The following is a 109,599-nucleotide window of genomic DNA, read 5'->3' as shown; positions in this document are numbered from 1 at the left end:
GACTGCGGCAGGTGGGCCTGGAGCAGCTCGCTGGTGGTGGTCGACTCGTCGTCCAGCTCGGTGATGCGGCCGTCGCGGTCGGGGTAGTAGTTGTTCGTGTCGATGACGACCTTGCCCGCGAGCGGGGCCACGGGCACCTGGCGGTAGTTCTTCAGCGGCACCGTGACGACGACGATGTCACCGGCCTGCGCGGCTTCCTCCGCGGTCGCGGCGCGCGCGTTCGGGCCGAGGTCGGCCACCAGGTCGGCGAGGGTCTCCGGCCCTCGGCTGTTGCTCAGCACCACGTCGTGCCCGGCGGCCAGGGCCAGCCGCGCGACGGTGCTGCCGATGTTGCCGCTTCCGATGAATCCGATGGTCGTCATGCCGGGTGGCAACCAGCCGGTTCGCCGAAGCATTCCTGGGGACCCCGCCCTGGCGGGGTCCCCAGGTGCGGGACTACTTCGTGAGCGGTGCCAGCGTGGGGTCGTTGGCGTACGCCTCGGCCGCGTTCTCCTTGGTCACGATGACCGGGGGGAGCAGGTACGAGGGGACGACCTTCTCGCCGTTGTCGTAGGAGTCGGTGTCGTTGACGGTCGGCTCCTGACCGGCCTGCAGCGACTTGACCATGGTGAGGGTCTCCGCGACCAGCTTGCGGGTGTCCTTGTTGATGGTCGAGTACTGCTCGCCCTTCATGATCGACTTCACCGACTCGACCTCGGAGTCCTGACCGGTCACGACCGGGATCGGCTTGCCGGCGCCCTTGACCGAGGTGATGATCGCGCGGGCCAGCGTGTCGTTCGGCGAGAGCACCCCGTCGACCTTCTTGTCGCCGCTGTACGCCGAGGTCAGCAGCGAGTCCATGCGGGACTGGGCGTTCTCCGCCTTCCAGCCCTGGGTCGCGGTCTGCTTGATGTCGGTCTGCTTCGACCCGACGACGACGTCACCCTTGTCGATCGCCGGCTGCAGCACACTCATCGCGCCGTCGAAGAACACCTTCGAGTTGTTGTCGTCCGGCGAGCCGGAGAAGAGCTCGATCGTCCAGGGCCCGTTGGGCTTCTTCTCCTTCATGCCGTCGAGCAGGGCCTGCCCCTGCAACTCGCCGACCTTGAAGTTGTCGAAGGCGATGTAGTAGTCGACGTCCTTGGTATTGGTGATCAGCCGGTCGTAGGCGACCACCACGGCACCGGACTCCTTGGCCTGCGCCACCTGCGTGGACAGCTGGGCCGCGTCGGTCGCGCCGATCACGATGACCTTCGCGCCCTTGGTGACCATCGCGGTGATCTGGGCCTGCTGGTCGGCCACCGTCGTGGACGCACCGGCGTACTGCACGTCGGCCTGGAAACCCGCGTCCTTCAGGCCCTTCGTGAACAGGTCGCCGGCCAGGACCCAGTTCTCCGACGTCTTGGCCGGCAGCGCCACGCCGATCAGCGAGTTCTGCGCGAAGCCCTTCTCCGGTGCGGCGGAGTCGCTGCCGGTGTCGCCGTCGCGCTCGGAGCCGCAGGCGGTCAGGGCCGTCATGGTCATGAGCGCTGCGGCGCCGACCAGGAGACCCTTGGTGAGTACGGTACGCATGCTGGGATCGCCCTCCATTGGAAATCAGCTTGCTGTAGTTACTTTCTCGTCCTGCTGTGAGCCCTCGGGCAGTGCGGCGGGAGCAGGTCTGAAGGGGCGCGACAATGTTCCTATGATCGAGAATCGCCCCTGGTTCTTGTTGTAGACGTCGAGCGCGACGGCCGCGAGCAGGAACAGGCCCTTGATGATCTGGACCATGTCCGACCCGGTGCCGATGAGCTGAAGACCGTTGCTCAGCACGGCCATCACCAGACCACCGACGATCGAGCCGCTGATGGTGCCGAGGCCACCGGAGACGGCGGCGCCACCGATGAACACCGCGGCGATGGCGTCCAGCTCCCAGCTCAGGCCGTCCTGCGGGCCGGAGGCGGCGGAACGGGCCACGAAGATCATGCCGGCCAGGGCGGCCAGGACCGACATGTTCATCATGACCAGGAAATTGACCCGCTTCAGCTTGACACCGGACAGCTCCGCGGCCCGGGCGTTACCCCCGACGGCGTAGATGTAGCGGCCACCGGCGGTGTTTCGTGTGTAGAACGAGTAGGCGACGGCCAGGACGGCCAGGATGATGCCGGAGACGGGGAAGCTGGTGCCCACCCGGCCGCCGGCGAAGCGCAGGGTGACGAAGAGGACCAGGACCAGCATCACGGCGATGCGCACGATCGAGATCCACAGCGGGGCGGGCTCGGCGCCCTCCATCTGCCGGCGGACCTGGCGGGCCCGCAGCTCGCGCCACACCACGACCAGGCAGATGAACAGGCCCAGGAGCAGGGTCGGGTTGTTGTACCCGGTGTCCGGTCCGATCTCGGGCAGGTAGCCCGCGCCGATGTTGCGGAACCCCTCCGGCACCGGCACCGTGTCGGCGTTGCCGATGTACTGGTTGCCGCCGCGGAACAGCAGCATCCCGGCCAGGGTGACGATGAACGCCGGCACCCCGATGTACGCGACCCAGAAGCCCTGCCAGGCACCGATCAGGGCGCCGACGACCAGGCCGAGCAGAACGCCCAGGGGCCAGGGCACGTCGTGCTCGGTGACCGCCTTGGCCACGACGATCCCGGTGAACGCCGCCACCGAACCGACGGACAGGTCGATGTGGCCGGCGACGATGACCATCAGCATCCCGATGGACAGGATCGAGATGTAGGCGTACTGCTGGGTGAGCGCGATCAGATTGCCCGAGGTCAGGGTCAGGCCGTCGGTGCGGATCTGGAAGAACAGCACGATCGCGGCCAGGGTGAAGATCATCCCGAACTGCCGGGCGTTCGACGTATTTCCGCCGAAGAGGTTGCGCTGCAGTTCCTTCAGATAGCTCATGGGGTGGGCATCCTCCTCGTCGAGGTCATCTTCTTCATCAGGATCTCGGGATCGGCGTCGGCGCGGGCGATCTCACCGGTCACCGTGCCCTCCGACACGGTGTAGATGCGGTCGCACAGGCCGATCAGCTCGGGCAGCTCGGAGGAGATCACGATGACGCCCTTGCCCTGGTCGGCGAGCGCCTGGATGATCCCGTAGATCTCGTACTTGGCGCCGACATCGATGCCGCGGGTGGGCTCGTCGAGGATCAGCAGGTCGGGGTCGGTGAACATCCACTTGGCCAGCACGACCTTCTGCTGGTTGCCGCCGGAGAGCTTGACCACGCCCTCGTCGACGCTGGGGGCCTTGATCCGCAGGCTCTTCCGGTACTCCTCGGCCTCGTGGTACTGGCCGGCGTGGTCGAGCACGCCCCACCGGGTGATCTTGCCCAGCTTGGCCGACACCACCGAGGTCTTGATGTCGTCCAGCAGGTTCAGGCCGATGGCCTTGCGGTCCTCGCTGACGTAGGCCAGGCCGTGCCTGATCGCGTCGGCGACGGACCGCAGCTCGACCGGCTTTCCGTCCTTGATGATCTGGCCGCCGAGGAAGACCCCGTACGAGCGGCCGAACAGGCTCATCGCCAGCTCGGTGCGCCCGGCGCCCATCAGGCCGGCGAAACCCACGATCTCACCGTGCCGCACGGTGAAACTCGATCCTTTGCAGACCAGCCGCTCGGTGGAGACGGGATGACGCACCGTCCAGTCGCGCACCTCGAAGAACACCTCGCCGATGGTCGGGGTGTGTTCGGGGAACCGGCTGTTCAGCTCGCGCCCGACCATGCCGCGCACGATGCGGTCCTCGTTCGCGCCGTCCGAGGCCACGTCGATGGTCTCGATCGTGTGCCCGTCGCGCAGGATCGTGATGGAGTCGGCGATCGCCTCGATCTCGTTCAGCTTGTGCGAGATCATGATCGAGGTGATCCCGCGCTGCTTGAAGCCTTTCAGCAGGTCGAGCAGGTGCCGCGAGTCGTTCTCGTTCAGGGCGGCCGTCGGCTCGTCGAGGATCAGCAGCTTCACGTCCTTGGCGAACGCCTTGGCGATCTCGACGAGCTGCTGCTTGCCCACGCCGATGTCCTTGACCAGGGTGTCGGGGTCGTCCTTCAGCCCGACCATGGACATCAGCTCTAATGCCTTGCGGTTGGCGGCTGTCCAGTCGATCCGGCCCAGGCGCCGGGGTTCGTTGCCGAGAAAGATGTTCTCGGTGATCGACATGCCCGGCACCAGGGCGAGCTCCTGGTGAATGATCACGATGCCCGCGCGTTCACTGCTGCGGATGTCCGAGAACCGGGTCTGTGATCCCTGGTAGATGATCGATCCGGTGTAGGTGCCGTACGGGTAGACCCCGCTGAGAACCTTCATCAGCGTGGACTTCCCGGCGCCGTTCTCGCCGCAGATGGCGTGGATCTCGCCGGGCCGGACCACCAGGTTCACGTCCGCGAGGGCCTTGACCCCCGGGAAGTCCTTGGTGATCGAGCGCATCTCCAGGAGCGGAGCCGCATCCATGTCTCCTCCAAGGCCGCGGCCATGGTGGCCGTTTCGGCTCAGCGGGTGATCGTCCGTGACCATCCGTCGTCGGTGACCGCGGGACGACCGTTCCCCGCCAAGCAATCACCGACTGCTGCCGAACACTAAATTCAATTGATTTACTAAGTCAACGGCGTCCGGACACATGTCGACGAACGTGAGACGAACGGTAACGGGAGACGTGGTCGCGTGCGGCAGACAGGAACCAATCTCTCCAAGGTCGCTCAGTACAACCGGGCCGTGGTGCTGGATCAGATCCGGTTCGCCGACGGCATCAGCCGGGTGGAGATCGCGCAGCTCACGGGCCTGACACCGCAGACGGTGTCGGGGATCGTGCGCCGGTTCATCGCGGAGGGGATCGTCCGGGAGGACGGGTCGGGACGCTCCAGCGGTGGCAAGCCACGAACTCGGCTGCTTGTCAATGCTTCTGCCGGACGGGCGGTCGGTGTGCACTTCGACCCGGCGGAGCTGTCGTGCGTCGTGGTGGACCTCCTGGGCACTCCGCTGGGGAGCCTGCGACGGCCCACCCCGCCGGATGCCGACCCGGCCCTGATCGCCGCGGCCGTGGCCGAATTGGTGGACGAGGTGCTGGCCGGCGCGGGTGTGGCCCGCGAGGAGGTACTCGGGTTGGGCATCGTCACACCGGGGCCGATCGACCACGGCCGGGGCCTGCTGATGGCCCCGCCGCAACTGGCCGGCTGGACCCGGGTACCGTTGGGACGCCTGGTCGCCGAGGCGACCGGCCTGCCGGTGACCCTCGAGAACGACGCCACCGCGGCCGCGATCGGCGAGCGCTGGGCCGGAGCCGGTCGCGGCGTCGCGAATTTCGCCTACGTCTTCCTCGGTACCGGTGTCGGCGGCGGGCTCGTGCTGGAGCATCAGGTGTATCGCGGCGGCTCGATGAACGCCGCCGAGTTCGGGCACACCTCGGTACGTCCCGACGGTCCCCTCTGCTACTGCGGGAACACCGGATGCCTGGAGACGCTGGTCAGCCCGGCGGCGGTGGTGGCAAACGTGCGGCATCGTCTCGCGGCCGGTGAGGGGGCGGGCTCGGTGCTGTCGTCCGGGGATCCGCGGGACCTCACCCACGACGCGGTGTACCGGGCCGCGGCCGGCGGTGACCGGTTCGCCGCCCGAATCGCCGACGAGGCGGCCGAACACGTCGCCACGGTGGTGGTCAACGTGGTGAACATCGTCGACGTCGAACTCGTGGTGCTGGGCGGTCTGGGCATCCGGCACGTCCAGGACCGGTTCCGGAGCACGGTGGAACGGGCCCTGCGCACGCGTCCGCTGGCCCGGCAGATCCGCACGGCCCGGGTCGAGCTGTCGCCGCTGGTGCAGGACGGCGCGGCGATCGGTGGGGCCGCGCTGGTGCTCTACGCCACCTACTCACCACAGGTGTCGGCGCTGCTCTCCCTGTGACCGGCGGCCGATCACCTGCGGCCTTGCGCGAAATGGCCGGAAGTGGGAACGTCCTCGCAGAGACACGGGGTGCCCCTACCTACGGGGGCTGAGATGAGACCCGTCGAACCTGATCTAGTTCGCACTAGCGAAGGGATGTCTTCGGATGACGGATTTTGCCGTACCCGAGAACACCGTTGTGACGGCCACGGCCGAGCTCCTGACCCGGGTCCGGCGGCAGACGCCGCTGGTCCAGTGCATCACCAACGACGTGGTGGTGAACTTCACCGCGAACGTGCTGCTGGCGGTGGGGGCTGCCCCGGCCATGGTCGATATTCCAGAGGAGTCAGGGGGTTTCGCCCAGGCGGCGGGTGGGGTGCTGATCAACCTCGGCACCCCGCACGCCGAGCGGCGGGCGGCGATGGAGGTGGCGGCGGTATCGGCGCAGCAGGCGGGTACCCCCTGGGTACTTGACCCGGTCGCCATCGGTGCACTGCCAGTTCGCACCGAATTGGCGCACCGGCTCTATGATGTGGGTCCCACGATCGTTCGGGGCAACGCCTCCGAGATCCTCGCGCTGGCGGGTGCCGGTGCGGGTGGGCGCGGCGTCGACGCCACGTCCACGGTCGGCGACGCGGTTCGGGCGGCCGGTGAAATTGCCCAGAAGACGGGCGGTGTCGTCGCGGTCTCGGGTCCGGTCGACCTGATCACCGACGGTCGCCGCAGCGTGCGCCTGGCCAATGGGCACGTCTGGCTGACACGGGTCACCGGTGGCGGTTGCGCGCTCGGTGCGGTGATGGCGGCCTTCGCCGCGGTCGAGTCCGACACCTTCGCCGCGACCACGGCCGCGGTGCTCGTCTACACGGTGGCGGCCGAGCAGGCCGCCGCGGTGGCCGGTGGGCCGGGTTCTTTCGCCGTCGCGTTTCTCGATGCCCTGGCCTCGGTCACGGGCGACGACGTCGAGCGCCGGGCGCGCGTGTCATGACCGCGCCGGACCTCAGCCTCTATCTGGTCACCGACGCCGAATGCGCCCGGCGGGCCGGTCTTTCCCTGCCCGATCTGGTCGTGGCGGCCGTCTCCGGTGGCGTCACCACCGTTCAGGTGCGGGAGAAGCACCAGCCCGCGGGAGTTTTCCTGCGTACCGTGCTGGAGATCGGGCAGGTGCTGCCGGAGGGCGTGACCCTGCTGGTCAACGACCGTGTCGATGTGTACCTCGCGGCCCGCGACCTCGGCGCCCCGGTGGCCGGGGTGCACCTGGGGCAGAGGGATCTGCCCGCCGCCAGTGCCCGCGACCTGGTCGGGCCGGACGCCGTGCTCGGTGTGAGTGCCTCCCACCCGGACCAGCTGGCCGCCGCCGCAGCCAGTTCCGCGAGGGTGGACTACGTCGGCATCGGGGTGCTGCGGGCCACGGCGACCAAGCCCGATGCCCCGGCACCGCTGGGGGTCGACGGGATGCGGGAGCGCGCGAGACTCTCGGCCCTGCCGGCGGTCGCGATCGGCGGGATCCAGGTCGCCGACGCCGCCGCCCTGAGGGGCAGTGCCCTGGCGGGGGTGGCCGTGGTCAGCGGGATCTGTGCCGCGACCGACCCGGCCGCCGCGGCCGCGTCCTACCGGGCCGCGTGGGCGGCATGAGCGCCCCCGTGACCGGCCCGGTGCCGACGCTGACGGCGACCCCTCGCGTCCTCTCGATCGCCGGTACCGACCCGACCGGAGGGGCGGGCATCCAGGCCGACCTCAAGAGCATCGCGGCCAACGGCGGTTACGGGATGGCCGTCGTCACCGCGCTCGTCGCCCAGAACACCCGCGGCGTGCGCTCGGTGCACACCCCGCCGACCGGATTCCTGCGGGAGCAGCTGGATGCCGTCAGCGACGACGTCGAGACCGACGCCGTGAAGATCGGCATGCTGGGTGCCCCGGGGATCATCGCCGAGGTCTCCGGATGGCTGCGGCGCGTGCGTCCGCCGATCGTGGTGCTCGACCCGGTGATGGTGGCCACGAGCGGCGACCGGCTGCTGACACCCGAGGCCGAGCAGGCGTTGCGGGATCTGCTGCCGCTGGCCGGGCTGGTGACCCCGAACGTTCCCGAACTGGCCGTGCTGGCCGGGGCCGGGCCGGCGCGGGACTGGGACGAGGTGGTGCGGCAGGCCCTGGAGGTCTCCGGCCGCTGGGGCGTCCGGGTCCTGGCCAAGGGCGGTCATCTGGCCGGGGACGAGGTCAGCGACGCCCTCGTGGACGCGGGCGCGACCGACCCGGTGCGCCGCCTGGATGCTCCGCGCGTCCACACGTCGTCCACCCACGGCACCGGTTGCTCCCTGTCGTCGGCCGTCGCGACCTGGCAGGTGGTGACGGGGGACTGGTTCGCCAGCATCGACCGGTCCAAGCGCTGGCTGACCGAGAGTCTGCGTCACGGTGAGGAACTGAACGTCGGGCAGGGGCACGGCCCGGTCAGTCACTTCGCCGGGCTGTGGGAGCGCGGGGGACGGGACACCAGCACCGGTGACGAGTGGTGGCAGCGCATCGACGGCCTGCGCCGGGCCACCGACGCCGACCCGTTCCTGACCGGCCTGGCCGACGGCACCCTGGCGGGAAAGGCCTTCCGCTACTACCTCGCCCAGGACGCCCACTATCTCGAGGGATACGCCGGGGTGCTGAGTCGTCTCGGGCAGCTGGCGGACGATCCCGTCGAGCGGGCGTTCTGGGTCGCCGCGGCCACGGCCTGCGTGACCACGGAGTCGAACCTGCACCGCACCTGGCTCGGCGCGAGCGAACGGCCCGCCCCCGGGCCGGCGACCCACGAATACCTCGGCCACCTGCGCCAGGCCGTGGAGACGGGCTACGGACAGGGCGTGGCCGCGGTGCTGCCCTGCTACTGGATGTACGCCGACATCGGTCACCGGCTGGCCCCCCGCGCGGCGGGTAATCCTTACGCCGAATGGATCGCGACCTACGCCGATCCGCTGTTCCAGTACGCCACGCAGCAGGCCCGGTCGATCACCGACCGGGTGGCAGGAGCTGCGTCCCCACCGCTGCGCGAGGAGATGTGGCGGGCCTTCGAGAGGTCGGCACAGCTGGAGCGGGAGTTCTTCGCCGCCGCGTTGTGAGCGCCGGCCGCTGAGCGCGTTATCTTCTGGGGCAACCTTTTCAGCGCCACAAAACGTCCAAGGGGGGCAGGCGCCGGCGGGACCTCCAGGAGGAACACGAAGTGCGATCGGGTCATGACCGCGAGATGACCGCAGCCGGCCGGGGACCACGCCGATTCCTGGGCGTGGTCCTCCTCGGCGCAGTGGCTCTGCTGCTGTCGGGATGTATCACCGGGGTCACGATCACCTACGTTCCCGCAGCCCACCGGTCGGTCGCGGCGCTGCCCACGCCCAGCCCCACCCCCTCGGCGGTCGCCCCCTCGACGACCCCGAAGGTCGTTCCCATCACGTACCCCCGCGCCGGGCGGCGGACCTGGACGGTGGCGTCGGGGCACAGCCGGGTCGCGGGCAGCCGCGGTCGGCTGTTCCGCTACCGGGTGGCCGTGGAGGAGAGCATCTCCGGGATCACCGCCGATCAGTTCGCCCGCACCGTGGTGAAGACGCTGGGCGGCGCCCGGGGCTGGACGGCCACGGGCGACGTCCGCCTGCAGCGGGTGGCGGCCGGCGGTCCCGCCGACTTCACCATCTACCTGGCCACGCCCCGGACCCGCGACCAGCTCTGCGGGGACGAGGCGGTCGGCCACGTCGACGAGTACACGTCCTGCCGTAACGGCGCGAACGTGGTGGTCAACGTGGCGCGGTGGGTGCACGGCGTGCCCCGGTACGGCGCATCGCCGGCGGTCTACCGGGAGTACGTGATCAACCACGAGACCGGGCACGCCCTCGGCCACGGTCACGAACTGTGCCCCGGCACCGGGAAGAAGGCCCCGGTGATGCAGCAGCAGACCCTGGGACTGCACGGCTGCACCGCCAACGGATGGCCCATGGTCAAGGGCAAGCTCCTGAGCGGTGCCCCCGGGCAGTACGACGACCCGGTTCCCGCTCCCTGACATTTCGCCGGCGTAAAGATTGCCGGCGGCGCTGGCCACCGGGCTGCGCATGCGCCACTCTGACCCAAGTTGGACGCTTGACCAATTTGAGTGAGGGAACGGTTTGAGCAACGTCGCAGTGGTGACCGGGGCCAGTTCCGGTTTCGGGGAACAGTTCGCCCGCCGTTTCGCCCGGGCCGGCGACGACCTGGTGCTGGTGGCCCGCCGCCGCGACCGGCTGGAGGCCCTGGCCGCCGAGCTGACCTCGGAGCACGGCGTCGCCGTCCTGGTGATCGAGGCCGATCTCTCGCAGGCCGAGGGGGCCCGGCGGGTGATGGACCAGATCGAGGACGCGGGTCTGAAGCCTTCCGCTCTCGTCAACAGTGCCGGATTCGGCACCGCGGAGAGATTCGCGGACGAGGACCCCGCCCGCATCGCCGACGAGATCCGCGTGAACGTGCTGGCCCTGACCCTGCTGAGCCGCCTGCTCATGCCCTCCCTGCTCGCGGCGCCCCGGGGTGTGCTGGTCAACATCTCCAGCACGGCCGCGCACCAGCCAATCCCGACGATGGCGGTGTACGCGGCCACCAAGGCGTACGTGCTGTCGTTGACCGAGGCCCTCTGGCACGAGGCCCAGGGCACGTCGTTGCGGGTGCTGGCCCTGTGCCCCGGCCCGACCGAGACCGGGTTCTTCGAGGCCGCACGTTCCGACCGGTTCCGGGTCGGCACCGTCGCGAACGTCGGGGAAAGCGTCGACCGGGCCTGGAAGACCCTGCAACGCCCCTCGTCGCCACCTAGCCTGACCATCGGACTCCAGCACCGGATCAACGCCCTCGGCGCCCGGCTGGTACCTCGGCGCATCGTCCTGGCGATCGCCGCCCGCACCGCCGCCGGCCCCCAGAACGCCTGAGAGGCAACGATGCTCACTGACGTCGATCCTCGCGTCACCGCGCAGGTCAACCTCGAGGCCGTGCTCGGGGCCCTGCCGCTGCTGGCCTCCCTGGTTCCCGAGGCCGAGAATCTCCTGCTGCCGCTCACGAAACCGGTCACGCTCCGGCTGGTGGTGCGCGGCGGGCCCCGGGGCTCGTACACGTTCGACCGCTCCGGCATCCGGCCCGGCCCCGGCGGATCGACCGCCGGCCTGGTGTTCACCTCCAGCGGCCACTTCAACCGGGTCATCGCCGGTACCGCCCAGCCGGTCCCGTTCGGCGGGCCCACCGGCCTGCGCTTCCTCACCGGCGTCTTCACCCCGCTCAGCCAGATCCTCGGCCGCTACCTCGAACCCACCGCCGACGACCTGCTCGACCCGGGCTTCCGGGCCGACAGCGTGCGCCTGACCCTGCGGGTCGCACTCGCGGCCGTCGCCGTCATCGGTAACGAGGACCGCAGCGGACGCGTCAGTGCCGGTCAGATGCGCGACGGGCGGGTCGATCTCGAGGTCGGCGACGACCTGCGTCATCAGGTGTGGGTGCGCGACCACCGGCTCACCTTCGTCGAGCAGCCTGTCGAACCACCTCAGGCCGCTCTGCGGTTCAGCGACCTGGACCTCGCGGGTGAGGTGTTCTCCGGAACCACGTCCGCGATCGCGGCCGTGAGCGACGGGCGCATGTCCATGCGCGGCGTGATCTCGATGATCGACAATCTCAACCGCATTCTCGACCGCACCGGTCAGTACCTGGGGAAGTGACATGCGCACCTACACGTACGAGGCCAGCCGCAAGGCGTTCGAGCGGGCCCTTCAGGTCATCCCCTCCGGCGTCTACGGGCATCTGGGCCCGGTGAACGGCTGTTTCATCCCGCAGTCGGCCTTCCCGCTGTTCTCCGCCCGCGCCGAGGGCACCCGGTTCTGGGACGTGGACGGCAACGAGTACATCGACTACATGTGCGGTTACGGCCCCAACGTGCTGGGTTACGGCGACCCGGACGTGAAGGCCGCCGCCGACCGGCAGGCGCTTCTCGAAGACGTGGTGAGTCTGCCCTCGTCCGTCATGGTGGACTTCGCCGAACTGCTCGTGGACACGGTGGCCTCGGCCGACTGGGCGTTCTTCGCCAAGAACGGCGGCGACGCGACCACTCTCGCGGTGATGACGGCCCGGGCCGCAACCCTGCGCAAGAAGATCGTCTTCATCAAGGGGTACTACCACGGCAGCGCCGCCTGGACCCAGAAGCTCGACTACCCGGGCGTCCTCGAGGAGGACGTCGTCCACAATCTGTATGTTCCCTTCAACGATCTCGCCGCGCTGGAGAAGGTGCTGGCCGAGAACGAGGGCGCGGTGGCCGGGCTGATCGCCCAGCCCTACATGCACGGCAACTTCGCCGACAACGTTCTGCCCGCCCAGGGTTACTGGCAGGCGGTGCGGGCGCTGTGCGACAAGTACGGCATCGTGCTGATCGTCGACGACGTGCGGGCCGGGTTCCGGCTGGACCTGGCCGGTTCCGACCACTTCTACGGGTTCCGGGCCGACCTCATCTGCTTCTGCAAGGCCCTGGCCAACGGGTACAACGTCTCCGCGCTCTGCGGCCGGGACTCGCTGAAAGACGTGGTCGGCAGCCTGAGTTACACGGGCAGCTACTGGATGAGCGCGGTGCCCTTCGCGGCCGGCATCGCGACGATCACCAAGCTACGCGAGATCGACGCCCCGGCGCTCTTCTCCCGGCTCGGCACCGAACTCACCACCGGTCTGGCGACGGCGGCCTCCGACCATGGGTTCAGCCTGGTGGCCAGCGGCGAACCAGCCCTGTTCTACCTGCGTCTGGCCGACGACGACTCGCTGATGCTGCACCAGGAGTGGGTGGCCGAGTGCGTGCGGCGCGGTGTGTTCATCAGCTCGCACCACAACCACTTCATCAATGCCGCCCTCACCTCCGACGACATCGCCCACACCCTCGAAGTGGCGCACGAGGCGTTCGGTGTGGTGCGCGAGAGACATCCCGAGGCCGGTCTGCGATGAGAACCGCGTGGGTCGCCGGGGGATACGCCGCGCAGGGGCTGGGGTACGCCACCCTGGTCACCGCGCTGCCGATGTTCAAGGAGCGGCAGCACATCGGTGACGGGTACGTGTCGGTGGTGCTGCTGCTGATCTGCGTGGCCGCGGCCGGTGGGTCGATGGTGGCCGACCGGGTCGCCGCCCGCTGGGGGAGCCGATATGCCCTGGCCGGGGGCCTGCTGACGGTGTCGGCCGGGCTCGGGCTGAGCACCGTCTGGACGCCGATGCCGGTGTTCTCCGTCGCGCTCGTCGGGTACGGCGTGGGGCTCGGTGCGGTCGACGCGAGCCTGAGCATGCAGGGCGTGCTGGTGCAGGCCCGGCTCGGGCGCAGCGTGATGAACCGGCTCTTCGCGGCGTACACGGCGGCGGCCGTCCTGGCGGCTCTGCTGATGTCGGGCTTCGTGGCCTCCGGGGCGGGCGCGGCGGTCATGGTGGGTGTGGCCGCGATCTTCGCTCTGGTGGTAGCTGTCGTCGGCAGAACGACTTTCGAGCCCGGTCGCACGCTGCCGGCCGCGCGTCACAGCACCGGCGGCCACCGCAACGTGGTCCTGATCTGCGGCGCCCTGGTCTTCACCGCCTTCCTGGCCGACTCAGCCGTGAGCACGTGGAGCTCGGTCTACCTGCACGACAGCCTCTTGGCCTCCTCCGCGGCCGCTCCGCTGGGCTACGTGGCCTACCAGGCGGCGGTTCTCGTCTCCCGCCTGGCCGGTGACCACCTGGTGCCGCTGGTGGGTCAGGCCCGGTCGGCGGCCGGATGTATCGCGATCTGCGCCCTCGGCTGTGGCCTGGTGGTGGCGGTGCCCTCGGTCGTGATGGCTGTCATCGGGTTCGCCCTCACCGGTATCGGGGTGGGCATTCTCGTCCCCCTCGCCTTCACCGCGGCCGGCGAGGCCAGTCCGGGGCACAGTGACGAGGTCATCGCCCGGGTGAACCTGTTCAACTACGGCGGAGCCCTTCTGGGAGCCGTTGCCCTGGGCGCCCTCTCGGCCCCGATCGGACTGCAACTGGCCTTCCTCGTCCCCACTCTGGCCCTGGTGCTGACCCTGCCGGTGGTACGGAGGCTGCCACAGCTGCGGGCCCCACTCCCTTCGTGACCACTCCGCTACCGGCGGGTCGTCTCCAGGGCGAGGAGCCACGGAGAAGGTCGTGATCGGGGGGATGCGGTGGCAGCGGCAAGTCTTACGTGCCCCGCCGGGTGGGCGCCTGGTCGTCGGACCGGGCGGTGGCTGGAGAGCGTCACGCCCCATCCGGCGCCGCTACCGGGGTCAGCCCACCGGGCGGATCGCGACCGCTACGGCGTCGGCCGGGGACTCGAACAGCTTGGCCGCCAGCTCCGACCCGGCTCGCCGGGCGCCCTCGATGTCGCCGGACAGGGCCAATTGCCGGGCCAGGCCGCGTAGACCGTCGATGTCCGGGGGCCCTGAGGGGTGGGGGCGCACCACGACCTCGTACTCCAGCACGGGGGCGCTGTCCAGGTAGGCACTCACGGCGGCCGGGCACCACAGGTCCAGGGTGCCGGTGCCGTCGTGCACGGTCAGGCGCCGGCCTTCGGAAGTGCCGGCGCTCACGTCGATCTGGGCGTGGATGACGCCGTGGCTCTCGACTCCCCGGGCGGCGGTGGACATCAGCGTGGCGATCGTGGTGTCGGCGCCCCAGGCCCGGCGGTTCTGGTCGGTCAGGCCGCTCGAGCTGAGCCAGTGCGGGGGCCAGTCGCGGATCGGGCGGGGGATACGGCGGCGATGATCGTGCACCGGTAGGGGGAGCGCGCCGGTGAGCCGGATCCGGGCGATCTCCTCCCAGCGGTTCTCCGGGTCGAACTCGTACCAGTCACCGTCCGACAGTTGTTCCCGGCTGAACTCGCCCAGCTCGATCATGGTGGTCAGCTGGTCGAGGTACGACGTCAGATCCGGATGGGTCAGTTCGAAGTCGTCCGGCCGGTGGAAGACCGCACCGCCCGGACGATCGCCGTCGCTCAGCTCGACGAAGGTGTAGCAGTGACTCTGGTAGGCGATGGGGAACAGCAGGGCCGGGGTCATCCGCTGCTCCTTCTCGAACTCGTGCCAGCCGTGCAGGGCGAAACCCGGGCTGGTCAGCCGGGGGAACGGGCACAGCGGTTGCAGGGATCGGGGGTCGACCCGCTGCCAGAACCTGAGCACGTCGTCCGGTAGACGGAGGGGAGAGATCGCGGCGGTGATCTCCTCGAGCACCGGCGCCGTCTCCGGGCGGGCAGGTGCCATCGGCGGCAGCCCGTTCTCGGCCAGCACGGTCTCCAGCCGGTCGAGCACCTGGTCAATGAGCATCCGAACCTCCGCTGAGGCCATCGGAAGGGTTCGGATCGGTCTGAAGGAAGCCATCGGCGGTCGTACTCGCCTGCAGGAGTGGGGCTGGGCGTCCGGAACGGTTCTTCACTGATCGGGAGACAGGGATCTGGAGAACCTCCCGGTAGCCCCGCTCGGTCTCGCTAGGCTCCCCGACCTGGGCGTGGGTGATCGGTCAGCCGGTCTGACGTCCTTCGTATGTCGTTCTGCCGTCGATCTTCTCGGGAGTTCTCGTGCCGACTTCGTCTGTTCGTCCCGCCGATGAACGCCGTGAGGAGATGGTCGCGGTGCTGCGGGAGAAGGGGACTGCGCGCTCGCCCGAGGTCATCGAGGCCCTGCGCGTGGTACCCCGGCATCTGGTCGGGGGTGTCGACGCCGAGCGGATCTACGACCCGTTCCGGGCCGCGGTCACGAAGCGGGACGCCCAGGGCATCAGCTTGAGTTCGGTGTCCGCTCCGCACATGCAGGCCTACCAGCTGGAGCAGGCCCGGGTGCGTCGGGGGCAGCGGGTGCTGGAGATCGGTTCGGGTGGGGTGAACGCGGCCTACCTGGCCGAACTGGCCGGTCCGGAAGGGCTGGTGGTGACGATGGACATCGACGAGGACGTGACCGCCCGCGCCCGTCAGTTCCTGGCCGACACCGGGTACGACCAGGTGAAGGTGATCACCGGCGATGCCGCGTTCGGCGTGGCCCAGTTCGCCCCGTTCGACCGGATCCTGGCGACCGTCGAGACCACGGACATCCCCCCGGCGTGGTGGGACCAGCTGAGCGAGGCCGGCCGCATCGTGGCCCCGATCCGCTGGCGAGGTCAGCGCCGGACCGTCACCCTCGTCCGGCAGGGCCTGGACGTCATGGTGGCGGTCGACATCTCGCAGGCCGGTTTCGTGGCGATGCAGGGGGTCGGTGAGCACCGGGAGCGATCCGCGGTGCTGCACGATGCTCCTGGTCAGCGGGTGGCACTGCGCCTGGACGACGGCATGACGGTCGATGTCGACGCCCTGAGCCGGTCGCTCAAGGGGGAGAAGGTCACGCGGTGGACCGGGGTGACGCACCAGGGGCCGCGGGCGTACGAGCGGCTGGACATGTGGCTGGTCACCGTGCTCGACGTCGCGGTCCTGACCGGCGACACCGGAGCCCACGAGGCCGGGCTGATTCCCCGGCCCGCACCCAACGGCATCGGCTGGCCCACCCTGATCGAGGGCTCGAGCATGGCCTACCGCACGCAGCGTGCGACCGGCACCGAGAACGAGTGGGAGATCGGGATCAACGCCCACGGCCCCGCCGCCGGGAACCTGGCCGAGCGCTATGCCGCCGCGATCACGGCCTGGGACCCGCAGGCGCACCCGCACCTGACCGTCACCCGCCAGGGGCCACCGGCCGCGACGGACCTCGTCCATCGCCGCGTGCACCGGCTCACCAGCACCTTCACGATCTCCTGGGACTGACCCCGTCCAGCCCGGCAGTTCGTACCCGTCCACCCAACGGGCGGATCCCGGGAAACCCGGAGGCGAGGATCTCGTGCACGTGGTGTCCGAGCCGGATCACGCTCTCGCCGCTGATCGGGATCGGCGTCTCGGCTTCGAGCATCTGGTCAGCGAAACTGCCGGCACCGTCAGGTCACGTTCGGCCGGCGACAGTGGCCGCATTCTCCGGGGCACGATCCTCCCCGCACCCGAGTGCACAGGATGTCCGAGAGGCACGGCTGAGCCGGTGAGCAGAAACCGGCCGGGGCTCGGATCCCGTGCGACGTTACGCTGCTTCGTGCGCAGCACCCTCGTCAGGGGGCGCCCACCTCCTGGGTTCTCACAACGCCCACCGGGGTACTGCCACGCTCGCCCGGCCCGGCGGGGGCCCGCTCGACTCCCGCACCACCATCGACGTGGACAACTGCACATGATGGGAGACCGGCGGTTCCCCCTCGCTCATCCGGATCACGGTTGCCAGTGCCACGCGGCCGATTTCGGCGATGGGGGTGTGGACGGTGGTGAGGAGTACCGGGGAGGGCATCGTGGCGTAGGTGTTGTCGTAGCCCACCACGCTGATGTCACCCGGCACCGAGCGTCGGGTGTGGGTCACCTGCCGGAGGACGTCCAGCGCACCCGGGTCGCTCGAGGCGAAGAACGCGGTGGGCGGGTCGGGGAGGTCGAGCATGCGCAGCGCGGCCGGGCCCGCCTCGCTCATGCCCCCTTCCTCGGAGACCAGGGACGGGTCTTCCCGGATGCCGGCGGCTTCCAGCGCCGCGCGGTAACCGCTCAGGCGCTCGCGCAGGCCCGCGTGGGTGGCTGAACCACCGACGAAGGCGATGCGGCGGTGGCCGAGCGACACCAGGTGCTCCGTCGCCTGCAGACCGCCCGACCAGTTGTTCGAGCCGACACTGGCGACGCGGGGGTCGAGGGTGTTGGGCGGGTCGACCGCCACGATCGGGAAGCTGAGGTCGGTGCACACGGCGACCACCTCGTCCGACACCTGCGTGGTCACGACGAGCAGGCCGGTGTGGCCGCGTTCGTGCAGCTCACGGATGCGCTCCGGCCCCAGCGGGCCCAGGGGGGCGGGCGCGAGCGGGAACATCACGTCGGGCACCAGCTCGACGCCCGCCTTCTGCGCCTCGGCGACCAGCCCGTCCATCAAGTTCAGGAAGTACAGGTTGGCCAGGGTGTCGAAGAGGACGACGAACGAGCGCCGTCGTTGCTGCACGACCGGGCGCGTGGTGGGGGCGTAGCCGAGTCGGTCGAACGCCTCGCGTACTCGTCGCCTCGTCGCCTCGGAAACCCCCGGCCGGCCGTTGAGCACCTTCGACACGGTGGCCTTGGAGACACCGGTCGCGGCGGCGATCGACTCCATCGTCGCGCGGTCCTCGGACATGGCCGCAGTCTACGCGTGACGAAACAGTTTCGTAAATACAGATGGGAAAACGCCTCTTGCTCGAGTCCGCAGGCCCCTCTACTGTCGCTTTCAGAACGAAACAATGTGAAACAGTTTCGTAGAGTTGGCTGTGCGAAGGAGCATGACGATGAGCTCGAACCATCCCGCGGCGGATGTCGGTGCCCCCTTCCCGAATCCGCTGATCCCCGGCTTCAACCCGGACCCGAGCGTCGTGAAGGTCGACGGTGTCTACTACCTCGTCACCTCGACGTTCGAATACCTGCCCGGTCTGCCGGTCTACCGCAGCACCGACTTCGTGACCTGGGAGCAGATCGGCAACGTCGCGACCCGGCCCGAGCAGATCGCCGTGGACGAGGTCCCGACCGGACTGGGCGTCTGGGCGCCGACCATCCGGCACCGCGACGGGCTCTTCCACGTGATCGTCACCGTGCCCGCCGGGCGCGGATGTGTCGTCCTCACCGCGACCGACCCCGCCGGACCGTGGAGCGACGGCACCGTGCTCGAGGGTCTCAACGGCATCGACCCGGACCTGACCTGGGACGACACCGGCAACGCCTACGTCACCTACTCCGGGCTGCTGCTCGAGGGCGAGGACATGGGCAAGCACCTCGGCATCCAGCAGGTCCGCGTCGACCTGGCGAGCGGCCGGCTGCTCGAGGAACCGCGCTCGCTGTGGTCCGGCTCCGGGTTCATGTTTCCCGAGGCGCCGCACCTCTACCACCGCGGCGACTTCTGGTACCTGCTCATCGCGGAGGGCGGCACCGAACGCGGTCACGGCGTCTCGATCGCCCGGGGTCCTTCCCCCGAGGGACCCTTTGAGGCCTACGACGCCAATCCCTTCCTCACGGCCCGCAGCACGATCCGGCCGATCCAGAACACCGGCCACGGCGACCTCGTCGAGGGACCGGACGGCGGAACGCTGCTCGTGGTGCTGGGCGTGCGTCCCGGCGGCGGCACCCGGGCCTTCTCGCCCCTGGGCCGCGAAACGTTCGTCACCACCGTGCAATGGGAAAATGACTGGCCCGTGGCCGAACCCGTGGTTCTGGACGTCAGGGCACCGATCACCGACGAGGCCCGCACCCCTGACCACCGCTGGATCTGCGTGCGCCGCACCCCGGCCAGCGTGGCCACGTTCGGCGAGAGCGGCGTGAGCATCGTCGCCGACGGCTCCACCCTCGACGACCCGCGTCCCTCGTTCATCGGCCGTCGTCAGCTCACCATTGCCGTCGAAAGCTCGACGATCGCGGACGTGTCGGCCGGCGTGGGTGGCCTGGCCGTCCGGTACGACGAGGCTCACCACTACGAGATCGAAGCACGGACGTCCGGTTCGGCTGTCGCCGTCGTCGCCCGCGCGTGCGTGCCCGGGTTGCGTCAGGAATGGACGGGAACCCTACCCGCCGGCCCGGTCACGCTGCACCTGGACGCCGTACGCCCTGCGGGAACGGGTTTCGGGCCGGAGATGATGACGAGCGACCACGTCGAACTCTGGGCCGAGGCCGGCGGCGAGCAGGTGCGCCTGGCCCGCGTCGACGGCCGCTACCTGAGCGCCGAGACCGCCGCCTCGTTCACCGGCCGCGTCATCGGGCTCTACGCCACCGAGGGCACCGTGACCTTCGACGGCTACCGGGCCACCGGATCCGACCGCTGATCGGTCCTGCGCACCACCCCGTTCAAAGACGAACAAAGAAGGTTCCCCCATGAGCTCCCAGTCCTCCATCGAGGAAGCCCCCCTCGCGGACGATGTCGCCCCCGACACCCGAGAACCCCTGGCCCCCTTACGCATCGCCAGATTCGGGGCCGGATTCCTGGTCTTCGGCCTGAGCTGGGCCGTCGGCCTGGCCATGGTGGCCACCGTCCTGCTCCCGCAGCGCCTCACCGACATCGGTGTCTCCTCCCCGGACGCCTGGTTCGGCACCATCAACTCGGTCACCGCGATCGTCTCCCTGGTCTCCAACCTGGTGTTCGGAAACCTGTCCGACCGCAGCCGCTCCCGGTTCGGCCGCCGCAGCCCCTGGATCCTTGGCGGCGGCCTCCTCGGCGGCGTCTCGCTCTTCGCCGTCGGCCTGCTCACCGATCCGGTCGCCATCATGGTCACCTACTGCGTCACCATGGTCGGCCTGAACATGATGCTCGCCCCCGCCGTCGCCGTGATCTCCGACCGCGCCCCGCTGAAGGTCCGCGGCACCATGTCCGCCTTCTTCGGCGCCGGCGCCACCATCGGCTACCCGATCGGAGCCCTCGTCGGCGCGGCCTTCATCAGCCAGACCGTTCCGGGCTACGCGCTCGCGGCCGTGCTGATGGCGCTCGCCGGCATTCTCACCCTGATCGTCTGGCCCCGTGAGCGCCCGGTGGAACATCTGGCCCCCGCCACCGGTGGCTTCCGCGAACTGCTGGTGTCGTTCCGCCCGCCGGCTCTGAAGGCCGCGCCGGACTTCTACAAGGCCTTCGGCGGCCGGCTGTTCATGCTGATCAGCTACCAGATGATCGCCGCGTACCAGCTGTACATCGTGCAGAACTACGTCGGGCAGTCGAAGGTGGAGTCGGCGGCGACCATCTCCACGATGTCGATCATCACGCTGGTGGTCGGGCTGATCGCATCACTCGGATCCGGGCCGATCTCGGACCGGATCGGGCGGCGCAAGGTGCCCGCCGTCGCCGCCAGTGCCCTGTTCGCGATCGGCGTGGCCATGCCGTGGATCTTCCCCTCGGCCATGGGCATGTTCCTCTACGCGGCGATCGCCGGGTTCGGTTACGGCGTCTTCGGTTCCGTCGACCAGGCGATCAACGTGGATGTGCTGCCGAGCAAGGAGGAGGCCGGCAAGGACCTCGGCATCCTCAACCTGGCCACGACGCTCGGGCAGACCATCGGCCCGATCATCACCTCGACGGTCGCCGTGTCGACGGGCTCGTACGGCCTGATCTTCCCCATCTCGATCGCGATGGCCGTGGCCGGCGCCTTCATGATCACCCGCATCAAGAGTATTGCCTGAGGTAAGGAACCGTCATGAGCTACACACCGTCCCAGATCCTCTACGGCGCGGCGTATTACCACGAGTACCAGCCGACGCCGCGGCTGCGGCAGGACTTCGGGGAGATGAAGGCCGCCGGTTTCAGCGTCATCCGGATCGGGGAATCGGTCTGGTCGACCTGGGAGCCGGAAGACGGTGTCTTCGACCTGGACTGGATCACCCCGGTGCTGGACGCCGCCGCCGAGCACGGCATCTCGGTGATCCTCGGGACGCCGACCTACGCGATCCCGCCGTGGCTGCAGCGCCGCTACCCGGAGATCAACGCCGAGATCGCCACCGGCCAGAAGTTCGGCTGGGGAATGCGGCAGGAGATCGACGTGACGCATGCCGCCTTCCGCTTCCATGCCGAGCGGGTCGTGCGCCGCATCCTGGAGCGCCACGCGAGCCACGCGTCCATCATCGGGTTCCAGGTCGACAACGAGCCCGGCGCCTGGGTACTGCACAACCACGGCGTGTTCGAGCGGTTCCGCGACCACCTGCGCCAGGATTTCGGCACCGTGGAGGAACTCAACGAGGCCTGGGGCCTGACCTACTGGTCGCACCGGCTCAGCGACTGGAGCGACCTGTGGCGCCCCGACGCGAACTCCCTGCCCCAGTACGACCTGGCCTGGCGGCTCTTCCAGGCCGACCTGCTCACCGAGTTCATGTCGTGGCAGACGGGCATCGTGCGGGAGTACGCCGGGGACCGGTTCGTGATGACCTGCATGTCGTACAGCCGCCCGACGGTGCGGGACGACGCGCTCGGCGAGATCTTCGACGTCACCGCCGGAAACCCGTATTTCAAGGCGCAGGACGCGCTGGCCCTGCCCGACACCGAGGTGAAGAGCCAGACCTGGTGGACGCAGGGTACCTGGGCCCTCTACCACAGCGCCGACTGGATGTTCGGCACCCGGCACGAGCCGTTCCTGGTCACCGAGGTCGGGGCGCAATCCATCGGGTTCTCGTCGATGAACCAGCCCGGCTACCCGGGTCAGCGCCGTCAGGCGGCCTGGGCCCTGATCAGCCGGGGCGCCCAGATGATCGAGTACTGGCACTGGCACACCCTGCACTTCGGCCCGGAAACCTATTGGGGCGGTGTGCTTCCGCACAGCCAGAAGCCGGGCCGCACCTACCGCGAGATCGCCGCGATCGGCCAGGAACTGGCCGGGTTCGGCGACCGGATCACCGGTCTGCAGCCCGACGCCCAGGTAGGTCTGCTCTACGACCACGCCAGCAAGTGGGCGCTGGAGAAGTTCGGCCCGCTCGCCGCACCGGACGGTATGCCGATCCCCGACTCCTACGGCCCTCTCGTGGAGGCCTTCGCCCGCGGCGCCTTCGACGCCGGGCTCCAGACCCGGGTCTTCCACGCGAGCGCCCTGACCGATGTCGACGCCGAGGAAACAGCGCGGACGATCCCGGTGTTCGTCGCCTCCGCCTACTACGCGGCCGACGACCTCGTGATCGAATGGCTTCTGGCCTACGCCGAGGCGGGCGGCCATCTGATCGTCGGTCCCCGTACCGGATACGCCGACACCCAGGTCCGCGCCCGTCTCGAGGTGGCGCCGGGCGCCGGGCTGAGCGCGGCCGCGGGGGCCTGGTACGAGGAGTACACCAACCTGGCGGGGCCGGTGCCCGTCATCGGGGTCGAGGGTATCGAGATCCCCGACGGGGCGGCCGCTCTGGAGTGGTCGGAGTCGTACCAGGTGACCGACGCCACCGTGGTGGCCCGCTACGTGCACCCGTTCCACGGTTCCTACGCCGCCGTGACCACCCGCGCGCACGGTGCGGGCCGGGTGTCCACGGTCGGTTGTCTGCCCAACCCCCAGCTTGCGGACGCGGTGCTCTCCTGGGCAGCGGCCCCCTCGGTGGCGCTGTGGAAGCCGGAAGAGCCGTCCGTGCGGGTGCACTCCGCCGTCAACCAGCGCGGTGAGCGGCTCTGGGTGGTGCAGAACTGGTCGTGGGACGAGGTGTCCGTCGCCGTCCCGATGGCCGCCGAGAACCTGCACACCGGAGCCAGGACCACCGAGGGCGAATTCCTGGCCCTGGGCGCCTGGGACGTGGCGGTGCTGGTGACGCCGGCCTAGGAACGCTGGACGGTGGCTGCTCTTCGGCCTGGCTGGTTGTTGTTGATGACGTCCTTCTCTCTTTTTGCCGTGATCAGGCAAACTTTCCCCGGGGCAGATCTGCCGGATCACGGACGAGGTGGGGGCGTTGCCCTGGTAGATCTCGTTGGCCCAGGGTGAGGACGCCGACGCCGACGCCGCCGCCGATCGTGAGAGCGGTGCCGGTGGCGAGAATGCGCTTGCGGAGCCTGATTCCTTTCCTTCGGAATCTTTGGTGGTGGCGAGTCCCGCTTTCGTCGCAGGCCCGTTTCCCGTCCGGGCCGTTGCCGAGTTGCCGGGGTCGCCTTTGTCCGGTGCGATGTGGGCATGGAACGGGAGGGCACTCTGGGCTGGATCGGTGTCGGCATTCAGGTGTTCGGGCTGCTGTTGCTGATTCCCGGCGGGGTTCTGCTCTACCTCAGGTCGATCGAGGACGCCGAACGCCGCCGGGCGGCCGGCGAGGTCAATTACCAGCCCTACACCGGTCGCGACATCGCCAGGGTTCTGCGCGAGGAGCCGGACGAGGCGGATCTGCCCCGGCTGCGCCGTCTGGCCGAGACCCTGAAGTCGCGACGCCCGGCGGCTCTTCTGCTCGGCGCCGCGACGGTGTCCCAGCTGGGCGGCCTGGTCTTCCAGACAGATCTGCCCCGACTGGTGTTCGCCGTTCTCTGCGTCGCCCTGATCGGAGGGCAGGCGTTGCACATCGAGCGCAACGCCCGCCTCGCCCAGCGTTTCCTCCAGGCCCACCCCAAGAGCTAGTCGAGCTGCTGGGCCTTCGCGCAGGCCTGGGTGCCCTCGCAGTCGATGACCTCGTGCAGCTTCTTGCTCAGGGAGGCCAGGCGTTCCTTCGACTGCTTCCCCGTGATGTTCTTCAGCTGTTCCGGGTCTTTGCGCAGGTCGTAGTACTCGGTCGCGCCGTTCACATACTCGACGTACAGCCAGTCGCGGCTGCGCAGGGCCTCGTAGCTCGGTGGGTTGGCGCTGCGGAAGCCCTCGTAGTCGGGGTCTTTCACATCCACGTCGGGGCCGCGGTGCTCGATCAGCACCAGGTCGCGGTCCGGCCCGGCCGAGTCCTCGGGGGAGGAGCCCCAGAGGCCGGCGAGGCTCTGCCCGTCCGAGATCTTCGGGGTCTTCTGGCCGGCGATGTCGTCGAAGGTGGCCCGCAGATCGATGTTCGAGCCCATCGCGTCGACCGTGCGGCCCGCGGTGACGTCGGGGCCCATGACCACCAGGGGCACGTGCACGTCGGTGTCGTAGGCCGTCATCTTGCCGGAGATCAGCCCGTGCTCACCCATGTGATAGCCGTTGTCGGAGCTGAAGACCAGGTAGGTGTTGTCCTCGATCCCGCTGGCCCGCAGCTGTTCCCACAGACCGCGCACCAGGTCGTCCACCGCCTGCACCCCCTGCGCCCGCTTGCGGAAGTCGCGGTCCATCTTCTTCTGTTCCGCCTCGGTGAGGGCGGGCTGCGTCATCCAGGCCGGGGCGTTCTGCGGCTTCTTGCCGTACGACGCGGTGCGGGGTGCCTTCAGATCCTGGAACAGGTTCTGGTGCCGCTCCGCGACCGGGTACGGCTTGTGCGGGGTGTAGGTGGCGACCTCCAGCATGAACGGCTCGTTCTTCGCCGCCGCCCGGGCGACGAAGTCGCGGCCCCGGGCCCCGATCACGTCGGTGAGGTAGTCCTCCGGCTCGTCGCCGTACTTCACCACGGTGCCGTTCTGGTTCAGCGTGTAGTCGTACTGCCCGTAGGCGTTACCGGCCAGCGCCCACTCGTCCCAGCCCTCCGGCACCGGCAGCGCCGCCCCGGGCTCACCGGTGGCGTACTGGTTCATGAACTTGCCCATCATGGCCGTGCGGTACCCGGCGGTCTGGAGGTCGGTGGCGAAAGTGTCGCCGTCGAGCCCCTTCTTCATGAACGTCTTGTACCCGCCCTGCGGGCCGGAGTTCCGGTAGATCCCGGTGCTGTGCGGGTAGCGGCCGGTGAAGATCGACGCCCGCGAGGGGCAGCACAGCGAGTCGGTCACGAAGTACTGCGAGAACGAGGTGCCCTTGTGCTGCATCCGCTGCACCGTGGGCAGATACTGCAGCAGATTCATCGACAGGTCGTCGGTGAGCACGAACACGATGTTCGGCCGGGACGTGTCCTGGCTGGTGCGCTCGGCCGTCGTGGGGGCGGCGGCCTCCAGCTGGCCCGCCTCGGCCGAGGCGGTGCAGGCCGCCAGGCCGACGGCCAGGATCAGGACCAGTGCGGCCGGGATCGCCCGGGCCGGGGCTGACAGCAGGCGCCGTCGCATAACAGCCGTTCTCCTCGTGATGGTGGTCGGGGCGCGAAAGCGGTTACGCCTTGGCGGTGACCGCGCGCAGAACACCCTGCCAGCTGGTCAGGTACGCGTCGATCGAGTGGGACGCCGAGCTGAGACGGGCGGCCGTGGACATCCGCGCGGTGAGGTCCGGGTCGGCGATCAGCCGCAGCATGCGCTCGGCCAGGGCGCCGGTGTCGCCCGCCGGGACCAGGTAACCGCTCTCGCCGTCGGCGATCTGCTCGCGCGGGCCGTAGGCGATGTCGTAGGCGATCACCGGGCAGCCCCGGTCCAGGGCCTCCAGCACCACCAGCGGATACCCCTCGAACCGGCTGGTCAGCAGCAGGGCCGTCGCCGAGCGCAGGTAGTCCTTGGCCGCCGGGTCGTGCCCGGGCAGGCGCACGGACGCCCGCAGGCCGAGTTTGCCCACCAGCTTCTCCAGTTCGGCCCGCTGGCTGCCCTCGCCGTAGATGGTCAGCGTGGCCTGGGGCTGCTGGGTGACCACCTTCGCGAAGGCGACCACGGCGTCCTCCAGGCGCTTTTGCTTCTCCAGGCGCCCGAGCATGACGAAATCGGCGTGATGACGATCCAACGGGCGATCGCTGCCGGGTCGGTGATCGATCGGGTTGGGGATGACGTGCACGTTGTCCATCGCCCCGAACCGGGCCGCGATCTCGTCGCGCTGGCGCTCGGTGAGCATCACCAGGGCGTGCAGGCGCGGGATCGCCTCGATCACCGGCAGGTGGGTCGGGTGCACGGGGGAGTCCCACTGGTAGGGCTCCTGGACGTGGATGTTGTGCACCACGTGGATCAGCCGCACCCGGCGCCGGTTGGTCAGCGGCACCAGCTGCCGCGTCGCGAAACGGCTGTCGGACATGATGATCACCGGCCGCCTGGGCTGGTCGTCGAACAGGCCGGTGAGCCACCAGCGGCGCAGGGCGCCGACACCGGAGAACTCCCGCACCACCCGGCCGCGGCGGTCGCAGAGCACCACCCCGTCGGGTCCCTGGCGCAGGTACACGCTGCCGTCCGCGCGGCGGTGGTCGGTGACCACGTCGGAGCCGTCGCGGCTGCGGTAGGCGGTCAGGTGCACGGTGCCGTCCGGGTGCGGGACGTCGTGCGCCTTCAGGCCCGGCACCGGCGGCAGCAGGGCGGCGTCGTCGGCCGCGAGCGGGGTGCGCTCGTTCCGGAACCACTCGAAGAGGTTGACGATCACCGTGGAGGGCGCCACCGAGCCCCGGGCGGCGAGTTCGGCCCGGATCCGCGGGTAGTCGGGCTGGTCGTCGAACGAGACCAGGGTCGGCACGATGCCCGCGCGCTCGGCGAAAAGTCTGCTGCGCAGCAGGAACATGGCGGTCTGCCCGCCCGTGTCGAGGGCCAGGCGCACGGTGACGGCGAGGTACTGGCCGTCCGGGAAGTCGAAGTCGGGCACGCGGCGGCTACGGCTTGATCGCCACGCGGCCGTTACCGGCACGCCAGAGCAACAGGTCGATGCCGTTCTCGCGCAGCCACTCGTCGGTGGCCTGCCGGGAACCCTGCCACCAGCCGTAGTCGTCGAGCAGCAGCACGCCGCCGGACACCAGCCGGGGGTAGAGGTGGTCGAGCTCGTGCCGGGTGGAGGAGTACCACTCGGTGTCCAGGTGCAGCAGTGCGATGGCATCGGGCGCGTGCTGGGGCAGCGTGTCGTCGACCTTGCCCGGCACGAGGTGAACGTGCTCGTCCGGGTAGGGGACGGCCGCCAGGCCGGCGCGCACTTCGTCCACGGATTCCACGGCCCCGAACGTATCGAACAGGAAGAGGTCACGATTGCGCTCGCCCGCCGCGAGCAGGGTGCGGGCCACGGCCTGCATCGAGCCACCGCGGCCGACCCCGCACTGCACGACGGCGCCGTCGACCCGGTGGTCGTGGAGATGACGGGCCGCGGTGATCAGCGCGTGCAGCTTCTCGTTGCTCGCCGCGGTGTAGGGCCGCACCGCCGTGACGATGTCGCGCGCCTCGTCGTCGAAGTCCCGCGGGAGCGGCTTTTCCTTCGGCTGGGCAGGGGCTTTCGCCGCTGCCGGGGCTGCCGACGCGGTGGGCGACGCGGGTGGCTGGGCGAGGGCCAGCTTCTCCAGGCGCGCCGTCGCCTTGTTGAGGCGATTGACGGCCCGGTCGAGCCCCTGGGGAACTGGTGGCACGGGACGCGTCAGTTCGAAGCCGGTTGTGCGTCTCAGAATGCCATTTAACGTTCTCTTCGGGTTCACCTTTCACATTAAACACATAAGTAAGGGGTGTTGCTGGCCGCCTTGCACGATGGTGCCGGTTACTGCTAGGCGCCGGTTGTCGTGCGCGGGACGGGTCTTCATCGGGAATCCGGCGATAACGCCCCTGAATATCCTGCTGCGTGACGGTGAATCCGGTGCTTTCGGTAGTCGGACGGGTGCGCTCCGCTGACCGCGCAGATCGGTTGCGTCTGGCCTACGAGGTCGTTCTCACATTCTTTCTCGCACTGACGACGGCGCTGCTCCGTCTTGCCTTCTGGTTCGAGCCTTTCCGGGGCGGACGTCTACCTCTCTCGCCGACATCGAGCTGGCCGGCCCCGGGCCCGGCCGTGGTACTCGCTGGCTGAGCCTGCCGGGTACCGCGTGGTGCAGGGGAGCATCACCAATGCGCTGCGCCATGCCGGTGGGGCGCCCGTGCGGGTGGAGGTGCGGTACGAGGACGACGCCCTGGTGGCCGAGGTCCGTAACCGTTCCGGGTGGCCCGTGCCGGGGCCGCCGCCTCGTGCTGTCTCTCGGGTCGTGCGTCGGTGCCTTCTTCGTGGCCGCCGATCCCGAAGCGGCGAGCCGTGAGCCTCGACTCCCTGACGGTGGGCGACGACCAGGTCACCGTCGACGAGAACCTTCCCCTCGACATGGTCGACGCGACCGTCACCGATGCCGAGGTCACCGGCACCACGTACTACGCGCAGGACCCGCCGCCGTCCGGCGACGGCGAACTGCACGACCGGATCTGTTTCAGGGACGGGGTCCTCCACAGTAAGCGGGAATTGATTCAGTGACCCGAATGTCAATGGGTCTGCGGGCCCATCAATAGAGCTTGCGAAGCGCCGGATTGAATGATTTCCGGTATTTATCCGTGGCTTAGGAAAGATCGGTTGATCTGCGCTCCGCGGGGTCGTTACGGTCTCGTTTCGTTCCCACCGACAGGAGATTCCATGAATGCCCGGGGTTGGCGTATTACCGGCGGCCTGGCCGTCGCACTGCTGATCGGCGGTACCGTGACCGCGGTACAGGCCTCGGCCAGTGAGCCCACCAGGAAGAAGACGAAGACCGCCGCGGCGACTTCCTTCACCGACACCTTCGATTCTTTCAATACCTCGACCTGGGCGTGTGAATACACCTGCCCCGTCATCGAGACCGGAAAGGCGCGCTTCCGCCTGAAGTCCGGTGTCGCGCCGGACAACTACGGGTCCTGGTCGAAAGCCCGCTACAAGCCGGCGCGTTTCACCGAGGGAAAGTTCACGGTGAACTTCTCCCTCACCGAGCGCCCGAAGGAGAAGGTCTGGTGGGGCGTCGCGCTGTGGGACGACGACCGGGGCTCCGACCAGTTCAACGAGATCAACTTCGGCTACACGACCGATCAGAGCTTCGGCAACACCCAGCTGCGGTTCGAGAGCGCCAAGCGCGGTAACGACGTCTCGCTGAAGGTCGACACCGGCGTGGACCTCTACGACGGCCAGTACCACTCGGCCACCCTCGAGTACGACGCGAAGCACGTGTCGTTCTCCCTCGACGGCAAGCTGCTCAAGACCATCACCGACCCGCAGTACATCCCCACCGACGCGATGGACCTCATCCTCGGCCCCCGCCTGGTCACCGGCGGCCAGCCGCTGAGCCAGGGCTTCACCGAGTCCGTCGACTCGGTCGAGATCGCCCCGGTGGGCTGATCAGAACCACCGGCCGGCCCGGGCATGGGCCGGCCGGTCCGTCAGCGGTACAGGCAGCGGTACAGGCAGCGGGACGATCAGCGGGACGATCAGCGGGACGATCAGCGGGACAGGGCCGCCAGACCGGACCGGACCTCGGCGGGCAGGTCCTCCTCCGGGGCGATGAACATCTGGCCGGGGCTGCTCTCGTCGTCACCGCTGTGCCGGCCGGCGGCGAAGGCGGCGTACTGCGGGATGGCTCAGAGGCGAGCGCCCGGGCGCGGGTTCCGTGACGTCCCGTACCGTGTTCGCCGCGGACACGACGGACGGAGGTCGCGAGGCAATGACCGACATGGCGAAACTGACCGAGGGGCTGCGGCGGGCCCTGCACATCGTGCCCTCCGGATATCCCGCCGACGAGGTGCGCGAGTACTACGGTGACGACGGCTCGGGCCGGATCTCGCCCGACTCGCCCTACGCGGGCGACCTGCGAAAGGTGCTGGAAGACGTCCACCATCATCTCGGCGACCACACCGCGACCGAGCGGGCCGCCCTGGTGCTGGATGTCGACGACACCGCGCTGAGCAGCTACGACTACGGCGCCTCGTGCGACTTCGACGGGTACACGCAGGGGCCGTTCGCCCAGTACCTGCTGGGGCGCCGGCCGCAGGCCGTCGCCGGGATGCCGGAGCTGACGAGGTGGGCCGCGGCGCAGGGGTTCACGATCTTCTACCTGACCAGCCGCCCCGACCCGCTGCGCGAGGTCACTCTGCAGAATCTCCGGGAGCAGGGCTACGGGGAGCCGGCCGGGCTGTTCACCAAGCCCGCCGGCGGGCAGAACACGGTCGAGTTCAAGGCCGGTGTGCGTGCCGATCTGATGGCGCGGGGCTGGGACCTGGTGGCCAACGTGGGTGATCAGCAGTCTGATCTGGACGGCGGTCACGCCCGCCGCTCCTTCCTGGTACCGAACCGGATGTATCTCCTACCCTGAGCGACGAGCAGGATGCCCGGTATGTCACCATCTCGGACATGGATGCGCCGGGTGTGCCGATCTGGCTGCTGGACATGGACGGCGTCATCAACGGCATCCGGCCGGGCTGGGCGAGGGCACCGCGCACGACCTCGCTCGAGGCCAAGGGGGTGGAGTACCGCATCCGGTACGCACCCGAGCTGATCCGGCGCATCCGCGGCCTCCACCAGACCCGGCAGGTCGACCTGCGGTGGGCCACGACCTGGGCCTGCCACACCCGGCGCCTCAACAATCTGTACGACCTCCAGGGGGTACCGCCCGCCTTCGCCCTGCCCCGCGGCGACGACACCTCCCGGGAACGGGTCGGGGAGCTGAAGGTCCGGGCCGCGCTCGCGGTGGTGCGGGCGGGGCAGCGGCTGATCTGGACCGACGACGAGGCGATCCCGGCGCAGGGGCCGGTACGCGAGGAACTCGAGGGCTGCGGTGCCCTGCTCGTGGTGCCCGACGACTCCCGCTGCCTGCGGCCGGACGACATGGATGCCATCGAGAGGTACGCATCGGCGCGCGGACACGGCTGACCCGGCCCTCGGCGCCGGGTGCGGGGATGGCAGGCTGCCTCCATGAGCATGGTCGAATACCCCCTGCCCGGCGTCTGGGTGCGCGAGTTCTTCGTGGATGTGCCGCTGGACTGGGCCGATCCGGACGGCGAGAGCATCCAGGTGTTCGTGCGGGAGCTCGTCGACCCCGACCGCCGGCACGACGACCTGCCGCTGCTGACGTTCCTGCAGGGCGGCCCGGGCGGGGCCAACCCGCGGCCGGTGGGCCTGTCGGGCTGGCCGGCCGAGGCGCTGCCGCACTACCGCGTGGTGATGGTGGACCAGCGGGGCACCGGGCGCAGCACGCCGATCGACGCCACCGTGATCTCGGCGTTCCCGGACGGCCGCGCGGCCGCCGGCCACCTGCTGAACTTCCGCGCCGACTCGATCGTGCGCGATCTGGAACACGTGCGCACGACCCGGTACGACGGGAAGAAGTGGGCCACCCTGGCGCAGAGTTTCGGCGGCTGGATCACGCTCACCTACCTGTCCACGGCGCCCGAGGCGCTGAGTGCGTGTTATGTCTGCGGAGGTGTCCCGGGCACGCCGGCCGATCCCGACGAGGTGTACCGCCGGACGTTCACCCGGGTCGCGGGGAAGACGGCGGACTTCTACCGGCGCTACCCCCAGGATGTCGACACGGTCTCGGCCATCGCCGACATCCTGGCCGCGGGCGAGGTGAAACTGCCCGACGGTTCGCCCTTGTCGGTGCGGCGCTTCCAGACCCTCGGGAACGACCTGGGCTTCGGGCCGGGCCACCTGCGGCTGCACTGGCTGATCTCCGAGGGGCTGCTGCCCGGCGGCCGGCTCAGCGACGCGTTCCTGGAGACCGTGCTGCTGAAGACCTCCAACGCCGGCAACCCGCTGTTCTGGACGTTGCAGGAGACGATCTACGGTGACGGCGCGAACGGGCCGTTCCGCTGGTCGGCGCAGCGCGAGCGCGACCGCCGGCCCGAGTTCGCCGAGGACCGGCGCCCGCTGCTGTTCACCTCGGAGATGGCCTTCCCCTGGCTGTTCGAGGAGGTGACCCTGCTGCGGCCGTTCGCCCCGGCGATGCAGGCCCTGGCCGAGCAGGAGACCTGGTCGTCGCTGTACGACCCGGCCGCCCTGGCCGCGAACGAGGTGCCCCTGGCGGCAGCGGTGTACGCCGACGACGTGTTCGTGGACGCCGACCTCTCCCGCGACACCCTCAGCCGGCTCGGCAACGCGCAGGCCTGGGTCACCAACGAGTTCGAGCACGACGGCATCGGCAGCGGACGCGTCTTCAGCCAGTTGCGGGAGATGGTGCGCGACCGGGGTGGTGAGTTGCGCTGATCACCGGGAGCCGGCCGCGGTGACCAGACCGACCGTGGTGCCCACCTCGTCCTTCATCCCGATACCGGCGAGAACCGCGGCCGAGGACAACTCGAGCGGCCAGCCCCGCGAATAGGCCTGGGCCTGGGCCGTTCGCAGCTGGTCGTCGTCGACGACCAGCACGTCACCGCGGCTCTCGCGCACGGCCCGCACCGCCATGGCCGTGGCGCGGGGGTCGCTGATGGAGACCGCCTCGACCGGACCCTCGGCGGGGGTGGCCGCCGGTTGTTCCAGTCCCTGGAGCAGGGCGTCGCGCAGGCTCGGAAGGCGCACCACCGCCAGCATTCTCGGCAGCCGGTCGATCCATCCCAGGGTGTGCAGCTCCTGAAAACCGGCCCAGACGGCCGCGAGCGCGTCGCCCCGGGAGACCGGGATCACGACCTGGTCGGGGGCGGTGCGGCCGAGCTGCTCGGCGATCTCGTAGGCGATGGCCCGGTAGGCGCGCACCCCGACCGGGTGGCTGCTCACCGGCGTGGTCTGATAGTTGCTGACGGGGAACCACTTCTGATGATGGACGCCGTGGGCGAGCGCGTCCCAGCGGGCCCCGTAGGTGTCGGTCAGGTGAAGGTCGGCGTTCATGGCCCGCAGCGGCTCCAGCACGCCCGGCACCACCCCACCCTCCTTGGCCAGCACCACACAGCGCAGCCCGGCCGCGGCCGCGTAGGCGGCGACCGAGAGGGCCGCGTTACCGGTCGAGGCGAGGGCGACCGTGTCGTAGCCGTGGGAGAGGGCCCAGGAGACGGCGGCACTGGCCATACGGTCCTTGAACGAGCCGGTGGGGTTGGCCCTTTCGTCCTTGAGGAAGACACCGGGGGAGTTGCGCAGGGGAACCAGCGGGGTGTCGCCCTCGCCCAGCGTGACCGGCCGGTCGACGGGGAGCAGCAGGTCGCGCGGGGTGGCGGCCGCCCCGGTGCGCGTCACCTCGGGTGCCATGGCGATGCCGTCGGCCCGGCAGCGGGGGCAGGGGTCGATCGTGGTGACGATCGCCCCGCGCCAGGAGCATCGGGGGCACTGCAGAAACCAGTCCGACATGGGTTCAACGTAGACGAGCGGGCTGCCTCTGTCGCCAGGGCGCCCAACGTAGGCGGCGCGTTGTAGCGGTTCCCCGGGGAGAGCATGCGTGGTGTGTACACCTGGTACATCTGGTGCATCCCAGGTGTACCGGGTGAACCAGGTGTACACAACGTCGGTGAGGGCCTGGCTGCGGATCTGCGGAGAGCCGGTGGCCGGGCGCTCATGAACGACCACGGCGATCGGAAACGTGTCCGACGGCCGTGGTCGGTCCGGAACCTCTTCCGGCTAGAGCTCTTCGGGCCCCGGCACCGTGAACGAGGCCGAGAAACCGGCGGCGTTCAGGTCGAGGAAGAGCCGGCGCCGCAGCACCGCGAGCGCCTGCTGCCGGGAGGTGTCGGACACCCGCGCCGTCACGCGCAGCACCACGTGGTCGTCACCGGCGTTGATCAGGCCGGCCAGGTGGCTCTGGGTCAGGACCGGCACGTCGGCGTCCTCGAGCAGGTCGCGCAGGTGGGCCAGGTCGTCGAGGTCCTTGGGGGTGAAGGCGAGGGGCTGGGTGTCGACCATCTCGGCGGCGGACGTGACCGTGGCCAGGGTGGCGAAGGCCTTCTGCCGGGCGCCGGGCACGAGTACCGGCAGGATCTCGGCCAGGGTGCCGGCCACCGCGCCGGCCTTCAGCGGGTTCGGGGAGGCGGCCGAGGCGAGGTCGCGGTCGAGGCGGTCCAGGCTCATCCGCACCACGCGTTCGGCGGCGGCGAGGCGCCCGGCGGCGCTGGTGTCGGGTGACCCCTCGCCGAAACCGGCCCGGATGTCGAGGGTCAGGTGCGACTGGGCCTGCGTGCGGTTGCCGAGCCGGTCGATCTTGCTGTGCCGCACGTGCCAGATCGTGCCGTCGCGGCCGCGTAGTCGCGTGGTGCGCAGCCCGATCTCCTCCACCACGCCGGTGGCGCCGAGGGTGGTGTCGATGTAGTCGCCGATGCCGTAGGTGTCCTCGGCGAGGACGAAGAGGCCGGCGATGATGTCGCGGCCCAGGCCCTGGGCGCTGACGGCGGCGACCACGCCGAGCAGGCCGGCGGTGAAGACCCCGGCCTTCGACAGGCCGGTGCCCTGCACGAAGAGCAGGACAGCCACCATGGCCAGGGCGGCGGAGGTGAGGTGGGACAGCAGCGAGGCGATGGCCCGTGCGCGCTGCTTGCGCCGTTCGGTGAGGGCTTCCTCGCGGGTGTGGGGGCGGCGCCGGATGGTCTGCCACAGCGTCTGGAGGCTGCCGCGGTCGGGGGAGGCGCTGGTGGCGATGCGGTCGGCGACGGCCTTGAGCAGGCGGTGCGCGATCAGCCGGACCACCAGCAGCAACGCGAGCAGGACGACGGCCTTGACGGTGAAGTGGAGCAGCGTGTCACCGGCGCGCAGCAGGAGCTGGGTGAACGCGCCCGGGCCGTCCTGAGCGGCGTCGGAGACCTGGTGCCAGAGCTGGGTGGGTGTGGGGGAGGGTGACGGTTCTGCCGCCGTCGCCGACTCGGAGCCGGCCACGGCGGGTGCTGCGGGAAGCACGAGGTTCCTTTCCGGCCCGGTTCGCGCGGAGCCGGGCGTGGAGGCGCATCAGGTTTCTGGGTGGGGGCACCGTCGCCACGTCAAGCTAACCATAAATGTTACAGCGGTATTTCACGAATTGCGGGTGCCCCTGAAAGTCCCTGTCCGGCAATGCTTTCGGAAATGACCGGATGGTTTTGACGCGCCTCCCGAAAGTCCCTCTGGTGTGGATGTTTACCGGTCTGCGAGGATCCCTTGTAGCGTTTTCCGGGGAGATTCATGTCTGGCTCCCGGCTGGTGGCCGACAGCGCCGCGCGGATGACCGCGGCGGGCGGCGCCGTGATGGTGCTGACCCATCTGGCCGGCGGCCGGGTGGTGCGTGCCGTCGTGGCCGGGCTCGATCTCGATGCCGGCCGCGCCCGTGCTGAGCTGGGGTGAAGGACCGGGCCCACCGCACCGGCCGGGCCTCACGCACCACGCCACCACCACGATGCGGGTGGGCGCGGACGGCGCGCTGAAGCTGGTGCGTTCGGGAGCAACGGACGAGGTGGTCGCCCGCCGTCGATCAGGCCGGTTGCGGGGTGCGGTCGTAGACCAGTCCGGGCACCCGGCGGGTGGCCAGGTCGATGGCCGGGCCGAGCACCAGGATGACCAGGATCGTGCCCGGCCCCACGGCGCCGCCCAGCAGCCAGCCGACCAGCGCGCCGCCGCCCTGAAGAATGCTGTAGCTCCAGCGGAACGGCACGGGCGGGTCCCAGGCCAGGGCCGCGGCCTCGGCCGGACCGGCGCCGGTGCCACTGCCGAGATAGCCGGCCACGCCGATGGCCAGCACCGGCACGGCGGCGATCAGCATCACGATCCGCACCACCATGCTGTCCGGGGTGTCCAGCCAGGCCAGCAGCAGGGAGACGGTCAGCCCGACCACCACCGGCTGGGTGACCGTGCCGAGCCCGGGACGGGTGCCGCGCAGCCAGGCCATGATCACGAAGACCACACCCACCGAGATGTTCACGACCATGAACGGCAGACCGCTCGTGTCGGTGAGACCGCTGATCAGGGTGGAGTATCCGTCGGACCCGAGCGAGGCGAGCAGGAAGAGCGCCACGCCCGCGCCGAGCACCACGCACGATGCCACGAGATGGAAGATTCGGCCCGGAGTGATGATCGGGCGTTCGGTGCTGCTGTCGTTCACGCTTCTCGAGACCTTGGGGTGACACGGGCCAACGGAGCATACCCGAGCCGTGTTCGATGACCCTCCGTCATGGACAGCTACCGGTGACGAAAGGGAGGATCTTCCCGGCGATGACGTGATCATGGACGGCGACGGCCCGAGGAGCGCGGTGGACCTGCCACGGAACATCGTGTTCGGCGGCTCGGGCCCCGCCAACGGCCCCGGCCTGGACTTGTATGACCAGCTCGTCGACCGGCTGCCGGCGGTGGGGATCCAGCCGATGGTCACGCTCCACCGCGGGGATCTACCCCAGGGGCTCCAGGACGCGGGTGGCTGGCTGATGCGCGACACGGCCCTGCGGTCCGGGGAGTACGCGCAGATCGTGGCCGGTCGCCCGGGCGACCGGGTGATCCACTGGTGCCCGGTGAACGAGCCCCACGTCATGACCCCGCGGGGCCACGCGCAGACCGAGCTCGCGCCGGGCCGGGGCCTGCTGTCCCGTATCGGCTCCCTCGACGCGCACCTGCGGGCCGTCGCCGATGCGGTCGACCGGGGTGTGGACGTGCGCGGCCACCGCTGCTGGTCGCTGCTGGACCACTTCGAGGGGGCCGACGGGTGGACGCAGCGGTTCGGCCGGGTGCACGTGGACTTCGAGACCCTCGGGCGCACCCCGGAGCGATCCTTCGCCGGGTACGCCCAGAAGATCCGGGCCCACCGCGAAAGCGCGCCGTGAGCCGAGAGGTTCCCCGCTCCTGGGTGGCGGGGCTGGTGCTGGTCAGCATCGGCATGTGGTCCGGCCTGTTCGGCCCGATCCAGGTGCTGCTGGCCGAACAGGCTCAGGCACTCGCGCCCGGACACAAGGAGGCGGCGCTCTCCCTGGTGACGGGGGTCGGCGCCGCCGTGTCGACCGTGCTCAACCCGATCTGGGGCGCCTTCTCCGACCGCACCACCCTGAGCCGGGGGCGCCGCCTGCCCTGGGTGCTCGGTGGCGCCGCGGGCGGGGTCGTCGCGATGCTGCTGCTGTCGGGAGCCGGCTCGATCCTGGAGATGACCCTCGCCTGGGCCCTGGCCCAGGCCGCCCTCAACGCCATGCTCGCCGCGATCACCGCGACCGTGCCCGACCAGGTGCCGGCCGGCGAGCGCGGAGGCGTCGGGGGAGCACTCGCCGTCGCCCAGACCCTCGGCGTCGTGGCCGGGACCGGGATCGCGGCCGCCGCCGGCAGTACCACCGCCGGATACCTGGCCCTGGCCGGGGTTCTCGTCGTGACCACCACTCCCTACGCGCTCAACCCGCGCGACCGGGCCGTCGGGCGGGAGGAACGTCCACCCCTGGCTCTGCGGGACTTCTGGGTGTCACCGCGCCGGCACCCGGATTTCGCCTGGGCCTGGATCACCCGGTTCCTGATGAACCTCGGCAACGCCCTGCTCATCCTCTACCTCCTGTACTACCTGAAGGATGCCGTGGGCCTGTCCGACGACGAGGCCGACGGAACGGTTTTCGCCCTGACCGCGGCCTACGGTCTGTGCACGGTGGTGACGGCGTTCGTGAGTGGGTACTGGTCGGACCGGGCCGGACGGCGCCAGGTCTTCGTGATCTGGTCGGGCCTGATCACGGCGGCCGCGCTGCTGCTGTTCGCCCTGGCCCCGACGCTGGGCCCGACCCGGCCGGCGGTCTGGGTGGGAGCGGTCGTGCTGGGCATCGGCTTCGGTGCCTACACCGCGGTAGATTTCGCCCTCGTGACCCAGGTGCTGCCCACCGCCGACGACCGCGCCCGGGACCTCGGCGTCATCAACATCGCCACGGCCCTGCCCCAGGTGCTCGCCCCGGTCCTGGCGGCGGGTGTGCTGGGCCTGGGCCTCGGCTACACCGGCCTGTACCTGCTGGCGGCCCTGGTCAGCGTGCTGGGATCGGTGCTGGTGGTGCGGATCCGGTCGGTGGTCTGACAGCGGGTCTTCCGGGGAGAACCGGAACGGAGAGGTGGAGATCTGGTGGAGAGCATCACGAAGAACCGGCAGTCGCCGGCGACGCTGCGGGCCCTGACGGCCCGCGCCTACGGGGACGGGCTGGTGCCCGCGGGGGACGGCTGGGTCCAGGAGCTGGGACACGGGTGGTTCAACGTGGTCTATCTGATCCGGCTCGTCGACGGGCGGTCGGTGGTGCTGAAGATCGCGCCGCCGCCGCACATCGAGGTGATGAGCTACGAGAAGGAGGCCATGGCCACGGAACTGGCGGCGCTGCAGCTGATCCGGGACAAGACCGAGGTGCCGGTGCCGACGGTCGACTTCGCCGATCGTAGCCACGAACTGTGCGACGCTGACTACTTCTTCATGTCCTACGTGGACGCCGACAACTTCGGCATCCTGCGGCAGGAGGGAAGGCTGTCGCCGGAGCACGAGAACGCCTACCGGGAGGCGGTGGGCGCGCTCAACCGTGAGCTCAACGAGGTGCGGGGGCCCTGGTTCGGGGCGCTGGAGGGGCCGGGGCACTCCACCTGGCGGGCCTGTTTCACCGATCTGCTCGAGGGTGTGCTGGGTGACGGCGAGCGCCGCGATGTTGATCTGGGGTACGGGTACGACGTGGTGCGCGAGGCGGTCGCGGCCCGGGCCGGCACCCTCGACGCGGTGACCGAACCGCGCTTCGTGGAATGGGACCTGTTCCCCAACAACGCGATGGTGCGTGACGGGAAGATCGTCAGCGTCATCGACCACGAGCGGGCCTTCTACGGGGACCCGCTGATCGAGGCCGGTTTCGTCGGGCTGGACCTGCCGGGGGTCTTCGGTGACCCGGCGGCCTTCCTGCGCGGTTACGGGTGGGGCGATCTCACCGACGACGAGCGGCAGCGGCGCTGGCTGTACAGCCTGTACCTGGTGCTCATCATGATCATCGAGACGAGCTACCGCGGGCACACCACCACGACGCAGTACGACTGGTGCCGCGAGCGGCTGGTGGAACTCATGGGCTAGCCGGCTGTCCAGGAGAGCAGACGTCCCCGGGACCAGCAGCGGCCCAGGGCCTCCCGGTGCGGGGACGAGCCGAACAGCGCCAGCCCGATGATGCTGTGGCCGGAGGCGGGCCGGTCGCCGAAGGCCGGGATGCCCGGGGCCACGCCGACCCCTTCCGCGGACACCCAGGCCACCGGGCGCCCGGCCACTTCGAGGTGCTTCAGGAGACGGTGGCGCTTCTGCGGCCGTTGACGGGACAGGGCCCAGGTGGTGGTGACGATCGGGAGGACGCCGGTGGGCACCTGGGCGAGGGCGTCGGGGAGCAGGTCGAGGGCGTCACCCCGAAGGACATGCGGTGTCGTGCGGGCGGTCAGGGTCAGCTGGGCCTGGAGGGCGGTGGCCTGGTCGGGTCGGTCGGGGGCCAGGCAGGCGTGCAGCCATCGGGCGTCGTCGGTGGCGGAGCGGGTGTCGGAGCGGGTGGCGGAGCGGCTGTCGGTGTCGGCGGGGAGGTCGAGGGGATCGGGGTCGATGCCGATCCGGGTGACCACCTCGGGGAAGACGCGTTCGGGGAGGGGGCGGTCGCCCACGATGCGGCTCGAAAGCTGCACCGGCGAGAGGGGATCGCCGCGGACCTGACCGTTGTCGTAGGTGATGCCGCACCGATCGACCTGGAGATTCAGGCCCGTCGAGCAGTCCACATCGATCAGTGCCACTGACGGGGCGCCGGCTCGGTGGGCCGCCTCGGCCACGGCCGGGTGGAGCACGGCGCAGCGGGCGGTCTCGAGGGTCCGGACCCGCCGGGCGGCAGCGATGGCGGCGACCGCGGCGGTGTGACGCAGCAGGGTATCGACGGCGACCTGATCGGGTTGGCCGGGAAGGCTTTCCGGACCAGCACGGCCGACTGGGGCGGCGTAGATCCCGGCCAGTTCCGGGGCCTGTCCGGAGAGTGCGAGGTCGTGGAGCGCGGCCAGGATCAGCGCGGGCTGCCGTCGGCGCGCGGGTGCCTGCTCGATCGCGCGCAGTGCCTCGCCCGACGAGCTCAGGGCCAGGGCGATGCGGCGGTACAGCGGCGAGGTGGCGTCGTCCTCACCGAAGGCCCGGTAGACCTCGGCAAGGGTCCGGGCGCGATGACCGGGAAGGCCGGCCCCCTTCTTGTTCATGATCAGGCAGAACCTTCCCGGGGAGGTTCTGCCTGATCACGAACGGAGGAGTGCAGGGGACGGGTGGCGAACGTCCGTGGCCACTGCACTAAGCACCGGCCAGGGATTCGCGGAACTCGGCCAGTGTCTTCTGCATCAGCGCCGGAAAGTCGGCGGTGGGGTGGGCTATCCACTCGGCCGCGGCGACGGGAAAGATCGACAGGGCGGCCTGGGCCGCGAAGGTGGCGATGCGTTCCGGAACGCCGCGGCGACCCAGCACCTGAGCCACCGACACCACCATCCCGGCCGACTTGACCAGGTCGCGCTCCTGGAGTTCCGGGGTGACCGCGAGCACGGCGATCCGGGCCTTGGCGAACTCGTAGTAGGGCGCCAGCTCCAGCCCCGCGTGGGTGAGGGCCAGCACGACGGCGTCGATCGGCCGCAGATCCGGGTCGGCGGCCGCCAGATGGCCCAGCACGCTCTCCTCGAACATCTGGGCGTTCGCGAAGAAGACCTCGCGCTTGTCGGCGAAGTGGTTGAAGAACGTGCGCTTGGTCAGCCCGGCCCGGTCGGCGATCTGCGCCACCGTCACCTCGCCGTACCCGCGTTCCTGGAACAGATCCATGGCCGCCTGCTGCAGACGCCCGCGAGCGTCCGGTTCCCACCGTGCCATGGCCTGATCCTACTGCGATTGCACTTGGTGCAGTCACATGCCATTCTTGATTGCACCAAGTGCAATCACGAGGAGTCGTCATGCCGTCCCACCGCGCCGCCTGGATCCCCGCCCGCAACCGTCCTCTCCAGGTCGGACCCGCGTCCTACACCACTCCCGGACCGGGGCAGATCGTCGTCCGCAATCACGCCGTCGCCCTCAACCCGCTGGACTGGGTCATCCAGGTGGCCGGCCGGGTGGCCTACACCTGGCTCACCTACCCGGCCGTGCTCGGCGCCGACCTGGCGGGCGAGGTGGTCGAGGTGGGGGCCGACGTGACCCGCTTCCAGCCCGGTGACCGGGTGCTGGCCCTGTCGGTCGGTACCGACAAGGACGCCGACAGCGCCGCTCAGGGCGCGTTCCAGGAGTACACGGTGGCCGAGGAGCGGCTGGCCAGTCCACTGCCGCCGGACCTGTCCTACACCGACGCCGCGGTGCTGCCCCTGGGGCTCTCCACCGCGGCCTGCGCGCTCTTCCAGAAAGACCACCTGGCCCTGCCGCACCCGACCGCCACGCCGCCGCCCTCGGGTAAGACGGTGCTGGTCTGGGGCGGCTCCACGAGCGTGGGCGCCAACGCGATCCAGCTGGCCGTGGCCGCCGGGTACGAGGTGATCACCACCGCCTCACCACACAACGCCGACCGGCTGAGGGACCTGGGCGCGGCCCGGGTGTTCGACTACCGCAGCCCGACGGTCGAGGCGGACATCGTCGAGGCCTTCGCCGGCCGTGAGTTCGCCGGGGCCCTGGCGGTCGGGCCCGGATCGACGCCGGCCTGCATCCGCATCGCCGGGCAGTGCCGCGGCAACCGTCTCGTGTCCATGGCCACGGCCCCCGTGACGTTCGAGAACGGTTTCTCCCTGCCCCGCGCGGCGACCGGGATGATCGGCGGCATGGTCAGCTGGCAGTGGGCGGCCTGGCGGCGCGGGGTGCGGCTGAAGTTCGTCATCGGGTCGGACCTGAAGAAGAACGAGGTGGCCCCCGCGATCTTCCGGGACTTCCTGCCCGACGCGCTCGCGGAGGGCCGCTACCGGCCGTTCCCACCCGCGTCCGTTGCCGGCAGCTCTCTGGACGATCTGCAGCACGCGATGGATCGGCAGCGCAAGGGCGTCTCCGCGACCAAGCTCGTGGTCACTCTCTAGCCGCGAAGACCCGGGCCACCGCCTGCATTCCCTGGGTGAGCGCACGCAGGTCGTCCAATGACAGGTATTGCAGAGTCTGGTCGTCGAACTCCGGTCGGGCACTGACGATCCGGTGCAGCGCGTCGCGCCCGAGCGGGGTGACGTGGATACGGCGCACCCGGCTGTCGGAACTGTCCACGTCGCGCTGCGCGGCCCCCTGGGCTACCAGCCGGTCGATCATGGTCGACATCGAGGCCATGGACACCCCGAAGCTGTCGGCCAGGCCCCGCACGGTCAGGCCGCCGGGTGTGGTCGCCAGCATGGTGAGCACCTTGAGCTGCGCGAACGTCATGTCGGTGTCGAGCAGCGGGCGCATGGTGCCGGGCAGGAGGGAGTTCTCCATCGCCACCCGGGCCTCCCCGAGCGCCTGGAGCAGCCGATCGCGTTCTTCCTCGCCGTTCACGGACGTCAGTATGCAACCAGTGGCAAATGGTTAGGGCGATGCTAACCTTTTGGCGACCGACGGTATCGAGCAACGACGTGCCGGGCGGAAGGCCTGGCGTGTCGGGATTGAGGACCTGCGTGGCTTCTGCGGCTGGCATCGACATCGGGGCAGTGGACATCGAGGTACGGGAACTCGAAAGACTGCGGGCCAAGTACGCGCACGAACGTGATCGTCGCCTGAGAGCGGAAGGCGTGGCCCAGTACCGATCGGCGACGGGGAAGTACGGGTACTACGCGAAAGACCCTTATACGCCGACGATCGAGCGCAGACCGGTGGACGACCGGGTGGACGCCCTGGTGGTCGGCGCGGGTTTCGGGGGCCTCCTGACCGGGGCCCGGTTGCGGGAGACGGGGCTGGAACGGATCCGCCTGACGGACGAGGCGGGTGACGTCGGCGGTACCTGGTACTGGAACCGGTATCCCGGGATCCATTGCGACATCGAGGCTTCCGTCTACATGCCGCTGCTGGAAGAGGTCGGCACGGTGCCGACCCGGCGGTACGCGCCCGGTGAGGAGATCCGACGCCATGCGGTGGCGATCGCCGAGCACTACCGGCTCTACGAGCACGCCCTGTTCCAGACCCGGGTGACCGCGCTGACCTGGGACGAGGAGAACGACGAGTGGGTGGCCGGGACCGATCGCGGCGACGTGGTGCGGGCCCGGTACGTCGTCGTCTCCCAAGGCACCCTGACCCAGCCGAAACTCCCCGGCATTCCCGGCATCGACACGTTCCGCGGGAACACCTTCCACACCAGCCGCTGGGACTACGCCTACACCGGGGGCACGGCCGAGGGCGGCCTGACCGGGCTGAACGACAAGCGGGTGGCCGTGATCGGCACCGGGGCGACCGGTCTCCAGGTGGTGCCGCACGTGGGCCGAGACGCCCAGCACCTCTACGTCTTCCAGCGCACCCCCTCCACCGTGGGGGTGCGGGACAACCGCCCGCTCGCCGAGAACTGGCCGGCGTCGCTGAAACCCGGGTGGCAGCGCGACCGGATGAACAACTTCCTGGCCGCGGTCACCGGGGAGCCGGTGGACGAGGACCTGATCCAGGACGGGTGGACGAGGACGGCCCGCCTGCAGCGGACCTACCTCGCCGGTGTCGTGGACACCTCGGTGCCCGAACCCGAGCGCCAGTTGACGGACGAGATGCTGGACGCGCGGGCGATGAACGAGATCCGGGCCCGGGTGGACGAGGTGGTGAGCGACCCCGCGGCGGCCGAGAAGCTCAAGCCCTGGTACCGGTACATGTGCAAGCGGCCCGGTTTCAGCGACGAGTACCTGCCCACCTTCAACCGGCCCACCGTGACCCTCGTCGACACGGCCGACACCGGGGGCATCACCCGGATGACGGAGACCGGCGTGGTGGTGGGGGAGGACGAGTACCCCGTCGACTGCGTCATCTTCGCCACCGGGTTCGACGTGGGCCGGTCCGGGGTCGTCACCGGGGCGCTGCCGGTGATCGGGCGTGGGGGCCGCGCGCTGCTGGACACCTGGCGCGAGCACGGGCCGCAGACCCTGCACGGCCTCTACAGCCCGGGTTACCCGAACCTGTTCCTGCTCGGGTCGATGCAGAACGCGAATGCGGTCAACTTCGTGCACATCCTGCAGGAACAGGCCGATCACATCGGTGCGGTGGTGGCCCGGGCGGCCGAGACCGGGGCCCGGTGCGTGGAACCGCGGACGGACGACGCGGTGGCGTGGGTGCGGACCATCGAGGAGGTCTCGGCGGACACCACGGCCTTCCAGGCCGAGTGCACCCCCGGCTACTACAACGCTGAGGGCAGAACGGTTGCGGCCCGGACCTATTCACCTGGACCGGTCGCCTTTCACCGGCTGCTGCGCGAATGGCGGGCCGAGCATCTCGATGACGTGCTGGTGCCGTCCGCGCAGAGCGGGACCCGATGAGCCGGGGATGGCCGGCCCTGGGAATGGTGGCCGTTCTGGTACTGAGCGGTTGCGGTTCCGAGGTCGCGGCCGGAGCTGACCCGGACGGACGGCGACTGCTCAAGGTCAGCGACGTGCACGAGGCCACCGGCATGACCTTGCTGGAGGGGCCGGTGTTCACCCCCGACGGCTCGCTGCTCGTGGTGGACGTCACCGCGCCCGCCGGTGAGCCCAAGGTGCTGACGATCGACGTGAGGAAGCGCTCGGTGAAGGGATTCCTCACCGATGCGAGCAGCGCCTGGACCTCGGCCCAGATCAGCCCGTACGACGGCCGCCTGTACCTGACCGACTTCGCGGCCGGAGCGATCGACAGCATCAGCCTGGACGGCGATGACCCGCGGGTGTTCTTCACCGGCCAGGTCGACGGCGCCGTGATGAAGCCCGACGACCTGACGTTCGACCCGGAGGGCAACCTCTACGTCAGCGACACCACCGGCCACGACGAGCCGGGCGGGCCGGACCAGGGCCGCATCGTGCGGATCGACCGCGACGGCCAGGAGGCCACCGTGCTCGCGGACGAACTGCCCGCCCCCAACGGCGTCTCGTTCGACGCGACGTACGAGGGCCTCTGGATCAGCGAGTACTCCGGGAACCGCATCGACCGGCTGGGTCTCACGGTCGGTGGGAAGGCCGTCGCCACGCAGTACCCGGCCGTGCGGGTGGACGCGGGGCTCGCCCAGGTCGACTCGAACGCGGTGGACGCGTCGGGGAACGTCTACCAGATGTTCCACCGTCAGGCCCGGGTCATGGTGTTCGGCCGCAACGGCGACCACCTCGACACGATCGACCTGCCGGTGCCCGACGACGGCGACTACTCGGCCACGAACCTGGCGATCCGACCGGGAACGAAAGACGCGTACGTCACCGTCAGCGGTCCGTCCGGTGGGTTCGTGTACACCTTCCGGGCCCGCGACCGGGGGGTCCGGCAGTCCAACGGCGGCTGACCGGTCGATGCGGTGAGGGGTGCGGCGCCGGAACCAGGTGCCGCGCCCCTCACCTGCGGTAGAGCTCGCTGACCCGCCGGCCCAGATCCGCGAACTGCTCCCGCAGTTGAGGGGGATCGAGGATCTCGAGGTCGTCCCCGTGCGCGAGCAGCGCCTGCGCGGCCGCCAGAGCCGGGAACCGCACGACCGTCTCGACCCATTCCCCGTCGTGAACCTCGTCCTTCATCGGTTCCTGCCCGTGCATGCGCAGCACCCGGCCGATAATGCGGCTCCGGACCCGCACCCGCACCGGCACCGTCTGCAGGGAACCGGTGAAGTCGCGCTGCAACGTGTCCCAGGCGGTCGCCAGGTCGAAACCGGCGCGGCGGTGGGCCGGGGTGTCCAGCACCGTGACGGCGCCGATCCGGTCGGCACGGAAAGTCTTGAGGATCTGCCGGTGTTCGGCCACCAGATGCCAGACCCCGGCCTTGTGGACGAGTCCCAGGGGATCGATCGTGTACGTGCCCCCGGCCGGCCCGTACCGCATCCGCACACGACGCCCCTCGAGCACGGCCGTCTGCACGCTGCCCAGGTGCTCGGGCCGGGTGTCGGCCGACCGCCAGCGGGTGGGATCGACGAGGATGCGCTCGCGGATCAGGCCGGCGGTGTCGCGCTGGGTCTCGGGCAGCGAGGCCAGCACCTTGCGCAGGGCCGGCCCGATCGCGCCGCCCAGACCCAGATCGGTGTGGGCGGTGCTGGTCATGAGCACGAACAGGGCGCTCGACTCGTCGGCGGTCAGCCCCGGGACCTGCGTGCGGTAGCCGGGCAGCAGGGCGATACCCCCGCTGCGGCCCCGTTCGGCGTAGACCGGCACCCCGGCCGACGAGAGGGCCTGCGCATCACGGTAGATCGTGCGCACCGACACCTCGAGCTGCTCGGCCAGATCGGTGGCCGAGCGCGGGCTGCGGGCCTGCAGGAGCAGCATCAGTGCGAGCAGGCGGTCGGACTTCACGGATCCACGTTAATACCTGACACGTCCTGGCAGGTATTCGGCCGAGGATGGAGTCATGGACATGGAACAGGCCTGGATGGGAGTCGTCTCCGCGGAGCACGCGGCGATCGGTGCGGAGAAGGGGTGGATCCAGCTGAATCACGGCAAGCGGAACAATCTGCGGCGCCTGCGCCGTGGTGACGGGTTCGTCTTCTACTCGTCGAAACAGCGCATGAGCGACACGAAACCGCTGCGGGCGGTGACGCAGCTGGGGGTGGTCGCCGACGACGAGCCGTATCAGGCCGACGAGATGATGAGTATGGGCGCGCACGGCACGTTCCGGCCGTGGCGGCGCGACGTGGCATTCGAGCCGGTGACGCCGGTGGCGATCGCCGACGTCGTCCTGGAGCTCACCAGCGCGCCGAACTGGGGCTACGCGCTGCGGTACGGGCTCGTGCCGCTGAGCCTGGCCGACTTCGAGACCCTGCGCGGGGTCATGAGCCAACCCTCATGACCCCGCCGCGAGCGTCTTACGGCTGGATGACGACTTTGCCGAACACCGCCCGCTCCTCGAGCAGCGCGATCGCCTCGGCGGCCCGCTCCAGCGAGTAGATGCGGTGCACGGGCGGTTCCAGCACGCCCGACTTCAGCAGGGGCATCAGCCGGTCCCACTCACGCCGCCAGGCCTGCGGGTACTTCGTGGTGAAGGCGCCCCAGCCCACGCCGCGCACGTCGACGTTGTTCAGCAGCAGCCGGTTCACTTTCACCGTCGGGATGCTGCCCTCGGTGAAACCGACCACCAGCAGGCGGCCCAGCGGCGCCAGGCAGCGCAGCGAGTCGGTGAACCGGTCGCCGCCCACCGGGTCGACCACCACATCGACCCCCGCGCCCGCCGTGTAGGAGAGCACCGCGTCCTTGAAGCCGTCGGCCAGCACCACCTCGTCGGAGCCCAGCTCCTTGACGAACTCCGCCTTCTCGGGCGTCGAGACGACCGAGATCACCCGGGCGCCGAGCGCTTTGGCCAGCTGGACGGTGGCCGTGCCGATCCCGCCGGCCGCACCGTGCACGAGCACCGTCTGGCCCGGCAGCACACCGGCCCGGGTGTTCAGCGCGAACGACATGGTCAGGTAGTTCATCGGCAGGCAGGCGCCGGTGACGAAACCGGTCTTGCCCGGCAGCGGCCCGACCATGCCCACCGGCGCGGCGACGGTCTGCGCGAACGCGCCCGTCGTAGTCGCCGCGGCCACCCGGTCACCGGCCACGAACCCCGAATCGGGGGACGCCTCCCGCACGGTGCCCGCCACCTCACCTCCCAGCACGAAGGGGATTCCGGGCCTGTGCTGGTAAAGGTCCCGGCTCAGCAGCACATCGGGAAAGTTCACCCCGGCTGCCTCGACGTCGATCAGGACCTCGCCCGGGCCGGCGACCGGCTCCGGCACCTCGCCGATCTCCAGCGCCTCGGGGCCGCCCGTACTCGTCACGCGAACTGCGCGCACTATCTCTCCTTTGTCCGGCTGCTGACCCCAGCCTGCCAGGGCCGGGCGGAAAAGAAATCCGGGACGGTGTGCGGATCGCCACCCGGTCGGCTGCCGGTCGGGGGGGCATCTGGACTCGCAGAGGTGGTGCGGTGGGGGGAGGGTGGCCCGTGGCCGTGATGCGACAAAAAGGATATTGCGGTCACAAGGATCTGACATGGAGGCAGCCTTGACCAACCTCTTCTTCACCCAGCGAGCCGCTCTGACCGGTGCCGTGGCCCTGGCCGCGATCGGCCTCGGGGCCCCGGCGGCGCAGGCAGCCCAGGCGGCCCCGGCCGCCCAGGCGCAGGCGTCCCCCTGCGTGCAGAAGGTGACCGTCGTGAACAACGGCGGTTTCACCCTGTCGTTCGCGCTGTCCACCCGCGAGGGTTCGCTGACGGCCTCGACCGACACGTACGCGATCAACCAGTCCCGCACGATCGATCTGAACGCCACCGAGATCGCGCCGGGTGCGGACGTGCGCCCGGTGGTCAGCGCGACCGCGGGTGACACGGTGCCGGGCAACGTGTTCGTCTCGTACTGCGAGAACGGGCAGAACGCCACCTACACCGCCTCGGGCACGACGCTCGACTACAGCGTGACCCTGCTGGGCGGCTGAGCGAACGGTGAGGGGTGTGGCCGCACGGCCGGGCGGCCACACCCCTCACCGGCCGGGTGGTGATCGGCGCGCCGGGCGGAAGCGCCGAGCGGGTCAGGCCTTCCGGCCGGGACGGCTGACGGCCAGCATCGGCATCGGCTCGGGCCGCACGATCAGTACCGGTGAACAGCCCCGGTGCCCGACCTCGGCCGCGACCACGCCGCCGCGGTCTTCACCCAGCACCACGAGCGAGGCCGTGAGCGACTCGGCGATCAGGACGTCGTCGGCCCGCCCCGGGATGACCCGGGTGCTGACCTGAACCGAATCTGGTTCGGCGCGCAGGGGTTCGGCGATGGACTCGAGCCACTGGGCAGTGCTGATCAGGAGTTCGGGCGAGGCGTTGGCGGGCCGCAGCGAACCCGCCGGCCGCGGAGGTATGCCCAGGGCATGGACGAGCACGAGTGGCGTCTCCCGCCGCCGCGCCTCACGGGCCGCCCGGCGGGCGATCTCGAGGTTCGATGCAGACAGGTCGATCCCGGCGACGACGCGGGACCGCCTCCCGATCTCGGCAGACATTCGTTCCCCCCCAGGTGAATGGTGCAACACCAGGACGGTACTCGGTCTACTGGGGGGTAGTTACGCCTTGGTCTCAGGTCCCCGGAAAGCCGCTGGTCAGATGGGTGCTGTGAGTTTCATGATGCGGGAAAACACCCATCCACACGAGGGACTCGTCCGGTTCGGGGACTGATGTCCGGTCCCGTTCTCGGCGCCCGGCCACGTACGCCACCGGCTCCGGCAGGCCGTGCCCGGCCCGCCCGCGACGCGCCAGACACTCGGGCGGCGACCCGCGCCCAGCACGAGATCGGCGGTGACGGCGCGCAGCTCCGGGGTGTCCTCGGGGCACCGGCCGATCTCGGTGAGGGTGCTGGGCGGGTCGACCCGGGTGGTGAAGACGACGGAGTCCTCGATCTCGCGGGCCGGGCGCCTTCCGGCACCAGCTGGGTGAGTGATGCGACGTCGGCCTTCTCGCCGTGGGTCTGCGGGGCGCCGGCGAGGCCACCGACCAGGAATCTCACCAGGGTGAACGACTCCCGGCCGGGAAGGGCCATAGGTCCCATTCGGCGCATGAGTGACATAGGTCTCATAGGTCCCAAAAGGCTCCCCAAATCTACGCAGGTCGCCTGTAATGGGCAGGCGCGCCGGCGATGGGGGGTCCATCGGGCGCGCGATCGATGGGGCGGCACCGGGGGTCAGGGGAAGTTTGTTCGGCATCGAACGAGTAGTGAGCCGGGGGCTGAGGCGGGGGCTGAGGCGGTCCGGTCGCGGGGGCAAGTAGGGCGGGGTAGTCCGCCGGTCGGCGAGAAGCACTGACGGCAAGTCGTTTTCGGTTTCCCGGAAACGGTTGTGGTCGTGCCGGAATGACGTCTGCCCGGATGTCAGGTCCACGAGTAAGCAGTCGTGGGCCGCTTCGTCATGCCTTCAAAAAGCTGAAGCCGCAGGGTTTTTCATGGCATTGGGATGGCAACGGATACTCCGGGAAGGCGTTCAATATTTTTTGTAGCAAAACGGGTTACCCGTATGTAATCTGACTGCACCAACCCCGAAAGATGGAGTGAAAATGCAGGTATCAATGCGTCGTATCGCTGCCCTGTCCGCTGCTCTGCTCTCGGCCACGGCCATCGGCACCACGGCCCTGGCTGGGTCGGCTTCGGCTGCGGCGTCTTCGTATTCGCAGTGCGGCAGCGGAAAGTTCTGTGTCTGGACCGAGGCTGACGGTGGTGGCACGTACCGATACACCACGGAAGACATCAAGCAGCTCGGTTCCGTGCTGGACAACAACATCGAGTCCATCTGGAACCGCACGGGCTCGAACGTGGCCATCTACACCGGCGCGAACTTCACCGACCGCTGCTCGACCATCGGCTCGGGTACCAAGCGCAACCTGGCCGGCACGGCGGTCAACTCGGTCACCTCGATCGACGTCAACGCCGCCTGCTGAGGCCTGGCGACCAAGAAATGATGGGGGACCCAGATCTGGGGCCGGGTGGGGAAACCTTGGAACGCCTCGCTGAACCTGGACATTAGGACAGTTGTGTGGGTTGCCCGGCGGATGACGCCCGGGTAGCGCGCCACACCCCCCGACACGATCTGGCCGGCCGCCACAGACGCTGCAGCGTCCGCGGCGGCCGGCCAGATCGTCGTTCCCGGCTCTCTCCGGGAGGCTTCCCACTCACCGGAGCCCATGTTCGTCCATAGTCCCGATGAACCGGGGCGGAAGCCGGGCGCCGGGCGGGAGTCAGCCCGGTAGTTTCTCCAGACATTTGAGAAACAGGCTATTAACGACCAGCGGTCGAACCGATATCGACCAGGTTATTGACGACTACTGAAGGAACTGTGAAAGTTCCGGACATGTCAATCATGTCCGGCTCCCGGGGGCTGGGAGCACTGCGCTCCAGGAACCGCCGTCGGTTGCTGGACCTCCTGCGCGAGCACGGTGAGGTCAGCCGCGCCGATCTGGCCCGTCTCACGGACCTTTCGGCGACGACGGTGTCCAGCCTGATCGCCGAGCTCAGCGACGAGGGCGTGGTGACCGAGGCCGGTCTCGACGACCGGCGCCCGGGTCGCACCGGTCGCCCGGGCCGTCTGGTTCAGCTGGTCGGCGGCCGCGGTCTGGTCGTCGCGCTCGACATCGGCCACGACCTGGTCCGGGCCGCGGTCTGTGACCTGTCCGGCGCCGTGGTCTCCGAGCGGGTCTGGACGGTCGACGTGGAGGCCGACGACTGTCTGCTCCGCATCGCCGAGCTCGTCAACGAACTGGCCGACACCACCGCGGGTGGGCGTGACCGGGTCTCCCGCCTGGTCGTGGCCGTGCCCGGCGTGGTCGAGACGGGTACCGGGCACGTGGTCTCCGCCCGCATGCCGAGCTGGCAGAGACTGGCACCGGGACCGTTACTGGCCACCGCGACCGGCCTGCCGACCTTCGTCGAGAACGATGCTGATCTGTGCGCGCTGGGAGAGCGCGCCTTCGGTGCGGCACTCGGGCTGAACGACATCCTGCACGTCGTGGCGTCGACCGGTATCGGTGTCGGGCTGGTGCTCGGGGGCCGTCTCTACCGCGGCAGCAACGGCGGGGCCGGCGAGCTCGGCCACGTGCAGGTCTCGGAGTTCGGCGACCTGTGCCGCTGCGGCAACCGCGGGTGCCTGGAGAGCCAGGCCTCGCTGGACGCCGTGCTGAGGGCGCTGCGCGTGGTGCACCCCCAGGCCCGGGCCGCACCCGACCTGGCCCGGCTGGTGGCCGGCGGTGACCGCGCGGCGATCCGCGCGGTCAGCGACGCCGGCACCGCCATCGGTAAGTCCGTGGCCACCCTCTGCAACGTGCTGGCTCCCCAGGCCGTCGTGGTCGGCGGTGATCTGGCCGGGGGCGGAACCCATCTGGCCGACGCCGTCCGCGATGCCGTCGAGCGATACACCAAACCCCTGACTGCGGCCCGTATTTCGGTACTACCCGCTGAACTTGGCCATCGCGCCGCCGTTCTGGGCGCTGTGGTCACCGCCGTGGAGGCCGAGCTCGCCTCCTGATCCGTCCTTCTTTCCGGCTGCCCCCCATTTAGCGCGTCAGCGCACCGTCCCGAGGAGTCCCATGCGTTCCGTCCGGTACACCACCACCGTCGCGCTCGGCATCGCCGCTGCACTGACCCTGACCGCCTGCGCCAGCAGCGGTTCCAGCTCCGACGACAAGGGCTCGGCCGACACCGGCGCCGCCAAGACCGTTCCCACCGTGAAGGGCGACGGCAAGACGCTGACCATCTGGACGATGAACGGCGACTACACCGCCGAGACCATCGCGGCGATCAACGCCGAGTTCACCAAGGTCACCGGCGCCCAGGTGGACGTGCAGATCCAGGAGTGGGACGGCATCACCACCAAGATCAGCACGGCGCTGTCCACGGCGAACACCCCCGACGTGCTCGACCTGGGTAACACGCAGGTGGCCAGCTTCTCCGCCAACGGCGGCCTGGTCGACGTGACCCCCTACAAGGCCGACCTGGCCCAGGGCCGCACCTGGCTGGCCGGTCTGGAGGAGCCCGCCACCATCGACGGCTCGCTCTACGCCGTCCCGGGCTTCGCCGGCGCGCGCGCCGTCCTCTACAACAAGAAGATCTGGAAGGACGCCGGGGTCGACGCGGCGCCCACCACCTACGACGAGCTCACCGCCGCCCTGGACAAGGTCAAGGCCAAGAACACGGCCAAGGACTTCTCCGCCTTCTACCTGCCGGGTCAGCAGTGGGCCGCGGGTATGCAGTGGGTGTGGGACGCCGGCGCGGAGATCGCGACCAGCTCGGACGGCAAGTGGACCGGTGGCCTGGAGAGCCCAGAGGCGATCAAGGGCCTGAACGACTTCAAGACCTTCCAGAACACCTACTCCAGCAAGGCCTCGCAGGCGCTGGACACCGACAACCCGGACTGGAACCAGATCTTCGCCGACGAGAAGACCTCGGCGATCATGACCACGACCGGCAGCATCGCGAAGATCCTCGAGACCAACCCGAAGCTGAAGTCCGACGACATCGGCACCTTCCCGCTGCCGGGGATCTCGGGCAAGACGCAGCCGGCCATGCTCGGTGGCTCGGACTGGGGCATCGCGGCCAAGAGCGACGCGGTCGACCTGGCCCTGCAGTGGACGAAGATCGCGGTCAGCCCCGAGTTCCAGGACAAGTGGGTCGTGGGCAAGGACGGCTGGATCCCGAACAGCACCGAGGGCATCGAGGCCGCCCAGGACGGTCTGACCGACCAGCTCAAGGGCTTCTTCAACGCCGCGCTGAACTCCAAGGCCACCCCGGGGGCCGAGCAGTGGGCCACCATCGAGGGTGACAAGAGCATCAACGAGCTGTTCTCGTCGATCGCCACCGGGTCCAAGACGCCCGAGGAGGCCGCCAAGGAGTTCGACGCGCACCTCTCCGAGACGCTGTGACCGTCCAGTCCCCGCCGGCACTGACGAGTAAGTCCGACGCCCCCGCGCCCCGTGCGCGGGGGCGCCGCCCCGACTTCACCCCGCTCTGGCTCCTGACCCCGGCCGCCCTGGTGATCCTCGTGGTCACCATCGCGCCGATCCTCTACCTGGTCTACACGTCGTTCACCGACTACAGCCAGCGCACGCTGTTCACCGGTGAGTTCAGCTACACCGGGATCGACCAGTACACGACCCTGCTGAGCAGCAGCGATTTCTGGAAGTCGCTGCTGCGGACCGTGCTCTTCACCGCCGCCATGGTGGCCGGGAGCATGGTGATCGGGATGGGGGTCTCGCACCTGCTCACCCGGCTGGGCAAGGTCATGCGGCTCACCACCACGATCGTGCTGATCCTGGCCTGGGCGATGCCGAACGTGGCCTCGTCGCTGGTCTGGAACTGGCTCTTCCAGCCCGGTTACGGCGTGGTGAACTGGGCGCTGGCCCAGCTGCGGATCTTCGGCGACACCACCAGCCTGAACTGGGCCGGTGACCCGGCCCACGCCTACGCCGCGATCTGGATGCTCGTGGTCTGGCAGGCCGTGCCGTTCATCGCGCTCACGCTGAACGCGGCCGAGCAGCAGGTGCCCACCGAGTATCAGGAGGCCGCCCGCCTCGACGGGGCGAGCGAGTTCACCGTCTACCGGGTGATCACGCTGAACTTCCTGCGGCCCACCCTGCTGCTGGTCACGATCCTGTCGGTGATCTGGGACTACAACGTGTTCAACCAGATCTGGCTGTTCTCCGGCGGCGGTCCCGACGATGCCACGTCCACCCTGGGCATCTTCACCTACAAGACGGCGTTCATCGGGTTCCACATCGGTCAGGGCGCGGCGATCTCGGTGGTGACGACCCTGCTCCTGCTGGGCCTGACCGCGTTCTACATCCGCAACCTGCTGAAGTCTGGAGAAGATCTGTGAGGCGGCGCAGCTGGATCCCCAACACCCTGGCCGCGGTCTTCTGTCTGGTCTGGGTCTTCCCGGTCTACTGGATGATCAACAGCGCTTTCAAGCCGCGTCCGGAACTGCTGTCCACCACACCGCACTTCCTGCCGACGAGCCCGACGCTGGACAACTTCGTCACCGCGGTCACGCAGGACAACTTCCTGATCAACCTGCGCAACAGCGTGATGGTGGTGGCCGCCACCGTGGTGCTGGCCATCGTCGTGGGAATCTTCGCGGCCGCGGCCCTCTCGCGGTTCCGGTTCTCCGGTCGCCGGATCATCATGGTGGTGATCCTGGCGGTGCAGATGCTGCCCGGCACCGCCCTGCTGATCCCGATGTTCGCGTTGTTCAACAGCGCCAACCTGCTGGGCACCTACTACGGGCTGATCCTGGCGTACCTGGCCACCACGCTGCCGTTCTCGATCTGGGTGATGCGCGGGTTCTTCATCGCCATCCCGGTGGAGATCGAGGAGGCCGCCCGCTGCGACGGGGCCGGTACCTGGCGGATCCTGTTCAGCGTGCTGTTCCCGCTGGTCGCGCCGGGCGTGATCGCCACCAGCATCTTCGCGTTCATCGCGGCCTGGAACGACTACCTGGTCGCCTACACGTTCATGCAGGACCAGAGCCACTACACGCTCCCGGTCTGGCTGGCCTCCTTCACGAACCCGGTCACCGGCACCGACTACGGCGGCCAGATGGCGGCGTCCGTGCTGTTCTCGCTGCCCGTCGTGGTCTTCTTCCTCATCGTCCAGCGCAACCTCGTCGCCGGTATGTCCGCCGGTGCAGTGAAGGGCTGATCCGTGCTCGTTCCCCGTCCAGTTGAATCCGTCGCCGGTGAGGGCAGTTTCGTCCTCGATCGGGAAACAACGCTGTCGGCGCCGCCGGCGCTCGAGGGGGTTCTGACCTGGTTGCAGGGCGCGCTGCGCCCGGCCACCGGGTTGCCGTTGCGCGAGGGGGCGAGCGGTGGCATCCAGCTGCAAATCGAGGACGACCTGGGCGCCGAGGCCTTTCGGCTCACGGTCACCTCCGGTGGGGTGAGGATCGCCGGTGGCGGTCCCGCGGGCGTGTTCTACGGGGCCCAGGCCCTGTTGCAGTTGCTGCCGCCCGCGGTGTTCCGGCGCGGCCGCGTGGCCTCCGCCCGGTGGGAGGTCCCGGCCGTCACCGTGACCGACGCCCCGCGGTTCGGCTGGCGGGGCGTGATGCTCGACGTGGCACGGCATTTCATGCCCAAGCACGACGTGCTGCGGTTCATCGACCTGATGGCGATGCACCGGCTGAACACGCTGCACTTCCACCTGACCGAAGACCAGGGCTGGCGCATCGAGATCAAGCGCTACCCCCGTCTCACCGAGGTCGGGGGCTGGCGGCACGAGTCGCAGGTCGGTGCCGGCCCGGACGCCCCGAACGACGGGCGCCCGCACGGCGGCTTCTACACGCAGGACGACATCCGTGAGATCGTCGCCTACGCCGCGGAGCGCTTCATCACCGTGGTGCCGGAGATCGAGACCCCCGGCCACGTGCAGGCGGCGCTGGCGGCCTACCCCGAACTGGGCGTGCACCAGGGGCATCTCGACGTGTGGCCGCGCTGGGGCATCAACCCGAACGTGCTGAACCTCGAGGAGTCGACGGTCGAGTTCTTCACGAACGTGCTCGACGAGGTGCTGGAGCTCTTCCCCTCCACGTTCATCGGGGTCGGCGGTGACGAGTGCCCGCGCGAGCAGTGGGAGTCCGACCCGCGCACCCAGGAACGCATGGCCGAGCTGGGCATCATCGACGAGGCCGGCCTGCAGACCTGGTTCATGCGGCGGCTGGACGACCACCTCACCAAGGCCGGGCGCCGGCTGTTCGGATGGGACGAGATCCTCGAGGGCGACATGGCTCCCGGCGCGACCGTGGCCTCCTGGCGGGGCCTGGCCGGTGCGGTCACGGCCGCCCGGCGCGGGCACGACGTGGTCGCCTGCCCGGACGACATGGTCTATCTCGACTACCGTCAGTCCGAGCTGCCCGGCGAGCCGATCCCGGTCTCCATCCCCCTGACGATCGAGGACGTGTACAGGTTCGAGCCGGTGCCGGCGCAGCTGACACCCGACGAGGCCAGGCACGTGCTCGGCGGCCAGGCGAACATCTGGACCGAGCACATGGACAGCCCGCGCACCGTGGACTTCTTCGCCTACCCGCGCCTGTGCGCGGTGGCCGAGGCACTGTGGAGCCCGGCGGAGCGCGACTTCGCCGACTTCGAGCGGCGTCTGGAGCACCACCGGCTGCGTCTGGACGCCGTGGGGGTGGAGTACCGGTCACCCGAGGGGCCCCGTCCCTGGCAGAGCCGGCCGGGCATTCCGGGACGGCCCTCCACCCGCGAGGCCCGGGCCGCGCACATCGCCGAGCTGGTGGCGAACATCGCGGAGGCCTGAGCCGCGCTGCCCTTGGGCCGCGCTGCACCTGAGCCGCGCTGCACCTGAGCCGCGCTGCACCTGAGCCGCGCTGCACCTGAGCCGCGCTGCACCTGAGCCGCGCTGCACCTGAGCTGCGCTGCACCTGGGCCTGTGCCTGTGCCTGACCGCGCCTGACCGCGCCTGACCGCGCCTGACCGCGCCCGACCGTGCCTGACCGCGTCCCCGGACCGGTCGGGCACGGTTCTGCCGCGCCCGCACCACTGGTGCGTGCCCCTCCCACTGTGCCGGTACGTCCTCAATATGACGCCGGCCACCCCCGAAAGGTGAACCCTCGTGCTGTCTCACCTCGCCTCCCGCCGCCAGATGCTGCTGGCCGGCCTCGGCGGCACCGCCGCCGCCCTGCTGGCCGGAATCGCCCACCCGGCTCTCGCGTCCGCTGCCGTCGCCCCGCCCTCGAAGGCCGGGGAATGGGTGCAGGGCGCCTCGAAATCATCGGTTCGCAGGGCCTACTCGTTCTTGTCGGCGAAGTTCGACGAGTTCGGCTCGGGTACCGCCCTGCGGGTGCCGCGCAGCTACACGGGTGGCTTCTTCCAGACCCCGACCTGGGACTTCGTCGCCTCGTTCGCCTACGACGACGCCCTGGTGATCATGGCCTGGCTGGCGAGCGGCACGAAGGACGACCTGAACCGGGCTGTGCTGCTGGGCGACACGCTGCTCTACGCCCAGGCGAACGACCCGATCGGTGACGGGCGCACCCGCGCCTCCTACCAGCCGGACTCCTTCTTCACGCTGAACGGCAGCCTGGACATCGGCTCTCCGGCCGCGTACACCGGCAACCAGGCCTGGGTGGGCATGGCCTTCGCCCACCTCTACGACCGCACCGGTAAGAAGCGGTTCCTGGAAGGTGCTCTGCTGGAGGCTCAGTGGATCCAGGACAAGACCTCCGACGTCGAGCGCGCCCCCTACGGCTACACCGGTGGCCGTACCGCCGACGACCAGCCGAACACCTTCAAGGCCACCGAGCACAACATCGACGTCGGCGCGTTCTTCACCATGATCGCGCAGCTGACCGGGCAGAAGGTGTGGCGCACACGGGCGCGGCTCGCGTTCTCGTTCGTCGCGGCGATGCAGGACCCCGCGAGCGGGCACGTCTGGACCGGTACCGATCCGGACGGCGTCACCACGAACCGCAACCCGATTCCGGAAGACGTGCAGACCTGGGCCTACCTGGCCACCCTCGACCACCGGTACGGCCGGGCCGTGGACTGGACGCTGGAGAACCTGCCGGCGACGGACGCGGGCGTCTCGGGGGTCAGTTACAGCAGCACCGACGTCAGCAAGGTCTGGCTGGAGGGCACCGGGCAGACGGCCCTGGCCCTACGGGCGCGGGGTGCGCGCGGTGACGCACGTCTGGCCGCGTGGCTGCTGTGGAACATCCAGAAGGCCCAGGAGACCACCGCCAACGGTGACGGTCGGGGTATCCCGGCCGCCTCCAGCGACGGTCTGGACACCGGATTCGGCGATCTCTACTACGCCAGTCTGCACACCGGGGCGACGGCCTGGTTCCTGATGGCGGCGAAGGGCTGGAACCCGTTCCGGCTCTGATCGTGCGCCCCGGCCGGGCAATGGTTGCGCTCGGTGACTATTCTGGAGTCACCGAGCGCGATCGACGGAGGTCAGGGCAGTGGAGGGCATACCGGAGGACAACCTGCCGGTTCTGCGGGGTCTGACCCCGCCCGACCCGGACATGGTCGCCTTCGCCCGGGGGATACAGCGGGATTTCACCCGTTTCATCATGGAGTACCGCTTTGCGGTGGACGAGGTGCTCACCAAGGTGACCGTCCTGCGGGAGGAGTTTCTCTACCTGCAGCAGTACAACCCGATCGAGCACGTGAGCTCCCGGGTGAAGTCACCCGAGAGCATCCTGCGCAAGGTGGTGCGAAAGGGCGTCGAGCCCACCCTGCCGGCGATCCGCGAGAACATCACCGACATCGCGGGCGTCCGCATCACCTGCTCGTTCATCGCCGACACCTACCGGCTGCTGGAGGCCCTGACCTCGCAGACCGACGTACGGGTGGTCGAGATCAAGGACTACATCGCGCATCCGAAGCCGAACGGCTACAAGAGCCTGCACGCGATCATCGAGATCCCGGTGTTCCTGTCGACCGGGCCGGTGCCGGTCATCGTCGAGGTGCAGATCCGCACCATCGCCATGGACTTCTGGGCCAGCCTGGAACACAAGATCTTCTACAAGTACGACGGCGAGGTGCCCGAGCACCTGGTGGAGGAACTCACCGAGGCCGCGGGTACGGCCGGCGAGATGGACCGCCGGATGGAGCAACTGCACACCCACGTGCGCGGCCCGGCCCGGCCCACCGACCTGGTGGCGGGCACGGTGCCGGACATCGACGAGGACCTCCTACGGCAACTGTGGGCCCTCTTCCCGGGCGGCGGGCACTACCACCGCCCCTAGCCGACCCCTCACCTCTTCTCTCGTGATCATGCAAAACCTCCCCAGTGTTCTAGAACTGTCTGACGAGGATTTCTGGAACGCCGGGGAGTGGGGGCACCTCCCGGCCGAAGGCTGGGGGGATGTGCATGATCACGAACAAGGCGCTGGGGTAGTCTTCTGGATATGTCGTCGATCGAGCCCTAGACAGCGGCCGGTGCCCCTCGGGCACACGTTGGCCCCTTCCCTGTCTATCTAGGACTCCTTCATGCTCGGCACTTCTCGTGCCGGGGCCTACCGTGCGGTGCTGCGGGACCGACGCCTGGTGCGCGTCTTCTCCCTGGCCCTGATCGGTCGCTTCGGCTATGCCCTGTTCTCGCTCTGCCTGTTGTTCACGATCGCCCAGGCCACCGGATCGTTCGCCGTCGCCGCCTCGTCGCTGGCGGTCTTCGGGGTCAGTGGCCTGGTCATGCCGGTGCAGGCCCGGCTGCTCGACCGGTACGGGCAACGTCGCGTCCTGCCCCTGGTGGGAATCCTTTTCACGTCAGCGCTGGCGGTGATGGCGGTGATGGGGGCCCGGGGGACGGATCACGGGGGCGCCTGGTTCGCGGTCTGCCTGTCCGGCGGCCTCTGTGCGCCGTCGCTGGGGCCTTCCATGCGGGCCCAGTGGCGGGAGGCGGTCGGACAGGGGCAGAGGCCGGCCGCCTACTCGCTCGACGCCGTCGCGGAGGAGGTGGTCTTCTTCCTCGGGCCGGCTGCCTCCTCGCTGGTGCTGATCCTGGGGCCGGCCTGGTGCGGGGTGGCCGCGGTCGCCGTGCTGATCCCGATCGGGATCGCCGGGCTGGTGGTCTCGCCGTTCGTCCCGTTGCCCTCCGGCCCCGGGCGCCCGGCCGGAAGCCGGCTGGGACCGTTGCGCAGGAACGACTTCCGCACGCTCCTGGTGGTGATGATGCTGGCCGGGGCGGTGCTGGGGGCGATGCTGACGGCGCTCGCGGCGCTGGCCGACCAGGCCCACCGGCCCTCGGTCACGGGCATTGTCGAGGCGCTGGCCGGGCTGGTGTCGGTGGCCGGCGGCCTGTGGTGGGGTGCGCGACGGTCGTCGTGGCCCTGGCGTCGTGAACTGGCGGCGCTGATGGTGGTGCGGCTACCGCTGGTGGTGGGATGTGTTCTGCTGCCGCACCTCTGGTCCGTGGCCGCGTTCGTGACGCTGAGTGCGGTGGTCGTGTCACCGTTGTTCGTCGCGGCTTTCACCGCCAGTGACCAGATCGCCGCACCGCCCGAGCACACCGAGGCCAGCACCTGGGTGACCTCGGTGGGCAACATCGGCAGCTCGGGCGGCACGGCGCTGGCCGGGTGGGGCTGCGCCGAGGTCTCGGTGCCCGGGACCTTCGCGATGATCGCGGTGCTCCTGGTCGCCGCGACCGGGGTGGCTCAGGGGTTCAGGTACGGGTCCTTGGCCAGGTTCCGGTAGGCCGTGAGGGCGGACGAGGAGGAGTTGATCCGCCAGTCGCGCTCCTTCTTGATGTCGAACCAGACGACGGCCTTGATCAGGGGGTAGTCCTTCTTCAGGGTCGGCACGACCTGGTTGATCCAGGTGGCCTTGCTCTTACCGGTCTCGTCGGAGGCCATCTCGCCGATGATGATCGGCTTGCCCTTCGCCGCCAGCTGGGGGTAGAGGCCGGCGAAGACGGACTTGAAGGTCTGCCACTCGAAGTCGGGGTCGGAGGTGCCCCAGTTGTAGCCGTCGATGCCGGTCCAGTCGACGTAGCGGTCGCCGGGGTAGTACTTCATCGCGGCCGGGGTGCCCGGGCTGTCCTCGTTGTTCGGGCACCAGACCCAGACCACGTTCGTGGCGCCGCGGGCGGTGAAGATGTCGTGGATGTGGCGCCAGGCGGCGATGTAGGTGGCGGGCCGGTGCTCGCCCCAGCCCTCGTCGCCGTTCATCTCCGCGGCGAAGTCGATGAAGAACTTCTGGCCCAGGGCCCTGGCGTCGTCGGCGCGCTTCTTCAGCATCGTGTCGTAGGTGCCGTTGACGATGTCGTCGAAGTCGACGTCGTTGGGCTCGACGTTGACCAGGGGGATGCGGCCGGCGGCGAAGTCCGCCTTGCTGACCGGCGACTTGATCCAGTCGTCGCTCGCGAAGTCGTAGTAGGTCAGGTGTACGCGCGGGGTGATGCCGAGGCGCTGGGTGGTCTGGGCGATGGTGCCGTTGCCGTAGTACTGGCCGAGCAGGGCGCCCTGCGCGGGCACGAGGGCGACGGTGCTCACCGCCTTGGCGGCGGGCCTGGCGGAGGCGGCCGGTTCGGAGGCGAAGGCCCCGGTCCGGGTGACGGCGGCCGTCGCGACGAGCACCGTGGCGACCGCGACCACCCCGGTGATCCGGGCGGTCCGTCGTTTTCTGAGGTCAAGGCTCATACCGACAGCCTGGCGAACGGACCATTAGCGGACGATGAAGACCGGCAGCTCCAGCTCGACCAGGGCCCCCGGACCGGTCACGGCGGAGACGTAGGCCCGCCCGCCGTGCAGTTCGGCGACCCAGCGGACGATGGCCAGGCCAACGCCGATGCCGCCGCGCTCGCCGATGCGGCCGCGCCCGCCGTCACCGCCTCGCCCGCAGGTGACGCGGTCGCCGAAGATCGTCTCGCGTTCTGCGGCCGCGATGCCCGGGCCGTGGTCGCGGACGGAGACCCGGCCGTCCTCGACCGATACCTCCACCGGGGACGACGCACCGTGGCGCAGGGCGTTCTCCACCAGATTGCGGACCGCCTGGGCCAGTAGGTCGGGGTCACCGAGCACGACGCTGGGCCCGGTCCGGACCGACACCTGCGCGCCCCGCCGGGGCATCTCGTCCACCACTTGCTCGACCAGGAGGTCCAGGCGCAGCGGGGTCAGCTCCAGGGCCCGGGCGCCGCTGTCGATGCGGGCGCGGCTGAGCAGGCCGCCGACCAGCCGGTCGAGATGGTCGACCAGGCGCAGGGCGTCCAGGGTGCCGGCCTTGCTCTCCACGCTCAGGCGAAGGGTGGCCAGCGGCGTGCGCAGTTCGTGCGCGGCCTCGGCCAGGAACTGCTCCTGCTGCTCCAGCGCCCGCATCGAGGGGCGCATGCTGCGTCCGGACAGCAGGTGGCCGGCACCGGCCGAGGCCAGCACCAGCAGGGTGCAGCCGCCGGACAGCCAGGCGACCAGCTCGGTGTGGCTGCGTTCTCCCGGGGTCAGGTCGACGGCGACCAGGACGACGGCGCCGATGTCGTCCTCGTTCCACACCGGTGCCGCACCCCACCGCAACCGGCGCCCGTCGGGTGCCGTGATCGTCCTCAATACCGGTTCTTGCTCCCGGACGGTCGCCGCCCACAGCTCGTTCAGCCGGTCGGCCGGGGGGAGCAGATCGGTCGGCCGGGGGCGTACCCATCGGGTGGCGACGGCGGTGCTGGGCTTCTGCACGACGGCTGTCACCTCCGACGCCGTCGCCAGTTCGTCCTCCGACAGCGGTTCCAGGTGCAGCACGCCCTCATCCATCCAGACGGCCCGCGACAGCGCCTGGACCCGTCCGGTGATCTCCGCGTCGAGACCGCGCGAGGCCGAGCGGGCGTCGCTGTACGCGGCGATGACCAGGAGCGTGACCAGTGAGAGCGCGCTGACGGCGGCGTAGAGAAGGGTCAGGCGCCACCGCATCCGCCGCAGCTGCCGGGCTGCGGGACGGGCCGGGGTCATGCCGGACCGTTGATGCGGTAGCCGACACCCCTCAGGGATTCGATCAGGTCGGGCGGCCCGAGCTTGCGGCGCAGGTGCCGGATCACCACGTCGACCACGTTCGAGGCGGGTTCGCTCATCTCGTCCCAGCAGCGCTCGAGCAGTTCGGTGCGGGTCACCGCCTCCCCGGCGCGCAGCATCAGCGCCTCCAGCACGGCGAACTCCTTGGCCGTGAGGGCGAGCAGCACACCGGATCTCCGCACCCGGTGACTGGGCACGTCGAGGGTCAGATCGGCGACGGCGAGTTCCGGCAGGCGCGGGTGCTGCTCGCGCCGGCCCAGCGCCCGCACCCGCGCGACCAGCTCGGCCAGGGCGAAGGGCTTGCCCAGGTAGTCGTCGGCCCCGTGCGCGAAACCCTCCACCCGGTCCTCCACCGCGCCCAGTGCCGTGAGTACCAGAACCGGTACTGCGTAACCGCTTTTGCGCCAGATCCGGATCAGCTCGAGCCCATCGCCGTCGGGCAGGCCGCGGTCGGCGATCACGCAGTCGTAGCGGTTGACCCAGACCTTTTCGTCGGCCTCGGCCCGCGACCCGGCCCGGTCGACCGCGAGCCCGGCGGCCCGCAGACCCTCGGCGAGGGCCAGGCCGAGCTCGTCGTCGTCCTCCACCACCAGAACTCGCACGAGCGGTGAGTATAGGTTCGCCGCTGTCTTGTCGGATTCTCTGTCGGAGTCCCTGGTAGACAAGCGGGTGTGAACGACAGCGAAGCACCCTCCGGCCGGCGCCGGCGCAGTGGCCCGGAGACGGTCGACCGCCTGGTCGAGGCCGCGCTCACCACCCTGCGCACCCACGGCATCGCCGGTACCTCCGCGCGCACGGTCGCCGCGGTCGCCGATGCCAACCAGGCGCTGATCTTCTACCACTTCGACGGGATGGAAGGGCTACTCGCCGAGGCCTGCCGCCGTTCCACCGAACGCCGGCTGGTGCTCTACCGCGAGCGCTTCGCCACCGTCACCTCTCTGCGTGAACTGCTGGCGGTAGGTCGTGATCTGCACGCCGCGGAGCAGGCCGAGGGCAACGTCGCGGTCCTGGCCCAGCTCCTGGCCGCCGGGCAGACCGACCCCGCCCTGGGCCGGGTCACGGCCGACGCCCTGAAGCTGTGGGTCACCGAGATCGAGACCGCGCTGACCCGGCTGCTCAACGACTCACCGCTGGGCGAACTCGTCGACCCGGCCGGACTCAGCCGCGCGGTGTGCTCCGCCTTCATCGGGCTGGAGCTCTACGAGGGCGTCGACCCCGATCAGGGTGCGCTGGCCCTGAACGCGCTGGACCAGCTGGGCGCCCTGGTGGAGGTCGTCGAGGGGCTGGGACCGGTCAGCCGGCTGGCGTTGCGCTCGCAGGTGCGCCGCCGGCGCTGAGGGCCACCGGCCGGGTCGCAGGCCGGTCACTGGCCGGGTCACAGGCCGGGTCACAGGCCCAGATCGCGGCCGATGAGCTCCTTCATGATCTCGTTGGAGCCGGCCCAGATCTTCGTCACCCGGGCGTCGCGCCAGGCCCGGGCCACGCGGTACTCGTTCATGAACCCGTAGCCGCCGTGCAACTGCACGCAGTGGTCGAGGACGTCGTTCTGGGTCTGGCTGGTCCACCACTTGGCCTTGGCGGCGTCCACGGCCGTGAGTTCCCCGGCGGTGTAGGCCAGCACGCACTTGTCCACGAACGCCTCGGCCACCTCGATCCGGGTGACCAGGTCGGCGAGCAGGAATTTGTTGTGCTGGAAGGATCCGATCGCCGACCCGAAAGCGCGCCGTTCCTTGGCGTACTCGATGGTCTCGAGGAGGATCTGCCGGGCGTGGGCCACGTTCGAGATGGCCGCGCCGAGGCGTTCCTGCGGCAGCTTCCGCATCATGTGGATGAAGCCGTTGTCGACCTCGCCGATCACGTACTCGTCGCCCAGCCGCAGGTTCTCGAAGAACAGCTCGGCGGTGTCGGACTCTTCCTGGCCGACCTTGTCGAGCTTGCGGCCGCGGCTGAATCCCTCGGCGTCGGTGGGGATCGCGAACAGGGTGATGCCGCGGGCCTTCTTCTCCGGCGAGGTGCGCACGGCCGTCAGCACCAGGTCGGCCGAGTAGCCGTTGGTGATGAAGGTCTTGGATCCGTTGATGACCCAGGAGTCCCCGTCGCGCACGGCGGTGGTCTTGAGGGCGGCCAGGTCGGAGCCGCCGGAGGCCTCGGTCATGCCGATGGCCAGCCAGGTCTCGCCGGTGGCGACCGAGGGCAGCCAGCGCTGCTTCTGCTCGTCCGTCCCGAGCTCGACGATGTACGGCGCCGTGACGTCGGAGTGGATGCCCCAGCAGGAGACCAGTGCGGCGTTGACCTTGGACAGTTCTTCGGAGGCGACGGCGTTGAAGCGGTAGTCGCCGGCCTCGGAGCCGCCGTAGGCCTCGGGGATCTCCAGGCCGAGCAGCCCCTGCTTGCCGGCCTCGAGCCAGACCTCCCGGGGGATCAGCCGGTCGTCGGCGTGCTCCCCGACGTGGGGGAGCACGGTGCGCTCGACGAATTCCCGCACCGTCGCCCGGAACGACTCGTGGTCCTCGTCGTACAGATCGCGCTTCATCGCGGAACCTCCGGTGGGTAAGCAGTCGCTTAGGTCTAGCACGGTCTCCGGCCGCCGCCAAGAACCATTGCGGTGAAGGGAACCGCCCGACCGCCCGGCTCCGGGGTTCTTGACGGACCGGAGGCTTTCCGGGCAGGGTGAATCAATAACTAAGCGATCGCTCAGGTTGGGATGTCATGCCCGAAGCAGTCATCGTCTCCACCGCCCGCTCACCCATCGGCCGGGCCGGCCGGGGTTCTCTCAAAAGCGTTCGTGCCGACGACCTCACGGTCCAGATGGTCCACGCCGCCCTGGCACAGGTACCCGAACTGGACCCCCGCGAGATCAGTGACCTCATCCTCGGCTGTGGCATGCCCGGTGGTGAGCAGGGTTTCAACCTCGGCCGGATCGTCTCGGTCCTGTCCGGGTACGACCACCTGCCGGGCACCACCGTCACCCGCTACTGCTCGTCGTCGCTGCAGTCGACCCGGATGGCGTTCCACGCCATCCGCGCCGGTGAGGGCGATGCCTTCATTTCCGCCGGCGTCGAGGTCGTCAGCCGTTTCGACAAGGGCAGCAGCGACTACATCCCCGGTCGCGACGATCTGCAGAACCCCCTGTATGAGGACGCCCGTGAGCGCACGGGTGCGCGCGCCCTGGAGGGCGCGGGGGAGTGGAGGGATCCGCGCGAGGCCGGGGCGCTGCCGGACGTCTACGTCGCGATGGGTCAGACGGCCGAGAACGTCGCCCAGCTGACCGGTATCACCCGGGCCGAGCAGGACGCGTTCGCCGCCCGCAGCCAGAACCGGGCCGAGAAGGCCATCGCCGACGGATTCTGGGCCCAGGACATCACCCCGGTCGAACTGCCCGACGGCACCGTGGTCGACCGCGACGACTGCCCCCGGCCCGGCACCACGACCGAGGTGCTGGCCGGCCTGAAACCGGTCTTCCGCCCCGACGGAACCGTCACCGCCGGCAACGCCTGCCCGCTCAACGACGGGGCCGCGGCGCTGGTCGTGATGAGTGACGTGCGGGCCCGCGAACTGGGCATCACCCCACTGGCGCGAATCCTTTCCACCGCCGTCACCGGGCTCTCGCCCGAGATCATGGGACTCGGCCCGGTCGAGGCCATCCCGCTGGCCCTGAAGAACGCCGGGATCGCGCTCGCCGACGTCGACCGGTTCGAGATCAACGAGGCCTTCGCCGTCCAGTGCCTGGGCTCCGCGCAGAAACTCGGCATCGACATCGACCGGCTCAACGTCAAGGGCGGGGCCATCGCGGTGGGCCACCCGTTCGGCATGACCGGTGCCCGCATCTCCAGCACGCTCATCAACGTGCTGCGCACCGACGACCAGCAGATCGGGGTGGAGTCGATGTGCGTGGGCGGTGGCATGGGCATGGCCATGGTGATCGAGCGGCTGTCCTGATGGCTGATCAGAAGCGGTTCACCGGCCGCACCGCGATCGTCACCGGCGCCAGCCGCGGCATCGGGCTGGCCATCGCCGGCCAGCTCGTCGCCGACGGTGCCCGGGTCGTCATCACCGCCCGCCGGGGAGATGCCCTGAAGGACGCGGTCGAGCAGCTCGGGGGATCCGAGCACGCGATCGGGGTCGCCGGGCACGCCGCCGACACCGACCACCAGGCCGAGGTCGTCGAACGGGCGATCGCCGAGTTCGGGGGAGCGCACCTGCTGGTGAACAACACCGGCATCAACCCCGTCCACGGCCCCCTGGTCGGGATCGACCTCGACGCCGCCCGCAAGATCGTCGAGGTGAACTGCATCGCGGCGCTTTCCTGGATCCAGCAGGTGCACGCCCGGTGGATGAAGGACAACGGCGGCTCGGTGGTGAACATCGTCTCGGTGGCCGGGGTCAAACCGGCTCCCGGCATTGGTTTCTACGGCGCCAGCAAGGCCATGCTCGTGCACCTGACGCAGGAGCTCGCGGTCGAGCTCGGGCCCGGTATCCGGGTCAACGCCGTGGCCCCCGCTGTGGTCAAGACCCGTTTCGCCGCCGCTCTTTTCGAAGGGCGAGAGGACGAGGTGGCGGCCTCCTACCCGCTGAGGCGGCTGGGGGAGCCGGCCGACATCGGCAGCGTCGTGGCCTTCCTGCTGTCCGGCGAAGCCGCCTGGATCACCGGCCAGTCCGTCGTCGTGGACGGCGGGCTCACTCTCACCGGAGGTATCTGATCGTGACCATTCGCACCGCTGTCGTCACCGGCGCCGCACGGGGTATCGGCGCCGCCGTGGCCCGCCGGCTGTCCGCCGACGGTCTGGCCGTCGCCGTCCTGGATCTGTCCGCCGAGGCGTGCAAGCCGGTCGTGGACGAGATCGAGGCCGCCGGGGGAACGGCCCTGGCCGTCGGCGCCGACGTCTCCTCCGAGTCCGACGTGGCCCGGGCGCTGGACGAGGTCACCGGCACGCTCGGGGCCCCGGCCGTGCTGGTCAACAACGCCGGGATCCTGCGCGACAACCTGCTGTTCAAGATGAGCGTCGACGACTGGGACCAGGTGATGAACGTGCACCTGCGCGGTTCGTTCCTGATGACCCGGGCGGTCCAGCAGCACATGGTCGCCGCGGGCTGGGGCCGGATCGTCAGCCTGTCCAGCACGTCCGCGCTGGGCAACCGCGGTCAGGTGAACTACTCGGCGGCCAAGGCGGGGCTCCAGGGCTTCACCAAGACCCTGGCCCTGGAACTGGGCAAGTTCGGCATCACCGCCAACGCCGTGGCGCCGGGCTTCATCGAGACCGAGATGACCGCGGCCACCGCGGCCCGGATCGGGGTGCCCTTCGAGGACTTCAAAGCGGCCACCGCCGAGCAGATCCCGGTGCGCCGCACGGGAAAACCCGAGGACATCGCGCACACCGTGTCGTTCCTGGCCAGCGAGGGCGCGGGCTTCGTCTCCGGCCAGGTCATCTACGTGGCCGGCGGGCCCACCGACTGATGCGCATCTTCCAGGGCATCGACGAACTTGTCGCCGCGGTCGGTGAGCACCTCGGCCACTCGCGGTGGCACACCGTCAGCCAGCACCAGATCGACGGTTTCGCGGAGGTCACGGGCGACAGCCAGTGGATCCACACCGACCCGCAACGGGCTGCGCAGGGGCCTTTCCAGGGGCCGATCGCGCACGGCTACCTGACCCTGTCGCTGCTGCCGATGCTGAGCTGGGAGGTCTACCGCGTCGACGGGGTGAGCATGGTGATCAACTACGGCTCCAACCGGATCCGCTTCCCGTCGGTGGTGCCGGTCGGCTCGTCCGTGCGGGCCGGGATCGAGCTGCTCTCGGTCGAGCCCGCCGCCAGCGGCGTGCAGGTCATCACCCGGGTCACGATCGGGATCGAGGACGCGGTCAAGCCCGCCTGTATCGCGGAGATCGTGAGTCTGCTCGTTCCCTAGGCGGTTTCCGGGTCGGCGCCGACCATGCTGAGGGCGATGTCGGCGTGGTGGCGCCCGATCGTGGCGGGCGTCCACTCGCCGCCGGAGCGGTACCAGCGGGCGATGTCGATGCTGAGCGACATCAGGGCTACGACCATCAGATTCAGGTCGTGGACCCGGAAGACCCCGGCCTGCGCGCCTTCGGCGAGGATGACCCGGAACGTGCCGGAGATCTGCCGGCGCACCCCGGCGATCATCTCGGCGTGCTCGGGCGTCAGCGATCCCAGTTCGTACTGCACCAGGCGCGCGTTCACGTGGTTGGCCGCGTGCCACTCGCAGAACGCGTTCACGACCGACCACAACCGCTGCGCCGGTCTCCGGTGCGGCTCGTCCGCGCCGGCCACCAGGTCCAGGGCCTCCTGGTGACCGGCGAGGGACAGCGCGAAGAGCAGCTCCTCCTTCGAGGAGTAGTGCACGTACACCGCCGCCGGGCTCATCCCCGCCGCCTCGGCGATGTCCCGCGTGCCGGTGCCGTGGAACCCGTTGTCCACGAACGACTGCAGAGCTGCCGCCAGCAACCGGGCCCGGGCCTGGTCGCCCCGGGGCCGGGTGCGCGGAGTCGCCCGGCGAGGAGCGTCCGGCCGGAGGGGGTGGGTCCGGCTACCGGTGCCGTCATCCATCGGAACTCCTCTCTGGGCATCTGAGTGCGATCGCCAGGGGAGTCCCACGATACCGGCGACCCATCGGGCCTTCGCAGATTGTCCTGTACGAGAGTGCCGCCCGGCCGTTGCCAGACCCCATCCTCGTCACGAAAGGTTCTCCTTGGGAGACTCTGGGGTGATGCCGGTCCGGTAAGTCTCCTGCCGGACCGGCATCGGCAATGCCACTTATCGAAGGCACGACGAAGCAAAATCTATCGGGAGATGAGTGCTCCTCCGTACTCGATTGAGGCTCGGAGGTGCCCCATTTAGCTGCCGAGCTCGCGACGGCAATCAGGCGGGGGCGGACAAGGTTATTGCCGCCATTCAAGCCCTGTCATATTCATTGCCGCGTCAGCAATCTGTAATGCGGCAGCGGTTTTCAGTGCAGCCCGACTGCTGTCCACCCATGCCTGGACGTTCTGATTCCCCGCTCGCTGATACTCCAGAGCTTGCAAGAGACACTCTAGTTTGTCTGCGTCCTTCGCCACCCTGGATTCAGGCGTCTCCTGGGCCTCGTACTCTGCGACAGCATCACCGATCATCGTGGCGACCACTGGTGCAGCGGTTGAGGTCTGGTCCGCAGTGACTTGCTCGTTCTTCACCGTTTTCACATAGGCCTTGCCCACGTGGCTGATGTCACCGAGCCGGGATTCCTGGGTGTCGTGCAACGTTCCCATCAACGCTGCACGTCCGGGATCGGCGCCCTCAAGAGCGGCCAGAATCGCGCTGATCAGGGATACACGATGGGAATGCTCAGCGATCGACTCTGGGTGCCGTACCTGGGCATGGAGCCAACCTGTCCGCGGCGTGAGCTTCAAAGTGCCCACCTCGAACAGCAGGGCAGCTGTTCCGGCAGCTTCATCATCCAGCATGTTCTTCATCGCATCTCCGATCGAATAGCGTAGAGCATCGAGGTCGCTTCGATGCGAACCTGAGCCGGGATTTCGTCATGCCCCAACAGCACCTCACAACGCTCCATCAGATCACGCGCAACGCGAGGATCATCGTGAATCAGACCACGTCGGAATCCCAGCAGGCTCCACGCCGTATGCACGTTCAGGGGCAAAAGGGAGTGCGAGACGTGGATTCTTCGCGTCAGATGGGCGAGCAGGTGACTGCCGCGCCAGGCAAGATCGGTTCGTAACTGGAACGTGTCACTGATCTGAGGATGGCGTTCTTCGCCCACGTAATACGCCCAGTAGTTCAGGTTGGCCAGTTCATGCACGCCGCCCATCAGGCCGTGACACAGAAAATCGCCAAGTGGTTCGGCATCGCCGGCCAAGGCCCGAGCGATGGACACCGTACGGGCGTCGGACCAGTACGGAGTCCAAGGATGGTCGCCCACCAGATATTTGACCGAGCGAGGCGTCAGCAGGCTTGTAGGCTCCAGACCGGCCTGCGGACCCGCCAGAAATATGGCCTGTCGATGAAGCAGTACAGACGCGTCATCGATTCGTCCCGCTGCACGCTCAACCAGGGTCTGAGTTCCGTGAGCATGCTCGTCCAGTTCCGTGGGGTCCGCCAGTGGGCGCTGCACCCCTGGACAACGAGATGCGAGTAGCGTCGGAAGGCCGGTGGGATGTTGTCCCCCGATGCTCCAGTCGACCAATTCGACCACCCGTCGACGCAGAACCACAGAACCGAGGAGGAGCTCATCGGCAACGCCATCCCCTGCGGCGATCTCTTGGAGTATGAGGTCTGCCTCCGCCGCGTCGTCGAGGTAGCCGACCAACCGCATGTCGGCTCCGAGTCGGGCGAGTGCATGGCGGATCGCGATCGCGTTTCCGTACGACACTGCTGTGAACGGTCGGCGGGCCGATTCCCAACCCTGCACAGTGCCTCGGTCCACCGATAACGCCTCTGCCAATCGTTCTTGACTCAATCCTGTTGATTCACGGATCAGCTTGAAAATTGCCCCCGTGACGAGTCCTCTTCTCATGGGATCCCCCGACCTCGCTTACCTCCAGTGAGCCGTCTGGCTGCAACCGTCGTCGATCGGACAGGTTGGCCGGTTCGTATGCGTACTCCCGGTCAGTCGACGCTTCCTCGTCGGTCCTCGTACGCTGAGATCAGTTGCCAGGGAGAGATATACCGAACCCATCATCCCATCGCAATGCGTCGGCCAACAGTCCATCCCGCAGTTCAAGGGGCAAGCCCCTGACGCGGACCGGATGCCTGGACAGCTGAGAATCACGTGCTTCTCTCGAATCCCAAGGAGAACTATCGCGATGAATAGCACGCTGCATCTGCACGAATCGCATCCTGCTCTTCTCGAGCAGGTCGGGCGACTCAGGTCAGTGGACACCGACCTCCTGGAACGGCTCCGGCACGAGGTCATGACCATCCCTCGGGGATGGCAAACGGAATACGGCCAGTATCAGTCCGGAGGGTGGGCAACGTTGTCACTCATGAACTCGACCGGTGACCCTCAGGACGTCATGATCAGAGACTGTGACCCGGTGGAGACCACGCTCCTCCAGCAGATGCCCTTTCTCCGCAGCCTGCTGCGTGGGCTTGGACTGCGCTACATGTGGGTCAGGCTGGCCCGGCTGGGTGCAAACTCGTTCCTCTGGGAGCACCGCGACTACGCCGATCTGAAAGGTGTTGAGCGGCATCGGCTTCATCTGCCTCTGGTGACGAACTCCTCGGCGTTCCTGGTGGTCGGCGGTAACAAGGTGCACCTCGATGCGGGGCAGTTCTGGCGACTGACACCGACCTTCGCCCACGGGGTCTGTAACCTCTTCGGACCCGATCGCATTCATTTGATCATGGACTGCTACAAGGACGATCGGCTCGTCGACTTCCTGGCCGATCAGCAAGCCCCTCCCGTAGTGGATACCTCGTTGGGGCAAGAGGAGACACATCTCGAGACTGAGTTCAGCAGAGCTCTGCGCCTGGCACGGCTCGGGTACATCAGTGCAGCTGAGCAACACATGTTGCGATTGTTCTATCAGCGGCAGATGCCTGAGGGAACGGTCTACGACCTTCTCTCCCAGTTGCACGACTCTCTGGGGCGAATCGAGGCCGCCGACGAGTGGAGGCGGCTGAAAGGCATCTTGCTGGAACAGATCGAGCGCAAGGAGGTCTCAGGATGATGCTCCGTGGACAGATGGCCGCGCCCGGCGCGGCAGCCATGGAGACTCTGGCTTCCGTTCACCGGCCCGCCCAGTTCGGTCTCCTGGCGCGCGCGGCAGATGTACTGACCGAGAGCCGGCAGGTCAGTGCCCTACTCGTGCGGGGTTCTCTGGCCAGGGGAACCTCGGACCGGCTCTCGGACATCGATCTGGTGGTCGGGGTCGAGGATGAGCACTTCGGCAACTTCGTAGACGTTGTCGATCTGCTCATGACAACAGCGCTGGGAGCGATCATGCCTGGATGGCGTGACTCGATCGTTGCGGACATGGGTGGCCTCGGGTTCGTCTACCTCGTTGCTCACGAGGAACGTCTCTATCAGTTCGATCTGTACGCCGCACCGGCCAGCGTCATCTCGGGAATCGTCCAGACCACGGGGGCCCGCGAGATCTTCACGCGATCCTCCGGCGAGCCGTCTCTGCCTAACCCGGCCGTGTTCGTTGCGCCCAACGACGTTATCAGCGCCACCTGGGCCCGTCCCGCCAGTTGCAGCGAACTACTGGTGGAAGTTCTGGTTCTTGGATTGATGATCAAAAAGCGGTTAGTGCGGGGCCAGACGTTCATGGCATTCGGCGAGTGGCAGCTGCTCCTGGCCGCCTTCCGTGACCTGATCAAGACCGCTTTGGTTCCGACATCTCAATCTCGAGGCTGGTACAAGCTTCTCGACGAAGTCGGTGTCACCCCGATCGGGCGGGAATGCCTCGATGAGCTGTCGGTACTGATGAGACAGCCGACAGTCCCCGATCCTGTGGCGCTGGCCGAAACCGTGCACCAGATCGTGGCTGTCGTGGAGCGGGCAGCCCCCCAGAGCGTCGAGCAACTCCGGTCAGCCATCGACGCCTATCGCTATTACCTCGATCTTCCCTGATCCGAACCCCCCTTCTGCTCAATCCTTCTGGAGAGTCTCCCGGTCTTCTCCGGCGGGGAGGCTCTCCAGCGAGACTAGGAGAACTGGGATGCTCGCACGTCCACCATCGGTTCTAACGCCTGTCCGAACTTCAGACCGCTCGGTGTATGGCCGAAGATCTGGAGGCGGCTTACGGGCCGGTATCTCAGGCTGGTGAGCAATTCGCTGAAGCAGGATGGATATTGCGCTACCGTTGACGGCGACGTCCAGCGACGAACAGGGAAATTTGATGGGTCTGGCGACCATGAGCGCGCGAGCTATCTGCGCCGAGCCGGGTTCCGAGGTCAACCGCCTCGTTTGAGCCCCTCGGCCGGCTCGGCGTGTGTGTCAACAACCTCATCTCTTTCCGTTCTCGACACCCGCGGTACCGCCCCTCAGCACGCTGTCTCATGGCTGCCTGAGACGAGTCGGTGCTCCGCCGGTGTCCGTCTGCCCAGCCATGCGAGGTTTCGTCATGCTTTCCAGCCAGATCCGATCGAGCTTCTTCGACTACTACGGCGCTCGTGATCACCACCTGGTCCCCTCCGGGTCGCTGATTCCGAATGACCCCACGTTGCTGCTGGCCAACGCCGGGATGAACCAGTTCAAGCCCTACTACCTCGGGGAAACGGTCCCGGACTTTCAACGAGCCATGTCAGTGCAGAAATGCGCACGCACCTCGGACATCGAGAACGTCGGACGCACCACGCGGCACGGCACGTTCTTCGAGATGCTGGGCAACTTCTCCTTCGGCGATTACTTCAAGGCCGAAACCATCGCCTGGGCCTGGGAAGTACTCACACAGGTCTTCCACCTCGATCCCGGCCGGCTGTGGATCACGGTCTATTTGGACGACGACGAGACCGAGCGACTCTGGCGTGCCGTCGGAATGCCCGCCGAACGCATCCAGCGGCTCGGTATGGAAGACAACTACTGGTCCACGGGCGTCCCTGGTCCTTGCGGACCCTGCTCTGAAGTCTGTTACGACCGCGGTCCGGCCTTCGGCCCTGCCGGTGGCCCTGCGGTGAACGGTGAACGCTATCTGGAGATCTGGAACCTGGTCTTCATGCAGAACATTCGGGGTGCCGGTGATGGCAAAGGCGACTTTTCCATTCTCGGCGATCTACCGGCCAAGAGTATCGACACCGGCCTGGGCCTCGATCGGATAGCGGCGATCCTGCAAGGCGTCGACACCATCTGTGAAACGGATCTCCTCGCGCCCACCCTGAGCACGGTCCAGGAGCTTGCCCGGCGCACCTTCCCAGGGCGCGACGGCAGCCGGGAATCAGTGTCCTTCCAAGTCGTCACTGAACATGCCCGATCCATCGCGTTCCTCGTCGCCGACGGCGTCCTGCCGAGCAATGAAGGACGCGGCTACGTTCTGCGGCGTCTCCTGCGCGGAGCCGTCCGGCACGCGCGTCAGCTCGGTATCCAGCGTTCTGTCCTCCCGGTCATCACCAACAGCGTCATCGACAATCTCTCTCCCGCATGGCCCGAACTAGCGGCTCAGTCCTCGCTGATCACTCAAGTCGCCTCAGCTGAGGAAGTGACCTTCGATCGAACCCTTCGGCAAGGCTCGAGACTCCTGGAATCTTCGGTCGCGACTGCACATCAGCAGCGAATGTCCACTCTCACCGGGGATACGGCGTTCGAACTGCACGACACCTACGGCTTCCCTATCGATCTGACGATCGAAGTGGCCCGGGAAGCCGGCCTGAAGGTCGATCACGAGCGATTCGCCATCCTGCTGGATGAGCAGAGGAGACGTGCCAAGAAGCACGGCAGGAACAAGACCGCCGACGCGTTGGCCCGGCACGACCTCTACCGCGGGATCGCCGCCCAGCACGGTCTCACCGACTTCGTCGGCTATGACAACCTCACTACCGAAACTCGTGTTCTGGCTCTCATCAGTAATGATGTCATCATGCCGGTGGTCGGTGAAGGCGCTCCGGTGAGGGTGGTTCTGAACCGATCCCCCTTCTACGCCGAGGCCGGGGGACAGGTGGGTGACACCGGAACCGTCACCACCAATTCCGGCGCTGTTCTGCAGATTACTGGCACACGAACAGGTATCGACGGACTGCACGTCCATACCGCCACCGTTCTGTCCGGAGTGGCGCGCACCGGTGAAATCGCCGAGGCCCAGGTGGATGGTTCCCACAGGGCTGCCGTCGCTCGTTCGCACTCGGCCACCCATGTCCTGCATGCCACCCTGCGCGCCGCCCTCGGGTCCCACGCCCAGCAACAAGGATCGCTGGTGGCAGCAGGCCGTCTCCGGTTCGACTTCGCCCACTTCTCAGCGATTCCCGTTCCTGATCTGGAGGACATCGAGAACCGCGTCAACGACTATTTAATGGATGACCCCGATGTCCGGGTCTGGCATGCCACTCGATCCGAGGCCGAAGCTGCCGGCGCCACAGCTCTCTTCGGCGAGAAGTATGGCGACACCGTGAGGATCGTCGACATCGGCGACTTTTCCCGCGAACTATGCGGCGGAACTCACGTTGGCCACGGATCCCAGGCCGGCCCGGTCCGTATCCTCGGGGAAACGTCTGTCGGAGCCAGTCTGCGCCGCATCGAAGCTCTCACCGGAGCCGACGCTCTGCGCTACTACGACCACGAACGACACCTTCTCCATGAGTTGGCTCTCATGCTGAACGTCTCCACCGGGCAGGCGCCACGACAGCTAGAGCTCGTGTTGAGCAAACTGGCCACAGCCCAGCATGAACTCAACCGCATCAGCCAGGTGCAGAGAGGCCGGCGCGCGGCACGGCTTGCGGATGCCGCGAGTCAGGCCGAGGGTGGTTCGATCGTTGTTGAAAAGATCGAAGGTGTAACAGGTTCGGAACTTCGCCTTCTGGCGGAAGAGACCCTGGAGCAGATCCCAGGGCGACCTGCGATCGTCATCCTTGCAGTCGCAGAAGCTGGAAAGGCTCAATTTGTGGCCAGCATCAGCCATGATCTTGTCTCTAGCGGTTTCCAGGCCCATGACCTTCTGAGCGGAGCAGCATCAATTATCGGAGGTGGAGCCGGTGGGACCGGTTCCGTGGCCCAGGCCGGAGGGCGGGACTTTCAACGCATCGACGAAGCGCTGATGCGAGCTCGTCGGGCCGGCCATGAAGTATTACTCCAAAGCGTCGGCAAGGGAGAGCCGCCCGTACGGTAAGGCCAACCACCGAGGACGTGATCATGCAAAGTGTCCCCGGGGACACTTTGCATGATCACGAACGAGGAAGGGACGAGCTATCTGGCGGTCAGCAGGAGCAGCTGGTAGTCGCGGGCCCGGGACATGTGGGCGGCCATCAGCCGGCGGGCCGTCTCCGGCTCGCGGGCCAGGACGGCGTCGAGCACGGCCTGGTGCTCGGCCTGGGACTCGCCGGAGCCCGCGACCGAGTTCTGCCAGGGCTTGCGTTTCAGGCTGATCAGCACCTCGGCCCGGTCGATGAAGTCGGCCAGCGCGGGGTTGTGCGACGACCGCAGCAGGGCGCGGTGCCACTCGTGGTGGATGCCGGCACGGACCACCGGGTCTTCCTCCTGCGCGGCCGCCTTCAGCATGGCGACCATCTCGGCCCGTTCCAGTTCGGTGGCGCGCAGGGCCGCGGCCTCGGCACTGGCCGACTCCAGGGCGTTGCGCACGTCGAAGTAGTCGAGGATCTCCTGGGCCGAGCGCTCGTGGACCCGGTAGCCGCGCCGTTCCCGCTTGAGGATGCCGTCGCGCTCCAGCATCGCCAGCGCCTCGCGGATGGGCGTGCGGGACGTGCCCAGGTCGGTGGTCAGCGAACTCTCGTACAGCCGGGCCCCGGAGTCGATCTCCCCGGCCAGGATCCGCTGCCGGAGCGTGTGGTAGTGCGTCAGTGACGCGGTCTCATCCCTGCGGCTCGGCATGAGTGTGCGAACCGTCCCTTCCCCGTGTGCGCGACGGAATGTCGATGCTCCAGTGTGGATGATCGGCGCGCAGTCCGGGAGCGCCTTCCCCGTACAGATTCTCCCGCAGGGTCGAGGCGCCCTGGCGCTCGGGGAGCCGGCCGCGGCGGCGCAGTTCCGGGATCACGTAGCGGATGATGTCGTCGAAGGTGCCCGGGCGCACCGCGTAGGCGAGGTTGAACCCGTCCAGATCGGCGACCTCGCACCAGCGTTCGAGTTCGTCGGCGACGGTGGCGCCGGACCCGACGATGACCGGGCCCATCCCGCCGACGGCCATGTAGTCGGCGACCTCACGCAGCGTCCAGACCCGGTCGGGGTCGGCGGAGGCGAAGAACCGGGCCGAGAACTGGGCCCCGTTGGACTGGATGTCACGCAGCGGGGTGTCCGGGTCGATCGTGGCCAGGTCGACGCCCACCGGCCCGGCGAACTGCACCATCGCGCCGCCGTAGTCGCTGTAGCGCAGCAGGTCCTGGTACTTGGCCCGGGCGATCTCGTCGGTCTCGCCGGTGACGACCGTCGCCACGGCGAACGCCTTGATCGCGTCGGGGGAGCGGCCCAGCGAGAGCGCCTCGGCCCTGACCGCCGCGACGATCGGGGCGATGACCTCCGGGCGGGTGCCGTGCACGAACAGGCCCTCGGCGTGCTGCGCGGCGAAGCGCTGCCCCCGCCCCGACGATCCGGCCTGGAACAGCACCGGCGTGCGCTGCGCGGAGGGTTCGGCGAGGAAGGCGTCGGGCACGGTGAAGAACTCACCCTGGTGCTCGATCGGGTGCACGCGGGAGGGGTCGGTGTAGATCCCGCGTTCCTTGTCGCGCACCACCGCGTCGTCCTGCCAGGACCGTTCCCACAGCTTGTGGGTGACGTCGAGGAACTCGTCGGCGCGGTCGTAACGCCGGTCGTGCTCCAGCTGGGTGCCGGTGCCGATGTTACGGGCGGCGCTGTCCAGGAACGAGGTGACGATGTTCCAGCCGACCCGCCCGTCGCTGAGGTGGTCGAGGCTGGTCAGCGTGCGGGCCAGCAGGTAGGGCTGCCAGTAGCTGGTCGACAGGGTGACCGCGAAGCCGATCCGCTCGGTGACGGCCGCCATCGCCGACACCACGGCGACGGGGTCGTTGATCGGCACCTGGCTGGCCGTGCGCAGGGCCTCGTCCGGGCGGTTCTGATAGGCGTCGAGCATGCCGAGGATGTCGGCCATGAAGATGGCGTCGAACCCGGCGTCCTCCAGATCGCGGGCCAGGCGCGTCCAGTAGCGCAGCGAGGTGTACTCGTGGGAGCGGTCCTGCGGATGACGCCACATGCCCGAGGAGATGTTGCCCGGGGAGAAGTTCTCGAAGGCGTTGAGGTGGATGATGCGCTCGCTCATGATGCGTAGACCTCCACCGCGGCGGCCAGTCCGGTGGCGGCGTCGACCGGGTGGCCGAGCCGCGAGAGCGCGCCGGCCAGCCCACCGAGACCGGCGAGGACGGCCTCGAACGAGGCCTGCCGGCCGGTGTGGCGGATCTTCACCAGCTGTTCGTCGGTGCCGGCGGGGGCCGCGACCAGGTCGGCGCCGAAATGCTCCCGGCCGAGCGTGACCACGGCCTGGCGGTCGGCTCCCTCGGGCAGGAGCAGGCCGGTCACCAGACCGGAGGCCTGCGCGAGATCGTCCGCCCAGGGCCGCAGTCCGAGACCCTGCACACCGGCGCGCACGGCGGTGGCGGCCAGGCGATGGCGGGCCACGAGCGCGTCGACGCCCTCCGCCCCGACCGCTTCCAGTGCTGCTTCCAGGGCCCAGAGTTCATGCGGGGCAGGCGTTCCGGGGATCGCTGAGTGATCGGTGTCGAGCCAGTCGCGGCGGATGTCCAGGAGCGAGACGGACGAGAGGGTGGCCACCCGGCGGGTCGGGCGGGACAGGGCCTTCCAGCCGGCCTCGCCGATCGTCACCGCGCTGATGCCGGCCGGTCCGGCGAGCGCCTTCTGCGGGCCCAGCACGACGATGTCCGCCCCGGTGGGCCCACCGGCCCGCAGCGGTTCGGCACCGACGGAGGCCACCGCGTCCACCACACTGACGACGCCCCGGCGCCGGGCCTGCGTGACGATCGCGTCGATCGGGTTCACGATCCCGGTCGCGGCCTCGCCGTGCACGAAACTGACGACGTCGTAACCGTTCGCCAGGGCGGATACGACCTGCTCGGCGGTCACCGGCTGCCCCGGGACCGGCGGGGCGAGGGTCGTCACGGTCGCACCCTCCTCGCTCAGCCACTGCCCGAACAGGTAGCCGTACTGGCTGGTGGCGACGTTGAGCACCCGCGGGCCGCCGGCGCCGAGCTCGCGGGCGACGGCCTCCAGGGCCACGATCGCCTCGCCGGGAACCAGAACGGTGTCCGCGTCGCCGGCGAGAACCAGCTCCCCGAGCCGTTCGGCCAGCCGCGCGTAGGCCTGCGCGCCGAACGCCGGCGGGGTTGCCCAGGCCCAGCTCTGGCGGCCGCTCACCGGTTGTGCTCCGTGGATCGCAGCCGTCGGGTGGTGCTGATCATGCTTCATCGCTCCTTGTTCGCCCGGCGCGTGCGGCCGGCCTGGGGGATCCCGCGCCACGGTGCCCGCATGCTGATGCGCGGTGACGTGTACGTGTCCGTCCGGCGGGTACGTGACCTGCGCCAATTAATGTACACACACGCATACGCTGCATGTATGCTCCGTCAGATGTAGCGCCGATGCTGCGTACCGCGATCCGGTCACCGCATCAGTCCGCGCTCCCAATCACCGCAGTTCCCCGCCCAGCGTTGGGTCTGTGGCGTAACTCACGAGCTTTCTCTACCTCGACGATCGGAAAACCCTGAAATGCGTATACATCGCACCGCTGCTTTCGGTGCCGTCGCCGTGACGGCGATGGCGATGGTCTTGAGCGGGTGCTCCGGCGGCTCCAGTTCGGGCAGTACTGCCGCGGCCGACTCCGAGCCGGTGGCCGGCGGTGCCCTCACCATCGCCCGCACCGGTCAGAACGTGAGTGACCTCGACCCGGTCGCCAAGACGCTGACGAGCAACAACGCGTACACGCTGGACAAGATCTTCGACACCCTGACCACCCAGGACGGCGACGGTGCGCTCCAGCCCTCGCTGGCGACGGAGTGGAAGGCCAGCAGCGATGGTCTGACCTGGACGTTCACGCTGCGCAGCGGCGTGAAGTTCTCGAACGGGGACGCGCTCACGGCCAAGGACGTCGTGTACTCGATCGAGCGGCACCTGAAGGTCGGCGGCGCCCTGCCGCTGTCCGCGCCGATCACCGGGGTCAAGGCCGTCGACGACGGCACGGTCGAGGTGAAGCTCTCGAAGGCGTACACGCCGCTGGCCACCGAGCTGGCCACCTTCGCCAGCAGCATCGTGCCCGACGATCTGGACGGCAAGAGCGAGAAGGATTTCTTCGCCGACCCCGTCGGCACCGGCCCGTTCAAGGTCGGCACCTGGGACAAGAACAGCAGCACGTTCGAGCTGGTGAAGAACACCAACTACTGGCAGAGCGGCAAGCCGTACCTGGACAGCGTTTCCTACACCACCGTCAGTGACGACAACTCGCTCGTGCAGCAGTTGCAGGGCAAGCAGGTCGACGTGATCCAGGACGTGCCGATGGCGAATGTCGCGGCGCTGAAGTCGAACTCCGCGCTGACCGTCGACACCGTGGGCAGCTGGAACCAGGACCAGGTGTTCTTCAACACCTCCGACGGCCCGTTCGCCAACCGCGACCTGCGCCGGGCGGTTGCCCAGGCGGTCGACCGGGCCACCCTGACGCAGACGACGACCTTCGGCACCGGCACGACCGGCACCACCTACATCCCCGCCACCGTGCGCTACTCCGACCAGAGCGCCGACATCCTCAAGTACGACGTCGCGGCGGCCAAGGCCGACCTGGCCAAGTCCGGCGTGGCCGCCGGCACCACGGTCAAACTGCTCGTCGAGTCCGGCTCCCAGGCCCGGGGCCAGCAGGCGCAGATCATCCAGGCCGCCCTGAAGGAGATCGGTCTCACGGTCGAGATCGAGCAGAAGGACAGCGCCACGTTCTGGACGACCTTCCCGTCCAAGGACTACGAGTTCGCCCTGACCACCGTCATCGCCGACACCGGCGACCCGGACAACGTCACCTACTGGCAGGTCGACTCCCACGGCGTCAGCGACTCCTTCCACACCGGTTACCAGAGCGACGAGGTCGACAAGCTCGCCGCCCAGGGCCGCGAGACCCCCGACGGCGATGCCCGCAAGGACATCTACGCGAAGATCCAGCAGCTCGTCGCCCAGGACTCGCCGACCCTGTCGCTCGACTACGCGGCGAACATCCTCAGCACCCAGTCGAGCGTCCACGGGATCGAGCTGATCCCGAACGGCACCCTGCAGCTGCAAGATGCCTGGATCGCCCAGTAACCCGCACGACGGAGCCCGCCGGGATCAGACCCGGCGGGCCGCCGTCGTGCGGTCCTGGGCCCGGGCCTCCGGCCGGCTCATCGCCTACGCGGTGGCCGTCACCCTGGCCGTCGTCGTGCTGGCCTTCGGGCTCTCGCGCGCCATGCCCGGCTCGGCGCTGTCGGCCCAGCTCGGCAGCCACGCCACCGACGCCACCCGGCAGCAGCTCGCCGCCCAGCTCGGCCTCGACCGGCCGTGGTGGTCGCAACTGGGCACCCTGCTGCGCAACCTGATCACCCACGGCGACGTCGGCCCGTCGATGGTGAACGGCGAATCGGTGCGCTCGGCGATCACCGCCCGGGCCGGCGCCACCCTGTCGATCGTCGTGCTGGCCATGCTCATCGCCGTGCTGCTGGCCACCGCCATCGCGGTCGTCAGCGCCACCCACCAGAACCGCTGGCCCGACCACGTCCTGCGGGTCGTGCTCAGCGCCGGCATCGCCGTGCCCGCCTTCTGGCTGGGACTCCTTCTGGTGCTGCTGTTCTCCGTTCACCTGCGGTGGTTCCCGGTGGCCGGGCTCGGCACCGGCCCGGCTGCCTGGCTGCGCTCGCTGGTCCTGCCCGCCGTCACCGCCGCCGTCGGCATCGTGCCGCTGCTGGCCCGGAGCCTGCGCGCCCAGCTGCTCGAGGTGCTCCACGCGGACTTCGTCGTCGCCGCCCGGGCCACCGGCCTGAGCTCCCGGCGCATCCTCCTGCGGCACCTGATACCGAACGCCGCCCTCCCGGCACTGACCCTGGTCGGCACCAACCTCGCCTACCTGATCGGCGGAACCTTCGTCGTGGAGTCGGTGTTCACCATCCCCGGAGTGGGAGACCTGATGTTCCGGTCGATCACGAACCGCGACTCCACCACCATCACCGGCATCGTCATCTACACCGCCGTGCTGGTCGTCGTGGTGAACCTGCTCACCGACCTGGTCGTGCGCCTGCTCGACCCGCGTCTGGCTCGGGGCGGTGCGGCCCTGTGACCAGCACCCGCCCGGGCGCCACCCTCGTCGCCGGCCTGGCGGTGGTGGGGACGATGATCGTCCTGGCGATCGCCGCGCCCCTGGTCACCGGGCACGACCCGACGGCACTCGGCCTGACCGCAGGCCTGCAGCCACCGAGCTGGTCGCACCCGTTCGGCACCGACCAGCTCGGCCGCGACGTCTGGGCCCGCGTCGTCTATGCGGGCCGCACCGACCTGCGCGTCGGCGTACTCGCCGTCCTCGCACCGCTGGCCGTCGGAACCCTGCTCGGCCTGCTGGCCGGGTACTTCGGCGGACCGCTCGACCGCGTCGTCCGGTTCGTCATCGACACCGTCATGGCCTTCCCGTTCTACGTCATCGTCCTGGCCCTCGTCGCCGTCCTGGGCACCGGCGAGAGGTCGATCTACCTCGCGCTCGCCGCCGTGGCCTGGGTGAACTACGCACGCGTGGTGCGGAACGGGACGCGGGGATTCGCCGGGGAGAACTGGGTGGCCGCGGCCCGGGGCGGTGGCCTGAGCCGCCGCCGGGTGATCGGCCGCCACATCCTGCCCAATGCGGTGCCCCAGCTGATCGTGCTGGCCGTCACCGACGTGGTGTTCGTGATCCTCGCCATCGTGACGCTCAGCTATCTGGGCCTGGGTATCCGGCCGCCCACACCCGACTGGGGCACGATGATCTTCGACGGGCAGGCGTTCGTCACCACCCAGTGGTGGATCGCCGTCTTCCCCGGTCTCGCCGTGCTGGTGACCGGAATCGGGTTCTCGCTGCTGGCCGACGGCCTGGCCGATCTGTACCGGGAGAGAGATTGAGTGAGCTAGCCGAAACCGGCCTGACGGTCCGCGGTCTGGCCGTGACCGCGCGGCGCCGGCGGGAAACCGTGACGATCGTGTCGGACATCGACCTGACGCTGGCGCGGGGCGAGGCGGTCGGCATCGTGGGGGAGTCCGGCTCGGGCAAGAGCCTGATCCTCAAGGCGATCATGGCGTTGCTGCCCAGCGGCGTCACCGCCACGGCCGGGGAGATCAGGCTCGACGGAACCGAACTGGCGCACGCCCCGGCCCGGGCGGCTCGCGCCGCGCGGGGGCACCGGCTGGGCCTGATCCTCCAGGACCCCTCGACGGCGCTGGATCCGCTGATGCGGGTGGGTGACCAGATCGCGGAGGTCCGCCGTCACGTGGTGGGCCGCGACGGCGCGTCCGCCCGCGCCGAGGCACTGGAACTGCTGGAACAGGTACAGATCCCGGACGCGGCCGGGCGCTACCGGGCCTATCCGCACGAGCTGTCCGGCGGTCAGCGCCAGCGCGTCGTGATCGCGCGCGCCCTGGCCGGGGAGCCGGAGTTCTTGCTCTGCGACGAGCCGACCACCGCCCTGGACGTCACGGTGCAGGCCGAGATCCTCTCCCTGCTGGACGACCTGCGCACCAGCCGGGCGATGGGCCTGCTCTTCGTCAGTCACGACCTCGCCGTGGTCTCCCAGGTCAGCACCCAGCTGCTGGTCATGCGGCACGGCCGGATCGTCGAGCGGGGTGCCACCGAGCAGGTACTCACGGCGCCCTCGCACCCGTACATGCGCACCCTGCTGGACTCCGTGATCGAGCTGACCGCATGAGCGCGCCCCTGCTGAAGGTCGACGGCCTGCGCGTCGAGTACGGTCGCACGGTCGCGGTGAACGACGTCAGCTTCGAGGTCGCGCCGGGCGAGATCGTCGGTCTGGTCGGGGAATCCGGCTCGGGCAAGACCACCATCGGCCGGGCCGTCGCCGGGTTCCTGACCCCCGGCGCCGGGAGCATCGACCTGGCCGGTGACCGGCTCGGCGCGACGCGTTCCCTCGCGCAGCGCCGCGGTGTGCAGATGGTGTTCCAGGACCCCTACCTGTCCCTGAACCCGCGCCTGAGCACCTGGTCGATGCTGCGGGAACTGGTCACGGTGCACCGGCTGGCGCCGAAGGCGCAGGTGGACGACTTCGTGCGCACCGTGCTCGGTGAGGTCGCCCTGACCGAGGAACTCGCCCGGGTGCGCCCGTCCCGGTTGTCCGGTGGCCAGCGACAGCGGGCCGCGATCGCCCGAGCCGTGGTGCTGCGTCCTCAATTGATCGTCGCCGACGAACCCACCTCGGCGCTGGACGTTTCGGTGCAGGCGTCGATCCTGCGGCTCTTCGCCTCGCTGCGCACCGAGCTCGGCGTCGGTTTCCTGGTCATCTCGCACGACCTGTCGCTCGTGCGCTTCCTGTGCGACAGCGTGCTGGTCATGCAGGACGGCGAGATCGTCGAACGCGGGCCGGTCGCCGAGGTTCTCACCGCACCCCAGCACCCGTACACTCAGCGTCTGCTGAAAGCCGTTCCGCGCCTGCCCTCCTACGCGAAGACCTCCGGGAACAACCGGGAGAAGCCCTGATGGCACTGTCGATCACGGGCGCTCAGGTGATGGACGAATGGGGGACGTTTGTCACCAGCGGCGCTGTCGGCGTCGCCGACGGGGTGTTCACCGATTCCGTACCACCCGGCGCCCCGGTGCTCGACGCTCACGGAAAGTGGCTGATTCCTGGTGTTTACGACTGCCATACGCACATCACCTGGAACGATTTCCATCGGGCGGACCGGGAGCGCCGCTCCCGGGCGGAGCGGGATCAGCAGACCGCTGACGCGCTACTGTCCACCCTGCGGGCAGGCGTCACCAGTCTCCGGGACGGTGGTGGGGCCGGAAGGGACCTGACGTCGGCGCTGGCCGCCGGCGTGCTGCCCGGTCCGCGGGTGCAGATCGCGGTCGACCTGATCGGCCCCGAACGGGCCGGTTCGGTGGCCGATCTGACCGATGCGGTGCGTCGCTCGCTCGACCGGGGTGCCCAGTGGATCAAGCTGATCGCCACCGGCGGCGCGGCCACGAGCGGTGGTGACGTGCTGGCGTCGAACTTCACCCGGGAGCAGATGCGGGCGGCGGTCCGGGTGGCCGGCGACGCCCGGCTGATGGTGCACACCTGGGGCGGTGAATCCATCGACTGGGCCATCGATTCCGGTGCCGGCAGTATCGAGCACGGAATGTATCTCACGGCGGGTCAGGCCCGTCGGGCGGCGGAGGCGGGTCTGACCTTCGTGCCCACCCTCACCATCTACCGGCACCTGCGGGACCTGATCGAGTCCGGTGCGCTGACGGGTGTACCCCTGGCCCGGATCACCGACGCGATCGCGGCCCACGACCGCGCCGTGCTGCACGCCCGCGACGCCGGTCTGCCCCTGGCCCTCGGCAGCGACTTCGGCAGTCCGGAACACCACGGCACCAACCTGGTCGAGATCGGCGCCCTGCTGCGGGCGGGCCTGAGCGGACCGCAGGCCCTGCTGGCCGCGACCCGCAACGGCGCCCGGCTGCTCCGGGACGAGGCCGGGGGAGTGATCGCCCCCGGAAAGCGCGCCGACGCGGTCATTCTCGATGCCGACCCGACAGACCCGGCGACGTACGACGACCCGTCCCACGTGGTAGCCGTGATCCAGGAGGGCCACCTCGTCCCGTGACCCCGGACCGGTGATCGGCCGGCAACTTCGGGAACCCCCACCTCCGCCATGATCACAAATAAGGGATTGGGGGTGCACCGTCCCGATCTGAACGACACGTTCTTCGCCTTCAGCGGCCGCGCCGCCCGGACCGTCACCCCCGAGGAGACCGCTCGTGTCTGACCTGCCCACCACCGTCAACACCGCTGTCACCCTGGTCGGCCGCCTGAACCCGGCCCCCGGCAGCAACGCCGGGCAGGCCCTGGCCGGGAGCGCGGGACTGCTGCTGATCAGCGTGGCGCTGTCGGGCACCCTGTTCCGGCGCCGGTCGACCTGACCGCCACCCGGCTACTCGGCCTCGGTACCGAGCGGCCGGGCCCGCAGGAACGCGCTGGTCGACACCCGGCCGAGGAACTCGAACCGGGTGTCGCCGGCCAGATGGCGCGTGGCGGCCTCTTCCACCCCCGGCCAGCCCTGGGTGCCGTAGTCGTCGAGCACCACGATTCCGCCCGGCGCCGCTATCTTCTCGGCGAACACCAGGTCGTTGGCCACGCCCTCGGCCGAGTGGTCACCGTCGATCACGATGACCCCGTACTCCCGGTCACTGGCCTGGGCCTGGATCGCGGGGTCTTCGGAGAAGCCCCGGATCAGCCGCAGCCGTTCCGGATCGACCCCGGCCAGCGCCAGGTTCTCGCGCACGACGGTCTCGGTGACGGGGGAGCCGGAGGTGTCCGGCCGCAGCTGTGTGACCTGCAACTGCACCGAGGCCAGCGGATCGATGATGGTCAGCTCGTACTTCAGCCCGATCCGGCTGATCTGCCGCACCATCCCGCCCGAGAACAACCCGAAAAGCGTCCCGATTTCCAGAATCTCACCGTTCGGCGGGTCCAGCAGCGGGGTCGTGGCGAGCTTGCCGACAATGTTCTGGGGGCTGCCGGCCAGGCGCCCCACGCCCCGCAGCTCCAGCTCGAACAGGGTCCGGTAGGCCTGCACCACCCGGTTGTAGGCGTCCGGGGCCTGCGCGGTCCGGGTCACCTGGGCGGCCAGCTTCTGCAGATCCTCCTTGTTCATCAGGCGCGAACTGCGGCGGCCGTGCGACCCCAGGAGCAGGTCGATGGCGAAGCCCGACGACGTCACCTCGCCGCGCATCCGCGCCAGTTCGGTCTGCACGGACACCAGTTCCTTGCGTAGCTTGTTCGCCTCACCCTTCAGGTCGCGGACGGACCGGCTCTCGTCCACGACCTGACGCGCCCGCTTGCGCGCGAGGCGCTCGATGCGCCGGTCGAGGACGTTGAGGGCGGGCTTCAGTGCGCGGGTTGCGGCCTGCTGGGCCCAGTTCTGCGACATGGGTCCATGCAACCATCGGAGCGCCGCCAAAGGCCCCTATTTGGACAATTGACGCACAGATAACCTGTCACCGGTAGCCGGAGGGTGCCGGTTCCACTCCGTTGACGAACCGCGCTCCGAGTTCGTGGCGCTTGTAGGTCACCGGTCGTGCGGGCTGAGGACGACGTACTCGCCGGCCCGGGATCGACCGGCCGGTCGCGGGGAGACAGAGGGGTGTCGCCGCTGGAGTGGCTGAAACCCGGCGGCGGGAGCTCACGTACGTCACCGTGTCGCGCTCGATCGCCCAGGCGATGGGGGTGGGCTCGGCCGGCGAAAGGTCAAGAAGGTGACGTCATTGTCGGAGGGGGTGTGTCCGTGGGACACGAAGTTCATCGGGAGGGTGCGGCGGGCAGGAACGGGGTGTGGCCGGTGCCCTGGGTGCTGGGGCCGGTGAACAGCCCGCGCTCGCGCAGCTGCGGCAGCACACCCTCGCCGAACCAGTACAGCTCTTCCAGGTGCGGGTAGCCGGAGAGCACGAACTCGTCGATGCCGAGGGCGGCGTACTCGGCGATCCGGTCGGCCACCTCGCAATGGCTTCCGACCAGAGCAGTTCCGGCGCCGCCGCGGACCAGGCCGACACCGGCCCAGAGGTTCGGGTAGACCTCCAGCGTGCGCGGGTCGCGCCAGTCGCCGGAGGCCCGCACGGCCTCGTGCAGTTCGCGCATCCGGGCCTGACCGGTCGACTCGCTGCGGGCCAGGCCGGCCTGGGCGGCCGGGACGATGTCGTCGCCGAGGGCGTCGAGCAGGCCCTGGGCGCGGGCCCAGGCCTCGTCGGCGGTGTCGCGGGTGATCACGTGAAGCCTTATGCCGAAACGAATCTCGCGGCCCCGCGCGGCGGCCAGCCGGCGAATCCAGGCAATCTTCTCGGCCACCTGCGCGGGCGGCTCGCCCCAGGTCAGGTACACGTCGGCGTGCTCGGCGGCGACCGGCCCGGCGGCCGCGGACGATCCGCCGAAGTACAGGGGCGGGGCCACCGGGGGCACAGACGGGAGGGTGGCCTTCTCGACCTGGATGTGCTTGCCGTCCAGGCTGACGGTCTCACCGCGCCAGAGACCGCGGATCACGGTGAGGAACTCGTCGGAGCGGGCGTACCGCTCTTCCTTGGAGAGGAAGTCGCCGTAGGAACGCTGCTCATGGGCCTCGCCGCCGGTGACCACGTTGAGCAGCAGCCGGCCCGGGGCGTGGGCGTCGAACGTGGCGGACATCTGCGCGGCCAGGGTGGGGCTGATCAGGCCGGGGCGGAAGGCGATGAGGAACTTCAGCCGCTCCGACTCGCGCGTCAGCATCGCGGTGGTGAGCCACGCGTCCTCGCACCAGGCGCCGGCCGGGGTGAGAGCCCCGGTGAAGCCGAATTCCTCGGCGGCGCGGGCGATCGAGCCCAGGTAGCCGAGACTCGCCCGGCGGTCGCCCGAGGCGGTGCCGGCGGGCAGGCCGTGGCCGCCGCCGACGATGAACCGGGAGTCGCCGTAGGTGGGCAGGAACCAGTGGAAGGTGAGAGACATCGGGGGTGCCTTTCTCAGATCTGGCCGTGGCGGGGCGGGGCGACATCGTCCAGCAGCCAGCGGCCGATGTGCTGGACCTTCCAGCGGACCGGGTCGTGCAGGGTGTGGGTGCGACCGTCGCGCCAGAACCGCGACAGATTCAGCGAATTCAGCACGGATCGGGTGCCGGCCAGCTCGAACAGAATGGAGGACGCGTCGACCGCCGCCCGCGCGGCGGCCACCTTCGCGACGGCGGTGGCGATGGAGGCCTCGGCGGTGTTCGCGGCGTCAGGCGCGGTCCGGGCGAGGTCGATCAGTTCGGCCGCTCTCACGAGGAGGGCCTCGGCCCCGCGCACGGCGATCTCCGCCTCACCCGCCGTCTGCACCAGCAGCGGGTCGTCCACGGCTCGCTCACCGCCGGCCTCGAACCAGGGCCGGGCCCGGGCCACCTGCTCCTTGGCCGCGTTCAGTGCGGCCCGGGCGATCCCGGCGTCGATGGCGGCATGCAGCACCTGCGCGAAAGAGCCGTAGGTGGTGGGCCGGTCGAAGATCGGCGAGTAGGGGATGACGTCCGCGACCGGGACCAGCACGTTGTCCAGACGGACCGTCCCGCTACCCGTCGTTCTCTGGCCCAAGGCGTCCCAGTCGTCCTCAATCCGGACTCCGGGAGCATCCGCCGGAATGAAGGCGACCGACTTGTCGGCCCGGCCGTCGGGGCGCCGCTGCGGCAGCACCGCCCGCACCAGCAGCCGGTCGGCGAACAAAGAGCCCGTGGCGTAGAACTTCTCGCCGTTCAGCCGGTACCGGCCGGCGCCGTCGGGGGTCAGGGTGGTGACGTCGTCGGTGATGGTGCGCCCGCCACGCTCGGTCTGGGCGTTGGCGTACCGGGCCCCGGCGAGCACCTCGCCGTAGAACCGCTGCTGCTGTTCCGGGGTGCCGCCCAGGCGCAGGGCCTCGAGGAACACGTAGTGGCTGTTCGGGATCTGCCCGAGGTTCGGGTCGGCCACCGACAGCAGCCGGAAGACCTCGGTCAGTGTGACCACGCAGACGTCCGCCCCGCCCAGGGCCGCGGGCACGGTGAGGGCGAACAGCCCGGCCTCGCTGATCTGCCGGATCTCGTCGTGCGGCAGCAGGCGCTCGGCGTCGCGGCGGGCGGCCCCGGCGGCCAGCCGGGGAAGGAGCCCGGTGGTGACACGTATCGCCTCGGCATCGTCGCGAATCGGTTTCCCTACCGGTGACGGCGGCGTCGTGCGTGCGTGCTGCGTCATCGTTCCTCCTCACTCCCATCGCGAAGCAGCGTCGCCGAGATTGGATTCACCGGTGATGTTCCCGCGCCATAATTTCGACTGAATTCGTAGAGAATATATCTACTATCCGTCTGCCCCGCGTGATTCGTCCAGCCGCACGACCTGGAGACGACGCGGCTGCTGCGGGGGCGGGTGGTCGCCTGTGTCCACCCCGGCCGAGCTCCTGCGGCCCGCCTGGCCCAGAATGTCGACGCCTCCCGAGAGTGCGCAAAGTTGACTGGTCTTGTCGAGATTGAAGTATGCTTCGTCCGGACCGATTATGAACACACGTGCCATCGCCCAGACCTGCGAACAGATTCGCGAACGGGGGACCTTCATGCTGTACATCGCCATGACCACGGTGTCCTCCCGTTGTCCGGTGGGGTGTTGTCCGGGCTGACCTCCGCCCCGGCAACCCTTCTCACCACTGGAGCGTCACCTGTGTCCGCTGTGCTCACACCCCCTGTCCAGCGCCGCCCGTACGCCGACCACTCGGTCGTCTTCGTGCACGCCCATCCCGACGACGAGGCCATCTTCACCGGCGCCGTCATGCACGCCCTGGCCCGGGGCGGTGCCCGCGTCACGCTCGTCGTGGCCACCGACGGCCACGCCGGCCAGGACCTGACCGGCCAAGGGCGGCACGTCGGGTCGGTACGGGCCCGTGAACTTCAGCGGGCCGCGTCCGTGCTCGGGGTTCACGAACTGGTGACCCTGGGCTGGGGTGACTCCGGGATCGGCGACCCGTGCCCGGAACGGGCCCTGGCCCGCCAGCCGGTGGACGAGGTCGCCGGGCAGATCGGCGGGATCGTCGAGCGGGTCGGTGCCGACGCGATCGTGGGCTACGACGAGGGTGGCATCTACCCCCATCCCGATCACGTCTTCGTTCACCGCACGGTCGCCGAAGTGGCTCGTCGCCAGCCGGATCTCAGTTACTACGAGGCCACGGTCGATGCCGAGAGCCTGGCCCGGCAGGAGATCCGGCACCTGGTGCTCGGGGCCAACGACGCCGTGCGCCGGGCCGGCCTGCCGAGCGTGCCGGTGGGCCTGCCGACCACCCGTATCGGTGCCCGCTACCGCGCCGGGGTCTCCGACTTCGCCGCGAAGGTAGCTGCGATGCAAGAACATTCCAGCCAGATCGACGCCGACCACCTGCGCCAGGAAGATCTGCACTCGGCCTACGGGGTGGAGTGGTTCACCCGCACCGGCCCGGCCGGGGCGATCGACCGGCTGGTCGGCGCGGGCGGTCGGTGAATTCCGGGTCCGGTCGATCGAAGGGTAGGTGCACGGCGTGACCACAGACGAGACCTCGCGGCGCCGAATCGTCTTCAGGGTGCTGGGCGTGGGCTGGGACGACGAGCGGGCCCGGGTGCTGCGGGAGGCGATGAGCGAGGAGGTCGGGCGGCTCTACGCCGACCGCGGCCACGAGGCGGGCAGCCGGGCGCTGTCGATCCAGGAGGACTCGGTGCTCTACACCGGGCTGGCCGTGACCGGTGACGGGCAGGGCATCGGGCACATCGCGCTGCGACGACTGCGGTCGGACGTCGAGATCAAGCGGATGTACGTCCGGCCCGGGTATCGCGGTGTCGGGGTGGCCGGGGCGCTGGTGGACGCGGTGGAGCAGTTCGCGCGCGATCACGGCGAGCGCCGGATCGTGCTGGCGACCGGGGACCGTCAGCCCGAGGCGGTCGGGCTCTACCGCAAGGCCGGGTTCACCCCGATCGAGATCTATCCCCCCTACGTGCACCTGGGCAAGCACTCGAAGGCCTTCGCGAAGCTTCTGGCCTGACAGCTCTTCGGCGGGGCGAGCGGCTCCCGGGGTACCCGGTTCCCGGATGTGGCTGTCGGTGACCGGGCTCCTGTCCGACGTCGCCGGGCGGTCGGACGGGCTGTGTACCGCCCGCTGGGTGCACCGGCCGGAACCGGCCCCGGACGTGCGCCCGTGATGCCCGTGAGCCGGACACCCCAGGTGATCGGCGCCTGAACAGCCCGGCCACGGTGCGTGCGCGGCGTTGACCCGGGTGGGTGGGGGACGCGTCCTCACTCAGGCCTGCCCGCCCATGCTCCGAGTCAATGACGACCGTAGTACGGCTGGGTAGCGGAGGACGTGGTGGAGCAGGTCGGTGAGGTCCGTGGCCCGCCACTTCCCTCACGGCGGACGGGTACGGCACTGGCCGTGCTCGTGGCGGCCGTGGTCGCGGTGCTGCTGCGCCTGGCCGGCGTGGAGTTCCTGTCGCACTCCACCGGTGAGGGCCCGATCTGGTGGCCGCTGGCCGGGGTGGGTGCCGTGGCCCTGCTGCTGTGCCGTCGCCGGCTGTGGGGCCCGATCGTCGCCGGTCTCGGGATCGGGCTGACCGTGGCCGCGGCCCTGACCGGGTTCTCCCTGAACGCGGTGGCCTGTGCGGTGGGCAGTGTGTGCGAGACCGGCCTGACCGCGCTGCTTCTGCGCCGGTTCCTGCCCGAACGACTCACGGCGGGCCTGCGCGGGCAGATGATGCTGGTTCTGCTCTGCGCCCTGGCCGGGACCGCGGTGGCATCGGTGGTGTTCGCCGGCGTCATCGGTCTGGGCGGTGGCGAGGTGGACCGGCTCTGGTGGCAGTTCGCCCGCAGCCATCTGCTCGGGCTGTGCGTCATGGCCAGTGCGCTGCTCGCCCAGCAGATCCGGCATCCGGCCCAGATCCTGACCGGGCTGCGCGATCACCGGGTGAACCTGGAATGGGCCCTGCAGCTGCTGGTGCTCGGTGCGGTCTGCGGAGCGGTGTTCCTGACCCACCAGCGGGTGATCACCTCGTCCATCATCGCTCTGCCCCTGATCTGGTCGTGTCTGCGCCTGGGGCCGTTCCGGACCGCGGTCGGGCAGGCCCTCACGGCGGTGATCATGACGGTCGGCACCCTGCACGGCTTCGGGCGGGTCGCGGCCCTGGACCGTTCGGGACAGATCGTGATCGCGTTGCAGGACGCCGTCCTGAACCTGACGCTCATCACCCTGGTGGTCGCCGTGGTGGCGCAGGCGCGCGACCGGGCCTTCGCCGTCATCCACGACCGCACGCGCGATCTCAACAGTGCCGAGCGGATGGCGCGGCTGGGTTCGACCCGCTGGTCGCCCGGTGGTCGGGACGTGGTCTGGAGTGACGGCATGTTCGCCCTTTTCGGCACCTCCCGGGCCGACATCACCCCGGGTCTGCCTGCGATGCTCGCCACCGTGCACCCCCACGACCGGGGGCGGCTCCAGCAGGAGATGGTGACGATCAGCCAGGACGGGCAACTGCGCACCACCGAGTACCGCATCGTCCGTCCCGACGGCGACGTCCGGGACGTTCTTTCGTACGCCGCTGCGGAACGGGGAACCGACGGCAAGGTCCGGCAGGTGTTCGCCACCGTCCAGGACGTCACCGAGGCCAAGGCGGCCGCGGCCGCGGTCGCCCGCGCCCACGACGAGCTGGCAGCTGTGCTGGACGCGGTGACCGGTGCCGCCATCATCGGTGCGGATCCGGCCACGGGCGTGATCCAGTTCTTCAACCGGGGGGCGGAAAATCTGTTCGGGTACGGCGCGGACGAGGCCGTGGGCCGCTTCCGCGCCGTGGACCTGCATGATCCGGACGAGCTGGCCGACCTGGTCCGGAGCGGTATCTCGCTCGATCGGGAGATCTCGCGGAGCCTGGCGTCCCGAGGGCAGCACGGGCAACAGTGGAGCTACCGCCGCAAGAACGGCACCAACTTCCCCGGTCTCCTCACCATCAGCGCCCAGCCGGGACCCGACGGGCAACCCAGCAGCCTGATCCGCGTGGTGACGGATCTCTCGACGGTTCTGCAGGTCCAGGAGCAGCTGAACGAGAGCCAGGACCGGTTCCGGCTCGCCTTCGACGGCGCCCCGGTGGGCATGGCGATGGTGGCCCTCGACCGGGACGACCCGGGCGCCATATTCCACGTCAACGCGGCCTTCTGCGAACTCACCGGGCGCACCGAGGACGAGCTGCTCGCGCTGCGGATCGATGCTCTCCTGGTGGACGACGGCGAGGCCGAGGCGTCGCGGCGTAACGTCGCCGAACTTCTGACCGGCGACATCGACACGATCACGACCGAGCGCCGCATCGTGCGTCCCGACGGCCAGGAGCAGTGGGGCCGGGTGTCCACGTCGGCGGTCCGCCCGCACGGCGACGGCCGGGGCCCGTACCTGATCTGCCTGGTCGAGGACACCACCGCCCGCAAGGAACTCACCGAGCGGCTGCACCATGACGCCACCCACGACCCACTGACCGGGCTCCCGAACCGGCTGCACCTCAACCGCCAGCTGGAACAGACCCTGGCCGACCGGCGCAAGGGCGCGATCGCCGTGCTCTATCTCGATCTCGACGGTTTCAAGGCCGTGAACGACACCCAGGGCCACGGCGCCGGCGACGACCTGCTGATCCAGGTCGCCGACCGGATCGCGGCGTCGGTACGCAGCACGGACGTGGTGGCCCGGCTGGGCGGCGACGAGTTCGCGGTGGTGTGCCCCGGCCTCGGCGACGAGGAGATCGCCCTGCAGATCGGGCACGCCATCCTGGCCGAGCTGATGCGCGAGTTCGATCTGGGCTCGTGCACGGTCCGCGTCGGGGCGAGCATCGGCGTGGCGATGGAGGGCGACGGCGACACCGGCCCGGCCCTGCTGCACGCGGCGGACGTGGCGATGTACGAGGCCAAACGCGAGGGCAAGGGCCGGGTGCGCAGGTACACGCCCGACGCCGGCCACGCACCTAGCTCCGCCGGAACACCGTGACCGCGGCCGAGGCCGCGGTGCGGTCATCGATCGTGATGCCCCGGCTGTCGAACGTCTTGGTCCAGGTCCCGCCGTCCGGCAGGGTGACGCCCTGGGCGCCGGTGGTGGGGTTGACCACGACGACCGTGTCGTAGTCGGTGGGCGCATCCGCCCGGGAGCTGATCCTCGACGTGACCACCTGGCCGGCAACCGTGACCCGCTGCTGCGTGCTGATGGCGTCCCAGCTGGTCAGGCGAAGCGACGGGGTGGTCCGGCGCAGGCTGAACAGGGCCCGGTAGTAGGCGTTGACGTTCTGGTTCGTGATCTTGTCGCCCCAGTGGACGGCGTTGACCTGGTCGCCGGCCCGGTAGGAGTTCGAGGCGGTGGTGTAGTCGCCGCCGACGACCTTGGAACGCAGGAACTCGTCGCCCTCGGCGATCAGCGGGATACCCTGCGAGGTCAGCACGATTCCGACGGCCAGCCGGTCGATCCGCTCGGCCCGGTCACCGGTGGCCCCGGTGTGGGTGATCTTGTCGTACAGGTTGAGATCATCGTGCACGGAGACGTAGTTGATCGTCTGCTCGGGGTCGCCGGCGAACGCCGGGTCCCAGGTGTCGCTCAGGGGCTGGGTACCCAGTTGCTTCAGCGGGGAGCCCTTCATCCCCAGGGCGATCGCCGAGGCATCACCCGTGCCGCCCATGTATCCGATGACGGTGTCTTTGGTCCCGCCTCGTACCGCGTCGCGGAAGCTTCCGTTGAAGACCCCGATGTGGGACGCGGTGAGCGCCGGAACCGTTCGGTAGCGTACCTTCTGGTTCTCGTCGGGATCGGAGGCCGCACCGTTCCAGGGTTCTCCGTAGATCAGCAGGTTCCGGTCCGGGTAGGTCCCGTTCAGGTACGTGCCCCACTCCGCGGCGTTGCGGTACTGGTGCACGCCGAGGAGATCGAACCGGAAGCCGTCGACGTGATAATCGCGCACCCAGACCTCGAGGGAGTCGCGGATCATCCGGCTGACCATGGGATTGCTGTCGTCGATCGAGTTCCCGGTACCGGACAGGTCGGTCGGTGTGTAGTAGGAGCCGGTGATGCCCCGGAACGTGTCCGCCGAGCCGGTGTGATTGAAGACGACGTCCATCGTGACGCGAATACCGTTGCGGTGGAACTCGTTGACCATGTCCTTGAACTCGCGGACCCGGTCGGCCGCCGTACTGAACTGCGAGTACTGCTCTTCCGGGACGCTGTAGTTGACCGGGTCGTAGCCCCAGTTGTACATCGAGGAGAGAAAGTCCTGGGTGGGCATCAGCTGCACGTGCGTGATGCCGAGTTCCTTCAAGTGGTCGATGCCGGTGGCCACACCCCGGTAGGTGGTACCGGTCTGGACCAGGCCCAGGTACTTCCCCCGCCGATCGGCGTCGACGCCCGAACTGGCGTCGACGGTGAAGTCCCGCACGTCCAGCTCATAGACGATCGAATCCTCCCGGTCGGTGAGTGCGGGCGTGGGGTACCACTTCCCGGCGCTCGGGGTGATGGCGGCGTCGTCGACGACAACACCGCGCCTCGTCCCGGGCTCGACCATCCGGGCGTACGGATCGGGAACGTTCCTGCCGCCCACGGCGAACTGGTAACTCCTGCCGTTCAGGTCTCCGGCCACGACGGCCTGGTAGACCCCGGTGTACCCGGCGACCGGGGTCGCTGCCATCGGGTAGGACGTACCGTTCACGGTCACGCTGACGGCCGAACTGCCGGGTGACCAGATCCGGAACGTGGTCGAGACACTGCTGTACCGCGCACCCAGCGATTGCGTCGGTGCGGCAGCACGGGTCGTGGTCTTCCCCTCGGCGTCTGATCGCGACTGCACGGCGAAGGCGCTGGCGGGTACGAGCGCGGCCACGACGGTAGCGGCGATCAAGGCGGAAGTGCTGCGCTTGAGGTTCACGGTGTCCGTCCGGGAAGGATTTAAAGGGGCCGGTGGTCGAGCGGGTGCTTGCCGAAGAAACTCCACATCACGTCGGTGGCCGAGATCGTGCGGGTGGAGGCACCCGGGCCGCTGTCGACGAGGTCGCCCGGCCAGGTGTGACCGTCGTTGGCGATCTTGTAGTGCACCACCGTGGCGTCCTGGGTGCAGCCGAGCCAGAAGTACTTGGTCACGTCGGAACCGATGGTGCGTGAGGACGGCTCGGTGCACCCGTTGTGCTCGACCCAGTCGTTCATCCAGTCCGTCAGCGAGGGCAGCTTCGCGCCGTGGCTGGTGCCGCCGGCGTACGGGACGGTGGTGTCGGCGACACCGTGGAAGTCCAGGTAGGGCACCGGCTGGCTGCCGTCGCACCCGGTCGTGGTGCCCGGGTAGAACGCGGCGGACACGGTGGCGAACGCGGCGATCCGGTGTGGCAGCCGGCAGGCCAGAAGGGCTGTGAATCCGCCCCCGTTCGACTTCCCGGTGGCGTAGATCCGGTCGGGGTCGACGCACAGGCTGCCCTGGAGCCCGTCGAGCAGGTCGCTGACGAACTGCACGTCGTCCACGTCGTCACTGGCGTAGGGGGCGCTCTGCCAGGAGGTCCCGCCGTCGGTACCGGCCGCCCCGACCGGGTAGACGGCGATCGCGTCCAGGTCGTCGATGCCCGAGTACGCCTCGACGTCGGCCCCCGTGCCGTTGTGCCCGTGGAAGGCCAGGATCAGCGGGGTGGCCTCACCGTCCTGGTACCCGGCGGGCAGGTGCAGGAAGTACGGCCGGGTGCGGCCGCCGGACGTGATGCTCTGCTGGACGGTCTTCCCGGCGGCCAGATCCGTCGATGTGTCACAGCCGGCCGAGGCCACCCGGGAATCCACGGGGGCGGCCTGGGCCGCGGCCGGTTCCGCCGCGGAGGCGCCGTGGGGCACCCACAGCCAGATCGGGACGGCCAGGAGGGCCAGTACGGCCAGGGGGCGTGCGAGTTTCATCGGGCACCAGATTCAGGGAGGTCCGTTCAGGCGCGTCCACGCTAGTTCCGTGGCCCGCCCCGGACAACGCCCAAACACATTCTTGAGCAAGGCTTATTGCCCGGCGAAGAGCTCAGAAGATCGCGATCGGGTTGACCAGTACCCCGGTGACGGCCTCGATCCGGGGCGGCGCCACGACTAGCAGGAAGCTGTACCGGCCCTCCTCCACGCAGACCTGGGCCAGGGCGTCGGGGCTCGAACCGTCGAGCAGGACGAGCCCGAGCAGGGCCAGGCCGATCCGGTGCAGGGGGCCGCGCTCGCCGGGCAGGGCCGGACTGGCGTCGCCGATGTCCCCGCCGTACAGCGAGATCTCTTTCTGGTGAATCCATTCCACCGCACTGGTCGTCATCCCGGGCACCGCCACCAGGCCCCGGTCGTCGGCCAGGTGGTAGCCGCCCCGCACGATCAGCGCGTCGCCCGGCTGCACGTCCAGTCCTTCGCGCGCGGCCGTCGCCTCCAGGTCGTCGGCGGTGACCGCGTGCCCGGGCTCGAGCCGCCCGCCGGGGGCCAGGTCGAGCAGCACGCCCCGGGTCAGGATGCCGTCGCCGAACGCGGAGGCGGACCCGTGCCGCACCCCGGCCGGGGTCACGCTCCGGGCCAGCGGGACGCCGGGGTAGACCTGCCCGTCGGTGACGAAATGGCCCATGGCATCGAGGTGGGTGACCTCAGGATGATGCGAGTTGATGATCAGCAGCTCGGCCATCGCCATCGGGTCGGGCCCGGTGAACTGCATGACGGTCTGGACACCGGTGGTCTGGTGGGTGCGCGGCGCCATCGGCCCGCCCATCAGCGGGGACGGGATCACCGGGCGGGCCAGCGAGACGGTGCGCCCGCTGACGGCCTCGGCCAGCCCGCGGCGACGTGCCTCGGCGGTGATCAGGTTGACGGTGCCGAGTTCGTCGGCCTCGCCCCATCGGCCCCAGTTGCTCAGCTCAGTCATCGTTCTCCTTAGATGTTTTCACGGGTGCGAGGGCGGTCAGGAGCAGGTCGAGCAGACGTTGGAGGTCTTCGTCGATACCGGGTGCGGACCAGCCCGCGGCGAGTGCGGGATGCACGAAACGGGTGGACGCGTCGAGGATGGCCTGCGCGGTGGGCCCGGGTTCGACCGGGCGCAGGCTGCCGTCGGCCACGCCCGCGGCGACGAGTTCCTCGATCTGGTGCAGCATCTGGCCGACGAACTCGAGCCCGATCCGGCTGTCGGAGGCACTCAGTACCTGAAGGGTGGCGAACAGCTCGGGATCTTCGCTCACCTGTCTCCACTTGGCCCGGAACAGGGTGGTCAGCCAGGATCGAAGACGTTCCGACCCGTTGACCGAGTGCCCGTGCAGCACGGCCTCGACCTCCGGCTGGGAGGCCTGCAGCCAGCGCCGGATCACCGCCTCGCGCAGCGCCGTCTTGGACCGGAAGTGCCGGTAGATGCTGCCGTGGCTGACCCCGAGTACGCGGGCGACGTCCAGCACGGTGGCCTTGTCGGGGCCGTGGCGGCGCAGGACGTCTTCGGTCGCGTCGAGAATCGCCTGTGGATCGAGTACCTCGGACGGCATGTCCCCGAGGCTAGCCTGACATCTGACAAAAGTCAGATTTTGTCAGTCGGGGAAGGTTGGCCCGATCACGGAGGGAAAGGGGCGGACGGCCCACAGCGCCAGCTGCCGCACCAGCCGGCGGTGGCCCGGGGAGGCGTAGGAGCGCTCGTCGTGGCCCAGCACGTCCACGGCGATCCGGGCTCCGGCGTGTTCGCGCACCCAGGCGGTGGGTTCGGGTCCGGTGGGCCCGGCGTGCCGCGCGACCACCCGGCTGTGGCCGACCGGCTGCAGCCGGCAGTAGCGTTCGTCGAAAAGGCGGAAGCTCTCGACCGGTTCGCCCGTGGGCAGGCCGAGCCCGGTGATGTCGGCCTCGCCGGCGGGGGGATGGAACGAGACGGTGGGCAGCCAGAGCGCGCCGATCGCCGGGGCCCAGTCGGGATAGTCCCGTAGCGATGCGACCGCGCAGTGCAGGGCGAGCACCCCCAGGCCCCGGGCCAGCGCCGCGGTGAACGCTCCCGGGCGGGAGGCGGCGTCCCCGGCGTCCCCGGCGTCCCCGGCGTCATTGCGCCACGGGTCGCCCGCGTTGACCACCAGCAGGTCGACGCCGTCCAGATCGGCGAGGGCTCCGTCGACGTCCTCGTCGATCGTCGTGGCGAACCCGGCCGCCTCCAGGATCCCGGCCAGCAGGGGGCTGGTGGCCGGGAACGGGTGCCACGGGTCGGCGTAGCGGCCGGCGCCGCTCACGATCAGTGCGCGCATGCCGGCATTCTGCCCCGCCTACCTCTGGTGAGGGGGAGGCGTATGGACGCGCACGGGCCCCGGGTCGTGGTCGGCCACCCGGATCTCGACGAGAGTCGAGTGGGCACTGGGCCCCTGGCCCAGGCGGGACGTGCCGAAGTCCTGGGTGAGGACGTTCGGGTTGCCGTGGCGGTCGGGGGACCCGTCCGTCGCGGACGGGTCGACCGGGTCGTACCAGGCACCCGTGGCCAGCTGGACCACCCCGGCGCGCACCTCGTCCGCAAGCACCGCACCGGCCAGGACCCGGCCGCGGCCGTTGAACACCTCGACCAGGTCACCGTCGCCGATACCGCGCTGGGCGGCGTCGGCCGGGTTGAGCCGGACCGGCTCGCGCCCGGCAACTTTCGCGGCCCGGCTGACCTCTCCCAGGTCGAGCTGGCTGTGCAGGCGGTGTTTCGGCTGGTTACTGATCAGGTGCAGGGGATAGGTGGTGGCCAGCGCGCTGCCGGCCCATTCACGCGGTTCCAGCCAGACCGGGTGACCGGGGCAGTCGTCGTAGCCGAAACCGGCCACCACGTCACTGGTGATCTCGATCAGCCCGGTGGGCGTGCGCAGCGGGTGCGCCACCGGGTCGGCGCGGAAATCGGCCAGCAGTGTGTGCTCGGCCTCGTACTCGACGGTGACCTCGCCCCGTTCCCAGAAGGTCTCGAAGTCCGGGAGCCGGATGTCGTGCTCGGCCGCGCGCTCGCGGGTGCTGTCGTAGAGGAACCGCACCCAGCCCATCTCGTCGCGGCCCTGCGTGAACTCCCCGGCCACGCCGAGCCGATCGGCCAGCCCGGCGAAGATGGCGTAGTCGTCACGGGCCCCGGCCTGGGGCTCGACGGCCCGTTTCATGGCCACCAGCACCCGGTCCCGGGAACTGGCGCCGAGGTCGTTGCGTTCCAGCGTGCTGGTGGCGGGGAGGACGATGTCCGCCCGGCGGGCGGTCGGGGTCCACCAGGGTTCGTGCACGACGACGGTCTCCGGGCGGCGCCAGGCCGCGGAGAGCCGGTTCAGGTCCTGATGGTGGTGGAACGGGTTGCCCCCGGCCCAGTAGACCAGCCGGATGTCCGGGTAGGTGCGGGTCTGCCCGTCGTACTCGTAGCTGCTCCCGGGATTCTCGAGCATGTCGCTGATCCGGGCTACCGGGATCCAGGAGTCGCACCGCCGTCGGCCGGTGGGCAGCGACGGTGAGCCGAAGGGGAGTTTCGCGGCGCCGGTGGTCGCGGAGTTGCCGTACCCGAACGAGAACCCGCCGCCGTCCAGCCCGATCTGCCCCAGCATCGCCGCCAGCGTGATCGTCATCCAGTAGGGCTGCTCACCGTACTCGGCGCGCTGCAACGACCAGGTGGTCGTGATGAACGTGCGGTGCGCCGCCATCCGGTGGGCCAGGTCGACGATCCGGTGCTCGGGCAGGCCGCAGATCCCGGCGGCCCAGGCGGCGTCCTTCGGCCGCCCGTCGCTCTCACCGAGCAGGTAGCGCCGGAACGTGGCGTAGCCGTGGGTGTACCGGGCCAGGAACTGCTGATCGGCCAGGCCGTCGCGTTCCAGGGTGTGGGCCAGGCCCAGCATCAGCGCGGTGTCGGTGTTGGCCCGCAGTGCCAGCCATTCCGGGTCCAGGTCCGGGTCGAGGTCGTCGCGCAGCGGGCTGACGTTGACGAAACGGGTTCCGGTGCGCGACATCCCGAGCATACGATCGCACTGCACGTGCCGGCTGACCCCGCCCGACTGGCTCTGGGCCGTACGCAGGGGCACGCCGCCGAAGGCCACCCACAGCGTCGTGGCTCCCTCCAGCCGGCCCCAGGTCGTCACCTCGCCGCTGACCATCGCGGGGTCGCCGACGACGTGGGGGAGCAGCGCCGTGGCGGTGCCGAAGGAGTAGGTGCCGCGCCCGTCGGTGAACCCGCCGATGGTGTTGAGGAAACGCTGGAGCTGGGTCTTGGCGTGATGCACGCGCCCGGCGCTGGACCAGCCGTAGGAGCCGCCGAAGATCGCCTGGTTGCCGTGCGTGGTGCGCACCCGGTCGAGCTCGGCGGCGACCAGGTCGAGCGCGGTGTCCCAGGCGACCTCGACGAACTCCTCCGCGCCGCGCCGGTCGGGGTGCGCGCCCGGGCCCTGCTCCAGCCAGGAACGGCGCACCGCCGGCGCGGTGATGCGCAGATCGGAGTGCACCGTGCCGGGGATCGAGGCGAGCAGCGGGGACGGGTCGGGGTCGGCCGCCGGAGGCCGGGCCTCGATCAGGCGGCCGTCGCGGACCACGGCCGTGAACGAGCCCCAGTGCGAGGTGTGGGGGTAGGTGCGGTCGCTGGTCAAGAAAGGCCTCCGGGAGTCGATCAGGACCACCTTCGCCGAAACGCCCGGCCCCATCAAGCCGCGTGCTGCACCGGAAGGGGCAAATGTCCAGAGGTGCGGGGCCTTGTCGTCCCCGCTCGCCCCTGCTTATTCTCCCGGTGGCGCAGCACTGATATATCAATCGTCGATCAGATGGACGGTGAGGTCATGACCTCCGCGACCCCTCCCGGTGCCCACCTGCCCGAGCACGGCGACTTCCTCTGGCGGAACCCGGAACCGAAGAAGTCCTACGACGTCGTCATCGTCGGGGGCGGCGGGCACGGCCTCGCCACGGCCCACTACCTGGCGAAGAACCACGGCATCACCAACGTGGCCGTGCTGGAGAAGGGCTGGCTGGCCGGCGGGAACATGGCCCGCAACACCACGCTGATCCGCTCGAACTACTTGTGGGACGAGTCGGCCGCCATCTACGAGCACTCGCTGAAGCTCTGGGAGGGCCTGGAGGACGACCTGGGCTACCCGATCCTGTTCTCCCAGCGCGGCGTGCTCAACCTGGCCCACACCGAGCAGGACGTGCGCGACTCGGTGCGCCGGGTGGAGGCCAACAAGCTCAACGGGGTGGACGCCGAGTGGCTGACGCCCGACGAGGTCGCGAAGATCTGCCCGATCGTCAACGTCTCCGGCGACATTCGCTACCCGGTGCAGGGCGCCACCTATCAGCCGCGCGCGGGCATCGCCAAGCATGACTGGGTGGCCTGGGGATTCGCCCGGAAGGCGGACGAGGCCGGGATCGACCTGATCCAGGACTGCGAGGTGACCGGGTTCGTCACCGACGGCGACACGGTGACGGGGGTGTGCACCACCCGGGGCGACATCGCCTGCGGCACCGTGGCTCTCTGCGCGGCCGGCCACACCTCGGTGCTGCTGGACATGCTCGGGGTTCCCGCCCCGCTGAGCTCGCACCCGTTGCAGGCCCTGGTGTCGGAACTGCTGGAGCCGGTGCACCCGACGATCGTCATGTCGAACCAGGTGCACGTGTACGTCTCGCAGGCGCACAAGGGCGAACTGGTGATGGGCGCGGGCGTGGACTCGTACAACGGGTACGGCCAGCGCGGTGCCTTCCACATCATCGAGCGCCAGATGGCCGCCGCGGTCGAGCTGTTCCCGGTGTTCGCCCGGGCGCACCTGCTGCGTACCTGGGCGGGCATCGTCGACACCACACCCGACGCGTCACCCATCGTCGGGCACACCCCGTACCGGAACGTCTACGTGAACTCCGGCTGGGGCACGGGCGGTTTCAAGGCGACCCCGGGTATCGGGTGGTGCCTGGCCGACACCGTGGCCCACGGCCGCCCGCACGAGTACGTCGCCCCCTTCGCCCTCGACCGTTTCGTCACCGGCGCGCTCGTGGACGAGCACGGCGCCGCGGCCGTGGCCCACTGAGGAGAACCGCCATGCAGCTCATCGAATGCCCCTGGTGCGGTCCCCGGGAGGAGACCGAGTTCCACTACGGCGGGCAGGCCCACATCGCCTACCCGGAAACGCCGTCGGAGCTCACGGACACCGAATGGGCCCAGTACATCTTCTTCCGCGCCAACCCCAAGGGACTCTTCGCGGAGCGGTGGAGCCACAGCGGCGGCTGCCGCCGCTGGTTCAACGCTGTCCGCGACACCCGCACCTACACCTTCCTCGCCACCTACCGCAGTGGTGAACCGCAGCCGGAGGTCCAGTCATGAGCAGTGATTTCCGGGTCGAGGGGTACGGGCGCGTCGACCGCGACCAGACCCTGACGTTCACCTTCGACGGGCGCACCTACACCGGCCACCCGGGCGACACGATCGCCTCCGCCCTGCTGGCCAACGGCGTCCACACGCTCGGATCCAGTGTGAAACTCGGCCGCCCGCGCGGGATCGGGGCCTCCTGGACAGAAGACGCCACCGGCCTGATCCAGGTCGAGGAGCCCTTCCCCGAGCCGATGCTGCTGGCCACCGCGGTCGAGCTGGTCGACGGGATGGTCGTGCGCGGCCTGAACGGGCAGGGACGTCTGGCGCAGATCCCCGACACCGCGCGGTACGACCGCAAGTACCACCACGTCGACACCCTGGTGATCGGGGCCGGGCCCGCGGGGCTCGTCGCCGCCCGGGCCGCGGCCCGCCGGGGCGAGCGGGTCGCGCTGCTCGACGACCGCGCCGAGGCGGGCGGTTCGCTGACCGGGACAGAGACGATCGATGGACGTCCGTCGCGGGATTTCGTCGCGGAGGTCACCACCGAGCTGGCCGGGAACGCACAGGTCGTGCACCTCCCGCGCACCACCGCTTTCGGGCACTACGACGACGGTTTCGTACTGGCTCTGGAGCGGCGTACCGACCACCTGTCCGACCCACCGGCCGGGCGCTCGCGGCAGCGTGTGCACCGGGTGCGGGCGAAGAAGGTGGTCGTGGCCACCGGGGCGCACGAGCGCCCGATCGTCTTCGCCGACAACGACCGGCCCGGCATCCTGCTCGCCGCCTCGGCCCGCGACCTGCTGCACCGCTACGGGGTTCTGGCCGGGCGCGAGATCGTGGTGTTCACCAGTGACGACGCCGCCTACGCGGCGGCGCTCGATCTGGTCGCGGCCGGCGCGAAGGTCACCGTGCTGGAGGTGCGGGCGCAGGCGCCCGCCGGGGCCGGTGACCTCCACGTCATCACCGGTGCCCGCGTCCTGTCCACCCGGGCCGTCCTCCCCGCGGACGAAACCGTCGGGAACCACGGACGGATCGCGTCCGTCGCGGTGATGGACGGCGGCGGTCACGAGTTCGGCCTGACCTGCGACCTGTTGCTGGTCTCCGGCGGCTGGAACCCCACCGCCCACCTGTTCAGCCACGTGCGCGGGCCCCTGGCCTACGACGAGGCACTGGGCGCCTTCCGCCCCGCCCGGAGTGTTCCCGGGGTCGAGGTGGTCGGCGCCGCCGACGGCGTCCTGGATCTGGCCGGCTGCCTGGGGCCGGAGGTCACGGCCGGAGACGAGCCCGAACGCACTCCGGGAGAGGTGATCTGGCGGGTTCCGGGCGCCACCGACCGGCAGTTCGTCGACGTGCAGCGCGACGCCACCGTGGCCGACATCGCCCGGGCCGTCGGGGCCGGGCTGCGCTCGGTCGAGCACGTCAAGCGGTACACCACCATCGGCACCGCGCACGACCAGGGCAAGACCACCGGCGTCATCGCGGCCGGGATCGCCGCCGAACTGCTGGGCACCGGGGTGCAGGATCTCGGGACCACCACGTTCCGGCCGCCCTACACGCCCGTCGCCTTCGCCGCCCTGGCCGGGCGCGAGCGCGGCGAGCTGTTCGACCCGGTGCGCACCACGGCCGTGCACGACTGGCACGTGGCCCACGGCGCGGTGTTCGAGGACGTCGGCCAGTGGAAGCGGGCCCGGCACTACCCGCAGCCCGGGGAGGACATGGAGGCTGCGGTGCTGCGCGAATGTACCGCCGTACGGGGCGGTGTCGGCATCCTCGACGGATCGACCCTCGGCAAGATCGACGTGCAGGGCCCGGACTCGGCCGTGCTGCTGGACCGGCTCTACACGAACATGATGAGCAGCCTCAAGGTCGGCTCCGTGCGGTACGGCGTGATGTGCGGTGTCGACGGCATGGTCATCGACGACGGCACCGTGCTGCGGCTGGCCGACGACCGGTTCATGGTCATCACCACCACCGGCGGGGCCGCGAAGATCCTGGACTGGATGGAGGAATGGGTCCAGACCGAGTGGCCCGGCCTGCGGGTGCACCTGGCCTCGGTGACCGAGCAGTGGGCCGTGTTCCCGGTCGTGGGGCCGCGCTCGCGCGAGGTGATCGGTGCGGTGTTCCCCGGCCTCGACGTGGCGAACGCGGCCTTCCCGTTCATGACCTGGCGGGACACGGTGCTGGACGGCGTGCCCGTGCGGGTGGCCCGGATCAGTTTCTCCGGTGAGCTGGCCTACGAGGTGAACGTGAATGCCTGGTACGCCCCGGCGATGTGGGAGCGGCTGCTGGAGGCCGGTGCCCCGCACGGCATCACGCCGTACGGCACCGAGACGATGCACGTGCTGCGGGCCGAGAAGGGTTACCCCATCATCGGTCAGGACACCGACGGCACGGTCACCCCGCACGACCTGGGGATGGCCTGGGCGGTCTCGAAGAAGAAGCCCGACTTCGTCGGCAAGCGGTCGTTCGCCCGGCCCCTGAACGCCGACCCCCTACGGAAGCAACTGGTCGGGCTGCTGCCGACCGACAGCACCACGAAGCTGCCCGAGGGCTCGCAGATCGTCGAACTGTGCGACGACGGTGTGCTGCCCGCCCCGCCCGTACCCATGCTCGGGCACGTGACCTCCAGTTACCGCAGTGCCGCGCTGGGTCGTCCCTTCGCCCTCGCTCTCCTGAAGGGCGGGCGCGAGCGGGTGGGTGACATCGTGCACGTGCCCGTCGGCGGGCAGCTGGTCGCCGCGCAGATCACCTCGTCCGTGCTCGTCGACCCCGAAGGAGCCCGCCGCGATGGCTGACACCCTCTACCGCAGCCAGGTCCTGCCGAGCGATGTCTTCGCCGCTCTCCCGGAAGGCCTTTCGGTCACGATCGAGTCGCACGTGGCGATGGCCGGCCTGCGGCTGCGCGACCTGGCGGAGGTGCTGAACACGACCCCGCCGGTGCAGCCCAACACCTGGGCGGCCACGCCCGACGGGCAGATGGTGTGGCTGGGGCCGGACGAGTGGCTCGTCACCAGTCGCGACCAGCAGCCGCACGAGCTGGAGTCCACGTTGCGGGAGGCGGTGAAGGAGCGCGGCGGAGCGGCCGTGGACGTCTCGGCGCAACGTCTCAGCCTGCGCCTGAGCGGTGTCCTCGCCCGGGACCTGCTCAGCCTGGGGTGCTCGCTGGACCTGCACCCGTCGGTCTTCACCGTCGGCAGCAGTGCCCAGACCGCGCTCGGCATGACGAATGTCGTGCTGCTGGCCCTGGACAGCGCGGGGGAGGACTACCGGATCTTCGTGCGGTCGTCGTTCGCCGGGTACCTGGCCGACTGGATCGTGGACGCGTCCGCCGAGTACGTGAACTGAAGGGATCGACATGACCGACTCGTTCACCCTCACCCTGAGCTGCCCGAACCGGACCGGGATCGTCCGGGCGGTGAGTTCCTACCTGTTCGAGCACGGCCTGGACATCGTCGAGTATCAGCAGTTCGACGACGCCACCCACGACCGCCTGCACCTGCGCGCCCAGGTCAGCGCGACCTGTGACGGCGTCACCGGTCCGGGGGTGGACGCCGACGCGCTGACGGCCGGGTTTACCTCGGTGGCAGCGGATTTCAACATGCAGTACAAGTTCTTCGCAGATGCGCCGGCCCGGGTGCTGGTGATGGTCTCGCAGCAGGGGCACTGCCTGAACGACCTGATCTTCCGCTGGCGGGCGGGCAGTCTGGGTGCCGACATCGTGGCGGTGGTGTCCAACCACGAGACGCTGCGCCCGATGGCCGAGGCCGCCGGTCTGCCCTTCGTGCCCGTGCCGATCACGCCCGACACCAAGCCGCAGGCCGAGGCCCGGATGCTGGAACTGGTCGAGGAGTACGACGCCGAGCTGGTGGTGCTGGCCCGCTACATGCAGGTGCTCTCCGACCAGACCTGCCGCCGGCTGCACGGACGGGCCATCAACATCCACCACTCGTTCCTGCCCAGCTTCAAGGGTGCCAAGCCGTACCACCAGGCCTGGGACCGGGGTGTGAAGCACGTCGGCGCCACCGCCCACTACGTCACCCCCGACCTGGACGAGGGCCCGATCATCAAGCAGGAGGTGCTACGGATCGACCACTCCCACGACCCGAAGGCGTTGCAGACCATCGGCCGCGACGCCGAGGCCCTGGCGCTGTCCCGGGCCGTGCGCTGGCACGCCGAGCGCCGGATCGTGCTCGACGGTCATCGCACGATCGTGTTCCGGTGACCGGCAATATCATCGAGCCGTGACCGCGACACCCTTGCGTCTGGACGATGCCCCGCAGGCCCCGTCCTCCCTGGCCGAGCAGGCCTACCGGGCCGTGCGCGACCAGCTGATCATGCTCCAGATCCAGCCCGGTGAGCCGATCGACGACGTCGGGCTGGCCACCTCGCTGGGGATGGGCCGTACCCCGCTGCGGGAGGCGCTGAAGCGGCTGGAGGGTGATCGGCTGGTGGTCTCGTACCCGCGCCGGGGCACGTTCGCGACCGGTGTGGACATCGCCGACCTGGCCCACGTGTCGGAGATCCGGGCCACCCTCGAGCCGCTGGCGGCCCGGCGGGCGGCCGAACGGGCGAGTGATGCGGCCCGCGCCGAGCTCTCGGGCCTGGCGGTGGGCACGGAGGCCCTCGACATCGCCCACACCGACCGCAGCGAGGTGATGCGCTGGGACCTGGGCGCCCACCGCGCGATCTACCGGGCCACGGGCAATCCCTACCTCGAAGACACCCTGATCCGCTACGACAACCTGGCCACCCGCATCCACTGCGTCTTCCTCGATCAGCTCTCCACCATGGACATGCACATCGTCGCGGAACACGTGGCCCTGCTGCGGGCCATCGCGGCGGGCGAGGCGGACCGGGCCGGGCAACTGGCCCTGGACCACGTGGTGGGATTCGAGAAGGCCGTGCGGGCAGTGATTTAGGCGTCGACGGCGCTCAGTAGGCGCCGGTAGGTCCGGGTGATCTCCCCGTCCACCGTGACCACGGTCCGGGTGGCCGGCCGGGTCCCGACCACCGCCAGCAGGCGCGCGTACATCGTCCGCAATTCGTCTGCGCCACCCGAGCGGGCCTGAAGGGCGGCCGCGTCGCG

The 109,599-nt window shown here is 69.5% G+C and carries 100 protein-coding genes, 1 pseudogene and 1 riboswitch (1 of these 102 cut by a window edge); of the genes and pseudogenes, 61 read left to right on the top strand and 40 right to left on the bottom strand.

All coding sequences use genetic code 11. The annotated features are described in order from the left end of the window. The 4 genes from LR393_RS20890 to mmsA form a co-directional block, all read right to left on the bottom strand. Positions 1-362, bottom strand: a 362-nt coding sequence (locus tag LR393_RS20890) for an NADPH-dependent F420 reductase (protein ID WP_231485767.1), incomplete at its 3' end; no start/stop codon positions are given. A gap of 73 nt (positions 363-435) precedes the next feature. Continuing rightward, positions 436-1,551 (bottom strand): substrate-binding domain-containing protein, encoded by a 1,116-nt coding sequence (locus LR393_RS20885; protein WP_231485766.1) that lies wholly within the window; start codon positions 1,549-1,551, stop codon positions 436-438. Positions 1,552-1,575: 24 nt separating this feature from the next. Beyond that, positions 1,576-2,865 carry a multiple monosaccharide ABC transporter permease gene (gene mmsB, locus LR393_RS20880; protein ID WP_231485765.1) on the bottom strand — a complete coding sequence of 430 codons (1,290 nt, stop codon included), beginning with the start codon at positions 2,863-2,865 and terminating at the stop codon, positions 1,576-1,578. Then, a complete protein-coding gene (mmsA, locus tag LR393_RS20875; RefSeq protein ID WP_231485764.1) occupies positions 2,862-4,406 on the bottom strand; it encodes a multiple monosaccharide ABC transporter ATP-binding protein in 1,545 nt (514 codons plus the stop codon). The genes mmsB and mmsA overlap by 4 nt, the downstream gene beginning before the upstream one ends. A 210-nt stretch (positions 4,407-4,616) precedes the next feature. Here mmsA and LR393_RS20870 point away from each other — a divergent pair, with 210 nt between their 5' ends. The 9 genes from LR393_RS20870 (at position 4,617) to LR393_RS20830 (ending at position 13,918) form a co-directional block, all read left to right on the top strand. Then, complete coding sequence (locus LR393_RS20870; protein ID WP_231485762.1) at positions 4,617-5,849, top strand: ROK family transcriptional regulator; 1,233 nt, start codon at positions 4,617-4,619, stop codon at positions 5,847-5,849. A 55-nt stretch (positions 5,850-5,904) separates the two neighbouring features. Beyond that, positions 5,905-6,002: riboswitch (TPP riboswitch) on the top strand. Continuing rightward, the gene (gene thiM / locus LR393_RS20865; protein WP_231485760.1) at positions 5,995-6,813 is read left to right on the top strand and encodes a hydroxyethylthiazole kinase; all 819 of its coding nucleotides are present in this window, start codon (positions 5,995-5,997) and stop codon (positions 6,811-6,813) included. (Overlaps the previous riboswitch by 8 nt.) After that, complete coding sequence (gene thiE, locus LR393_RS20860) at positions 6,810-7,460, top strand: thiamine phosphate synthase (RefSeq protein ID WP_231485756.1); 651 nt, start codon at positions 6,810-6,812, stop codon at positions 7,458-7,460. Before thiM ends, thiE begins: the two co-directional genes overlap by 4 nt. Further along, positions 7,457-8,929: a bifunctional hydroxymethylpyrimidine kinase/phosphomethylpyrimidine kinase gene (gene thiD, locus LR393_RS20855; RefSeq protein ID WP_231485755.1), complete on the top strand. Its 1,473-nt coding sequence runs from the start codon at positions 7,457-7,459 to the stop codon at positions 8,927-8,929. Before thiE ends, thiD begins: the two co-directional genes overlap by 4 nt. A 125-nt stretch (positions 8,930-9,054) precedes the next feature. After that, the gene (locus LR393_RS20850; RefSeq protein ID WP_231485754.1) at positions 9,055-9,858 is read left to right on the top strand and encodes a DUF3152 domain-containing protein; all 804 of its coding nucleotides are present in this window, start codon (positions 9,055-9,057) and stop codon (positions 9,856-9,858) included. Between the two features lie 103 nt (positions 9,859-9,961). After that, the gene (locus LR393_RS20845) at positions 9,962-10,747 is read left to right on the top strand and encodes an SDR family NAD(P)-dependent oxidoreductase (RefSeq protein ID WP_231485753.1); all 786 of its coding nucleotides are present in this window, start codon (positions 9,962-9,964) and stop codon (positions 10,745-10,747) included. A gap of 9 nt (positions 10,748-10,756) precedes the next feature. Continuing rightward, positions 10,757-11,524 (top strand): hypothetical protein, encoded by a 768-nt coding sequence (locus LR393_RS20840; protein WP_231485752.1) that lies wholly within the window; start codon positions 10,757-10,759, stop codon positions 11,522-11,524. Position 11,525: 1 nt separating this feature from the next. Next, positions 11,526-12,788: an aminotransferase class III-fold pyridoxal phosphate-dependent enzyme gene (locus LR393_RS20835; protein WP_231485750.1), complete on the top strand. Its 1,263-nt coding sequence runs from the start codon at positions 11,526-11,528 to the stop codon at positions 12,786-12,788. Then, entirely contained in the window at positions 12,785-13,918 is a 1,134-nt protein-coding gene (locus LR393_RS20830) for an MFS transporter (RefSeq protein ID WP_231485749.1), read from the top strand. Before LR393_RS20835 ends, LR393_RS20830 begins: the two co-directional genes overlap by 4 nt. A 171-nt stretch (positions 13,919-14,089) precedes the next feature. Here the strand turns inward: LR393_RS20830 and LR393_RS20825 are convergent, their stop codons facing one another. Continuing rightward, complete coding sequence (locus tag LR393_RS20825; protein ID WP_231485747.1) at positions 14,090-15,124, bottom strand: hypothetical protein; 1,035 nt, start codon at positions 15,122-15,124, stop codon at positions 14,090-14,092. 251 nt (positions 15,125-15,375) lie between these two features. On the opposite strand from LR393_RS20825, the gene fxlM reads away from it, so the two are divergent. Then, positions 15,376-16,587, top strand: coding sequence for a methyltransferase, FxLD system (gene fxlM, locus LR393_RS20820; RefSeq protein WP_231485744.1), 1,212 nt, complete (start codon positions 15,376-15,378; stop codon positions 16,585-16,587). Here fxlM and LR393_RS20815 read toward each other — a convergent pair. Together LR393_RS20815 and LR393_RS20810 are read right to left on the bottom strand one after the other, a co-directional pair. Continuing rightward, positions 16,568-16,729 carry a hypothetical protein gene (locus LR393_RS20815; RefSeq protein ID WP_231485743.1) on the bottom strand — a complete coding sequence of 54 codons (162 nt, stop codon included), beginning with the start codon at positions 16,727-16,729 and terminating at the stop codon, positions 16,568-16,570. The two genes, fxlM and LR393_RS20815, sit on opposite strands and share 20 nt — an antisense overlap. 216 nt (positions 16,730-16,945) lie before the next feature. Then, positions 16,946-18,004, bottom strand: a complete 1,059-nt coding sequence (locus LR393_RS20810) for a LacI family DNA-binding transcriptional regulator (RefSeq protein ID WP_231485742.1) — start codon at positions 18,002-18,004, stop codon at positions 16,946-16,948. A 148-nt stretch (positions 18,005-18,152) separates the two neighbouring features. Here LR393_RS20810 and LR393_RS20805 point away from each other — a divergent pair, with 148 nt between their 5' ends. The 4 genes from LR393_RS20805 to LR393_RS20790 all read left to right on the top strand — a co-directional run bounded on the left by LR393_RS20805 (position 18,153) and on the right by LR393_RS20790 (position 23,894). Continuing rightward, entirely contained in the window at positions 18,153-19,673 is a 1,521-nt protein-coding gene (locus tag LR393_RS20805; protein WP_231485741.1) for a glycoside hydrolase family 43 protein, read from the top strand. Positions 19,674-19,722: 49 nt separating this feature from the next. Beyond that, positions 19,723-21,015 carry an MFS transporter gene (locus LR393_RS20800; RefSeq protein WP_231485740.1) on the top strand — a complete coding sequence of 431 codons (1,293 nt, stop codon included), beginning with the start codon at positions 19,723-19,725 and terminating at the stop codon, positions 21,013-21,015. Between the two features lie 14 nt (positions 21,016-21,029). After that, positions 21,030-23,117: a beta-galactosidase gene (locus LR393_RS20795; RefSeq protein ID WP_231485739.1), complete on the top strand. Its 2,088-nt coding sequence runs from the start codon at positions 21,030-21,032 to the stop codon at positions 23,115-23,117. 345 nt (positions 23,118-23,462) lie between these two features. Then, positions 23,463-23,894 carry a hypothetical protein gene (locus tag LR393_RS20790; protein WP_231485737.1) on the top strand — a complete coding sequence of 144 codons (432 nt, stop codon included), beginning with the start codon at positions 23,463-23,465 and terminating at the stop codon, positions 23,892-23,894. On the opposite strand, the gene LR393_RS20785 is transcribed toward LR393_RS20790, so the two are convergent. From LR393_RS20785 to LR393_RS20775, 3 genes are read right to left on the bottom strand one after another with little or no spacing between them, the layout of a single operon-like run. Beyond that, entirely contained in the window at positions 23,891-25,426 is a 1,536-nt protein-coding gene (locus LR393_RS20785; RefSeq protein ID WP_231485736.1) for a sulfatase family protein, read from the bottom strand. The genes LR393_RS20790 and LR393_RS20785 overlap by 4 nt on opposite strands. A 43-nt stretch (positions 25,427-25,469) precedes the next feature. Further along, entirely contained in the window at positions 25,470-26,864 is a 1,395-nt protein-coding gene (locus LR393_RS36540) for a glycosyltransferase (protein ID WP_231485735.1), read from the bottom strand. A 7-nt stretch (positions 26,865-26,871) separates the two neighbouring features. After that, positions 26,872-27,609, bottom strand: a complete 738-nt coding sequence (locus LR393_RS20775; protein WP_231485734.1) for a TylF/MycF/NovP-related O-methyltransferase — start codon at positions 27,607-27,609, stop codon at positions 26,872-26,874. Between the two features lie 650 nt (positions 27,610-28,259). Between LR393_RS20775 and LR393_RS20770 the strand changes: the two genes are divergently transcribed. The 5 genes from LR393_RS20770 (at position 28,260) to LR393_RS20750 (ending at position 32,219) form a co-directional block, all read left to right on the top strand. Further along, on the top strand, positions 28,260-28,472 hold the full coding sequence (locus tag LR393_RS20770) for a hypothetical protein (protein ID WP_231485733.1): 213 nt from the start codon (positions 28,260-28,262) through the stop codon (positions 28,470-28,472). A 156-nt stretch (positions 28,473-28,628) separates the two neighbouring features. Beyond that, a complete protein-coding gene (locus tag LR393_RS20765; RefSeq protein ID WP_231485732.1) occupies positions 28,629-29,360 on the top strand; it encodes a LamG domain-containing protein in 732 nt (243 codons plus the stop codon). 268 nt (positions 29,361-29,628) lie between these two features. Beyond that, a complete protein-coding gene (locus LR393_RS20760) occupies positions 29,629-30,330 on the top strand; it encodes an HAD family acid phosphatase (protein ID WP_231485731.1) in 702 nt (233 codons plus the stop codon). Positions 30,331-30,368: 38 nt separating this feature from the next. After that, positions 30,369-30,887, top strand: a complete 519-nt coding sequence (locus tag LR393_RS20755) for a hypothetical protein (protein ID WP_231485730.1) — start codon at positions 30,369-30,371, stop codon at positions 30,885-30,887. 42 nt (positions 30,888-30,929) lie between these two features. Beyond that, complete coding sequence (locus LR393_RS20750; RefSeq protein ID WP_231485729.1) at positions 30,930-32,219, top strand: alpha/beta fold hydrolase; 1,290 nt, start codon at positions 30,930-30,932, stop codon at positions 32,217-32,219. Here LR393_RS20750 and LR393_RS20745 read toward each other — a convergent pair whose 3' ends face one another. Both LR393_RS20745 and LR393_RS20740 read right to left on the bottom strand, forming a co-directional pair. Then, positions 32,220-33,290: a pyridoxal-phosphate dependent enzyme gene (locus LR393_RS20745; RefSeq protein ID WP_231485728.1), complete on the bottom strand. Its 1,071-nt coding sequence runs from the start codon at positions 33,288-33,290 to the stop codon at positions 32,220-32,222. Positions 33,291-33,557: 267 nt separating this feature from the next. Then, positions 33,558-34,823 carry a mechanosensitive ion channel family protein gene (locus LR393_RS20740; RefSeq protein WP_231485727.1) on the bottom strand — a complete coding sequence of 422 codons (1,266 nt, stop codon included), beginning with the start codon at positions 34,821-34,823 and terminating at the stop codon, positions 33,558-33,560. A gap of 258 nt (positions 34,824-35,081) precedes the next feature. On the opposite strand from LR393_RS20740, the gene LR393_RS20735 reads away from it, so the two are divergent. Continuing rightward, positions 35,082-35,240, top strand: coding sequence for a hypothetical protein (locus tag LR393_RS20735; RefSeq protein WP_231485726.1), 159 nt, complete (start codon positions 35,082-35,084; stop codon positions 35,238-35,240). 127 nt (positions 35,241-35,367) lie between these two features. Here LR393_RS20735 and LR393_RS20730 read toward each other — a convergent pair whose 3' ends face one another. Continuing rightward, complete coding sequence (locus LR393_RS20730) at positions 35,368-35,994, bottom strand: YczE/YyaS/YitT family protein (protein ID WP_231485725.1); 627 nt, start codon at positions 35,992-35,994, stop codon at positions 35,368-35,370. A gap of 148 nt (positions 35,995-36,142) precedes the next feature. On the opposite strand from LR393_RS20730, the gene LR393_RS20725 reads away from it, so the two are divergent. Genes LR393_RS20725 through LR393_RS20715 form a run of 3 tightly spaced genes read left to right on the top strand, consistent with a single transcriptional unit; the run spans position 36,143 to position 38,937 of the window. Further along, complete coding sequence (locus tag LR393_RS20725) at positions 36,143-36,706, top strand: family 1 glycosylhydrolase (protein ID WP_231485724.1); 564 nt, start codon at positions 36,143-36,145, stop codon at positions 36,704-36,706. Then, a complete protein-coding gene (locus tag LR393_RS20720) occupies positions 36,703-37,917 on the top strand; it encodes an MFS transporter (RefSeq protein ID WP_231485723.1) in 1,215 nt (404 codons plus the stop codon). The genes LR393_RS20725 and LR393_RS20720 overlap by 4 nt, the downstream gene beginning before the upstream one ends. Before the next feature lie 45 nt (positions 37,918-37,962). Continuing rightward, positions 37,963-38,937 (top strand): phosphotransferase family protein, encoded by a 975-nt coding sequence (locus LR393_RS20715; protein WP_231485722.1) that lies wholly within the window; start codon positions 37,963-37,965, stop codon positions 38,935-38,937. On the opposite strand, the gene LR393_RS20710 is transcribed toward LR393_RS20715, so the two are convergent. Both LR393_RS20710 and LR393_RS20705 read right to left on the bottom strand, forming a co-directional pair. After that, positions 38,934-40,076 (bottom strand): DUF2332 domain-containing protein, encoded by a 1,143-nt coding sequence (locus tag LR393_RS20710; RefSeq protein WP_231485721.1) that lies wholly within the window; start codon positions 40,074-40,076, stop codon positions 38,934-38,936. The two genes, LR393_RS20715 and LR393_RS20710, sit on opposite strands and share 4 nt — an antisense overlap. Before the next feature lie 88 nt (positions 40,077-40,164). Beyond that, positions 40,165-40,728, bottom strand: a complete 564-nt coding sequence (locus LR393_RS20705; protein ID WP_231485720.1) for a TetR/AcrR family transcriptional regulator — start codon at positions 40,726-40,728, stop codon at positions 40,165-40,167. 80 nt (positions 40,729-40,808) lie between these two features. On the opposite strand from LR393_RS20705, the gene LR393_RS20700 reads away from it, so the two are divergent. Further along, entirely contained in the window at positions 40,809-41,906 is a 1,098-nt protein-coding gene (locus tag LR393_RS20700) for a zinc-binding alcohol dehydrogenase family protein (protein ID WP_231485719.1), read from the top strand. Here LR393_RS20700 and LR393_RS20695 read toward each other — a convergent pair. Next, positions 41,896-42,348, bottom strand: coding sequence for a MarR family winged helix-turn-helix transcriptional regulator (locus tag LR393_RS20695; protein WP_231485718.1), 453 nt, complete (start codon positions 42,346-42,348; stop codon positions 41,896-41,898). The genes LR393_RS20700 and LR393_RS20695 overlap by 11 nt on opposite strands. Positions 42,349-42,467: 119 nt before the next feature. Here LR393_RS20695 and LR393_RS20690 point away from each other — a divergent pair, with 119 nt between their 5' ends. Both LR393_RS20690 and LR393_RS20685 read left to right on the top strand, forming a co-directional pair. Then, positions 42,468-44,297: a flavin-containing monooxygenase gene (locus LR393_RS20690; protein ID WP_231485717.1), complete on the top strand. Its 1,830-nt coding sequence runs from the start codon at positions 42,468-42,470 to the stop codon at positions 44,295-44,297. Beyond that, a complete protein-coding gene (locus LR393_RS20685; RefSeq protein ID WP_231485716.1) occupies positions 44,294-45,280 on the top strand; it encodes an SMP-30/gluconolactonase/LRE family protein in 987 nt (328 codons plus the stop codon). Before LR393_RS20690 ends, LR393_RS20685 begins: the two co-directional genes overlap by 4 nt. Positions 45,281-45,329: 49 nt before the next feature. Here the strand turns inward: LR393_RS20685 and LR393_RS20680 are convergent, their stop codons facing one another. After that, positions 45,330-46,271 (bottom strand): helix-turn-helix transcriptional regulator, encoded by a 942-nt coding sequence (locus LR393_RS20680; protein ID WP_231485715.1) that lies wholly within the window; start codon positions 46,269-46,271, stop codon positions 45,330-45,332. Between the two features lie 55 nt (positions 46,272-46,326). Here LR393_RS20680 and LR393_RS20675 point away from each other — a divergent pair, with 55 nt between their 5' ends. Continuing rightward, positions 46,327-46,764 carry an EVE domain-containing protein gene (locus tag LR393_RS20675; protein WP_231485714.1) on the top strand — a complete coding sequence of 146 codons (438 nt, stop codon included), beginning with the start codon at positions 46,327-46,329 and terminating at the stop codon, positions 46,762-46,764. 16 nt (positions 46,765-46,780) lie between these two features. Here LR393_RS20675 and LR393_RS20670 read toward each other — a convergent pair whose 3' ends face one another. Further along, entirely contained in the window at positions 46,781-47,746 is a 966-nt protein-coding gene (locus LR393_RS20670) for an NADPH:quinone oxidoreductase family protein (protein ID WP_231485713.1), read from the bottom strand. A gap of 196 nt (positions 47,747-47,942) precedes the next feature. Between LR393_RS20670 and LR393_RS20665 the strand changes: the two genes are divergently transcribed. Then, positions 47,943-48,383 carry a hypothetical protein gene (locus LR393_RS20665; protein ID WP_231485712.1) on the top strand — a complete coding sequence of 147 codons (441 nt, stop codon included), beginning with the start codon at positions 47,943-47,945 and terminating at the stop codon, positions 48,381-48,383. A 93-nt stretch (positions 48,384-48,476) separates the two neighbouring features. Here LR393_RS20665 and LR393_RS20660 read toward each other — a convergent pair whose 3' ends face one another. After that, complete coding sequence (locus tag LR393_RS20660; RefSeq protein ID WP_231485711.1) at positions 48,477-48,938, bottom strand: universal stress protein; 462 nt, start codon at positions 48,936-48,938, stop codon at positions 48,477-48,479. A 1,042-nt stretch (positions 48,939-49,980) separates the two neighbouring features. Here LR393_RS20660 and LR393_RS20655 point away from each other — a divergent pair. From LR393_RS20655 to LR393_RS20615, 9 genes are all read left to right on the top strand, one after another. Next, positions 49,981-50,361 carry a peptidase inhibitor family I36 protein gene (locus LR393_RS20655; protein WP_231485710.1) on the top strand — a complete coding sequence of 127 codons (381 nt, stop codon included), beginning with the start codon at positions 49,981-49,983 and terminating at the stop codon, positions 50,359-50,361. A 410-nt stretch (positions 50,362-50,771) separates the two neighbouring features. Further along, positions 50,772-51,941: an ROK family transcriptional regulator gene (locus LR393_RS20650; RefSeq protein ID WP_231485709.1), complete on the top strand. Its 1,170-nt coding sequence runs from the start codon at positions 50,772-50,774 to the stop codon at positions 51,939-51,941. A gap of 61 nt (positions 51,942-52,002) precedes the next feature. After that, the gene (locus tag LR393_RS20645; protein WP_231485708.1) at positions 52,003-53,334 is read left to right on the top strand and encodes an extracellular solute-binding protein; all 1,332 of its coding nucleotides are present in this window, start codon (positions 52,003-52,005) and stop codon (positions 53,332-53,334) included. Further along, entirely contained in the window at positions 53,331-54,287 is a 957-nt protein-coding gene (locus LR393_RS20640; protein WP_231485707.1) for a carbohydrate ABC transporter permease, read from the top strand. The genes LR393_RS20645 and LR393_RS20640 overlap by 4 nt, the downstream gene beginning before the upstream one ends. Continuing rightward, the gene (locus tag LR393_RS20635) at positions 54,284-55,108 is read left to right on the top strand and encodes a carbohydrate ABC transporter permease (RefSeq protein WP_231485706.1); all 825 of its coding nucleotides are present in this window, start codon (positions 54,284-54,286) and stop codon (positions 55,106-55,108) included. Before LR393_RS20640 ends, LR393_RS20635 begins: the two co-directional genes overlap by 4 nt. Positions 55,109-55,111: 3 nt before the next feature. Continuing rightward, positions 55,112-56,722 carry a beta-N-acetylhexosaminidase gene (locus LR393_RS20630; RefSeq protein ID WP_231485705.1) on the top strand — a complete coding sequence of 537 codons (1,611 nt, stop codon included), beginning with the start codon at positions 55,112-55,114 and terminating at the stop codon, positions 56,720-56,722. A 315-nt stretch (positions 56,723-57,037) separates the two neighbouring features. Next, positions 57,038-58,309 (top strand): hypothetical protein, encoded by a 1,272-nt coding sequence (locus LR393_RS20625; RefSeq protein WP_231485704.1) that lies wholly within the window; start codon positions 57,038-57,040, stop codon positions 58,307-58,309. 142 nt (positions 58,310-58,451) lie between these two features. Then, the gene (locus tag LR393_RS20620; RefSeq protein ID WP_345718909.1) at positions 58,452-59,177 is read left to right on the top strand and encodes a GTP pyrophosphokinase; all 726 of its coding nucleotides are present in this window, start codon (positions 58,452-58,454) and stop codon (positions 59,175-59,177) included. Between the two features lie 244 nt (positions 59,178-59,421). Further along, entirely contained in the window at positions 59,422-60,624 is a 1,203-nt protein-coding gene (locus LR393_RS20615; protein ID WP_231485702.1) for an MFS transporter, read from the top strand. On the opposite strand, the gene LR393_RS20610 is transcribed toward LR393_RS20615, so the two are convergent. From LR393_RS20610 to LR393_RS20600, 3 genes are read right to left on the bottom strand one after another with little or no spacing between them, the layout of a single operon-like run. Beyond that, positions 60,585-61,568 carry a glycoside hydrolase family 26 protein gene (locus LR393_RS20610; protein WP_231485701.1) on the bottom strand — a complete coding sequence of 328 codons (984 nt, stop codon included), beginning with the start codon at positions 61,566-61,568 and terminating at the stop codon, positions 60,585-60,587. The two genes, LR393_RS20615 and LR393_RS20610, sit on opposite strands and share 40 nt — an antisense overlap. A gap of 24 nt (positions 61,569-61,592) precedes the next feature. After that, positions 61,593-62,861, bottom strand: coding sequence for a sensor histidine kinase (locus tag LR393_RS20605; RefSeq protein WP_231485700.1), 1,269 nt, complete (start codon positions 62,859-62,861; stop codon positions 61,593-61,595). After that, positions 62,858-63,523 (bottom strand): winged helix-turn-helix domain-containing protein, encoded by a 666-nt coding sequence (locus tag LR393_RS20600; RefSeq protein WP_231485699.1) that lies wholly within the window; start codon positions 63,521-63,523, stop codon positions 62,858-62,860. The genes LR393_RS20605 and LR393_RS20600 overlap by 4 nt, the downstream gene beginning before the upstream one ends. Before the next feature lie 69 nt (positions 63,524-63,592). Here LR393_RS20600 and LR393_RS20595 point away from each other — a divergent pair, with 69 nt between their 5' ends. Next, complete coding sequence (locus LR393_RS20595; protein WP_231485698.1) at positions 63,593-64,258, top strand: TetR/AcrR family transcriptional regulator; 666 nt, start codon at positions 63,593-63,595, stop codon at positions 64,256-64,258. A gap of 50 nt (positions 64,259-64,308) precedes the next feature. On the opposite strand, the gene LR393_RS20590 is transcribed toward LR393_RS20595, so the two are convergent. After that, complete coding sequence (locus LR393_RS20590; RefSeq protein ID WP_231485697.1) at positions 64,309-65,454, bottom strand: acyl-CoA dehydrogenase family protein; 1,146 nt, start codon at positions 65,452-65,454, stop codon at positions 64,309-64,311. Between the two features lie 176 nt (positions 65,455-65,630). On the opposite strand from LR393_RS20590, the gene LR393_RS20585 reads away from it, so the two are divergent. The 4 genes from LR393_RS20585 to LR393_RS20570 are packed head-to-tail and all read left to right on the top strand — an operon-like array spanning position 65,631 to position 68,828. Then, positions 65,631-66,860: an acetyl-CoA C-acetyltransferase gene (locus LR393_RS20585; RefSeq protein ID WP_231485696.1), complete on the top strand. Its 1,230-nt coding sequence runs from the start codon at positions 65,631-65,633 to the stop codon at positions 66,858-66,860. Next, positions 66,860-67,621: an SDR family oxidoreductase gene (locus LR393_RS20580; RefSeq protein ID WP_231485695.1), complete on the top strand. Its 762-nt coding sequence runs from the start codon at positions 66,860-66,862 to the stop codon at positions 67,619-67,621. The genes LR393_RS20585 and LR393_RS20580 overlap by 1 nt, the downstream gene beginning before the upstream one ends. A gap of 2 nt (positions 67,622-67,623) precedes the next feature. After that, positions 67,624-68,376, top strand: coding sequence for a 3-oxoacyl-ACP reductase FabG (gene fabG, locus LR393_RS20575; RefSeq protein WP_231485694.1), 753 nt, complete (start codon positions 67,624-67,626; stop codon positions 68,374-68,376). After that, positions 68,376-68,828, top strand: coding sequence for a MaoC family dehydratase (locus LR393_RS20570; protein ID WP_231485693.1), 453 nt, complete (start codon positions 68,376-68,378; stop codon positions 68,826-68,828). The genes fabG and LR393_RS20570 overlap by 1 nt, the downstream gene beginning before the upstream one ends. On the opposite strand, the gene LR393_RS20565 is transcribed toward LR393_RS20570, so the two are convergent. From LR393_RS20565 to LR393_RS37105, 4 genes and pseudogenes are all read right to left on the bottom strand, one after another. Continuing rightward, positions 68,825-69,487, bottom strand: a complete 663-nt coding sequence (locus LR393_RS20565; protein ID WP_231485692.1) for a TetR/AcrR family transcriptional regulator — start codon at positions 69,485-69,487, stop codon at positions 68,825-68,827. The two genes, LR393_RS20570 and LR393_RS20565, sit on opposite strands and share 4 nt — an antisense overlap. A 332-nt stretch (positions 69,488-69,819) precedes the next feature. Then, the gene (locus tag LR393_RS20560) at positions 69,820-70,380 is read right to left on the bottom strand and encodes an HD domain-containing protein (protein WP_345718907.1); all 561 of its coding nucleotides are present in this window, start codon (positions 70,378-70,380) and stop codon (positions 69,820-69,822) included. Between the two features lie 5 nt (positions 70,381-70,385). Next, positions 70,386-71,303: a hypothetical protein gene (locus LR393_RS20555; RefSeq protein ID WP_231485690.1), complete on the bottom strand. Its 918-nt coding sequence runs from the start codon at positions 71,301-71,303 to the stop codon at positions 70,386-70,388. A gap of 21 nt (positions 71,304-71,324) precedes the next feature. After that, a pseudogene (locus tag LR393_RS37105) lies at positions 71,325-71,447 on the bottom strand (helix-turn-helix domain-containing protein); the annotation flags it as partial. A gap of 289 nt (positions 71,448-71,736) precedes the next feature. On the opposite strand from LR393_RS37105, the gene LR393_RS20550 reads away from it, so the two are divergent. The 3 genes from LR393_RS20550 to alaS all read left to right on the top strand — a co-directional run bounded on the left by LR393_RS20550 (position 71,737) and on the right by alaS (position 76,692). Beyond that, positions 71,737-72,603, top strand: coding sequence for an aspartyl/asparaginyl beta-hydroxylase domain-containing protein (locus LR393_RS20550; protein WP_231485689.1), 867 nt, complete (start codon positions 71,737-71,739; stop codon positions 72,601-72,603). Then, positions 72,600-73,508 carry a nucleotidyltransferase domain-containing protein gene (locus tag LR393_RS20545; RefSeq protein WP_231485688.1) on the top strand — a complete coding sequence of 303 codons (909 nt, stop codon included), beginning with the start codon at positions 72,600-72,602 and terminating at the stop codon, positions 73,506-73,508. Before LR393_RS20550 ends, LR393_RS20545 begins: the two co-directional genes overlap by 4 nt. A gap of 493 nt (positions 73,509-74,001) precedes the next feature. Continuing rightward, positions 74,002-76,692, top strand: a complete 2,691-nt coding sequence (gene alaS, locus LR393_RS20540; RefSeq protein ID WP_231485687.1) for an alanine--tRNA ligase — start codon at positions 74,002-74,004, stop codon at positions 76,690-76,692. A 77-nt stretch (positions 76,693-76,769) separates the two neighbouring features. On the opposite strand, the gene LR393_RS20535 is transcribed toward alaS, so the two are convergent. The 3 genes from LR393_RS20535 to LR393_RS20525 are packed head-to-tail and all read right to left on the bottom strand — an operon-like array spanning position 76,770 to position 79,922. Then, a complete protein-coding gene (locus LR393_RS20535; protein WP_231485686.1) occupies positions 76,770-77,411 on the bottom strand; it encodes a GntR family transcriptional regulator in 642 nt (213 codons plus the stop codon). Next, entirely contained in the window at positions 77,392-78,813 is a 1,422-nt protein-coding gene (locus tag LR393_RS20530; protein ID WP_231485685.1) for an LLM class flavin-dependent oxidoreductase, read from the bottom strand. Before LR393_RS20530 ends, LR393_RS20535 begins: the two co-directional genes overlap by 20 nt. Then, positions 78,810-79,922, bottom strand: a complete 1,113-nt coding sequence (locus tag LR393_RS20525) for an aminotransferase class V-fold PLP-dependent enzyme (protein ID WP_231485684.1) — start codon at positions 79,920-79,922, stop codon at positions 78,810-78,812. The genes LR393_RS20530 and LR393_RS20525 overlap by 4 nt, the downstream gene beginning before the upstream one ends. Before the next feature lie 348 nt (positions 79,923-80,270). Here LR393_RS20525 and LR393_RS20520 point away from each other — a divergent pair, with 348 nt between their 5' ends. From LR393_RS20520 to LR393_RS20490, 7 genes are all read left to right on the top strand, one after another. Continuing rightward, positions 80,271-81,842: an ABC transporter substrate-binding protein gene (locus tag LR393_RS20520; RefSeq protein WP_231485683.1), complete on the top strand. Its 1,572-nt coding sequence runs from the start codon at positions 80,271-80,273 to the stop codon at positions 81,840-81,842. Then, on the top strand, positions 81,823-82,848 hold the full coding sequence (locus LR393_RS20515) for an ABC transporter permease (RefSeq protein ID WP_231485682.1): 1,026 nt from the start codon (positions 81,823-81,825) through the stop codon (positions 82,846-82,848). The genes LR393_RS20520 and LR393_RS20515 overlap by 20 nt, the downstream gene beginning before the upstream one ends. Next, positions 82,845-83,657 carry an ABC transporter permease gene (locus tag LR393_RS20510; protein ID WP_231485681.1) on the top strand — a complete coding sequence of 271 codons (813 nt, stop codon included), beginning with the start codon at positions 82,845-82,847 and terminating at the stop codon, positions 83,655-83,657. Before LR393_RS20515 ends, LR393_RS20510 begins: the two co-directional genes overlap by 4 nt. After that, positions 83,654-84,457 carry an ABC transporter ATP-binding protein gene (locus tag LR393_RS20505; RefSeq protein WP_231485680.1) on the top strand — a complete coding sequence of 268 codons (804 nt, stop codon included), beginning with the start codon at positions 83,654-83,656 and terminating at the stop codon, positions 84,455-84,457. The genes LR393_RS20510 and LR393_RS20505 overlap by 4 nt, the downstream gene beginning before the upstream one ends. Beyond that, positions 84,454-85,242 carry an ABC transporter ATP-binding protein gene (locus LR393_RS20500; RefSeq protein ID WP_231485679.1) on the top strand — a complete coding sequence of 263 codons (789 nt, stop codon included), beginning with the start codon at positions 84,454-84,456 and terminating at the stop codon, positions 85,240-85,242. The genes LR393_RS20505 and LR393_RS20500 overlap by 4 nt, the downstream gene beginning before the upstream one ends. Beyond that, the gene (locus LR393_RS20495) at positions 85,242-86,354 is read left to right on the top strand and encodes an amidohydrolase family protein (protein WP_231485678.1); all 1,113 of its coding nucleotides are present in this window, start codon (positions 85,242-85,244) and stop codon (positions 86,352-86,354) included. The genes LR393_RS20500 and LR393_RS20495 overlap by 1 nt, the downstream gene beginning before the upstream one ends. A gap of 154 nt (positions 86,355-86,508) precedes the next feature. Beyond that, complete coding sequence (locus LR393_RS20490; RefSeq protein ID WP_231485677.1) at positions 86,509-86,670, top strand: hypothetical protein; 162 nt, start codon at positions 86,509-86,511, stop codon at positions 86,668-86,670. 11 nt (positions 86,671-86,681) lie between these two features. Here the strand turns inward: LR393_RS20490 and LR393_RS20485 are convergent, their stop codons facing one another. The 3 genes from LR393_RS20485 to LR393_RS20475 form a co-directional block, all read right to left on the bottom strand. Continuing rightward, the gene (locus LR393_RS20485; protein WP_231485676.1) at positions 86,682-87,680 is read right to left on the bottom strand and encodes a class I SAM-dependent methyltransferase; all 999 of its coding nucleotides are present in this window, start codon (positions 87,678-87,680) and stop codon (positions 86,682-86,684) included. Positions 87,681-88,048: 368 nt separating this feature from the next. Next, positions 88,049-89,221, bottom strand: a complete 1,173-nt coding sequence (locus tag LR393_RS20480; RefSeq protein ID WP_231485675.1) for an LLM class flavin-dependent oxidoreductase — start codon at positions 89,219-89,221, stop codon at positions 88,049-88,051. Positions 89,222-89,235: 14 nt separating this feature from the next. Beyond that, a complete protein-coding gene (locus LR393_RS20475) occupies positions 89,236-90,468 on the bottom strand; it encodes an SfnB family sulfur acquisition oxidoreductase (RefSeq protein ID WP_231485674.1) in 1,233 nt (410 codons plus the stop codon). Between the two features lie 468 nt (positions 90,469-90,936). On the opposite strand from LR393_RS20475, the gene LR393_RS20470 reads away from it, so the two are divergent. From LR393_RS20470 to LR393_RS20460, 3 genes are all read left to right on the top strand, one after another. After that, a complete protein-coding gene (locus LR393_RS20470; protein WP_231485673.1) occupies positions 90,937-91,737 on the top strand; it encodes a PIG-L deacetylase family protein in 801 nt (266 codons plus the stop codon). Positions 91,738-91,774: 37 nt separating this feature from the next. Next, positions 91,775-92,272 (top strand): GNAT family N-acetyltransferase, encoded by a 498-nt coding sequence (locus tag LR393_RS20465; RefSeq protein ID WP_231485672.1) that lies wholly within the window; start codon positions 91,775-91,777, stop codon positions 92,270-92,272. Positions 92,273-92,590: 318 nt separating this feature from the next. Beyond that, positions 92,591-95,242 (top strand): sensor domain-containing diguanylate cyclase, encoded by a 2,652-nt coding sequence (locus LR393_RS20460; RefSeq protein WP_231485671.1) that lies wholly within the window; start codon positions 92,591-92,593, stop codon positions 95,240-95,242. Here LR393_RS20460 and LR393_RS20455 read toward each other — a convergent pair. The 6 genes from LR393_RS20455 to LR393_RS20430 all read right to left on the bottom strand — a co-directional run bounded on the left by LR393_RS20455 (position 95,220) and on the right by LR393_RS20430 (position 102,810). Beyond that, positions 95,220-97,130: an alpha-amylase family glycosyl hydrolase gene (locus LR393_RS20455; RefSeq protein WP_231485670.1), complete on the bottom strand. Its 1,911-nt coding sequence runs from the start codon at positions 97,128-97,130 to the stop codon at positions 95,220-95,222. The two genes, LR393_RS20460 and LR393_RS20455, sit on opposite strands and share 23 nt — an antisense overlap. 47 nt (positions 97,131-97,177) lie before the next feature. Then, a complete protein-coding gene (locus tag LR393_RS20450) occupies positions 97,178-98,158 on the bottom strand; it encodes an alpha/beta hydrolase family esterase (RefSeq protein ID WP_231485669.1) in 981 nt (326 codons plus the stop codon). Between the two features lie 112 nt (positions 98,159-98,270). Further along, entirely contained in the window at positions 98,271-99,137 is an 867-nt protein-coding gene (locus tag LR393_RS20445; RefSeq protein ID WP_231485668.1) for a cyclase family protein, read from the bottom strand. Continuing rightward, positions 99,130-99,741: a TetR family transcriptional regulator gene (locus LR393_RS20440; protein ID WP_231485667.1), complete on the bottom strand. Its 612-nt coding sequence runs from the start codon at positions 99,739-99,741 to the stop codon at positions 99,130-99,132. Before LR393_RS20440 ends, LR393_RS20445 begins: the two co-directional genes overlap by 8 nt. Before the next feature lie 42 nt (positions 99,742-99,783). Beyond that, positions 99,784-100,479 (bottom strand): ThuA domain-containing protein, encoded by a 696-nt coding sequence (locus LR393_RS20435; protein WP_231485666.1) that lies wholly within the window; start codon positions 100,477-100,479, stop codon positions 99,784-99,786. Between the two features lie 18 nt (positions 100,480-100,497). Beyond that, complete coding sequence (locus tag LR393_RS20430; RefSeq protein WP_231485665.1) at positions 100,498-102,810, bottom strand: molybdopterin-dependent oxidoreductase; 2,313 nt, start codon at positions 102,808-102,810, stop codon at positions 100,498-100,500. A gap of 186 nt (positions 102,811-102,996) precedes the next feature. Here LR393_RS20430 and LR393_RS20425 point away from each other — a divergent pair, with 186 nt between their 5' ends. From LR393_RS20425 to LR393_RS20400, 6 genes are read left to right on the top strand one after another with little or no spacing between them, the layout of a single operon-like run. Further along, entirely contained in the window at positions 102,997-104,232 is a 1,236-nt protein-coding gene (locus LR393_RS20425; RefSeq protein ID WP_231485664.1) for a sarcosine oxidase subunit beta family protein, read from the top strand. Positions 104,233-104,243: 11 nt separating this feature from the next. Then, positions 104,244-104,525 carry a sarcosine oxidase subunit delta gene (locus LR393_RS20420; RefSeq protein ID WP_231485663.1) on the top strand — a complete coding sequence of 94 codons (282 nt, stop codon included), beginning with the start codon at positions 104,244-104,246 and terminating at the stop codon, positions 104,523-104,525. Then, positions 104,522-107,308, top strand: a complete 2,787-nt coding sequence (locus tag LR393_RS20415; RefSeq protein WP_231485662.1) for a 2Fe-2S iron-sulfur cluster-binding protein — start codon at positions 104,522-104,524, stop codon at positions 107,306-107,308. The genes LR393_RS20420 and LR393_RS20415 overlap by 4 nt, the downstream gene beginning before the upstream one ends. Then, positions 107,301-107,858: a sarcosine oxidase subunit gamma gene (locus tag LR393_RS20410; RefSeq protein WP_231485661.1), complete on the top strand. Its 558-nt coding sequence runs from the start codon at positions 107,301-107,303 to the stop codon at positions 107,856-107,858. The genes LR393_RS20415 and LR393_RS20410 overlap by 8 nt, the downstream gene beginning before the upstream one ends. A gap of 10 nt (positions 107,859-107,868) precedes the next feature. Continuing rightward, the gene (purU, locus tag LR393_RS20405) at positions 107,869-108,735 is read left to right on the top strand and encodes a formyltetrahydrofolate deformylase (protein WP_231485660.1); all 867 of its coding nucleotides are present in this window, start codon (positions 107,869-107,871) and stop codon (positions 108,733-108,735) included. A 19-nt stretch (positions 108,736-108,754) separates the two neighbouring features. Next, positions 108,755-109,432 (top strand): GntR family transcriptional regulator, encoded by a 678-nt coding sequence (locus tag LR393_RS20400; RefSeq protein ID WP_231485659.1) that lies wholly within the window; start codon positions 108,755-108,757, stop codon positions 109,430-109,432. Here the strand turns inward: LR393_RS20400 and LR393_RS20395 are convergent. After that, positions 109,429-109,599 carry the 3' end of an AAA family ATPase gene (locus LR393_RS20395; protein WP_231485658.1) on the bottom strand. Its footprint extends 381 nt past the window's final position, so only the last 171 of its 552 coding nucleotides appear in the window; the start codon falls outside the window, past its right edge — the gene reads right to left on this strand; its stop codon occupies positions 109,429-109,431. The genes LR393_RS20400 and LR393_RS20395 overlap by 4 nt on opposite strands.

The sequence above is a fragment of the Kineosporia mesophila genome, assembly GCF_021129235.1.
Lineage (GTDB): Bacteria > Actinomycetota > Actinomycetes > Actinomycetales > Kineosporiaceae > Kineosporia > Kineosporia mesophila.
The sequence above is the reverse complement of the archived record's forward strand: the minus strand, read 5'-3'. Positions and strand labels throughout refer to the sequence as shown.

Excerpts from the sequence above, each read along its gene's own strand:
- LR393_RS20425 (WP_231485664.1), top strand. The coding sequence starts at position 102,997 with ATGACCTCCGCGACCCCTCCCGGTGCCCACCTGCCCGAGCACGGCGAC.
- LR393_RS20745 (WP_231485728.1), bottom strand. The coding sequence starts at position 33,290 with ATGTCGGACTGGTTTCTGCAGTGCCCCCGATGCTCCTGGCGCGGGGCG.
- LR393_RS20445 (WP_231485668.1), bottom strand. The coding sequence starts at position 99,137 with ATGACTGAGCTGAGCAACTGGGGCCGATGGGGCGAGGCCGACGAACTC.
- LR393_RS20450 (WP_231485669.1), bottom strand. The coding sequence starts at position 98,158 with ATGAAACTCGCACGCCCCCTGGCCGTACTGGCCCTCCTGGCCGTCCCG.
- LR393_RS20660 (WP_231485711.1), bottom strand. The coding sequence starts at position 48,938 with ATGTCTGCCGAGATCGGGAGGCGGTCCCGCGTCGTCGCCGGGATCGAC.
- LR393_RS20650 (WP_231485709.1), top strand. The coding sequence starts at position 50,772 with ATGTCAATCATGTCCGGCTCCCGGGGGCTGGGAGCACTGCGCTCCAGG.
- thiD (WP_231485755.1), top strand. The coding sequence starts at position 7,457 with ATGAGCGCCCCCGTGACCGGCCCGGTGCCGACGCTGACGGCGACCCCT.
- mmsA (WP_231485764.1), bottom strand. The coding sequence starts at position 4,406 with ATGGATGCGGCTCCGCTCCTGGAGATGCGCTCGATCACCAAGGACTTC.
- LR393_RS20805 (WP_231485741.1), top strand. The coding sequence starts at position 18,153 with ATGAGCTCGAACCATCCCGCGGCGGATGTCGGTGCCCCCTTCCCGAAT.
- LR393_RS20645 (WP_231485708.1), top strand. The coding sequence starts at position 52,003 with ATGCGTTCCGTCCGGTACACCACCACCGTCGCGCTCGGCATCGCCGCT.
- LR393_RS20475 (WP_231485674.1), bottom strand. The coding sequence starts at position 90,468 with ATGACGCAGCACGCACGCACGACGCCGCCGTCACCGGTAGGGAAACCG.
- LR393_RS20765 (WP_231485732.1), top strand. The coding sequence starts at position 28,629 with ATGAATGCCCGGGGTTGGCGTATTACCGGCGGCCTGGCCGTCGCACTG.
- LR393_RS20550 (WP_231485689.1), top strand. The coding sequence starts at position 71,737 with ATGAATAGCACGCTGCATCTGCACGAATCGCATCCTGCTCTTCTCGAG.
- LR393_RS20530 (WP_231485685.1), bottom strand. The coding sequence starts at position 78,813 with ATGAGCGAGCGCATCATCCACCTCAACGCCTTCGAGAACTTCTCCCCG.
- LR393_RS20570 (WP_231485693.1), top strand. The coding sequence starts at position 68,376 with ATGCGCATCTTCCAGGGCATCGACGAACTTGTCGCCGCGGTCGGTGAG.
- LR393_RS20485 (WP_231485676.1), bottom strand. The coding sequence starts at position 87,680 with ATGTCGCAGAACTGGGCCCAGCAGGCCGCAACCCGCGCACTGAAGCCC.
- thiE (WP_231485756.1), top strand. The coding sequence starts at position 6,810 with ATGACCGCGCCGGACCTCAGCCTCTATCTGGTCACCGACGCCGAATGC.
- purU (WP_231485660.1), top strand. The coding sequence starts at position 107,869 with ATGACCGACTCGTTCACCCTCACCCTGAGCTGCCCGAACCGGACCGGG.
- LR393_RS20795 (WP_231485739.1), top strand. The coding sequence starts at position 21,030 with ATGAGCTACACACCGTCCCAGATCCTCTACGGCGCGGCGTATTACCAC.
- LR393_RS20580 (WP_231485695.1), top strand. The coding sequence starts at position 66,860 with ATGGCTGATCAGAAGCGGTTCACCGGCCGCACCGCGATCGTCACCGGC.
- LR393_RS20815 (WP_231485743.1), bottom strand. The coding sequence starts at position 16,729 with ATGCTCGAAGCCGAGACGCCGATCCCGATCAGCGGCGAGAGCGTGATC.
- LR393_RS20735 (WP_231485726.1), top strand. The coding sequence starts at position 35,082 with ATGTCTGGCTCCCGGCTGGTGGCCGACAGCGCCGCGCGGATGACCGCG.
- LR393_RS20610 (WP_231485701.1), bottom strand. The coding sequence starts at position 61,568 with ATGAGCCTTGACCTCAGAAAACGACGGACCGCCCGGATCACCGGGGTG.
- LR393_RS20810 (WP_231485742.1), bottom strand. The coding sequence starts at position 18,004 with ATGTCCGAGGACCGCGCGACGATGGAGTCGATCGCCGCCGCGACCGGT.
- LR393_RS20410 (WP_231485661.1), top strand. The coding sequence starts at position 107,301 with ATGGCTGACACCCTCTACCGCAGCCAGGTCCTGCCGAGCGATGTCTTC.
- LR393_RS20840 (WP_231485752.1), top strand. The coding sequence starts at position 10,757 with ATGCTCACTGACGTCGATCCTCGCGTCACCGCGCAGGTCAACCTCGAG.
- LR393_RS20440 (WP_231485667.1), bottom strand. The coding sequence starts at position 99,741 with ATGCCGTCCGAGGTACTCGATCCACAGGCGATTCTCGACGCGACCGAA.
- LR393_RS20435 (WP_231485666.1), bottom strand. The coding sequence starts at position 100,479 with ATGCGCGCACTGATCGTGAGCGGCGCCGGCCGCTACGCCGACCCGTGG.
- LR393_RS20520 (WP_231485683.1), top strand. The coding sequence starts at position 80,271 with ATGCGTATACATCGCACCGCTGCTTTCGGTGCCGTCGCCGTGACGGCG.
- LR393_RS20565 (WP_231485692.1), bottom strand. The coding sequence starts at position 69,487 with ATGGATGACGGCACCGGTAGCCGGACCCACCCCCTCCGGCCGGACGCT.
- LR393_RS20685 (WP_231485716.1), top strand. The coding sequence starts at position 44,294 with ATGAGCCGGGGATGGCCGGCCCTGGGAATGGTGGCCGTTCTGGTACTG.
- LR393_RS20790 (WP_231485737.1), top strand. The coding sequence starts at position 23,463 with ATGGAACGGGAGGGCACTCTGGGCTGGATCGGTGTCGGCATTCAGGTG.
- LR393_RS20835 (WP_231485750.1), top strand. The coding sequence starts at position 11,526 with ATGCGCACCTACACGTACGAGGCCAGCCGCAAGGCGTTCGAGCGGGCC.
- LR393_RS20605 (WP_231485700.1), bottom strand. The coding sequence starts at position 62,861 with ATGACCCCGGCCCGTCCCGCAGCCCGGCAGCTGCGGCGGATGCGGTGG.
- LR393_RS20480 (WP_231485675.1), bottom strand. The coding sequence starts at position 89,221 with ATGTCTCTCACCTTCCACTGGTTCCTGCCCACCTACGGCGACTCCCGG.
- LR393_RS20700 (WP_231485719.1), top strand. The coding sequence starts at position 40,809 with ATGCCGTCCCACCGCGCCGCCTGGATCCCCGCCCGCAACCGTCCTCTC.
- LR393_RS20750 (WP_231485729.1), top strand. The coding sequence starts at position 30,930 with ATGAGCATGGTCGAATACCCCCTGCCCGGCGTCTGGGTGCGCGAGTTC.
- alaS (WP_231485687.1), top strand. The coding sequence starts at position 74,002 with ATGCTTTCCAGCCAGATCCGATCGAGCTTCTTCGACTACTACGGCGCT.
- LR393_RS20615 (WP_231485702.1), top strand. The coding sequence starts at position 59,422 with ATGCTCGGCACTTCTCGTGCCGGGGCCTACCGTGCGGTGCTGCGGGAC.
- LR393_RS20585 (WP_231485696.1), top strand. The coding sequence starts at position 65,631 with ATGCCCGAAGCAGTCATCGTCTCCACCGCCCGCTCACCCATCGGCCGG.
- mmsB (WP_231485765.1), bottom strand. The coding sequence starts at position 2,865 with ATGAGCTATCTGAAGGAACTGCAGCGCAACCTCTTCGGCGGAAATACG.
- LR393_RS20675 (WP_231485714.1), top strand. The coding sequence starts at position 46,327 with ATGGACATGGAACAGGCCTGGATGGGAGTCGTCTCCGCGGAGCACGCG.
- LR393_RS20710 (WP_231485721.1), bottom strand. The coding sequence starts at position 40,076 with ATGAACAAGAAGGGGGCCGGCCTTCCCGGTCATCGCGCCCGGACCCTT.
- LR393_RS20535 (WP_231485686.1), bottom strand. The coding sequence starts at position 77,411 with ATGCCGAGCCGCAGGGATGAGACCGCGTCACTGACGCACTACCACACG.
- LR393_RS20825 (WP_231485747.1), bottom strand. The coding sequence starts at position 15,124 with ATGCTCATTGACCAGGTGCTCGACCGGCTGGAGACCGTGCTGGCCGAG.
- LR393_RS20590 (WP_231485697.1), bottom strand. The coding sequence starts at position 65,454 with ATGAAGCGCGATCTGTACGACGAGGACCACGAGTCGTTCCGGGCGACG.
- LR393_RS20830 (WP_231485749.1), top strand. The coding sequence starts at position 12,785 with ATGAGAACCGCGTGGGTCGCCGGGGGATACGCCGCGCAGGGGCTGGGG.
- LR393_RS20885 (WP_231485766.1), bottom strand. The coding sequence starts at position 1,551 with ATGCGTACCGTACTCACCAAGGGTCTCCTGGTCGGCGCCGCAGCGCTC.
- LR393_RS20495 (WP_231485678.1), top strand. The coding sequence starts at position 85,242 with ATGGCACTGTCGATCACGGGCGCTCAGGTGATGGACGAATGGGGGACG.
- LR393_RS20755 (WP_231485730.1), top strand. The coding sequence starts at position 30,369 with ATGGATGCGCCGGGTGTGCCGATCTGGCTGCTGGACATGGACGGCGTC.
- LR393_RS20655 (WP_231485710.1), top strand. The coding sequence starts at position 49,981 with ATGCAGGTATCAATGCGTCGTATCGCTGCCCTGTCCGCTGCTCTGCTC.
- LR393_RS20560 (WP_345718907.1), bottom strand. The coding sequence starts at position 70,380 with ATGCTGGATGATGAAGCTGCCGGAACAGCTGCCCTGCTGTTCGAGGTG.
- LR393_RS20515 (WP_231485682.1), top strand. The coding sequence starts at position 81,823 with ATGCCTGGATCGCCCAGTAACCCGCACGACGGAGCCCGCCGGGATCAG.
- LR393_RS20620 (WP_345718909.1), top strand. The coding sequence starts at position 58,452 with ATGGTCGCCTTCGCCCGGGGGATACAGCGGGATTTCACCCGTTTCATC.
- LR393_RS20665 (WP_231485712.1), top strand. The coding sequence starts at position 47,943 with ATGGAGGCAGCCTTGACCAACCTCTTCTTCACCCAGCGAGCCGCTCTG.
- LR393_RS20850 (WP_231485754.1), top strand. The coding sequence starts at position 9,055 with ATGACCGCAGCCGGCCGGGGACCACGCCGATTCCTGGGCGTGGTCCTC.
- LR393_RS20785 (WP_231485736.1), bottom strand. The coding sequence starts at position 25,426 with ATGCGACGGCGCCTGCTGTCAGCCCCGGCCCGGGCGATCCCGGCCGCA.
- LR393_RS20500 (WP_231485679.1), top strand. The coding sequence starts at position 84,454 with ATGAGCGCGCCCCTGCTGAAGGTCGACGGCCTGCGCGTCGAGTACGGT.
- LR393_RS20420 (WP_231485663.1), top strand. The coding sequence starts at position 104,244 with ATGCAGCTCATCGAATGCCCCTGGTGCGGTCCCCGGGAGGAGACCGAG.
- LR393_RS20800 (WP_231485740.1), top strand. The coding sequence starts at position 19,723 with ATGAGCTCCCAGTCCTCCATCGAGGAAGCCCCCCTCGCGGACGATGTC.
- LR393_RS20545 (WP_231485688.1), top strand. The coding sequence starts at position 72,600 with ATGATGCTCCGTGGACAGATGGCCGCGCCCGGCGCGGCAGCCATGGAG.
- thiM (WP_231485760.1), top strand. The coding sequence starts at position 5,995 with ATGACGGATTTTGCCGTACCCGAGAACACCGTTGTGACGGCCACGGCC.
- LR393_RS20705 (WP_231485720.1), bottom strand. The coding sequence starts at position 40,728 with ATGGCACGGTGGGAACCGGACGCTCGCGGGCGTCTGCAGCAGGCGGCC.
- LR393_RS20415 (WP_231485662.1), top strand. The coding sequence starts at position 104,522 with ATGAGCAGTGATTTCCGGGTCGAGGGGTACGGGCGCGTCGACCGCGAC.